The organism is Cellvibrio sp. (assembly GCF_039207905.1).
In the GTDB taxonomy this organism is placed as follows: Bacteria; Pseudomonadota; Gammaproteobacteria; order Pseudomonadales; family Cellvibrionaceae; genus Cellvibrio.
In genome coordinates this window covers 1-115,343 of sequence record NZ_JBCECX010000007.1, presented here as the reverse complement: position 1 = coordinate 115,343, position 115,343 = coordinate 1, and the positions used below count along the sequence as shown (strand labels likewise).

The following is a 115,343-nucleotide window of genomic DNA, read 5'->3' as shown; positions in this document are numbered from 1 at the left end:
TGATTGAGTGCTACTGATTGGGTGAAGCTGCTGATTTTATTAGTGGGGTAGTTGTCGCAGTAAGGTTGGTTAATGGCAACATCCAGCTCGGTAATTTTAACCATTAAGCCTTTATCAGCGACTTTTTTCATCGCTGCTGCAATGTTCGCAGCTGATGGGTAGTTGAGGCAAACATGCATCTGGAAACCGACTCCATCAATGGGGATATTGCGTGCTTGGAAATCAGTCAGCATGTCAATCAGTTTGGTTGTCTTGCTATTGTTTTGCTCAATGTTGTAATCGTTGTAATAGAGTTTTACGTTGGCATTTGCGTTGCGTGCCGCTTGGAATGCACGCTCGATATACACTGAACTATTGCCGCTTTTAATATAAAAGGTGGAGTCTGTTGTGCGGAAAGTCGAAGGCGTGCCGTCAGTCAGTGCCTCATTGACTACGTCCCAACTAACCAGGTTATCTTTCGTTTCGTAGTGATCCACAATAGTGGTGATATGGGCATCGAGCGCCGTTAAAAAATCATTCGATGAGCCGCCCCAATTTTTCATAAACCCGGGCACCTGATAATCAGAGTGCCATACCAATCCGTGCCCATGGATATTAATATTTTTGCTTTTTGCATAATCGACAAATGCATCGGCATTGGTGAAGGTGAAACTGCCTTGTGTTGGCTGGAGGTAACTCATTTTCATGATGTTGCCTGCCGTCATCTGATTAAAATGTTTTTCCACAACTGATTTTTCAGATGCATTCATCAATATGTTGTAGGTTGGTGAATCGTTATTCGATACCGATACGCCAATAGGAAAACTTGCAAGCTCACGCAGACTATTCACATTCGCAGAATAGGTGCTGGTTGCGCTGGAGGTAGTGTTTGATGAGGACGAGTTCGCCTGGGTTGCCAAGGTCACTTTAGCGCTTTTGATTGTTACTGTACTCGCAGGTGTACCTTTGGCCTGAATGCCTACTTGCACATCGTAATCGGTCTGATTGAATTTTTTATCTGCTTCTTCAATGGTGCAGCTAACCTTGGAGTCTGCATTGGCCGCCAGCTCACTATTAGCTGACCAACAGTTCCATTCTCCCGCCCAGCTTCCACCTTTAATTTGCGCAAATATCTGAAGATTTGTGCCGCTGGATTTGAACTCGTCGCTGACGTTAACGATCATTTCGATAACCGCCCCTTCTAGCAATACTGGTTTGGCAAGATCGGTAACTGCGCCGATATTATCGCCATTGGGTGCGAAACTTATGCCGTCACTGTTGTAATTAATCCCAGTATTGCCGGTACCGTTACCTCGCCAGCCAGAGGTCATATCCAGAGTGAGAACTGTTAGTGCAGCCGAGGATATAGAGCTGCTACTGGCCGGAATAGAACTGGCCGCCATGGAGCTGGCTTCAATTGACGAGCTAACAGAAGTTGTTGCTGACGCCGCTTCAGATGATGGAGTAGAAATAGCGGTGGATGATACGGGAGTGCTTGAGCTTGACGGTGCTAGAGAGGATTTTGATCCACTGCTTTTACCTCCGCCGCCGCAAGCACTGAGGCCAATTGTAATAAGGGAAATGAGTAAAACGCGCGAATAATAGTGCGGCATGGTGATGTGCTCTTATTTATGGTGTTATTGTTGTTGTCAATTACACCATAAGTCATGAGAGCTTGTATACCAGTTGCATTATTTAGAATTGTAAGCGTCGTCCTTGACGGTTACTAGTAGGTTTGAGTTAAAGGGCTTGGCTTGTTTGTGGCACGGCTCGTACATTATCTTTTCGAAGTAAAAGTGTTTCCAGGCGCTTGCGTGTCATGCGCTGCATCGGCATTTCGATGTAATGCGAAATCACCATTGGGATTAGCAAGCCTGCGAGTCCCAACACCAGCCAGAGAGGTTCATACACCCGGTGTTCTAGCCCAAGCAGTTTGCATCCGTAGTAGAAAATTAATGTGTGTATAAGATAGATGGAGAAGCTGGCTTGGCCAATTTTCCGCATAAAAGGAGATGCGAATAACAGTGCAGTCCAATTTGACGTGATCGACAGCAGATAGATAGCGATTGCAAAAGCGATAGCCATTTCTACGGAATCGTAGAGCGCGGGTGTTGAATCGAATAATTTCAGTGGCAGGAAAATAGTAATTAGCGCTGCAATTTGTAACAGGTTTAACGCAAGTTGATTATTGCCACCCTCCCATCTTTTGCGCGGCAACATGCCGGCAATAGTGCCCGCCAGAAAATAATGCAATTTGTTTGGCAGGCTCAAGTTTGGCCAGTAGGCGTGGGTGAGTACCAGCAGCGCACACAAGAAGATTGCAAGTGGCATTGCGAATGGATATTGGTGCCTGCTGGCAATACACCACCAGATCGCGATGAAGAAGGCGTAATACTGTACCTCTAAGGGAATTGACCAGAAGATGCTGACGTTGCCGCCAAATAAATAGTGGCGGGTGACGCTTGTGACACCCTCTATTCGCAGTGGGAAATCACTCGCTTCAAACTGCGTCAGTAAAAAACAAACGGTGATAACGCACCAGTAAATCGGAGCGATTCGCGAGAAGCGTGCTATCCCGTATTTGACTACCGATGTGGAGTCACACTCACTTTGGGCATAGAGATAGCCCATTAGGAAGCCGCTCAAGACAAAGAATACACCCACACCTACGGGGCCGATTAGCACCAGATTTCCTGGCCAGGGCATGTGCGAAATAATCACGAATAAACAGGCTAGTGCGCGTATGCCATCCAGATTGGGCATCTTGTCCCGATTCTGATGTGTAGCGTCTTGCGGGAGAGGGGTGGTACGGGCGGTTTCCATGGCTTACTCCAGTAGTTCAATACCAAGCCTGCGGGGGGATATGTTGCAGAGGTAACATAGTGTCTGAGTCGTGTTACAGCAATATTCAGTCCATTTTACTGCGCGGCACGATTTTCACGTCAGAAGCCTGAATTAGTTCAAATAAGCAATCCTATATGGCGTGTATTTTTGTTTTTTGCGTGAAAATATTTTGTAAGGACGGACCAGAAAAGAGCAATTTTGCACTCGCAGTGTGTGGCTTTGGGGCGCTGGCATCTAATTAATGTCGACTTTCTGGTCACTTATGAATTCATAAATGAGTAGATATAAAAAAGGCGAACCTGGGTTCGCCTTTTTCGTTGCAAGCAAAGAGGTAATTATCCCTCCATTTGCTCCAGCTCCAGACCTTTGGTCTCGCGTACCCACCAAACTACGAAGAAGAGTGAGAACAGCGAGAAAAGTGCGTAGATGCTGTAAGCGCCAGCGAGGCCGAGTGACGATGCCAGCAGGATTGGGAAACTCCAAGTGATCAGGTAGTTAGCCGCCCATTGTGCGAAGCCCGCAACCGCAAGACCGGTACCGCGAATTTGGTTCGGGAACATTTCGCCCAACATGATCCACACAATCGGACCCCAGGACATGTTGAAGAAAATCACATACAAGTTGGCTGCGATCAGCGCGGTCAAACCCATTGAATCGCTCAGTACCAAGTGGCCTTTGTCGTCCAGCGGTGCGCCCATAAATGCATAGACCACCAATGCCAAGGTGATGGTCATACCGATTGAACCAACCAACAGCAGCGGCTTACGGCCAACCTTATCGACCAGGAAGAAGGTGATAAAACAGGCACCGATTGAGGCAACACCTGAACCGATATTAATTGCCAGTGCATCGCTTTCCGAGAAGCCAGCTGCTTGCCAGAGTACCGCGCCGTAATAAAACACTACGTTGATGCCGACAAATTGTTGCAGCACCGCCAAGCCGATACCTACCCAAATAATCGGGCGCACGCGGTTTTTGGTTTTATCGATCAAGTCGGAGAAGCGCGGTTTATGGTCGTGTGCCAGTGAGTTATAAATGTCGGCAACAGTACGTTCTGCGGTTTTTGCTCCGTAGAGTTTGGTTAGTACGGCAAGGGCTTTGTCTTTTTTACCACTTGCTACCAAAAAGCGTGGGCTTTCCGGGATAACCAAAAGTGCAACCAGGAATACTGCAGCAGGAATTACTCCTACCCAGAACATCCAGCGCCAAGCTGCAAATTCCATCCACAGAGGCATGGTGGAGCCTTTGATACCTTCGTTATGCAGATACTCTTTACAAGCTTCTTGCGCGATATTCGCACCAGCACAAACGCTGTAATCAGCAGTTGATGCAAGGTAGTAATTGCTCAGGAACGCTGCAGTCAAACCGGAGATGATGGCAATTTGTTGGATGGAGCTGAGTTTGCCGCGATATTCCGCCGGTACTAATTCGCTGATGTAGGCCGGGCAAATAATGCTCGCTGCACCAATCGCCAAGCCGCCAATCAAGCGGTAAATAATAAATTCCGGAGCGTTATTGGCGATACCAGCTCCCCATGCCGATACGATGAACAGCACGGCGGCGATGATAAGTACGCCGCGACGGCCAAACTTGTCGGCCAGTGTTCCTGCCGCAAATGCACCCACGGCACAGCCGGCCAAAATGGACGCAACTGCAGTGCCGATAACACCGGGGTCAGCTTTAAATGATTGGGTTAAACCATCGATGGTGCCGTTAATTACGCCGCTGTCAAAGCCGAATAAAAAACCGCCGAGGGTCGCGATAATACTGATGATGACGATGGACGTCATATTGCGTTCACCGGCAACGGTGGATACGCCTGCCGATCCTGAATCTATTGGTGCATGGCTCATTTTTTATACCTGTTTATTGAAATTATAAGTGCTGCTGGTTAGGTCTTGGGTCTAACAAAAAGTGGTCGATCTTAGCTTATTTATGGTTTTTGTGACTATATGTCACTGTCAGGTTTGTTATATCTCAAAAGCAAAGCCGGATTCGCTCAAATGTTTGTAGGCTTCGGCATCAAAACGATAGAGGCTGGCGGCGCGGTGCGGAACGCCTTGCTGCTTTTCATTGCAAGGAGAGAGCAGATTCATTTTCATGATCTTGCGGCGGAAGTTGGGTTTGTCGAGTTTGGTATTGAGGATCGCCTCATAAAGCGCCTGCAATTGCAGCAAGGTGAACTTTTCAGGCAGCAGGTTAAAACCGATTGGTTGATGGCAAACCTGATGGCGCAATACTTTTAACCCATGTTCAATAATTTCAGCGTGGTCATACACCAGTTCTGGCAGTTTATTCACGCTCTGCCAATTTACATCGGCGGCACTCTGGCCCGCTACTAGCGAAAACTTATCCGCGCTTACCAATGCGTAGTAGGCAATGGTGACGACGCGCTCATTTGGGAAACGATCCACGCGGCCAAAGGTTTTCAGCTGCTCCAGATACAGATCGCGCACACCGGTCAATTCTTCTAGCAAACGATAAGCGGCATCGCGCAGATTTTCGTCGTAGCGAATCCAGCCGCCGGGCAGTGCCCATTTGCCTTGATGGAGCGGGTCGGTTTGTTTGACCAGCAGGATTTTCAATTCATCGTCATCCAGCCCGAAGACAAGGTTGTCTATGGAGAGTGCCTTGATGACATTTTCAGCGGTGCTTGAGGCGTTAGGAGAGTGTTGGCTGCCGGGAATATGGTTATTGGGCACGTGCAATGTCCTCAAAGCTTTCGCTGGTTGTTGCTGTTGGTTGATTGAGCTCTGACCGATGGCTCATTTGCCGGGCATTGTATAAGCCTGTGGAACAATGGTCGAGAGGCTAATGCGCACGCATTATTACCAATGCTGGTGGTTAAAAGTCAAAGCAATATGGCGCTTGTGTGGCGAATTATCTGACTCTGATATCAGTTTTGGATGTTGATGCGACTTTAAGGAAAATTTACGCTTCTTTATGTTGTTGTCAGATGGACAATAAGCTATTCTATTGCCATGTTTATGCCGCTGCATGATTTTTAATCATAAGAGTGCACTGGTTTTCAAAAATGGTTTCCCATGTTTTGTCCCGCGCTGATTGGTCGGGCACATTAAATCTCTTTATTAGCGAGCCTCTATGTTGTTTCTCGGTATTGATGTCGGTAGTTCTTCGGTCAAATTATCGGTGTTGGATGGTCACACAGGTAAAAGTCTGGGCGCGCTTTCCTATCCTGATTCAGAGCTGGCTATCGATAGCCCGGCAGTAGGTTTTGCTGAGCAACATCCGGATACCTGGTGGGAATGTGTGCGTCAGGGGTTTTCGCGTTTAGTTGCGCGCGGCAGTTTTGATCCTAAACAAATTGATGCGATTGGTATTTCTTATCAAATGCACGGCTTGGTTGTGGTCGATAAAGATCAACAAGTGTTGCGCCCTTCAATTATTTGGTGCGATAGCCGCGCTGTACCGCTAGGCAATAAAGCACTGACTGATCTTGGCCACGATTATTGCTTCGGTCACTTATTAAATTCGCCCGGTAATTTCACCGCCGCTAAATTGCGTTGGGTGCAAGAAAACCAACCGGAGTTGTTTGCGCGCATCCACAAAATTATGTTGCCCGGTGATTTTATTGCGATGAAATTATCCGGTGTGATTAACACCACTGCATCCGGTTTATCGGAAGGCACCTTGTGGGATTTCAAAGAAAATCGTGTTGCCACTGAGTTGTTGGCGCACTGGGGAATTGATGTTGCGGTCATTCCTGATGTGGTACCGAGCTTCGGTGTGCAATCGCAAGTGAGTGCGGGCGTTGCTGCCGAATTAGGTTTGCGCGATGGAGTAAAAATTTGCTACCGCGCGGGCGACCAACCTAACAACGCATTTAGTTTGAATGTGTTGGAGCCGGGCGAAGTTGCGGCCACAGCGGGAACCTCTGGTGTGATTTACGGTGTGACTGATCAACCGGCTGCCGATGTTGCATCGCGTGTAAATACCTTCCTTCATGTCACCAACACCGAAGAGAAAAAACGCAACGGTGTGTTGGTGTGTGTGAATGGTTGCGGCCGTTTGTATTCCTGGTTGCGCCAAACTATCAGTGCTGCGGGCGCTACACCTTCCTATCCAAAATTAAATGAATTGGCGCAGTCGGTTCCCGTCGGTAGCGAAGGTTTGTTGTTCCATCCTTTTGGCAACGGCGCTGAGCGTATTTTCCAAAATAAAAATCTGGGCGCGCAATTGCGCAATCTGGATTTTAACCGTCATGGCTTGGGCCATATGGTGCGCGCTGCGCAAGAGGGAATCGTGTTTTCCTTGAACCAAGGCTTTGATGTATTGAAATCCCTTGGTGGCAGTTGCGAGGTTGTGCGTGCCGGTAAAGGCAATATGTTTTTGAGTGATGTATTTGCGCAAACTTTTGCCAATACCACCCAAGCAGCAGTTGAGATGTTTGAAACCGATGGTGCAGAAGGCGCAGCGCGCGCGGCGGCATTGGGAAGCGGTTATTACGCATCGGCGAAGGAAGCATTTACCGGATTAACGCGTTTGAATGTGGTGGAGCCACAGGTGCAACTATTTGCAGAGTATCAGGATGCTTATCACGCGTGGACTGCATTGTTGCCTAAATAAACAATGTTCCACTGAGTGATAGGCGTACTTAAATTAGTTTAGTAAAAAACCTTAAGGTGAAAATTATGAGCGTTGTTCTCGGCAGTAAAGAATATTTCCCCGGCGTTGGCAAAATCGGTTACGAAGGCGCTGATTCTGACAATCCTTTAGCGTTTAAATACTACGACGAAAATCGTGTTGTTGCCGGCAAAACTATGAAAGAACATTTCAAGTTTGCCACCTGCTACTGGCACAGCTTTTGTGGCGCTGGTCATGATCCTTTCGGCCCGGGCACCAAAGTGTTTCCATGGTCTTCAACTGCTGATGCAGTTGCGCGCGCACACGAAAAAATGGACGCGGCATTTGAGTTCATCACCAAGCTCGGCACTCCTTATTACTGCTTCCACGATATCGATTTGATCGACGAAGGTTCAACTCGCGCTGAAACTTCCAAGCGTTTGCAAACTATCGTTGAATACGCAAAACAAAAACAAGCTGCATCCGGTGTGAAATTGCTGTGGGGCACTGCAAACCTGTTCTCTAATCCACGTTATATGAACGGTGCGTCTACCAACCCTGATTTCAATGTGGTTGCTTACGCTGGTGCGCAATTGAAAGATGCGTTGGATGCAACCATCGCACTTGGTGGCGAGAACTACGTATTCTGGGGTGGCCGTGAAGGTTACATGAGCTTGCTTAATACCGACATGAAACGCGAACAAGAGCACATGGCGCGCTTCCTGACTATGGCTCGCGATTACGCGCGCGGCCAGGGCTTTAAAGGTGTGTTCTTCATTGAGCCAAAACCAATGGAGCCATCAAAGCACCAATACGATTTTGATGCTGAAACTGTAATTGGTTTCTTGCGTCACCACGGTCTGGATAAAGATTTTAAATTGAATCTGGAAACCAACCACGCGACTCTCGCTGGTCACACCATGTGCCACGATATGCAAGCAGCAGCAAACGCTGGCATGTTGGGTTCATTGGACGCTAACCGCGGCGACTACCAAAACGCATGGGATACCGACCAGTTCCCTTACAACATCAACGAAACGGTTGAGATGATGTTGGTGTTGTTGCGCAGCGGCGGCTTGCAAGGTGGCGGTGTGAACTTCGATGCGAAAGCGCGTCGTAACTCACCAGACTTTATCGACCTGTTCTACGGCCATATCGGTGGTATGGATACTTTTGCGCGCGCATTGTTGATCGCTGACAGCTTGCTGCAAAAATCACCATTGGAAGGCATGCGCAAAGAGCGTTACTCATCATTCGATGCAGGCAACGGCGCCGCTTACGAGCAAGGCAAACTGACCTTGCAACAATTGGCCGAGTTGGGCAATAACGGCGGCGAAATCACGCTGCAAAGCGGCAGACAAGAACTGTACGAAAACGTAATCAACCGTTACATCCGTTAATTTACGCAGTTTAATTAACGAATTGTATTAACCGGTTTTTCTAGCAAAGCCTTAGCCGCCAATCATCAACTCTTTAAAGACGAGATGCATGGCGGCTTTTTTATTGGCACGATTTGTTGAGCCCATGCCTCTGTGGCATGGTTCCCACAAGTCCTATCTCCTTTTATGGTGCGGTAGTTTTATCCACATTTTTCTTTTATCCTGCGGGTTCCCGCCGGCAGATCGCGCCCGGCTTATAGGATATTAAGGAAATTTCACGTGAAAGATTCATCTTCTCCCCGGCTTTTAGGCGCTCAGGTTGCCACCTCTGTTGCTGTCTGCTTTACACAAAAACTGAAATCTGTGGCGCTACTGGGCGCTCTGGTTACGCTGACTGCTTGTGGTGGCAGCACCAATGAGGATAGTGGAAGCGTTGGCGGCAATAATAATTCCGGTGGCAATCCATTCACAGGCAGTGGCGGGTGGACCGCTGGTGTTTACAAAGACGCAGGTGAATATGCCAATCGTTGCGCAATCCCGCGCAGGGGGACAGATCCGCTGACTGGCTCGGCTTATCCTGATGCTAAAGGTAGTTATCGCGACGAAAATAATTTTTTACGTTCCTGGAGTAACGACACTTACCTCTGGTACAAGGAAATTCCTGATCTTAATCCCGCTGATTACAAAGACACACTCGACTATTTTGGTTTGCTCAAAACCATGGCAGTGACTACCTCGGGAACACCGAAAGATCAGTTCCATTTCACCTACAGTTCTGATGAGTGGGAGCGTTTGTCTGGTTCGGGCATCACCTATGGTTATGGCTTGGAGCTGAGTTGGATTTCTGCCGTACCTCCACGGGAATTAATAGTTGCCTACACTCAACCCAATTCACCTGCGGCAATGGCATCGATAAAACGTGGTGCAAAATTATTAAAAATTGATGGCGTAGATTTAATTAACAGTAATACCAATTCAGATATCGATAAATTAAATGCTGGCTTGTCTCCTTCTGTCATCGGTCAGGCACATACATTCACCATCGACGAGTCGGGTGTAGTGCGCGATGTGGTATTGCAATCTGCCAGCGTAACTAATGTGCCGGTACAAAACGTAAAAACTATTGATACCCCAACCGGAAAAGTGGGTTATCTCACGTTTAATGATCACATTGCACCTGCAGAGCAAGGTTTGATTGATGCGGTGAATCAATTGGATGCGGCCGGTGTAACTGATTTGGTGTTGGATCTGCGTTACAACGGCGGTGGTTATCTTGCCATTGCCAGTCAGCTTGCCTACATGATTGCGGGTTACTCACCAACAGTGGGCAAAACCTTTGAAGAATTACAATTCAATGATAAGCATACGGTGAGAGATCCTGTTACGGGTGAAACTCTCGCACCAGAACCATTTTATTCGACATCAATCGGGCTTTCAGTGAGTCAGGGGCAGGCATTACCGAGCCTGGATTTAAAACGTGTCTATGTACTTACCAGTAGTGATACTTGTTCCGCCAGTGAAGCATTGATGAATGGTTTGCGCGGTGTTGGTATTCAGGTAATTCAAATTGGACGCACTACTTGCGGTAAGCCCTATGGCTTTTATCCGCAGCCCAATTGCGGTACGACTTATTTCACTGTGCAATTTCGCGGCGTGAATGCGAAAAACTTTGGTGATTACAGCGATGGTTTTTCTCCCGCATCAGTTGACGACGGTAAAGCGCGTGTACTGGGTTGTTCCGTTGCTGATGATTTTTCCCACCAGTTGGGCGATCCGGCGGAAACACGTTTAGCGGCGGCGCTTTATCATCGTACCAATAATCGTTGCCCAGCAGGAGCATCCTCGGTTGGCGTTCTGCAAAAAACATCTGCGCCGTTGCAAGAAGTTGATGGGCAGTTAATTAAAACGGAAGCATTGAAAAATAAATTAATGTACCTTCCAAAGTAATAAATGCAGTTATTGAATTGAGCCCCGATTAATCGGGGCTTTTTTGTTTCACCCGCGTGATTCACCCAACCTGAGTAAGAGAGAAAAATGCAGGCTACCAATTTTGTTCTGAATGACTACCTTGCCCGTATCGGTTTTGTCGGGAATGTAGAACCCAGTCTAGATGTGCTGGTGAAATTAATGCGTGCCCAATTGCAATCAGTGCCTTTTGAAAATCTCGATGTGCAAGCCAGAAAAATTGTATCGCTGGTGCCGGAAGACATAGTGAATAAAATTGTGTATTCCGGTCGCGGCGGTTACTGCTATGAAGTCAATGGTTTATTTTCCATGGCGTTGACCACCATCGGGTTTGAGTTCGATATTATCGGTGCGCGCCCGATGTTTTATCCTTATCGCCGTCCAAAAAGTCACATGGTATTGGTAGTAAAAATGGGTGATCAGCGCTGGTTATGCGATACCGGTTTTGGCAGCTTTGGTTTACGCGCTCCGCTTGGGTTGCATCAGTTAGGTGAAATTGTTCAGCAAGATAATGAAACCTTTAGGCTTTGTAAAAACGAACGCGATGAATTTGTATTGCAGGCTTTGGTTAAAGGTGAATGGGCAAACCAATTTGGTTTTGATTTTTATCCCATGGAAATGATTGATTTCTCGCTAGCCAATTACTACAACTCAACGCACCCTGATGCTGTTTTTGTACAGCGTTATTTGGTAATGCTGCAGCGGCCAGACGGGCGCACTCTGTTGTCGGGCAACCAGCTAAAACAATTGCGCGGCAGTGAGGAGCTAATTACAGAAGTGGAAGCAAGTGAGCTGGACGCTGTTTTACAACAGGAGTTTCATTTGCGTCGCCCATAAATGGTGCATGTCAGGGAGGGCTACCTACGGCAGTAAAGTCTTTGTACAATGCGCTTCCTTTTTGTTCACAATAAAGATAAATACCATGAACACCACCAGCATTGCCGCGCCCGCGGCGACTCAAAAAATCCTTAATACCACTGTTATCGTAGCTGCGCTTGGCTACTTTGTAGATGTCTACGACCTTATTTTGTTTCTGGTAATCGGCAAACAAAGTATCGCGGACATCAACCCCCAGTGGGCTGACCAGCCTGCGATTATCCTCCAACAATTCCAACACCTGCTCGATATCCAAATGTTGGGCATGTTGATCGGCGGTATCGCCTGGGGAATTATTGGCGATAAAAAAGGCCGTCTCGCGGTGCTGTTCGGTAGCATCATTCTTTATTCGCTTGCCAATCTCGCCAATGCTTTTGTCACCGATATGCAAACCTATGCGGTATTGCGGTTTATTGCTGGCTTCGGACTCGCAGGCGAATTGGGCGCTGGAATTTGTTTGGTGGCAGAGTTGATGGATAAAAACCGGCGCGGAATCGGCACTATGATTGTGGCTTCCGTTGGTGTCGCGGGTGCAGTTGCTGCCGCGTTGGTCGCGGAATTTACCAGCTGGCAAAACTCTTACATTATTGGCGGTGTACTTGGACTTGGCTTGCTGGTATTACGTATCGGCACTTATGAAAGTGCGATGTTCAAAAAAGAACATGCGCCGGATATTCGGCAAGGAAATTTCTTCATGATGTTCGCCACGCGCGAGCGTTTTTTGCGTTTTCTCAAAACTATTTTGCTCGGATTACCAACATGGTTTGTGATCGGATTATTGGTTGCGCGTGCGCCCGAGATTGCAAAGACGCTGAATGTGAATGGCAGCATTGCACAAAATCTGTGTATTTTGTTGGCCTATTCTGGTTTGGTGCTAGGTGATTTTGCGTCTGGTTCTGCGAGCCAATTAATGCGCAGCCGCAAGAAAGCGTTTGGGTTGTTCTATGCTATTTGTACGCTGATGATTTTTGTCTATCTGAATTTGAATGATGTTAGCAGCACTGTGTTCTACACCGCGATATTTCTGCTCGGTTTTTCTGTCGGGTTTTGGGCGCTGTTTGTGACCAATGCATCCGAACAGTTTGGCATTAATTTGCGTGCAACCTCTGCGATCAGTGTACCTAATTTCGCGCGCGGCTCCTTGGTTCCTATTGCCTGGGTATACAGCCTCGTGGTTGCGGCAAATAGCGGCGACATCATTACCAGCTTTATGTGGGTAGGGGCTGGCATTATGCTGATTACGTTTATCACACTCTATTTTGTGCGTGAAACCTTTGCGACAGATTTGGATTTTTACGAAAAGTAATATTGAGCTCGCAGTAGTATTTTCAGTTTTAAATGGTTTCAATGAAGCGATTCCCATGCAGGGAATCGCTTTTTTTATCTATTGATTTTTATTAATTAAAGTTTTCGATTTTAAAATTCTTAACAATCAGTTCTGCGTAGCCGTCATTCGGATTGTTACTGAGCAGTGCAAAGTTAAATTTCGCCACTTTGGTTAAATCCAGTGTTGATAATCCGCCTTTAAAGTCGCTGAAAGGAATCCGCACTGTGGTAAATGTAGCTGCTGCTGGTAAGGTTATTTGATTGTGCGTGCCACCGTGAACAGCATATTGGCGTAATTGCAGATTAACGCTTTGATTCGATTGGTAGGTAATGTCGATAAAGCGGGAGCTAGCTAAACTCACTTGCGCCGCTTCGCCAGTTTGATCAAACCCACTGATTGGAAATGACATTTCACCCCACGGGTTTACATTCATCCGAACTCTCACCACGGGAATGCCATCCAACAAAATAAGTGGATCAGTTCCTGATGCGGGAATCAGTTGAACTGTGCCTGTATCTCGGCCAGTTTTGAATGAGCGAAAACCGTTGATTGAAAGTGGAACAGGGTTTAATTGACAGCCGCTGCCAGAAAAACTTCCCGATGCACCTTTGCTGGTGTCTGACCAAGTGCCGCTTAGTGTTCCGGTATCGGTACTTAGCATGCCCTGGATTTGAATTCCCTTCGCAGTCGTTGCAGTCAGCTTTGTACCGATCAAAGTTCCGTTGATCGATTCTTCTGTGTTAGTTTTTACATCGTAATGTGAGCCAGTGATTTTATTCGCCTGATCTATATCGAATGTAAATAGTCCGGATGTTGTTCCCGTGTAACTGGCGGAGAAACGATAAATAGCATTGGCTGTTCTTGCTAATCGTGTAGCGGTAAATGTACCCTTATCATTATTCTTTTGCCATGTTCCAGTTATGGTATTTAACGACGTAAATTCGCCTGCGTAAGTAGTGCTGTTATTACCAATCGAAAATGATATCTGCTGCTTGGGTTGGATCTTGGTGATATTGGTAAACTCAGTAAAACCATTATTCGCATCGCTATACAAAACACCAGATACATTTCCCTCTAGCGCATCAACGATAAAACCTTGGTGTTCATTAGCTGCGGTATTTGATATTCCTTTGTACGCCCCTGAATAACTGCACCTGTGTGTTGAATCTAAATGCATTTTTGCTGCAGCTGCATCGGGAAGGCTGTGTGCGCCGCTATCCGCAGCAGTTGCTGCAGCCATAAGATTTATTACATCGGAAGAGAAATTAACGGAGCTAAAATCAACTTGCGCCCAACTATTTGCGGCTGTTTGTACCGCTGAAGAAATTTGAATGCCGTTCGGTGTGTAGCCATCGGCGTCCAACATTATCAGCAAGCGCACAAGATTCTGTACCGCTACATCATCCGAACTACCATCGGTAATTAAATCGATAGGAGTTATCAACTCCTTACCTTGCGCCGTACCCAACGTTAGTGCTCCAATTGAAAAAGTAACGGTTTTACCTTGTTCGTAAGTAAATGTACCACTAGCGTTGGTGACACCGGATTGGTTGCCAGATATAAACTGAAGGCCAGTTACGTTGTTATCTTTAAATTGCCCTTGGAGAATAACCACTGCCGCTGCACTTGAACTACTATTTGAGCTGGAACTGGAGCTTACTACGGGAGTCGAGCTTAAGGCTGCGCTTGATGTTGTTGGAGTTGGCGTGCCTGTTGAGCCACCTCCGCCTCCACCACATGCAGTGAATAAGCTGGACGTAAGTAAGATTAATGCGACTTTGTTATACATTTTTCTGCCTCTTTGGAATAGAAATAAATTGAGTCGCTAAAAATTAGTTCAGCGAATCCAACGCAAACAAATGAATGTTTCAGCAGTTGCCTAGAGGTTTTTGTAGAAGGGTAGGAGAGGATGCTGATGTCTCGTGTGAGTCTCTGTAGGAGACTTTCATATTTTTTCTGGCGCGATCTTGATCGAGATTTTTAAGATAGTCAACTTGGATGCTGATCTATTATTAAATTTTGACTCCTGCATCACTCAGCTGTCTGTTCTAAATGATTCATTCCATAAAAAAGCCGCACAGGTTATGCCTGTGCGGCTTTTGATTACCGGGATAGTTATTAAAACTGGAGCTTTAAATTCAACTTGGCACTGGCACCCGCCGCCGGGAAACCAATATCGGTGTAGTAATTTTCATCTGCCAGATTTTCTACTGATAAACCTATCTGTGTAAGTTTATTGATTTGCCACTGCACGCTTGCATCGATACGGTTGTAGGCATCAAGTACCTGTTCATCATCCTCACCTGCATAGCGGGTCACAGCAAAGCGATCATCCACACGCAAGTAATTCACATTGAATTGCCATTGGTCATTCAGCGCGTAGTGAACGGATGTGCCGTAGGTGTATTGCGGGCGGCCGAGCAAATGGTTGTCGGATGAAATCATGTCGATATCGGTGTAGCTGGCGTGGGCGCGCAAGCTAAGATTCTCTTGTGCTTGCCAATTAATTTCGGATTCAACACCGCTGGTTTCTACGCGCGAGCGGTTAACATTTTTAAAGGTTTCGGAATCAAAATCGATCAGGTTGCGGTAGTGATTATCGAAATAGCTAATGCGCCCACTGACGTTCTCACTGGTGAATTCAACACCGGCATCGCGGGTGGTAACTGTTTCTGGTTGCAGTTCGGTATTACCGACGAGTGCGTGACCCAATGCGAAGAAGCTTGGTAATTTAAATCCTTCGCCCCAGTTGGCGAACAGAGTCCAGTTATCATCCAATGCGAATTTGGTTCCTACTTGACCGCTATCGTTGGCTTCAAAACCTTCTGCGTCGTCGCGACGAATACTGGCTTGTATCAACCAATCTTCAGTTGCGTAAGCATTCAGGTTAATGAAAGCGCTGTCGATTTGGCGATCCAATGCAAAGTTGTTTGGATACACGGAAGGATCAAACAAATAGCCTTTGCTGTTGCCATCTTCTTTTTTGGTTTCTACCCCGATGTTCGCCCACAATTTTTGTTGGTCGCCCAGTGTGTTGACCCAGCTGAATTGCGTGCGATTAAAATCAATTACTGATCCAGTTGGAGGAACTGCATCGAAAGGAATGATGCCGGGCGAACTGGTGTCTTCATCGCGTTGATACCAACTGCCGCTCACTTTGCTTTGCCAGACAGTATTTATTTGTGATACCCAGCTCAAGGCTGCACTCTGGTCTTTGTAGTCGCTGTTATCCAAATCGCGTCCTACTGCAAATTCAGGGCCGCCGCTTTGTTCGGGGAAACTGGTGCGCTCGCCATCCAGATAACGATAATTAAAACTTACGGAGTTATTTTCTTGCTGCCAATTCAAGCGGCTGGTGAATTCAGTATTTTTTGCAGTGCTGCCGGGAACTGGCTCGCCTGCATCTTTGGTTTGGATTCCAAATGCGTAACCGATATTGCTCACTTTTCCTGCAGCGCTTACACCCACGCTGGCGTAGTCATCAGTGCCAACGCTGGCATTTACAGTAACAGTCGATTTGCCGGGTGGTTGGGTAATGATGTGAATAACACCTGCGAGCGCATCGGAACCATACACGGCGGATTGTGCACCGCGAATAATTTCGATGCGTTCAATCGATTCGATATTAATTGCGTTTAAATCAAATGCGCCACCGCGAGTATTCGTTGGATCATTCAATTGCACGCCGTCGAGCAATACCAACGTGTGGTTTGCTTCTGCACCGCGCAATGCGATGGAGGTAATGCCGCCAGGGCCACCTTGCTCTTCTACCCATACGCTTGGTACTTGACGTAGTGCATCAACAACGCTGTTGCTGCTGAGTTGAAGCAATTCTTCTTTGTTGATTACCGACACTGAGGAAGACAGTTGCTCATTGGTTACCGGGTTGTAGCTACCGGTTACGATCAATTCTTCAGTAGCGGCGAAAGTAGATGTGGTAATTACAGCGAGGAATAGCGGAGCAAAGCGAAAATTTTTCATTGCGGACCTTGGGACATGGTTAACTTGATTTGTTTAACTGCTATGTGTTGTTCTGAAGGATCAATGGACTCCGTCACTAGCTCTGAGACTCGCCGTTAATACATCCATGTAGGCTCGGGCACAGCATCCATGCTGTGCACGGTCTCAGAGCTAGCGCCGGAGTCCATTTTTATCGCACCTGGAGGGATGCGATGGTTGTTTTATTTGGCGGCGGGGAATTTATAAAGCGTGTAGTACGCATCCATTTTTTCCGCTGCATTTTTTTCAAACAATGTTTGGGTTTTTAACTGTGCGTGATAAACACGGGCAGTTTGTTGTGGATGAACCTGTTTTTGTACCAGTGACTGCAAATCGATATTCACGGTTTTACGATCAGCACTGATCGACACCGCCTTGATCGCCTCTTGCGTCACATCCAATTCGTCCGAACCATAATCCGGTGCATCGCGATAAACCCAGGACTCCAAACTTACCAGCGATCTTAATGCATCTGCAGCGACTTTACTGTCAACTGGCTGAGTGAATTCGATTGCAAAGCCAGTTGGTGTCGCAAGCATTTGGGTAATGGCAGCTGGAATTGTTTTTCCATCCCACACTATGCGTTGCAAACTGGCGACATGCCCACCTTTTGCCTGCCAGCCACGACCAGTTTGGCCAAGCAGCAAACTGCCGTCTTTCAAAAACAGCGGGCGCATAACGCCAGATTCCAAACCATCAATAAACGGCATCACACTGCCTTGCTCAACCCCATCAACTGTTTGGAACGCGATGCGCAACAAATTCGATTGGGTTTGATCGCCCATCAACATTTGACCGGTAAATGCACCGAATTTTCCTTTGGTGGTATCCCACGCCGGATTGCCCGGTGAGTTGGCGACACGGTTGTGCGGCAGCAGAATAATTGGGTTGGTACGTTTGTTCTGTACTTTATCCCACGCAATTTCCGGTGAGTCAGCAGTCATGCCAGGTAAATCGACCAGCGCTGATGGATGACCAAAGAACATATCTTTTTTGATGTCGAAAATTTTCGAGGTTCCCATATATTCACCTTGGTTATCGGAATACCAGAGGCGACCATCAGGTGCAGTACCCAAGCCGGCAGGGCTGCGTAAACCATTTGCCCACATCTCGAATTTGCCGTTGGGTTCAACTCGAATATTCCATCCCGCCAATCCACCTTGTGAGCCCATGTATTTGCCACCGGCTTTGTAGGTAGAGCCATCACCGCCATCGGCGAGGTTGATGCTGATGTAATAAGCACCGTCGCTACCACGTGTTGGGCCGTGCATATAGGAGTGATAGTTGCCGTGATAAGAGTGAGCATCGAACAAGGTTTCGTAACTATCGGCAATGCCGTCACCGTTGGTGTCGCGAATGCGCGTGAGTTCGGCTTTTTGTCCGGCGATAACGGTGAGGCCTTTTTTGTCTTCAACCAATACGCCCAAGCTGTCAAAAGTACCTTCGGCAAATAAATGCCATTGGCCTTTCACAATGCGCCAGATTCCCGCGGTGCGCGTGGCAATCACTGTAGTGTTGTCTTGCGTTAATGCCAGGCCCAAGGCTTCAAATAATTGCTCGCGACCAAAATTATCTTTTGGAGGGTAGTAACTTTCGATGCTGTAACCCGCAGGCAAATCGGCTTTGGCTTCAGTAATTTTGATTGGTTGTTTGCGGTAATCAAATTCTGATTTTTTCGCATGCCATACATTCGCGGCAACTTGCATTTTTGCCGTGAGCGTTGCGGTTTTGCTGCCTGCTGGTAAAGTCCATTGGCCGTTGCTGATTTCACCTTTGTTAACTGCTGCGTTTTGCAGAAGTTGTGTGTTGAGTGAAAATTGTTGTGCGGTTTTTATATCGCCATTCAATATGATTTTTACATCGCCATTGGCGGCAATTGAGGTTTGGACTTTCAGGGTGTTTTTGCCAACACGATAATTAAATGTCGGCAGTTCATTTTTTTGCTTGGAGTTGCGCGTGTAACCTAAAAATTGCGCATCCATCGCCGCAACGCGGGGCAGGTGATCTTCTTTGCTGTTAAGCGATGCTTTAATGGTTTCTACATCACCGAATTTTGCATCTTTAAACGAGAAGTCGATTATCTTGCCTTGCGCATTGAGTGGCGCAAATAAAAACTCCTGGCCGCCAAAATTAATTTCGCGGCTTTCGTAACCCATCTTCAAACCTTTGCCGCCGCGATTGGTAAATTCGCCAGTCATGTCCAAAAAGCCGCCCTGCCAAATTTTAGTAATGGCAAGCAGACGTGGATCAAATGAATAGTTAACGCCCCAAGGTGAACCTACGTGAATTGCACGGCCAGAAACACCGGCCATCGGACCACGTTGAAGGCGTACTTCATCGTCAACCAATAATTGCAAACGGTCAGCAATCGGGTCGTATTCTTCTGCACCGGTTTGCGCGAGCAATTTAATGGTTGGGCCTTGGTCGCGCAGATCGTTGAGTGTAGCGAGGTAATCGCCGATGGCGTCGATTTGCAAATCACTTAATACCTGCGCGGAAAACGCTGGCATGATAGGTAAAAATGCTTCACCTTTTTTCGCGCCGCTTTCAGCAACGGCTAATTGATCGGTGGCGGAACGAATACTGCGGTGCAGGTATTGGCGATCCGCTTTAATGGTGAATCTATGGCCTTCACCACCTTCTACGATTTCGCGGTCGCGCGGTTCGCGTTTAAACAAACCAAAAAGATTTGGGCCAGTGCTTACACCTGAATCGTTTTTAATGGTTGAGTGACAAGCGTTACAGCCAACAGATTCAAAGGTCTCTTTACCGAGCGCAACAAAATCTACCAACTCTTTTTGATTGGTTGTCTCACCGGAATTTTTCGGCATAGTGATCAAAGAGAAATCCGCTGGCGCTATAGTGAAATTGCGCAAGGCGAGCTGGCCTTTTTTTACCTGAAAGCTGGTTTGGCCTGCGGGATTTTCCCAGCCGATGTTGGCGTTTTCGCTCATGCCGGTGCGGATATCATTTACCGCAACGGTTTCACCGTTGATGCGCACTTCTACAATCAATGCGGAATCTACTTTCGCACTGGCTTCGTTGTAGCGCGGTGCACGAAAGGTGACGTACAACTTTTGCCACTCGTTGTTGACGTTCTTGAGGTCGATTGCGTAACGACCTTGTACATAAAGTTTTGCATCGCTGCCCTCGGGAACCAGAAATTCGGTTTCCAGTACTGAGTCGCCGATATGCTCATTCGCATTTAAATGCTCACTGCTGCCTTTGGCGGTGAGTGCGAGAATGTTGCCGTCTTGAGCTGCAGTTATTTGCAATTTATTGCCAACAGCGCTCACTTTGCTGGCGTTAACCCAAGCACTGTTTGCTTTGAAATAATCGGCGGGATTTTGTGCGTAAACCTGTGTGCTGCAAATCAATAATGATCCCAGCACCATTTTTTTCAGGAGAGACATAATCTATACCTGTGATCTAATTAAAAAAGCGCCGCAGTGAAACACTGCGGCGCGAACAAAAGACAGTAAAAGCAATTAGCTGAACTGCCTGCGGATAGAGCGGAAAAAGTTAGAGTTTGCGTACCCAGATATTGCGGAAGCTAACCAAATTGCCATGGTCTTGCAGACGCAAAGGGGCGCAGCCGTGAGCTTTGTAGACAGGCTTGCCGATCCATTCAGTTGCACCCTGAATTTCAACATGGTTTTGTGCGAGCACACCGTTATGCAACACGGTCACATAACCTGGCTTGGTAAGTTTTTGGGCGCTATCAAATTTTGGAGAAGTGAAAATAATATCGTAAGTCTGCCACTCGCCCGGCGCGCGCGACGCGTTTACCAACGGGATAGTTTGTTTGTAAACCGAAGCAACCTGGCCGTTGGGGTAGGTTTTGTTGTTGTAATTATCCAGTACCTGGATTTCATAACGTTCCTGGAAGAAAACACCGCTGTTGCTGCGGCCCTGGCTTTCGGTAGGTTTGCCATCTTCGCCGATAAAGTTGGTCGGTGTTTTCCATTCAATGTGCAATTGCACATCGCAAAAAGACTCTTTGGTTCTGATATCGCCTTTTTTAGGCACTACGGTAAATGCGCCCTCGGCAACTTTCCATTCGGCGGCACCGCCACCTTCAACGGCTTGCCATTGGCTCAGGTTTTTGCCATCGAACAGCACGGTAGCATCGGATGGAACACCGTTAGCTGGTGAGCTAATAACCGGTGGAACTGGCTCCCATACCTCAGTTTCCTGGGCGAGTTCCCAAGGTTCTTTTTTGGTAGCAGCCATTAACGGGACTGATACAGCGCAAAGTACGAGTGTGGTTGTGGCTAACAGCGGATTAAATGCGTGGAGCTTTTTCATAGTGTTTGACCTAGGCTTTTTTTATAGTGGGTTGGATTTGTCAGGCTAGCTTTTGGTGTACATCCTAAGCTTGGCAGATTTTTTAAAAACATCCTCTTTGCCGTGAGTAAATCAGGGATAACGGCGCGGCTACTCTAATTGAAAGCAGTTACAAAGGGGGAATGCCGAATGTTTAAAACTGTAAAAGTCATTTAAACTATTAGCGTATTTATACTATTTGTTACGAGGCGCTGCGATGCTATTTACACAGCTTGATAAATTGATGGCAGGCGGGTGTTTTTTTTAACAAAGCTTTACGGATGGTCGCTGTTTTAACGCGGGATACTACTGCCTGAGGTGTAGCCACGATCACTTGCACAGCTGGCTGCGCAAGCGATTTATCGAGCTAGTTTTTCGCCCAGCGCTGGCTGCTTGGGCAGTTCAGGAATTTGGAGCTGGTGAGCCATTTTTTGTCGGGATAGTAGGAGAACAGGAATTGCTCGCCTTTGATGGTATCGATTACTTTCTTGGCGATACCCAAACGGACGGCAGGACAACCCCAGCTGCGACCAAGGCGCCCGGTTTTGTTGGCCATTTTGGAATCGACGTAAGGGGCACCGTGGAATACGATCGCGCGTTCCATGGCTTTGTCGTTAAAACCGCTTTCCAGTCCATCCATGCGCAGCGAATAACCATTGGAGCCGTTATAGGTATCTTTGGTGCGGAAAAGACCGAGACTGGTTTGCAAGCTTCCGTAAGTATTGGAAAAATTGCGTGCAAAATTTTCACCGGTATTCTTGCCGTGGGCGACTAATTCGTTAAATAGCAGCTTGCCGGTAACCAAATCAAAGACCCACAAGCGCGGAATGGTCGAGGCGAGTGAGTAATCGATTACGGTTAAATTGCGTGCCGGGGAGATTCCCTGATGCATCGCACAATCCAGTGCAGACAGCGCCAGGCCAATAACTTTGGGGTTTGCAGCCGGAGCAGCTTTGCTCAACTTGCTCAGCAGGTTTAACGGCGACTCTTCATTGATAAATGGGGAGGCTGGCAGGAAAGGATTGCTTGCTTCCGCTTGTCCGGCAGTGGCATGAAAAGTGAATAAAAGACTTATGCAGGCCGAAAAAGACAAGGCCCTAAAGGTTTTGTACAACATGGATATTCCCGGAGTTCTGGGTGATAAAGTTGCAGCGGCCTTGCTGTTTTTGGTTATGTTTTAACCACTAAAGTGCGATAACGAACGAATGCTAGCATCTGAAAATCGATGCGGCAAACACTAATGATCAAAAATGCAGCAAATTTTTGAATGTTCTTTGCTACCTTTGATAATAAGCACGTTTTAGTTAAGTGCGTAGGAGCATGCGTTTATGCAGTTGTTTAGGTTGTTGAAGTTGCCCGCAAAGGCAGATCGTTTGTTTACCTGTGTTGTGTTGTTGATAGTGTGTGGCGCGAGCCTCCCTGTTTTGGCGGCAGATGCTGCACAACCCGCACCGCTCTCGCCGCAAGAAATGCTAACAAAGGAAATTGAAGCGAAGGTCGCGACCATGCAGCTCGCCCAAGAGTCGGCGCGCAATAATTCGCGCGACCTGAGCCAGGCTGTAAGCTCCTTCTATACCCAAAGGCAATTTCGTCCGGTGTGGGATCAACCCGGTCGCTTGGACGAATTGATCAGTGCGCTCGGCTCGCTGATAGAAGATGGTTTGAGTCCTGAGGATTACCAAATCTCCCTGCTGAGCCAGACTCCGCCGCTGGCTGATGACAATTCCCCCGAATCCATTGCCCGCCACGCCGATCAGGATATTCGTGCGACTAATGCTTATCTGCGCGCGCTCTACCATCTATTTAATGGCAAGGTCGATCCTGCCGGTCTCGATCCCCAGTGGAACTTTGAGTTGGAAGATCTCGCCCTCACCAGTGCAGGCGTCTATGTTGCAGGTGGAATCGATTTGACTCCCATTGCTGAAATCTTTGCCAAGACCCGCCCGCAACACCCCATCTATAACAGTATGCGCGAAGGCCTGAAACGTTACCGGATATTGGCGGCGCAGGGTGGCTGGCCGGCATTGCCTGCTGGACCCTCGCTAAAGCCGTGCATGGTCGATCCACAGGTAGCGATTTTGCGTCAGCGCTTGAGCGTCACTGGCGAATATGTTGCGCCTGTTTTACCTGCTGCCGAAGGCCAACAGGGATTACTACCCGCGCAAAAATGTTTGCCTGATGCAAAATTTATGGCTGCCAGTAGTGCCGCAAGTTCGGCACCATCAGCGACCGATATGTTTGTCGCCGATGTGATGACGCCCGAGAGCAGCAGTTCTTCCAGCGCAGCGGCGGAGCCGATTGTTGAAGTCGGTATTAATCCGGATAACGTGTTTGATGAGTATCTGGTAGAAGCAGTTAAAAAATTTCAGCGCGATCAATATCTGGAAGTCGATGGTGCTATTGGCCCGGCGACGCGCGCAGCATTAAATGTATCGGTGCAATCGCGCATTGATCAGCTGCGGGTAAATCTGGATCGCGCGCGCTGGTTGTTGCATAACATTCCGGCGGAAATGTTGTTGGTCGATGTAGCCGGATTCAAAGTCACTTACTTTAAAGCGCATCAACCGATTTGGCGTTCGCGCGTGCAAGTGGGTATGGCTTATCGCACTACACCGATTTTTAAATCCGAAGTGAATTACATCACTCTTAATCCGACCTGGACAGTGCCGCCGACCATTCTGCGCAAAGATGTATTACCGAAGGTGCGTAAAGATATTAACTATCTGCGCGACCATAATATTCGCGTGCTGGATAGCAGCGGCAAAGAACTGGACCCCGCTACCGTCGATTGGAATCGCCCGGGCAATGTGACACTGCGTCAGGATGCAGGTGATGATGCTGCGCTTGGCAAAGCCGTAATCCGTTTCCCAAATCCTTATGCGGTTTACCTGCACGATACGCCGCATCAAAAATTATTCGACAAAAGTCAGCGCGCGTTTAGTTCGGGTTGTATCCGTGTCGAGCGTGCATTGGAATTGGTTGAGTTGTTGTTATCCGAAACACCCAACTGGAGTTCAGAGGCCATCGACCAAGCCTTGGCGAATGGCAAAACACGCAATGTGACTCTGGCGAAACGTGTTCCTATTTTGCTTGCCTACTGGACGGTAGATGCAATCAGCGAAACGCAAGTTGCCTTCAAACCGGACATCTACAAGCGCGATGCACAGGTGTTGGCAGCACTTAACAAGCGTAGTTAACCCCTTGGGTGGTTAAAAACCGCCTTTTTTAAAGACTTATTGAGCGATAGCGGCGCGCAGGTTTGTATTTATGCCGAGTCGCGACTAGCGTTAATAGGATTGCGATTGTAAGCAGTACAGGCATTCCTACTAATAACACTGTGTCGCTCAATAAGGATTTATCTACATGGCTACCAAGAAAACTTCTCGCCCTACCGATGTGCTGGACCAGGATGATCTGATTACGCTGGATGCTCCTCCTGCGGCAGAAGTCATTAACTTGCTCACGCCGCCGCAAAATTCCAGTTACATGTATTTTACCGAGCGCGATCTGGATCGGATTCTTTACAACCTGGATACCCTGCGCAGCAGTGTTTACCCCCATATTCTTAAAGACGAAGATCCCAACAATCAAAAGCAGCCGCAGTTCCCGTCGGTTTGCTTGATTGGTTTGGGGCGTTGCGGTTCCAACATTGCGTTGGATGTGGCATCACTGGTTTATAACGCGCGCAACTTTTACCTCAACGAATTCAACAGCGAAGAGAAAGAAGTGCGCGAACAAGACAAGCCGATGCGCTGGATCAAACGCAGCTTGCATTTAAAAGGTGGCCATCACCTCAAGCCGGTGTTTTTAATTGAGCCCTTGGTGATGCTCGGCGATCTGGATAAAGATATTGAAGGCCGCATCCGTTTCTCGCACAAAGGTGAGCGCTCCGGTTTCCTTAAAGATTACACCAAGATGAAAATCATGGACTTGTCCGAAGTTCATGCGGGTGGTTCCGGTAATGCGCCAATTCTCGGCCAGTACCTCGCTAAAATTATTCTCAACAAAGATACCCAGCGTTTTTCCAATCCTGATTGGAAACATGTGCATTCTTATTTGATCGATTCCTGTGGAATTAAAGCCAACCAATCGCGCCTGTATTTTTATATTTTCAGTGCGGGTGGTGGTACCGGTTCCGGTATGGCGAGTGAATTTGGTTTGGCTCAGCAATATGCTTACATGAGCAAAACATTTGATGTGCGCTCGGAGGCTGCCAATGCAGAGAACCGTGGCCATTCATTTGTGTTCGAGCCAATTTTCACCAGCGGTATTTGTATCCTGCCCAATATTTCTGACCACGGTGTAGAAATGTCGGAGGCGCTGCACATCAACGCCGGGCGACTGCTGTGTAAGTATTTATCTGAAGAGTGGGACTTCTCCTACAACTTTGATAACGAAGACAGCAGCGAAGCCAGCGTGATGCATCGTATTCGCCCGTGGAACGCAATGATGCTGATTTCCAACGACATCATGCGCTACGCCGAAGCAACTGATGACGGCAACATCCCGCACATCGATGTGAATGCGATGGAGAAATATGCCAACCAATATATTTCCCAGCAAATTTTTAACATCCTCACCGCACAAGCGGTCACTACCGATTACGACGAAAACTATTTCCGGCGCGCAGGCATTGATATAGGTGAAACGATTCGCCTCGATGCCAACGATTTGTTTATGAGTTTAGCTGGCCCGGTTGCCGTTGCTTATGCCGAGTCGGTGATTCCGAATGCAACGCCACCACAAGGCGTGGATAAGTTGCGCGGTATGGACCCGAAAAAGAGTGAATTGAACATTGATGATTTATTCTATCGCTCGATTGATTTGCCGCACTTCAACAAAGTAACCCAGGCAATTGAAGGTATCAGTCTGCTGCCGATTGAGTCTGGTCGCTATCGCGAATCCCTCGCGCGCTATTTGCAAAAGGGCTACGACGCCGAAGAGTTGAAAAATCTACATTTCTTTAAAAACTGTTCGTCGATTGTTTCTATCATCTCCCTGCCGAAAGATTACAAATTGTCATACATGGATTTGAATAAACTCAAATCCCATTTGAACTCCCTGTTCCCCAATACCACGCTCAAGCGTTATGCATTGGTAATAGGTGCTTCGGCGAATATTTCGTTAACGACATTGATTGTAAAAAGCCCATGCCTGAGTGACGATTTCTTAACACTGATCGTAGCCTTCATCAAACGTTGTTTTGCCAAAGATCCGTACCGTTTCGATGAGCAACTCGATGCCGCTATGCTGGAGTTTATCCGCTCCGACGAATTCGATGAAAAGCTGGTGGATAAAATGCTCAATGAGTATGAAAACCCTGCCAAGATTCTCGATACCAACTGGTACGCGATCAAGCCCATGTATGAGAAAAAATATCGCGAGCTGATTAACGATTCAGAGAAGTTCTGCTCAATCAATGATATTCGTCTATCGCGTGACAGCGTAAAAAAAGCGATCAAATACCTGCGCGAGATCTACCGTCACAAAATCAGCAAGACGCGTATTGTCTCGCTCAACGCCACGCCCGCGTTATCACTCGATAAGCCTAAAACCTAATCGTTTGCTGATATACACCACCCAAAAACGGAGAGGAATACCTCTCCGTTTTTTATTGTAAACCACTAGTGAATTTACTATCGTATGATCAGTTTTTTATCAGGCCAAAAAACATGCCCTCAACTGATCCCGTTTTGGTAAAAATTATCGATTATCTGGTAGCCCAATACGGCGCACATACTATTTTGCTGTATGGCTCGCGTGCGGATGGTTCAGCAACAGCCGATAGCGACTATGATGTTGCCGCATTTGCAGCGGTAGAACATGAAATTCGCAATAACGAATTTATTGACGATGCTTATTGGGATGTGTTTGTTTACCCAGAGGCACTTTTGGCATCGCCAACAAAAGAGTATTTGAAGTTACGCAGTAGCCAAATTCTTGTGCAAAAGTCTAATCATGCGGACGACTTTTTGGCTGACTTGGATAAGTTGTTTGATGCTGGCCCTGCTGTTCTTACTGAACAGGAAATAGCAGTGCGCGAACAATGGGCTGCAAAAATGCTGGCGCGTATTCAGCGTGATGACATCGAGGGTAATTACCGTCGTGTCTGGTTGCTCACCACAATATTGGAAGATTATTTCGACTTGCGGCAGTTATGGTATCAAGGGCCGAAAAAATCATTTGTCTGGATGAAAGAAAATGCACCCAATGATTTTTATCTCTTTGAGCGTGCATTGAGTCCCGCAGCAGTGCATAGCGATATAGAGTGTGCAGTACGTTGTGTATTCGACATTTAATGTCATGAGATTGATACAGGTAGGTAACTAATATGGCTCCCAATTTAATGCTAATCGATCATGTTCATGTGTCGGTTAAAGACCGCAAGCTGGCAGAACAGTGGTACAAAGATGTATTGGGTTTTGAGCGGGTTGCCGAATTTGATAAGTGGGCGACAGATAAGGGGCCGTTAACTATCGGCAATGCTCAGGGGAATATCCATCTGGCGCTGTTTGAGTCAGAGAACATCCAAAATACAGTAATAGCGTTTAGTGTTACTGCAGAAAATTTCTTTGCCTGGATCGAACATTTGAATGACAAGGGAATATCGGTAAATCCTATCGATCATGATCTTTCGTGGTCAATCTATTTTCGTGACCCCGATGGTAATCCATTTGAAATAACCACTTACGAATATGCCGCTATTCATGGGTATATGGAGTGGGATGCTTGATAGTAAAAATTACCAGGGTTCTGATTCAAAACGCACCACTAAAAAATCAAGGAACTTGCGCACGCGCATTGGTAGATGATGGCGCGATGGATAGAGCGCATTGATTTCCAGTTTTGGTACCGACCATTCGGTTAACAATGGCACCAGTGTTCCGGCAGCAATATAACAATTGGCAAGATAGCTGGGCTGTAAGGTAATTCCACCGCCCGCCAGAGCCGCGTGCAGCAATACAGCTGCATCATTAGCGGAAAAATGGCTGTGAATTTCAACCTTGGAAACCTGGTTTGCGCGGGTAAATTGCCATAAATATTTTCCGGTAGTGGCGTGCGACATACAGCGGTGGTTCACCAGCGAATCAGGCGATTCCGGTATGCCGTATTTTTCTAAATAAGCAGGTGACGCAACCAATACGGATGCGCAGCTCGCGAGGCGTCGTGCAATTAGCATCGGGTCCGGTGTGTTGCTAATACGTATGGCGAGATCAATACGCGCATCAATTAAATTGATGCTGGCATCACTCACATTCATATCAATATTCAATCCGGGATGTAGCGATTGAAAATCAGCAATGGCGCTCGCCAATTGGGAATAAGCAAAGGTCGCGCTGCAGGCTAGCCGTAACTGGCCACGCAATTCGCTATCCGGCATTGTTGCGGCTTCCAGTGTTTCATCTGTCAGTGCCAAAATTTGCTCGCAGCGCTGTAAAAATTGTTCGCCTGCTGCGGTGAGGGTGACGTTACGCGTGGTGCGCTGCAGAAGTCGCTGATTCAACCATTCTTCCAGTTCGCTCACGTAGCGGCTCACCATCGCGCGCGATAGTGCCATTTGCTCGGCAGTTGCGCTAAAGCTGCCGGTAACGGCTATTTGGCTAAACACGCGCATGGCGGTCAGTTTGTCCATGTTATTTGCTCGGTTTTTGAAACAGTGTTGTTCGTCAAGTGCGATATATGATTTGTTTTTGAAATATTACACTGGCAATCAAAGCAGTAACAAGACAACTTAATCGCAGGGTATAGAGTATGAAACGCACGTTTAGCGCAGTGGCTATCGCTGCCAGTGTGTTGTTGGGAGCATCAATTGCACAGGCGGCCGATTTGCATATCGCAACGTATAATCCACAGGAAAAAGGTATTTTCCCTGTGTCATCAACGCTGATAACCGGCGAGAAAGAAGCCATTTTGGTTGATGCACAATTTGGTGTGGGTGATGGAAAGGCATTGGTTGATCTTATTCGCGCCAGCGGTAAAAAACTCACGCAAATTTATATCAGTGCTGGCGATCCTGATTACTACTTTGGTTTAGAGCCTATCGTTGCCGCTTTCCCCGATGCCGATATTATTGCGAGTCGCAATGTGGTCGAACATATCGAGCACACCAAAGATGCAAAACTGAAATACTGGGGGCCAATTCTTGGTGAGCAAGCACCAAAGAAAGTGTTTGTGCCGAAGGTATTTGACCGCACCAGATTGACGCTTGAAAACCACAGTATTGAGGTGCGCGAGATCAATACCCACAACGCCTATTTGTGGGTGCCATCAATTAAAGCGGTTGTGGGTGGTGTGCTGGTCAGTAGTGGTATTCATTTGTGGACTGCTGATACACAATCCAAAGCGGCGCGTGCTGAGTGGATCAGGGCGCTAACAACATTGTCTGCGCTTAATCCTGCGACTGTCATTCCCGGTCACTACATTGGCACAGTTCCCAAGGGGGATGCTGCCGTGTTATTCAGTCGCGAATATTTGCAAGCTTATGAAAAATTGCTAGTGAATAAGCCCACATCGACTCAATTAGTTGATGCATTAAAAAAAGCTTATCCACAATTGCCCGTCGATGACGGTATGGTAATTAGTGCCAAGGTTGCTACTGGCGAAATGAATTGGTAGATGCAGACGCAAGCGCTATTGTTATCTGCTGGATAAAAAACCTGTCGCATAAGATGCGACAGGTTTTTTATTTTGTAATCGGCAACCAAATTTCAATATCGCCTTCGCCGATTTCCGGATTAAATTGCTCGCCATAGCGCTCAAAAAAGTGCAAGCGATTATCTAGCGCCGCTGCATGTTGATAACCGGATTCGGGCAGCCATTGATCAAATGCATAATCAATGGTGTTGCAAAGAAGTCGCACTGACCCTTGATGCACAAACACCGCGTAAGTTTGCGATGGGATAATAAACGGGCTAAATTTTTCAGGCAGTCCGGTAAAGTCCCACACAGAGCATGCGGCCATATAGTAATACTCGCAGTCATCTACGCGAATACATAAACCGTAATCAGCCGACCCAACGCGCTGGGGAATTTCATCCCAGCAAGCAACGAGTGTTTTCCACAACTGCGGGATTTTTTCTGCCATATGTTCGTCAAGTTGCTCGCGCAAGCCTGCTACCAATAATGGGCCGGCTTGTTCGATGCGCGGTGCTGCAACGCTGCTTGATGTATCAGGCAAAGTGTTGTTGGTGTCGTTCATCTTTTGTTGAATCCAATTCGCGGATCGGGCGGATTTCTATAGTGCCTAGACGCGCCGGTGGAATTTTGCTGGCGAGTTGAATGGCCTCATTTAAATCGCGTGCATCCAGTAAATAAAATCCTGCCAATTGCTCTTTGGTTTCAGCAAAAGGGCCATCGGTAATCAATGGTTTGCCGTCGCGAATGCGTAAGCTGGTCGCGGTGGTTGAAGGATGCAATGCGTTGCCACCAATCATTTTTCCGCTATCACGTAAATTCTGGCCGCAGGCTTCACATTCACTGTTCAGCGCTTTCCACTCATTGGAGGTCATATTGTTGATGATGTTTTCATCGTAATAAACCATGCATAAATATTTCATCTTGCCCTCGCAAATACTTATTGGAAATTGCGCCGGTGTTGCCAGCGCTTTGTGGAAAGATTATGCCTGAACGTGGGCTGGGTCCATATACATAATTTCCCAGTGGTGACCATCCAAATCTTCAAAGCCGTGGTAATACATAAAGCCGTAATCCAATGGCTCCGTTGGCCAAGCTTTGCCGCCAGCAGCTACTGCTCTGCTGATGGTGTCATCTACTTTTGCGCGGCTTTCACATGACAAGCAAACAATAACTTCTTTGCTTGCATGGCCATTGGCAATTTCTTTGGAGGTAAAGGTTTTAAATTTTGGCTCGGTTACCAGCATGGAATAAATCGTATCGCTAATCACCATACAAGCCGCACTTTCGTCGGTAAACTGCGGATTAAAGGTGTAACCGAGATGCGAAAAAAATGCTTTGGATTTTTCCAGATCTTTCACTGGGAAATTAACAAATACTTGGGTTGGCATGATCTTGTCCTTTGTCGATGTTATAAGCGTGTTGAGTTAAATTATTCGTAGCGTGTTGTTATTCGTAACGTACTATGCTTTTAAATCCGCCGTAGGCCATGCGTTTGAAATCAAACGGTGGATTGTCTTTGTTGCACATTTCGTTCAGGCGCGGGTCGGCCATCACCAGCGCGTTAATGCGGTCACGTTCTTCGCGCGATGGGTAGATAATCCAGGCGATGACAACGGTTTCATTATCTTTGCAGCCCGCGGAGGTGCGGAACGATGTCATGTCGTGGTGCTCAAGATCTTCAGCCAGGCATTCCCAATAGGCAATTGCGCCATGCTCTTTCCAAACAGCGCCTGATTTGCTGGCCATTTGTTGGTACTCGGGAATTTTTTCCGGTGCTATTGGTAGCAAAAAACAATCGGCATAATGAGTCATTTTGATTCTCCTTCCAGATTTCCAGTTAGGTTGGTCATGTTTTTCGTTAAATCATTGAAAATTGAGTCATTTTTTGCGATGTGAAAGCTCCTTCAGGTGGAGTTTTGTCGTTTTTCATAGAGTAGTCGTACAGCGAAACTCAAAATCGACAAGGGAGCGAAAAATATTTTCTGTGTTTGGTTTGGCCGGTTTTAGCGCCTTACGAGCTAACCTTTAATGAGTCGGTGGGTGATCCGTGCGGGCTTAGGTGCCTCTTCTTTATCCGTCGGAATCCATTTATAGTCAGTCGTTAATAAACAGACCACAGCTTTTCAATTTTTATCAATGACGGGAGCCTATATGAATTATCACGGCAGTTGCCATTGCGGCAATATTAAATTTGAAGTGGAAGGAAATATTGATAGTGCATTGTCATGCAATTGTTCTATATGCCAGCGCAAGGGGACTCTACTGTCGTTTTTTCCGGCAGATCAATTTACCTTGTTGGGGTCTGGCGAAAATGTAGGCGACTACACCTTTAACAAGCATGTAATCCATCACAAGTTTTGCAAAATTTGCGGCGTGAGTCCTTACGCTGAAGGCACTGATCCCAAAGGTAACCGGACCATTGCGCTCAACATTCGCTGTATTGAAAATATCGAGTTGGAAAAAATTCCGGTCAATCATTTTAATGGGCGTGATCATTAATCACGGATAGTTATCGCTCAGGTATATTTGGTAGGGAATAGCAGTTGAAGAAAATTATTGTTGCAGTGATAAGTTTGCTGGTGATTGTGGCCTTGTTGTTCCAGTTGAGCCGAAGCCGTGAATATCAGGTTTTTGGCAAGCTGGTTAGTCGGGTTGAAACCACTGAAAAAGTCGTCGCATTAACATTTGATGATGGCCCCACTAAACACACCGGAAAAATCATCAATTTGCTTGGCGAAAACAAAGCCACTTTCTTTTTAACCGGAGAGAGCATTGCGCAGCATCCTGAAGCTGCGCGGCAGTTGATTGCAGCGGGGCATCAAATTGCAAATCACTCTTGCTCGCATAAGCGCATGGTATTTCTCAGCTATCAAACGATTGAAGATGAAGTTGAAAAAACCAACCAGCTGATACGTTCGGTTGGATATGAAGGTGAAATTGTTTTCCGCCCACCCTACGGTAAAAAATTATTTATCTTGCCTTGGTATTTGCAGCAACAGGGAATTACTACAATTACCTGGGATGTAGAGCCTGAAAAAGACGATGCAATCGCGAATGATAGCCAGGCAATGGCGCAGTATGCGCTTGACCAGGTTAAGCCGGGTTCTATTATTTTATTGCATGTCATGTTTGATTCCCGTCAAGCGTCGATGGATGCAGTTCCCCTTATTATTCGCGGACTAAAAGCCAAGGGTTATACCTTTGTCACCGTCGATGAATTGTTGAAGATGTAATCCGCCAACCCATTTTATTTTTCAAGAGTCAGTTCAATGCATCACCAGGAAACACTCCTTCACGCTATTTATTATTTGTTGGCCGCTACTATTGCTGTGCCTTTGTTCCGTCGTCTTGGTTTGGGGGCGATTCTCGGTTATCTGGTTGCCGGTGCAATCATTGGGCCTTATGAATTGGGTTTGATTTATCGCCCGGAAGCGACCTTTCAATTTTCCGAATTGGGTGTGGTGCTGCTGTTGTTTGTAATTGGCTTGGAATTAAATCCGCAACAGTTGTGGAAGATGCGTTTGGATGTGGGGGTGCTGGGCAGTGCGCAAATGTTGCTGACCGCATCCGCAATTATGGCGTTAATCGCCATCTTTTTTGATCTGACCTGGCAACAGGGTTTTATGATTGGCCTTGCGCTGGCGCTCTCATCCACTGCATTTGCTGTGCCGCTAATGGAAGAGCACAAAATAATGGGTGTGCCGATTGGGCGAAAAGGTTTTTCGATTCTACTGTTGCAGGATCTCGCGGTAATCCCGATCTTATTATTGCTCGCCAACTGGGCACCTTCCGCTGATACCGAACATCATGTGCCTTGGTGGTTGGGGTTGTGCACTGTCGCATTTTTGTTATTGGCGGGCGCGCGAATTTTTAACCCGCTGCTGCAAATTGTTGCTAAGTACGGTAGCCGTGAGATTCTTACCGCTGCCGGTTTATTAATTGTATTGAGTGTTGCTTACTTAATGCAGTTGGTGGGTTTCTCCATGAGTATGGGGGCATTCCTCGCAGGCATGTTGCTTGCGCAGTCCAGCTTTCGCCATCAATTGGCTGCCGATATAGAACCTTTCAAAGGTTTGCTGTTGGGTTTGTTTTTTATCGCGGTGGGAATGTCACTCAACTTACGCTTATTGTTTGCCGAACCGTTTTTAATTCTGTTGCTTGCACTTACATTGATGTTGGTAAAAGTATCGGTAGTTGCATTGATCCTGCGCCTCCGTAAATTTCCTTTGAAGGAAGGATTGTTGATGGGCGTTATGCTCGCACAAGGTGGTGAATTTGCTTTTGTGGTGATGGCGACTGCAGAGCAATCTGCATTTATTCCGAAAGAGATTGGTAACTATGTGGTGTTGGTGGTGGGCATTTCTATGGCACTGACCAGTCCTTTGGTGATGTTATATGAGTTTGCAACCCGCAAGCGCACCATGCAGGAAAGCGCGCAGCATGAAGCGCAACAAGCAGAAAACTCCCTCAAAGAATTAAATGAACCTGATGGGCATAAAGCGGAAGTGATCATTGCGGGCTTTGGTCGCTTTGGTCAAATTATTGGCCGTATTCTCACTGCCAGTAATATCCCGTTTAATGCGTTGGATAAAAATCCCGATCATATTGAGTTCTTAAAAAATTACGGCGTGCGCAGTTATTACGGCGATGCTACCCGCATTGAGTTATTGGAAGCGGCGGGCATACGCGATGCAAAAGTGCTGGTGATCGCACTGGTGAGCATTGAGGCATCGCTAGAAGTAACTCGTCTGGTTAAAACACATTTCCCACATATCACCTTGATTGTGCGTGCGCGTGACCGCGCCCATGCCTACCAATTAGTTGAGTTAGGAGTAGAGAAACCTATCCGCGAAATTTATGAATCCAGCTTGAGTGCGGCCATGCGTACGCTTACCGAAGTGGGATATACCGAAGGACAATCACAAAATGCGATTGATATTTTCCGCGAGCACGATCAGAGCTTAATCAATCAAGCGATTGCGGTGAGTAAAGATCCGAAGGAATTAGCGCAGTTAGTTAAACAAAGCCGGATGGAGTTGAAGGAGTTGTTTAGTAAGGATCGCCAGTTATAGAATCAGTGAATGTTAAGTAATACGAGAGGGTATTTTAATCAAGGTCACGGCTATTCAAGTTGTGACCATTTCCTAAGTGATAGCTAAGTCTTCTACTTTAAGCTCGCCAACTCTTACATATTGGTATGAGTTATGGTCGCTAATATTGATAGATGGCTAATCACACATCTTTTATTTCCGTTGCTTGCTTTGTGTCTGGCTTCAATCTGCATCACTGTTGGTGACGTAGATCGAGGCTTGGCAGATTATTTCTACGGTATTCAAGGCAATAGCTGGGCATGGAAAGACCATTGGATTACTGAAACGTTTTTCCATCGCGGCGGGCGTAACATCTCCCTTTTTCTATTGTTACTTCTATTAGTATTTTTGGTTGCATCGCATTTCATTTCCACTCTTCAATCGTTAAAAAAACCATTATTTTATTTATTTCTGGCTACTGCTGGCAGCAGCTTACTCATTAGCTGTTTGAAAGCACTACTAGCCGTATCTTGCCCATGGGAATTCTATCGCTATGGTGGCGATCTTCCCTATCTCGGTGTTGTCGATCAACTTTTTCAGCGTAATGGTAGTGGATGCTTTCCCGCAGGGCAGGCAAGTGCGGGTTACGCGTGGATATCCTGTTATTTTTTTGGTGTTTACTGTTGCTCAAAATGGCGCTGGCTGGGACTAGTGCTTCCCTTGATTGCCGGAAGTGTTCTTGGGCTCGCCCAGCAAATCCGCGGAGCGCATTTCATTTCTCACGATTTATGGTCTGCGGCGATTTGTTGGTTTTTTTCGCTAACGCTTTTTTTCTGTTTTTTCGGTGCGCCTGCTAAACAACATGTGGGCGAGGTGGTGCCATGTCTTTGAGTATATTGATGTCGGCACGATCTGTAAGGATTGGGACAGGTGTGAGTTCTATCCAGGCTGCATGGATATCTGCGCTCTGTTTTATTGCCTTTTACAATACTTCGTTTTTTGGTGCGATTTTTCATCTTATCGACTACGGCAGTCTGAGAGGCATAATTTTTATTATTAACCTTAGCATTGTGTTGTGGCTGCTAACATTTATAGTCATTTCTTTAATAACATTTCCCTATGTGTTTAAGCCTGTGTTATCGGTACTGCTGATTACGTCAGCAGGTGTTTCTTATTTTATGGGCACTTACGGTGTGGTTATTCATCGTATGATGATTCAGAGTGTGGCAGAAACCGACTTCTCTGAATCTTTGGATCTTCTGAGTTTACGTCTTGTTCTGTATTTTCTGGTGTTGGGGATTTTCCCCTCTCTCTTACTCTTTAACGTTCGTATAAGCTATGAAAAATTAAAGGTGGAGATATGGCGTAAGTTAAAATTTATAGTGGTTGCTTTCGTCAGTTGTTTAATACTGATTTTAAGTATGTCTATGGATTATGCCTCTTTCTTTCGTAACCATAAAAATATTCGCCAGATGGCTAATCCATTGAATTTCATTTATGCCGGACTTTCATATGCAACAACGAACAATCGAGTTTTGGAGATAAAACCTATAGGTGTTGATGTGACGCTGAGTCCACTGGGAAAAGCACAAGAAAAACCTACTTTGTTAATTTTGGTTGTGGGTGAGACAGCTCGTGCTGATCACTTTGGTATTAATGGTTATGGGCGCGACACAACCCCGCTTATCGCACAGCAACATATTGTTAACTTCCCTAGCGTCATATCCTGCGGTACCGAAACGGCTGTGTCCGTGCCGTGCATGTTTTCTGCTTTGGGGCATGACAACTATTCGGACACTAAAGCTAAATCGCAAGAAGGTCTTTTAGATGTAATTAAGCGGGCAGGTATTGAGGTGTTGTGGCGAGATAACAATTCAAGCTGTAAAGGCACTTGCGCGCAGGTCACTTATGAAGATGTGCAGCATTTACAAGTGCCATTACTGTGTAATAGTGAAGAGTGTTTCGATGAAATTTTGCTGCATCAATTGGGTGATAAGGTTGCTTCTTCAGCTGCAAGCCAAGTAATTGTGCTGCACCAGAAAGGGAGTCATGGTCCCGATTATTACAAGCGTTATCCGCACGACAAAACATTTTTTAGTCCGGTGTGCACAACTAATCAATTGCAAAATTGCACACATGAAGAAGTTGTGAATGCTTATGATAATACGATCCGCTATACGGATTATTTTCTCAATAAAACTATTGAATGGTTAAAGGAGCGGGGGGATAAATATAATACGGCATTAATTTATCTTTCTGACCATGGGGAATCGCTTGGCGAATCGGGATTATATTTGCATGGTATGCCCTATTCAATTGCCCCCAAGGAGCAAACTCAAATACCGCTTTTTATGTGGCTTTCTGCTGCCTATCAAACAGAAAATCATATTGATAGGCCTTGTTTAGAAAGAGTGGGTGCTGGTAATACTTACTCGCATGATTATTTCTTTCATACCATTTTAAGCATGCTTAACTTACAGACCGATATTTATAACCCCGAGTTAGATATAGTCAGATCCTGCAGGAAAGCAACCTAGGCAACTATTATTTCAGTGATGTGTGCGGAAACATTACGCGAGCGCATAGCCCGGTTTTTTCTGCGGCGTCATTATTATTAAGTGTTACCTTGATGTTTAGTCTGGTGGCGATTGTGCGAACGATTGATAGTCCGAGCCCCGAGCCGGGTTGGTCATTACCTAGTACCCGGTAAAAGGGATCAAATACTCGCTCTTGTTCAGCAAGTGCAATGCCTGGTCCCGAATCACATATACAAAGTTCTGTGCTGTCCCCATGGTCGGTTAAGATGATTTCAATATGCCCATTTTTTGGCGTGTAGTGGATGGCATTTTCGATTAAATTTTTAATAAGTATTTGCAGATCAATTGGCTGGCTATAAACCTGGACGTCATTGCCAATCACTGCTACATCAATTTTTTTAACATTCGCTAATGGTAAAAGATCTTCCAACAGCTCGCGCAGCAAGGCTTTAATGGAAAGCATTTTTCCCACGGATATCTGATTATCCTGTGCCCTTGCCATGGTCAATAGTTGCTCGATAAGTACGCGAGTGCGTTCAGTGGCTCGGTGTAAATTAATGAGTCTGGTGTGCAGGTCTTCTTTGTCTGGGCTCAGCTCCACCAAGCGTTCAGCTTGCAATGAGATAGCGGTGAGCGGCGATCTGAGTTCATGGGCGGCATCGCGCACGAATTGTCGCTGTTGTGCAATTGAGTCGCGTACGCGTGCAAGCAAGTGGTTAATTGCACCTATAAATGGAGCGATTTCAGATGCTAAATTATGGTCAGGTAATGCGGTTAAATTATTGTCGTTACTCTGGTCGAGCTGTTGTGCCATTTTTTTTAATGGCGCAAAAGCTTGGCGGATTAGATAGGCAACCCAGATCAGTAGCAGCGGTATTAAAATAATAAGTGGGACGAGAGTATTTAGTGCGCTGGTGCGCGCTATCTCATCACGCACCTCTGTTTGTTGTGCAACAACTACACGCCCACCATGATTAAATGTTTTTACCAGTATGCGCCAATAAGTGTTTTGCACTTGATGAGTTTGTAAACCGTCTTGTAAGTTTTCAGGCAGGCCAGGTAGCTCAACTGCATCATCTGTGTTGGCATTGCCAAGCCACTGCACTACAAAATGTGATTCAGGATCTGCGCGTGATATTTCAATGGGTGTATTTGCGGCGGGTTGCACAATTTGTTGGCGATTTGCTAGCGCGGCCAAACGGATAAGCTGCTCATCTTGCAGTTCTATGGCTTCTTCGAATGCCCACCAATACGAAAACAAACCGGAGATCAGAGCGACAACCAAAATGGCAATCGCTGTACCTACCGATAGGCGAAACTGTAACGAATTGCTCAGCTTGCTTTTGCTACCATCCACCCCAGCCCCCGAACATTCTTGATGATGTCACTGCCAAATTTTTTACGTAATGAGTGGATAAAAAACTCAATCGCATTACTTTCCACTTCATCACCCCAAGCATAAATTTTTTCTTCTAAGTCTGCGCGAGAGAGAATTGCGCCAGGGCGAACCAGCAGCGCTTGCAGCAATGCGAATTCGCGCGCAGATAACCGGAGCGGCGTAGCGCCCGTAAGGCAGGCTTCACGAGTGACGGGATCAAGCGAGATAATACCATTGCCCAGATGTGGGCCAGAGTTGTTTGATTGGCGTCGCAGCACTGCGTGCATGCGTGCATTTAACTCGCCTAGCGCGAAGGGTTTTACCAGATAGTCATCTGCTCCTGCATCCAACCCGACAATGCGGTCTTCGAGTGCATCGCGTGCAGTGAGTACAATGACGGGAAGGGGGGATTGCTGCTTTCGAATTGTGCGCAAAACATCGATGCCATCTTTTTGCGGCAGTCCCAAATCGAGTAATAGCAGATCGTATTGTTGGCAAGAAATGGCGTTGAGACCAGAGTTGCCATCCTTTACCCAGTCAACTGCGTAACCGGAGTTTTTCAGGCTTTCGGAAACTGATTCTCCAATCATTTGATCGTCTTCGATCAATAGGATCCGCATCTATTTGCTCCGCAGTACAGCTACCAAATTGAGGTGTTGATTATTCTAGCTCAGTCAGAGCACGTGGAAGATAAATCCAATATCAACAATAGCTGCGACTACAAAAAACAGAATAAACAACTGCCCCCAGCGCATATAACGCTGGCACATGCCGATGAACACTGGATCATTGGTCTGCTGGAATCGATTGGAGGTTATGTAGCGGTATAACGATAGGGTGGAGGTTTCGTCTTGATCTTCTTCGTAGAGCTTAAATTCGTTAAAACACTGCGGGAGTTTTTTTTGGGTGTAGTTGAGTATCAGACGGCGCAAGTAAGCGGTACTGCACACCATCAACAACAAGATGCCGAAGGTGGCATAGGGGGCTACTTCAAATATGGGGGTATTGAAGGTGTGCACAATGTATCGCCCTACAAGGATGAATGCTGAAATCTGCTGGTCGTATGAGTGTATCGCCCAATACTTAAATGAAACTTAAAACCGCATACTCGGGATCACATTGTGCGAGTTTGTTGTTACGGTTTTACGTCCATCAGCTTTTTACGCAGAAACCGACGTTCAGGTTCTTGATCGGTTAATTCCAGCGCCATAGCATAGGCAGCACTGGCGGCGTCAAGTTCCCCAAGTTGGGCTAACAAATCGGCGCGGGCGGCGTGGAGCAGGTAGTAATCAGTTAGTTGTTGGCGTGCGACCAAGCTATCGACCAGTGTCAGGCCTGCTGCTGCACCATCGCGCATGGCGATGGCTACAGCGCGATTGAGTTCAATCACCGGCGATGGATTGCGGACTAATAATAAATCGTAGAAGCCACAAATCTCACTCCAATCGGTGTCGGCAAAACTGGGTGATTCGGCATGGAGCGCCGCTATGGCGGCTTGCAGGCAATAGACATCAACCTCACTGCTGCTGAGTGCGCGCTGGATGAGCGCTGAACCTTCGGCAATTTGTTCATGATTCCATAAACGACGATCCTGATCTTCCAAGCGAATCAAATCGCCGTTGCTATCGATGCGTGCATGGTGGCGTGAATCCTGGATCAGCATTAGCGCAAGCAGTCCAAGCACCTCTGCTTCCGGTAGTAGCTGTGCGAGCAATCGCCCCAACCGGATTGCCTCTTGTGCCAATTCCTGCCGAGTTAATTCGCTGCCGGAAGAAGCGGAATATCCTTCGTTAAATACTAAATAAATTACATGCAGCACTGCGTCGAGCCGCTCGGGTAACTCGCTGCGGCCGGGAATTTCGTAGGGAATTTTTGCATCGCGGATTTTATTTTTAGCGCGCACTATACGTTGCGCGAGTGTGCTGGGCGTAGTGAGGAAGGCGCGCGCGATGGCCTCAGTCGTCAGCCCGCAAATTTCGCGCAGGGTCAGTGCCATTTGCGCTTCAGGCGCAAGGCTCGGGTGGCAGCAGGTGAATATCAGGCGCAGCTGGTCATCTTCAATGTGGAGTTCAGAATAATCCGCGTCCTCACTGTGTAGCTCATCTTCCAATTGCTCGGCAACGTCTTCCCATGAGGTATTAAAGCGCGCGCGTTTGCGGATTTGGTCAATCGCTTTGAAGCGACCAGTCGATACCAGCCAGGCGCGCGGGTTTTGCGGTACACCTTCGTGTGGCCATTGCTGCATGGCGGCTGCGAATGCGTCCTGTAATGCTTCTTCGGCGAGATCAAAATCTTTTAGCAGGCGAATCAAGGTCGCCAATACACGGCGCGACTCGCTGCGATAAATACTGTTGATCAATGCTTCAATACTGGCTGGCATAGGTGTGTCTTGTGTGCTGGCGAGAAAATTTAGCTATTGCTGGTGTCATCGACAAATGCGGTGGCGATAGCGGCAAGAATCATAAAGCCCCCGGCGCAGACGATAGCGTAAATCGGTTGGCCACCGAAGAATTTGCTCACCACCAGCGCAAGGATACTGGAGGCGAGTATCTGGGGTATGACAATAAAAAAATTATAAATTCCTGCATACACACCCATCTTGGCGGGTGGCAATGCGCTGGTAAGCATCGCCAAGGGCAGGGCGAGAATAGAGGCCCAGGCGAAGCCGACGCCAACCATTGCCAGCAGTAACCAATGAGGATCTTCGATAAATAAAAATGAGATCAGGCCGAGCGCGCCGAAACACAGGTTGATCATATGGGTAATCTTGCGATTGGTTTTGCGCACCAGTAGTGGAATAGCAACGGCGGCGAGTGCAGCAAAGCCATTGTAGGCGGCGAATAAAATACCGACCCAATCTGCGCCCTGATTGTAGGCGAGGGAGGTCGGATCGGTGCTGTGATAGTGATGCGAGGTTACCGCTGCAGTGGTGTAAATCCACATGGAAAATAACGCAAACCAGGACAGGCATTGCACGATTGCCAGCTGGCGCATGGTGCGCGGCATCAGCACCATATCGCGGGTAATCTGGTAGAGCGCGTTGTCGGTGCGACCGGCGTTTTGCAATGTGCCAGCGGCGAGTTGTAGCAACCCGAACAACACAACACCAAGACTGAGCACATAGAGTTTGTGGTCGAGTGAGGCAATCGGGATTAATGCGGTGGCGATAATCCCGGCGGCTAAAAAAATCGTTCCCCAACGCGAGAAGCCGGTGTATTGCTGCTCGATCACATCCAGTTTTTGCTCATCGCGCCAGCGCTGGAAGGTGGCCATCTGCTCCGGGCTGTATTCGGGTGTGCTGTAGGCTGACCATAACAGGCTGAGCAATAAAATTGCTGCGCCTATATAGAATGCATAAGTCACCGATGGTGGTACATGGCCCTGCGGGGCGGTGTTGGCGATGTCCAGCCAGTTATTCAAAATCCACGGCAATGCCGATGCGACCACCGCGCTCACACCGATAAAAAAACTCTGCATGGAAAATCCGGCCGAACGCTGCTTGTCTGGCAGCATATCGCTCACCATCGCAATGGATGGTGCGAGGGCGATATTGAGCGAGGCATCGAGTACCCAGAGCATGCCCGCGGCGATCCAGAGTTCAGGGGAATTGGGCATCACCAGCAGTGCGAGGGTTGCGGCAATCGCACCGCACAAAATATAGGGGCGGCGGCGGCCGTTGCGATGCCAGGTTTTATCGCTCATATAGCCGATAACCGGCTGGATCAGCAGGCCGGTGATGGGAGCAGCAACCCAGAGGATGGGGATCTCTTCAATGGGCGCGCCGAGAATCTGAAAGATGCGGCTCACATTGGCGTTCTGTAGGGCAAATCCGAATTGGATGCCGAAAAAGCCAAAGCAGAGGTTCCATATCTGCCAGAAACCGAGTTGCGGTTTGCTATGCATAGCGAATTCTAGGTTATTAGAGGTTATCTGCACCGGCAGTAGCGGCGGGCGCAGTTGGCCATTTATTAGCGCAATCGTGTAGTTGCTGGCGATTATAGCGAAAAGCCCACCGGCGTGGGGTTCCACATTACGTCTTATCCATAGTGGGTCGATGGCTAAGCGCATCACAGGTGCGGAGCTATTGTGGTCTTGGCTGCCGGTGTTTGCCCTGCAAGCGCATCCTCTTAAACAAAGCGTTGTTTTCGATCAATCAATAGTCTGCTGTCATTTCGTCATTGCCCTGTTGTTTTATCCTCACACTTTTTCATTGGCAATCCGGATTTGTTTTTCTGCGCATTAAAATCACTCTCTGTCGAGTGACTATTTTCGTTTCAATTAATTTTCTGAAAACGTTTTCAGAAAATTCACAAAAAATTTATTTGCTAAATAAAAAATTATTTTTAACTTGAAATCGATTTCAAAAAATTGAAAACGATTTCTTTTTGTCTAGGCTATTTTTAGCTATGGACATTCTTCTGGCGCCGTTATTAAGATGATAAAAATTAAAAGGTTGCACGTTGTCACAGGGATAAAAAATAAGGTTTTAATTTATGTGCGCGCTTCTACAATCGACAAAAAATAAAAAGCTATTCCTTGACGCAGCCCTCTTAGCTAACTACCAAAATTTATTTACATAATGAATAACGATGAATTCACCCTTACCCTTTGGGGGTGATTTGTGTGTTTGATCTATAAGACAAGTACGCAAGTTCAACATTGGGGATTTATTGAAACACGCGTAAAAAATAATTCCATAAATCGGTGAACGGAGAAGTCCATGAACACGAAACGAGGCTTTAAGAAAAAACTTATTGCAAGTGCGATAGCGTCCTATGCGGTATTTGGCATAGGTACACAAGCATTTGCACAGGATGGTGCTGATTCAGTCGAAGAGGTAGTTGTCCTTGGTGTGAAGGGCGCGCAACAAAGCGCGATCGCCACCAAGCGCGAAGCCAAATCTATCGTTGACGGCATCTCCGCTGAAGACGTGGGTAAGTTACCCGACGTTACGATTACTGACTCTTTGCAGCGTATTACCGGTGTGCAAATCCAGCGTAATGCGGGTGAAGGTTCGCGCCTGAGTGTGCGCGGTATGGATCAGGTTGCAGTAATGATGAACGGCGAGCAATTCCTCGCTGCGGGTAATCTGGCTGGTGCGCAACCTGACTTTGGCGATGTGCCTGCGCAATTATTGCGCGCAGCAGACGTATACAAAAGTTTGGATGTAACCAATTCGGTGTCCGGTATTACCGGTACTATCGATATCAAAACCTTCCGTCCGATGGATTTCAAAGAAGGATTCAGCGCAGCCGGTGGCTACGATCTTTCTAACGGTGAAATCAGCGATGAGATGGATAGTACTATCAACGCCTTGATTAACTGGCGCAATGAAAACCTCGGTGTGATGGTCTCCGGTGTTACCGGCGAAAAAAATCTGGCGAACGATTATGCCGGGCGCGCAGGTGATCCGGGTGCTTATCAAATGGGCCCAGGCAGTGCATTTGAAGGTAAGTGGACGGTTAACCAAAACCACGGTTATCGTTTCTCCCGCTCCGCGAACGAGCGTAGCCGCGATGGTGTGAACGCCGCGTTGCAAGCGGACCTCGGTAATGGTTTGGAATTGGTGGTAGAAGGTTTCTATACCCAAGCCAAAGAATACCAACGCGAAGTGGGCTTGAACATTTCCAACCGCTGGCAGGGTATGACCGCGCTCAGCGATGAACGCAAAGCTATGTGGGATGACCAATATCAAAATGGTTGGACCGGTGCGCAAATCGCTGTACCAACTCACAGCTCTGATTCAATTACCGGCAAAGATGGCCGCGAGTGGATCATTGCCGACCAATTCAGTGTAGAGCCACTGTGGTTGCAATCGATTGGCGGTAACCGCGTGATCGATGCGGGTTCTAAAAACTTCAATGTTGAATTGAATTTTGACAATGATGGTGCGCTTACCGGTGGTTTGCGTGCGATCAGTGCGGAAGCCTATAACAATGTGTTGTTTGCGACAGCACAGGGCGGTATCAACAGTTTCCGTGGCGACACAGTGCAACGCCTGTACGGCCATTTCTATCCAAAAGATGTGGTTGAGCAATATGGTTTGGTGCTTGATCCGGATCGTTTGGGCGAAGTAGGTGTTAACGGTGGTCGCTTTGTATTGCCTAACCCTAAAGGCTATAACGAAGATCCACTGCTTGGTTTGAACTACAAGGGACACACTGCACACTGGAGTGGTTTCGACCAAAACATTGCTGGTGGTTTAACCGATGCCAGCGGTGAAAAATCACTCGCCACTTATATGGCCAACAAAGACAGTTGGATCATGGAAGGTGAGCAGTTGGAGCAAGACAACGACACCTCGGCCAAAATGAGAGCCTTCAGTGCTCACGTGAATTACAAGTTTGAAGATTCATTCATTACTGATGTAGAGGTTGGCCTGCGTGGCAGCACCCGTTCAGTTGATGTAGAAGCTTATGACTACTGGGCACAATTCTACGTGAACTCCAACAACCGTCTCACTGGCCCTGATTTGCCAAACGCCAGCAACATCACTGGTTGTTATGCGATGTGGCGTTCAATCGACCAGAAATTTGATGGCGGTGGCAGTGGTGCTGAATGTTCTGCGGGTGAGCGTTTGGTTGGAAGTGATCCGGCGTCATTCACTCCATACTTCGTATTGCCACCACAGCCGCTGGATCATTTCGGTGAGAAGCTGCAATTCGTAACTGACTTGGGTAAATACGCGAAAGGTATCCCCGGTTTCTGGGCAGTTGATCCAACCACCTTTGATAATCCTGAAGCGTTTAACCGCAAAGCGTTCAATGACATCAAAAAAATCATTGCGCCAGCAAACAGCTACACAGTGACTCTGGATGAGTTGAGCAGTTACCTCGTCGGCAACTTCGTTGCTGGCCCTGTCTCGGGTACTCTCGGTGTGAAAGTGATTGAGTCCGAGATATCGGCCAACGTTTATCAAAGTACCGGCGTGCAGCGCGCTTACGGTGGTTCGCATTACTACACTGGCCGCGAAACTAACAAGAAGAGCCGCACCGATGTGCTGCCATCTTTGAACCTTGCGTGGGATGTTGCTGAGGACGTTAAGTTGCGTTTGAGCGCAGCGAAAAACAAACAGGAATTGGATTTGTTCCGTTACGGTTCCAGTTTGAACGTGTTCACCGGTCCGGATCCGGATGACTCAACCCAACGTATCCCGAGTGGTTGGAACTCACAGGCGGATATCAACCTCGATCCATGGTTGAGTACTAACTACGACATCTCTGCGGAATATTATTTCGGTGAAGCGAGTATGTTTAACATGGGTGCCTATCTCGTCGAGATTGAATCCTTTGTTGAGCAAAAAGAAAGTTATATCGATGTGGTATCCAGAGGCAAAACCTACAACATCAAAGGTGATGGCCCGGTAGTTGGTAAGGGCGGTGAAGTGAAAGGTTTGGAATTGGGTGCGAAACTCGCATTCAGTGACCTCACCGACAACTTCCTCAGCAACTTTGGTGTGGATGTTAACTACACTTACTCACCGAGTGAGCGTCCGGGTCTAGCATCTGACGTAACTGGTGAAAAATATCCGTTTGCTAACAACTCGGAAAACACCTACAACTTTATTGTGTGGTATCAACAGGACAAGTTGCAGGCGCGTGTTGCAGTTAACGGCCGCGACGATCGCTTCGTACAGGATTACGGTCCATTGAACCAAGCGGTTTTTGCCAAGGGCACTACTTATGTCGACCTGAACGTCAGCTACGATGTAGTGGATGATGTAACGGTATATGCCCAGGTTGCCAACCTCACCAGCGAAGACGAAAAACAAGTCTATCGTTTGGCTGAAGGTGTAGAGCAAGCGTCCTTCGTGTATGACAACGAAGCGCGTTACTCTATCGGCGTCCGCGCCAAGTTCTAAGCAGTAAGTTTGACCGAGTAAATTACTCCGGGCAGCAGCACAGTTGCCCGGAGTAATTCCAGCGTAATCAGGGAATCTGGTTACATTGATAAAAACATAACAATGATGTGATGAATATGCGCGCAGTAAAAAGCATGATTATCGTCGGTGGCGGTACGGCAGGATGGATGGCCGCAGCTAGCCTCAAGCACCACTTCAAAGAGCGTATTGATATTACGCTAATCGAATCCTCTGAAATTGGCACTATCGGTGTGGGTGAAGCAACTATTCCCGCTATTCGCCATTTCTATTACAACCTTGGCCTGAGTGATGTGGATGTAATCCGTGCAACGCGCGGAACCTGCAAGCTCGGCATTCAGTTTCACGATTGGCACAAACCCGGCTCTCGTTTTGTTCATCCCTTCGGTGTGTACGGGCAATCGTTAAAAGGCACTGAGTTTCATCACTACTGGTTGAAAATGCGCCGCAAAAATATGGCTGCCGAGTTGGGTGATTATTCCCTCGGTGTGATGCTGGCAAAAAACAGCAAATTTACTTTCCCTGCAAAAAATCCCCCTTCATCACTTTCAGTATTTGATTGGGCATTGCATTTTGATGCGGCACTGTTTGCCAAGATGCTGCGGAAACATGCAGAAAATAACGGTGTAAAACGCATCGATGCAAAAATCATTAACGTCAAGCGTCGCGATAACGATGGTTATATCGAATCGGTACAACTCGATTCCGGTTTGACTTGTGAGGCGGATTTATTTATTGATTGCTCTGGCTTTAATGCGATCCTGAGTGAACAAGCACTGCAAACCGGTTATGAAGATTGGAGTCAGTGGCTGCTGTGTGATCGCGCTTATGCGGTGCAAAGCAAATCGGTAGCGCCACCTAATTCATTCACCGATGTTACTGCTCGCCCTGCTGGCTGGCAGTGGAAAATTCCACTGCAGCACCGCGTGGGTAATGGGCACGTTTTTTCCAGTCAGTTTATGCGTGACGAAATCGCGCGCGAAATACTGCTCAATAATATTACCGGCGAACCACTGCATGAACCGCGCAAAATTATGTTTAAACCCGGGCGGCGCAAACTGGCGTGGAATAAAAATTGTATCGCACTGGGTTTAGCTGGCGGCTTTTTAGAGCCCTTGGAAAGCACCAGTATTGCATTGATCCAAACCGGTATTGAACGAATCCGTTCGCTGTTGGCAGCCTGCCAATACAACGACACTATTGCGCGTGAGTTTAACGAAACCACCGTGTTGGAATACGAGCGTGTACGTGATTTTGTTGTGCTGCATTACAAATTAAATGGTCGCGATGATTCAGAATTCTGGCGCTATTGCCGCGCGATGAGTATTCCCGATTCGCTGCAACACAAAATGGAATTGTTTAAATCAACTGGTCATGTAGTGAATTACCGTTGGGAAATGTTCCATGTCCCCAGTTGGCTGGCAATTTTTGAAGGCTTTGATTATCTGCCTGATGTCTACGATGCCCAGGTTGATCAGCTGGATGAAACAATGCTCGCACAAAATCTGGAGCGGATGCGCGAATCATTGCGCATGGCAGTTGCAGACACGCCGGATCACGCTGATTTTATTGCACAGTATTGCGCCGCAGAAGAAATGGCGTAACTACATTTGGCTAATTAAATTGGGCTAACTAAATTAAATATTGCTTATAGACACAGCGGACCTCTAAAAAGCAGGTCCTTCTAACAATAAAAGCAGGGCATGTATATGATAAAACCCTTGGAAAAAATCGTCATTGTTGGGGGTGGTACTGCAGGTTGGGTTGCCGCATCGATGCTGGCTAATCATATGGCAAAGCCTGACTATTCTCCCTCATCGGTCAAAATAGAATTAATTGAATCGTCAGAAATTGGCACTGTTGGTGTAGGCGAATCCACCATTCCGCCTTTTCTGGAGATGCTTACTAATCTCGGAATTAATCAACAGGATTTTGTTAAATATACCCAAGGCAGTTTTAAATTGGGTATCCAGTTTGATAACTGGCTGCGCAAAGGCGAAAGTTATTTTCATCCTTTCGGTACAATTACCGCAGGAATGAATGAGCAGATTTTCTTTCAAATGTGGCTGAAGAGTGCACACCAGGGGGATAAGTTTGGTCTGCAGGATTTTTCACCGTGCAACATTATGGCGAAACATCGCCGCTTTTATTTACCACAACTTCTGGAAAATTCACCTGTTAGCGAAGCGCGTTACGCATTGCATCTGGATGCAAAACTGGTGGCGGAATATTTGCGCCAGTATGCAGAGGCGCGCGGTGTGGTGCGCACTGAAGGTAAAGTGGTTGAAGTGATACAGCGCGACGATGGCGCCATTGCCAGCGTGGTGTTAGCTTCTGGCGAAACGGTAGCGGCAGACTTTTTTGTAGATTGCAGCGGCTTTCGCGCACTGTTGATTGAAAAAACCTTGGGCTCAACCTATCGCGACTGGACCCATTACTTGCCTTGTGATCGCGCAATCGCAACACAGATTGAAAAAGTAGATGAGACAGTTCCCTTCACTCGCGCTACTGCTGCGGATTATGGCTGGATCTGGCGTATTCCTTTGCAGCGTCGTATAGGTACCGGCTATGTTTACGCGAGCCAGTATTGCAGTGACGACGAAGCATTGAATACTTTGAAAAGTACGCTTGATGGTAAAATTTTACTCGAACCAAAAGTTATCCCATTCCGCACTGGTGTGCGCGATGAAATCTGGAAGAAGAATTGTATTTCGATTGGCTTGGCTTCCGGTTTTATCGAGCCGCTTGAGTCAACAGCCATTCATTTAACCGTACGGGGAATGGTACATTTGCTGCGCAACTTCCCTGACAAAGATTGCGATCCTGCATTAATCAATCAATACAATCGCCGTATGATTGTAGAATACGAAGAAATTCGCGATTTTATCGTACTGCATTATTGCATGACTGAACGTGAAGACACTGCCTTCTGGCGCTGGTGCAAAAATATGGAGCTGCCGCCATCCCTGAAGGAGACTATGGATTACTATAAAGTCCAAGGCGGTCTCCCTGATATGATTGATGCATTATTCCATTCCGTAAACTGGCGCTCTGTTGCCGAAGGAATGGGCGTTCGCCCACGTAAGTATTCTCCATTGATTGAAGAAATGGATTACGAAAGTGCAAAGAAGAAGATGCTTGATTATGCAGAGACGATGGAAGCTTACGTAAAAAAACTCCCCAGCCAGGATCAATTTATCCGCGATAACTGCTCGGCTTATTAAGGAATAAGTTTTCGGCAGTGACTGGTTTTTGATCGTGGCGAATTGTTTGCAAAAGCTGGCTCACAAAAAAAACCTGTTGATTACTCAACAGGTTTTTTTGTCTCTTATTGTTAACTTAATTATCTCACCGTAATACTGAAATCACTCGGGCAATCATTCTTAATATTCACGCCGTTGTTGATCAGTGTCAGGTTATTAAATTCCACTTGTCCTGCGGCGCAACCCTGGCCTGCTTCTGGTAATGGGTTTGCCCAAATGCCGTAACCGGAGCGGTTCGGGTAAGCGGGATTTGGATGGGCGCCGGAAATAGTGACGTTAGTGAAAATAGTGTCCTGAAAAATATTTTGCCGCTGCCCGCCGACATAATTGGTTTGAAACATAATGCCGTGGAAAGTGGGGTCAATAATATCCAGATCGCGAATGCGAATGCCCTGGAAGCTTTTTGAGGCAGAGAACATCCACAGCGCGGGGAATACCTGGTTATTCCAGAATGTCCCGCCTGAGCGCAGAATGGTAATACCTTCAAAGTTAGTGGTTGGGTTCGACTGGAAGCCTGTGAATGGATAACCAAAATCCAATGAGCTGATGGTTACACCGGAATATACCAAGGCATCTTCCACGTGGATATTTTTAAAGGTATTGCCTTGCCCACCATAAGAAGCCAAACCAGCGGCGCGCCAGGGTGTCATGGCAGTGAGGTTTTCAAATAAATTATTTTGCACAATGCCGCCGCCGTTATCGGTTGCTGCAAATAATGCAAAACTGTCATCACCAGTAGTGCGTGCTTCATTGTTGACTACATGGTTGCCGCTGCTGCCGTTAGTGAAGTTAACACCATCTGCAAATAAATTGCGCATGCGCGAATTTTTAATGGTGATGTTGTGCACGCTTGCGCCCCAGAACATACACACTGTGTGTTCAGTCCAGATATTGTCGATAGTTACGTTGGATACACCATTCAAATCAAATACTTTTCCAGGGCCATCAATACGGCTGGTGTAATTGCCAAAGAAACTGAAGTTGGCAAAGCTGGTACCGTTTGCTGTGCTGTTAACGGAAAATCCTGCGTCGGTATTGGATTGATTGGTCGGTGTTTCAAAACGGGTATACCAAGGGCCAGCACCAATCACTTTGATTGACTTGCCATAGATCTGGAATTTTTGCGCCGTTTGGTACGTCCCCGCAGGTAAATAAACGCCCTGTGCATTCCCCATACGTGCTTGGTCCAATGCATTTTGCACTGCCTGGTGGGTGAAACCAGTCGGTGTAATAAATGCGCTTGGGTTTGGATTGGGAACAGGTGTTACTTGTTCCAAGCTAATAAAATCGATGGCGTATTGCGACGTGTTTTGTGCATCTTTTTGCAAACGAATTTTACTGCCGATCGGAATAGTGCGGTCAAACATGATGTTGGCTTCATCGTAAATATGCCGTGCATGTCCTGCACTCGGACTATTGCCTGGTTGGGTTTCTGAGCCATACATCCACGCATGTTTTGAATTTAGTGTGATGGCTTTTTCAAACTGGCCATTCACATAAATATTCAATGTGGCAGTAATGCCATCGCCACCTGCTGCATCTGGAATCGAAAAGCGTGTGACCAAAGTATTGGTGGTTTCGTTAGTGGTGAATTCCACGTAGCTGCCATTGCTGTTTAAGGTTACTGCGCGACGGCCAGAAGCTTCACCCGCAAGATCACCCACAATCCGATTTGGCCCCACTAATTGCGCACCGCCGCCAATTACACCATCTTCCGCTTGATAAATTGTGTAGGGCATAGTGGCACCGCGTTTATCAGTCGGACCCGGGTCCTGATTTTTCGCGAGTGTTGTGCCAGTAACTGCAGAGCTTAATGCTGAATTCCCAAAGCTGTTATAGGCGCGCACTGTATAACTGTAGCTGGTGCTTTCAGTTAAACCTGTATCTTGATACGAGTTAGTTGTGACATCGGCAACCACCACATTGTTGCGCAATACTTTGTAGCCTGTCGCGAGGTCGGTGGCATTCCAACTGAGATACAAAGACGATGAAGTTCCACCGGCAACCACAAGATTTTGCGGTGTAGCTGGCGGCACTGGGTCGGGATATCCATGTACTTCAAATTCCGACAACTGCGCTGCAGTCCAACCGGTATTGCCCGTGATATTCACACGCACAAAACGCGTCGCCGTTTCTGCAAAATTAATGGTTACCGTATTTGCCGATGCTGGATTAAATACGTATCCCGCTGTATTTACCAAGGTATTAAATGCAGTGCCGTTACTGCTACCCAATACCGATAAATTTTGCGTGCGTGTTGCCCAGGCTGGATCATTGGGTAATTTCAAAACAACTTTGCTCACGCGATGGGTGCTCCCCAAATCAATCGTCAATGTTTGCGGAAACGCATTGTTGTTGCTCTCCCAATAAGTTGCTGCATTGTTATCAACGGTATTGGTCGCGGGTAAAAATCCCAATGCAGAACTCGCTGTGACTGGCTTACCTCCGGATACTTTTACTACTTGCGGATTTTGGTTAATGCTATCGGTGGTCACATTAATGCTATTGCTCGGGCTTGAGCTACCGGCACTATTAAATGCACGCACGCTGTAGCTGTAGGCTGTGCTTGCCGATAAGCCATTATCGGTAAATGTTGTACCTAGGCTAGTGGTGAGGAAAGTACCGTTGCGCAAAATTTCATAACCATCGGCACCGGCTGCTGCCGTCCAGGTGAGTGAAATACTGGAGCTGGTTTTGCCAGTTGATGAAAGATTTTGCGGTACAGCAGGCAGCGCAGGATTATTATCGCCATAAACTTCCAACTCGGAAATTTGCGCTGCAGGCCAGCCGTTGTTGCTGGTGACATTTAAGCGTAAATAGCGCGTATTAGTGCTGGGCAAATTAATGGTGACATTATTGCTGCTGGCAGGATTAAACGTGTAGCCGGTACTGTTTACCAGGGTGGAATAGGTTGAACCATTAGTGCTACCAGCGACAGAAATATTTTGTGTGCGAGTGCCCCAATTGCCGGGCAGTTTTAATACCACACGATTAACATTACGCGCGCTGCCTAAATCCACGGTGAGTGATTGGGGAAAGGCATTGTTCTGACTTTCCCAGTAGCTGCCTTGATTGCCATCAATAGTATTGCCAGCATTATAAACATCGACAAAGCTGCTAGCGCTGACGGGTTTTCCTTGCGCCAAATTAGTTTGTGCTTGCACGTGAAGTGCGAGCATGCAGGGCAGGCCGATCATGCTGATGATCGCTCCCTGTTTCATTAGGCTATGAAGCCTGTTGGTATTGATAATTTTCATAATAGTGGTCCTTGCGCTTTAGGCGCATGTGGGTTGATTGACAAATTATTGTTATAGGAACTGGCGTGTCTTTAAGATGGTGTTAAATGTTGGGTAAATTTAAATTGGATAGAAATCAGATTGAAAAATGTTGGATTATGAAAAACGTTGGTTTATGGGAAATTAACCGCGATAAAAAGAGGAGCCATGTGGCTCCTCCTTTTTTGTGCACCGAAAATTAATTATTGATAATTAAATTAAATCCAGTTTGGACAAAGTTAGTATTCGGGTTGGCGACGTTGCTGGTCGTCAAACCGTTAAAGGTTGCAGTGCCGTTATTGGTATAGGTGTAAATTGCTGCACCCAAATGCGGGCCTGCGAAACGCGATGTAGTTACCCCATCTTTACCTGTGCCATTAATTTTGATGTTGTTAAACACCACATTTTGGAAGCCGCCGCTGTAACCCATTTGCACTGCACTGCGTTGGGTATCGTAAATATCAATATTGGAAATAGTGACGTTACGAATCGGATCGCTCGATGCTTCCAAATCAATTGCACCGCGCTCACCGCCCCAGGTATCCAGACTGGTTCCGCTTCTGATGATGGTGCTGTTGGTAAATTCAATTCCGGTATTGTTTTGGAAGTGATAACCGGGGAATACCGTGTTCATACGGAAGCCGGAGCTGCCGATGCCATCCACAATTAAATTGTAAGAGGCTTTGTGGCCGCTACCACCGAAGAACGCAATACCCGCCGCGCGCCAGTTAAATTCAATGGTGTTGTAAGTGAACACATTGTTAACACCAGCTGGCGCTGCATTAACGTTGCTTGTCCACACCGCAAGGCCATCATCACCGTTATTGCGGATGCTGCTGTTACGCACGGTTGAATTACTGGTTCCCTGCGCGAAGTTAACACCGTCGGCCAGGTTGTTTCTGATGCGGCTATTTTCGATAATCAAACCATCGGCAATAATCGCTGGCGTGTGTGCGTAATCGCCCACCCAGAATCCGCATTCAAAATGTTCTACCCACACGTTGTGCACTTTGGAGTTTTTACCAAAGTTATCCATAAAGCCTTTATAGATTGCACCTTCGTGATAGCGCGAACGCAACATGGAATTCATATACAGATGACCGAAATCCAATTGTCCCGCAACACGGAAAGAAATTCCTCCGCCAGCAACATTGGGATTGGTGAATTGGATATTGGTATGCCACATACCGGCGCCGCGAATAGTTATGTTATTAATTTTATTGGCCACTGAACCTATCACCCACATATTGCTCAAGTGGAAAGTACCAGAGGGGATGTAGAGGGTTTGGTTGTTGGTTACTGCAGCAGTGACAGCGGCATTAAATGCAGCAAGGTCATCATTGCCATCGTTGGCAATCGCACCAAAATCAGTAACGGAAACTGAGTTGGCAGGACGTGCAATAACAGCTGGCACTGATTCAATTTCAAGGAAGTCCACACCGTATTCCAAATTATCGCCGTTAGCTTTGACGATGCGAATAACATCGCCTGGCTGCAATGCGGTGCTCAACTTCCAATGCACTTCATCAAAACGGAACAGTGGATTTCCGCCGCCGGGCGCATCGGCAGGGTGGCCGCTACCTGCGTTGAAATATTGGTAGTTGTAGTAAGACGTGAGCGAAATTGTTTGTGCTTTTACGCCATTCACCAACACATCCAGTGAACCATTCAGACCCATACCATTGCTTGAATCCGGCATAGTGAAACGCATGGTTACACCTGCACCACCTTCACCGGGACGTACTGTCCATTGCGCATAAGAACCGTTGGATGGTAGCGCGATATACGCTTGGCCCGATGCTTCTGCCGCAGTCAGTGTCTGGATAAAAGTGGGCGCAGTTTTGAGTTGCGCACCGCCACCATAGGTTGCGTGTTCGGTGTCATAACGTTTGTAAGGAACTTGCGCACCGTGAGTGCCGTTTGGCTCCCAGGGTTCACCGTCGCCACCGCCGTTACCTTCTTCGGTTGTGGTTGCGGTTACTTGATTGCTCGCAGTGGAATTACCGTATTGGTTCACTGCAACTACGGTGTAGTTGTAATTGGTAACCGGTGTTAAACCCGTATCTTCATAAGTGGTGCCTGAAACGGTTCCTGCCAGAGTAGTGCCGCGCATAATGCGATAACTGGTTGCACCGGATGCTGCATTCCACGCGAGGAAAACGGAGGATGCTGATGTGCCGGTTACACGTAAATTTTGCGGCGTTGATGGTGGCACCGGATCAGGATAACCATGCACTTCAAATTCAGATAGTTGCGCTGCAGACCAACCGGTGTTGCCAGTCACGTTGATGCGCACATAACGCGTTGCTGTTTCAGTGAAATTAATGGTGACGGTATTGGCGGATGCTGGATTGAATACGTAACCATTTGAATTCACCAGATTAGTAAATGCAGTGCCATTGCTGCTACCTAACACCGACAAAGTTTGTGTGCGTGTTGCCCACGCAGTGTCATTCGGTAATTTTAAAACCACTTTGCTCACGCGATGGGTGCTGCCCAAATCGATGGTGAGTGTTTGCGGGAAGGCGTTGTTATTACTTTCCCAATAAGTTGCCTGATTATTATCAACAGCATTGCCAGGTGGTGTGTGACCGAGTGATGTGCTCGCCGTAACCGGTTTGCCACCAGACACTTTTACCACTAATGGATTTTGGTTGTTGCTATCAGTAGTCACACTTACGCTGTTACTTTGCGCCGAGCTACCCGCCGCATTAAAGGCTCGCACGGTGTAGGAATAGGTGGTGGATGCACTCAGGCCACTATCGGTATAGGTGGTGCTGGTTGTGGTAGTGACTAAATTGCCATTGCGTAAAATTTCATAACCATTAGCACCACTCGCTGCTGTCCATGACAACGAAACACTTGATGTGGTTTTACCGGTTGATAAAAGATTTTGCGGCACGGCCGGTAAACCCGGTGTGGTGTCGTTATTGAATTGCAACCAGTTCACATTGAATAAACCACCGGCGGCATTACCTTTGAAAACCAGATACAAATTGTGTGTGCCAGTCACAGATACATTGGCAGTTTTGGTTGTCCAGCTTTGCCAGCCGCCGGTATTGGTTATCGCGATGGTGCCAATCAGTGAGCCACTGATTCCTCCCAAACGCATTTCAATCGTACCGCCTGCCGTATCTGTTGCGACACGTGCATTCACTTTGGTTGCGCCGGTACCAAAATTCACATTGTTAAATGCAACCCAATCGCCATCTTCAATCCAACCGATATTGCTGCCACCACCGCTATCGGTTGTGGTTTCGGTTTGTATCCCGCTCATGGTGTTGTAAGAAGTTGCTTTGATTTGTGCGAATGCATCGCGCGGTGGCGTTTGGTTATCGCCATAGACTTCCAGTTCAGAAATTTGTGCTGCAGGCCAGCCGGTGTTGCTGGTGACATTCAAGCGCACATAGCGCGCACTGCTGCTGGGTACATTGATGTTGACGATATTGCTACTGCCGGGTACGAAATTGTAATTGGCGGCGTTCACCAGTGTGGAATAACTCGAGCCATTTACGCTGCCGGAGACTGCAATATTTTGTGTGCGTGCGCCCCAGTTTGACGGCAATTTCAAACGCACCTGATTAACGTTATAGGCACTACCTAAATCGACGGTGAGTGTTTGCGGGAATGCATTGTTATTACTTTCCCAATAGGTGCCTTGATTGCCATCGATAGTATTACCTGCACCGTAGACATCAACGCTGCTGGAGACAGTAGCGGTTTTACCTTGGGCGAGATTGGTTTGTGCATGCACGCTGGTAGCGAGCAAGCAGGGCAGGCTGATCATGCTAATGATCGCCCCCTGTTTCAGAAGGCTGCAGAGCCGATTTGGGTTGATGTTTTTCATAGTGGATTTCCTCATTGTTATTAAATGCCTTTTTAAATACATGATTTCATGTAAGCGCATAGTGATTAGCCGCTTTGGTCTATCACAATGGAGTTACGCCAATGAATCTGTGCGAACGATTTATCTACAGCGAGTCAGTACAAAATTATTGTTATAAAACTGGAAGTGTACGTTTATGTGCCAAACGCAAATCGGTGGATCTACTGCATTATTTTTAACAAAGACAATTTTTATTTTTATGATCCTGGATTAAAAAATTTATCCCGGACTGAAATTATCTTAATGATAGAAAAAGGTCCGTGTCTAGATGAAAAACTACACAATCAAAAGCTGAAATCGATTTCTTTTTTTTGAAAACGTTGCCATTTTTTAATTTGTGGATGGCGTTCACGCTAGCGTTTTTGGGTGTGGCTAAAAGTGCGTGGCACTGCTGCATTTGCACTTTTATTTCTGAAATCGTTTTCAGAAATTTGAAAACGATTTCTTTTTTAAAAACAAGGTTTTAGCGCTAGACAGCTAGTAAATCCTGCTATTAAATTGATTGTTATCTGCAGGAATAAACGCACATTGATACTGCATATTTACGACATAGGATTACGACGTAGAGTTACGACATAGGATTTGTGAGCGACCAGTATCAGGTTTATGGCGTAGTGAACAGGCAGCACAATTAATAATGACGATGCCAATGTTCCTGTTGTCACAACAACAATTTCATCATCAAGACTAAAAGCAATGAAAAAAATACTTATGGTTCTTATCGCCTCGTGGGTTTCTACCGCTGCAACCGCCCAGACACCGGCTGCCAGCCTTTCCTCACCAACTAACACCCTTGGGGTTAAGGTTTATTTGTAACCTGCAGGTGAACCCAGATCTAGCGTTTCCTATAAGGGTAAGGATTTGGTTGCCAACTCGCGCTTGGGTTTTGAATTAAAAAACCAGCCGGCATTGGCGAATGGATTTAAATTGGTGTCCGCTAAAACCAGCCGCTTTGACCAGACATGGGAGCAGCCTTGGGGTGAAGAGCGTTTTATCCGCAATCATTACAATCAACTGCGTATTGCATTGCGTGAAGCTAGCGGCGCAAAGCGCAAACTTGATGTGGTGTTCCGCGTGTACGATGACGGAATTGGTTTTCGTTATGAATTTCCCGAGCAAGCATCGCTATCGTCAATTGACATTGTCCGTGAGTTGACGGAATTCAATATGGCTGCCGATCACACCGCCTGGTGGACGCCAGGGCAAGCGGGCAACCAATACGAATATCTCTATCGCCAAACACCGATAAGCAAAATGGGTTTGGTGCATACACCGGTAACGCTGAAAACCGCAGCGGGAACATACATCGCCCTGCATGAAGCTGCGCTGCATAATTATTCCACTATGAATGTAACTGGCGCCGAGGGCGGAAAAATCAGTGCGACCCTCGTTCCTATTTCCAAAAATGTGCCCACCGCCGTAAAACTTCAGGCTCCCGCGGTAACGCCTTGGCGCACTTTGCAAGTGGAGGATTCCGCTACCGATTTGATCACCAATTACCTCACCTTGAATTTAAACGAGCCGAATAAATTGGGCGATGTCTCCTGGATCAAACCGGCGAAATATGTCGGTATCTGGTGGGAATTGCATTTGGAAAAAACCAGTTGGAAATCCGGCCCTACTCACGGTGCAACAACTGCCAACACCAAAAAATATATCGACTTTGCAGCAAAACATGGTTTCGCTGGCGTATTGGTTGAAGGCTGGAATAAAGGCTGGGATGGAGAATGGTGGCTACCCGGTGGTGGCAACGCTTTTAATTTTTATACACCTACACCGGATTTCGATGTAGAGGAGTTAAGCCGCTATGCGAAACAAAAAGGCGTTTACATTATTGGTCATCATGAAACTGGCGCAGCGATTGAAAATTATGAAAGCCAACTGGATGACGCATTCGATTTTCTTGAGCGTTACGGCATGAAGGCTGTCAAGACCGGTTACGTTGAAACCGGTGAGGAATTGGTCAATGGTTTATATCACCACGGTCAATTTTATGTGAACCATGCGCAGCGTGTTATCGATGTTGCAGCCAAACATAAAATCGCAGTGGTTGCACATGAAACGGTAAAAGATACCGGTGAGCGCCGCACCTATCCCAATATTATTTCGCGCGAAGTAGCGCGCGGTCAGGAATACGATGCCTGGTCGGCCGATGGTGGTAATCCGCCCAATCACACCGCAATTATTCCGTTCACTCGCATGCTGTCTGGCCCAATGGATTTCACGCCCGGTGCATTTGAGCTGACTTTGCCATCGCGTCCCAACAATCAGGTAAATACCACGCTCGCAAAACAATTGGCTTTGTATGTGGTGGTTTATTCTCCGGTGCAAATGGCTTCCGATTTACCCGAGCATTATGAGCAACATCCCGATGCATTCCGTTTTATTAAAGATGTTGCGGTTGATTGGGAAACTACCAAAGCCCTCGGTGGTGAAATTGGCGAATATGTGGCGATTGCCCGCAAAGCACGTGCGAGTGACAACTGGTTTGTTGGCGCACTGACCAATGAAAACGCGCGCGGTTTGAAACTCAAAATGGATTTCCTTGATGCCGGTAAAAAATATGTTGCCCGCATTTATCAGGATGGAAAAACTGCGCACTACGCAAAGAATCCAGGTAGTTATGAAATCAGGGAAATGGATGTCTCCCGTGGCGATGAAATTTCACTGCAGTTGGCTCCTGGAGGTGGCGCTGCCATTAGCCTGATCGCCAAGTAATTGATTGTTTTGTCATGAGTTAGTGTTAAACCGTAGTCTCTCCCTTGCTTGGGGCAGTTGTGAATAGCCGTCCGGGAATGTGTCTTTCCTGTATTGCTGTGGTATCACACTGCTCCTTTTTTATTTGCGGGGATCGGCTGTATGTCTTTGTGCCCACCTTCCTTTTTACTAATCGCTAAAAAGTGCTAGCCTTAGCCTGTCAGACACGACGACAAATCCATAACAACAAAAAATAGGCCATCGACATGATAGGAATCAAAGATATCGCCAAAGAGGCGAAAGTTTCCCCCGCTACAGTTTCGCGCGTGCTGCGCAATCCGGATCTGGTGACTGAAGATAAACGCACTCGCGTACTGGAGGTCGTTAAGCGCACTGGTTATACCCCCAATAGTCTCGGCGTCAGCCTGCGCATGTCCAAGACTTATAACCTGGTTGCGATAATCCCCGATGCGATTAGCGTGTTTAATTATCCGGTAATCCGCGCGATTGAAAGTATCGCATTGCAAAATGGCTATTCACTTCTTCTTGGAGATACCCAGGAGATGGAGAGCCGTGAGCGTTCCTTTGCCAATATGGTGCGCTCGCGCCAAGCGGACGGGATTTTATTATTTTGCTCGCGTTTACCGTTTGACATTGACCCCGAGCGCACTTTGGCTGAGCAATTGCCGCCAATAGTAAATGCCTGTGAACCGGTGGATGTAGATGGCATCCCCAGCGTGAATATCGACAACACTGCTGCGGCAGAAGATGCGGTTAATTATTTGCTCAGTCTTGGGCATAAACGCATCGGTGTGATTGCAGGCAATATGACATCGCCGAGTACGATTGCGCGTTTGAATGGCTATAAAAAAGCGTTGGAAAGTGCGGGAATTTCTTTTGACGAACAATTAATCCAGATTGGTGATTACGCACTTTCAGGTGCGGCAGAAGCAACACGAAAGTTGGCGAATCTGACTAATCGCCCCACTGCTATTTTTGCATTCAGTGATGAAATGGCAATGAGTTGCATGTCTACACTGCATCATATGGGCTTTAAAATTCCGGATGATTTTTCGGTGATGGGTTTTGATAATATTCGCTACGCTGAATATTGCAGCCCGGGGCTTACGACCATTGCGCAGCCTATGACAGAGATTGGGATTACCTGCATGGAATTATTATTGCCGCAATTGAATGGTGAGCCTATGACACCCGTCAAGCGCATTTTGCCGCATAGTTTAATTGTGCGGGAAAGTACTGGCTTGGCTCCGCAATTAATATAATCCGTTTAACTCTGCGACTTTATTTTCTCGTCTTCTGACATTGCTCGGGGCGAGGAAATATTTGTTGTAGCTTTGTTATCAATATTATGGCGCAGGCGGGTTAAGTAAAACCCAATTCTTCACTTGCGGATGAAAAAATCCGCACTCTTCATAAGCGCGCTGGATAATTTTTTTCTGCTCTAACAATTCAATCCCTTTTATCAGTGCATTAAAAACTTCTTCTCCTTGCGGATGATTTTTGCTCACTGGCCAGTGGCGGCTTCCAGGTAATGCGACTTTAATTCCAGGAATCGGAACCAACTCCAGATTACCCACAACAACTTTCATTTCGGGATTTACTTGAAATGGCGCGAGGGTAAAGTCAGCTCGCTTGGCTGCAACCATCCGGGCAATTTGCACCCAGTAAGTTGAGAATTGGACTTTTTTAACTCCCAGCGCAGTGAGCGTTTTCACATCAGCATTCCAGTGAGCATTGGATGCAGCGCTCAGGTGTTGAACTTTTTCCAAGGTGTTTGCAGTTAACGCGCGTTGGTTATCTGCGCGAGTATAAAGCCCGGCAATAAATTCACCTTCTTTCACTATCGCTTTGGTTTTAAATAAATGAGTGGTGTAGGGCTTTATATCTTCCCTCCACATAAGTGCGCCGGATAATGCTACTTGACCATCTGCGACTAATTTCAAAATTCGCAGATAACTGTTTTCCGGCCGCAGCGTTACCTTTCCTTTGAAACCGCCTAAATCCAATGCCTGTTGCAGCAACACTATTTCAATTACATCGCGCCGCGCACCCGGGCCGCCAAAATAATTGATCAATAATGGATCACGTTCACCTACAAACAATTGATAGTCGGTAATGATGTCTTCATCTACCGCTGCAACGATAGTGGCACTGGCAATCGCCATTTGCGATATTGCCGCCAACAGCAGAGCCATCACCATTGTCAGCCAATGATAGTTGTGCGCCAAAACAGAGCGGATCAATTTTTTCACACAGATGACTCCTTGGGTAATCCCGGGACTTAACTCTGTAATACCAGAAATTGGCTACAGTTTTTATTATTAGTACTGGATGCTATAAATGAAGTGGATAACTATGCCAAATAAAAATGATTTAGCTGCATCATAGCCCACAGTTAATGGCTCTGCATCTGTCGCTTTTAGACTTGGTGGAAAGTGGGAGTGATTAGTTTAAACAGAAGTTATTTAATAGGTGAGGTTTACGTATAAATATCAAGGCTAGTACCTTCAATTTTACATACATCCACAATCGATTTCCGTTTGGCCATCACCTGCAAATAGCGCCCCAGATTGGGGAAAGACAATGGCGGCTTTTTCAGGCCGCTGCTCCAGTGCAGTAGCATAAATAAGATAAAATCACATGCACTTGGCTTGTCACCCAGAAGGAACTCTTTACCCTCCAGTTCCTGATCGATTAACGTCAGCATATCTATCACTCGCTGTTCTTGCGCTTGTTTTATATCTTCATGGTTAGAAGTTGCGGTGGTGTGTTTTTGCGGATAAAAATAAACCATTAATTCCGGCTGCAAAGAGGCATTCAAATAAAATAACCACTGATAAAACTTTGCCCGCTTGATAGTCTCTTGTTCGGGAATGAGCTTTTTATCGGGATGCTGTTCGCAAAGAAATAAACAGATAGCCGCGCTTTCATAAATAGGCTGGTCATCAAAAACCAATGTAGGAATTCTGCCGGTGGGATTAAGTTTTAAATACTCTGGATTCTTCTGCGCTTCGGTTTTTCTATCAACTAAAATTAACTCATAATCCAATCCCATTTCCGCCAACAACATATGCGGCGCCCAGCTGGCATTGCGGGGGGTAGTAGAATAACTTATACATCGGTGTTCCTTACTGCTATGGTTATAGTTTTTTAAATAATAGTTTATATACTTCTAACTGCTAGTTTGAATTGCTACTTAATGACAAGAGGACGTCACGTGATTTTTTTTGTGAATTATCAACTTCAGCTCAGATTACTACTAAACGCAATGTTTGTATCCTTCGTTATTGGTTTTCCTGTGGGGACGGTAGCCAATGCTTTCGAGCCCTACATAATTGAAGGTGATAGCGAGTCATTATGCGGTTTAGCCTTGGATCATTATCGTAAAGCCTTTCGCTCCAATCAGACCGTAGTAACCGAGCTTGTGTCTGAAGAGATAAAAGTGCCTGAGTTTACGATCACTCCGTTGGAGCAGGATGCCGGTGTGCTGCAGATGGCAAATATAGCGATTGATGGGAAACAGCTGATTCTTGCATATCATAAGCGTATGCATAGTTGGCGGGGTGATATTTACTCTGGCTATTTGGTTTCGCATGGAGATCTACCTGATTTGGTTCGTCAACTAGAAACTGGAGGAGAGGCGGGAGCGATAAAGCCTTTTTATCCCGCTGCTGGCGGTTTTGCTTGGATCCAGGAAATTCCATTTGAATATAAAGGAAATTGGTTCCTAACGGAAAGCGGCTCTAATTTTGATGAAAATAACGGGCTCAGGAATGTTTTTTCGGTAGATAGTGCAGGTGGTTCAACAAAAGTTTGCGCAATAAAAATTTTTGATAGTTTTGATGTGACTAAAATTGAGAATTCTTCATCATTACCCTTTTTCTCTGCTTATGTTAAGTCAATGGAAAGAATCATGCTGTCCCCTGGTCATTGCGGCACTTCTCATCCAGAGGTTGGTGCAGCAAGGAACGGTCGGCTTTTTGTTTCCCAAGCGATATATAGGCCCTGGAGTTTGAAGTTTGAGCAAGAACGATATGCTCCCTCTAAAAAATTGCTGCAAGAGCATTTTGATCAATGGCGTTACGGAGATATGTGGAGCTACAGGGAGCGAGATGTTCTTGAAAATTTGAGAATAGATGCCCAGCTAGAGTTGTCGCAGTATTTACAATCAAAGTTTTCTTATGCAATAGACATGGCAAATAATCTTGCTGCATCAATCTTGCAGGAAATGAATATTCGGTATTACTCCTTGGCATCGTTTGAAAATACTGGAGTTGATTTTTCTCGATACCAACAATTGGTTGATGGTTCTTTCACTAATTGGGCGTTGTTTGTGCAAGAGATTAGCGATGATGAACAAAAAATAATATTTCCAGCGTTTTCTTTAATAGTTGATAATTCATGGCTTATTGAAACTTTGCCCCAGCGAAAAAAGGCTGAAAATTTTCTCACTCAATATGACAAGGATTTATTGATGGTCGCTGCTCATATGAATAATTATGATGCAGTAAAGTATTTAGTTGACCAAGGGTGGTCTCTTGAACGTGTAACAGTTAACGAAGATGACCCTTGTTGGAATGGGCCTTCACGGGTAAATCGTAGCGCGCTTACTTATGCTGTTGAAAATGGTTCCTTACATTTAATAAATTATTTGATTAAAGCAGGAGCAAATCCTGCAATTATTGATTCGGAAAAAAACGATCTACAGTATTACTTGCAAAAAAACCCGCGCTTTACCCAAGCTGAAAAAGGCATGGGTTTGTCGGGCTTGCTAAAAAATATGCAACTAAATTCAAAGATTAGTCCTAGCTATTCGTGCAATGGTAATTTGAACATAATTGAAAAAACGATTTGCAGCAGCGAGGGTTTGTCTATTTATGATGTCGAATTAAGGAATGCATATAAAAAGGCAATATCGATTAATAGTGTTTCAGCTTTTGTAAAGAAGAGCCAAATAAGATGGATTGGAGAACGTGGAAAATCCTGCGGTAAATTAACCGAGAATAGACAGCTAACAGCATGCATTGCACAAACAACCAGGGCTAGAATCCGTTATTTGGAGAGTCTGGTTGAATCTTTCTAATTCGTAGATTAATTATGAATTTAAAAAAGCCCAAGGCGTCACCTCGGGCTTTTTTATTTTGATGGTATTCCGTTGTGGCTATCGCGGTTTAGTTCGAACCAACAGTTGCTGCAACGCAATAAAACAAAACAGTAATCCACCAATCACAATCTTGGTCCACCAACTGCTTAGAGTTCCGTCGAAAGAGATGTAGGTTTGTACTACACCCATGATGAGCACGCCCATCAAAGTGCCGAACATATAGCCGTAACCACCGGTTAATAGTGTTCCGCCGATAACCACTGCGGCGATTGCATCCAGCTCGACACCGACGGCAGCGAGGGAGTAGCCGGAGAAGGTGTAGAAGGAATAGACGATACCGGCGAGAGTGGCGAGAAACGCGCTGATTGCATAAATGCGGATGGTGGTGTGTGCAAGTGGAATGCCCATGAGCGCAGCGGAGTTGGCATCGCCACCGACGGCGTATACGCGGCCACCGAAGCGGGTGTAGTGGGCGATAATAATGGCGGCCACTAATACCAGCAAGCAAATAATCGTGGAGCTGCCGATCCAGGCATCACCAAAAACTTCAAAACCGAATGCAGAAACCTGGTTATAGAATTCGTGTTCGATGGGAATAGATTCTTCACTGATCACACTTGCCAAACCGCGCGCAAAAAACATTCCCGCCAAGGTGACGATGAACGGCTGCATTTTGTAGTAGTGGATGATCGCGCCCATGATTGCGCCGAATGCGGTGCCGCCAATCAATACGATTGGAAAAACTACCAGCGGATGCCATTGGTATTTGCTGATCAATACGCTGCATACCACACCGGTGAGTGCGATAACGGCACCGACAGACAAATCGATTCCGCCGGATAAAATCACAAAGGTCATGCCCACGGCCGCGATAATCAAAAAGGCGTTGTCGCTGAGCAAATTAAAAAAGACGCGCGGGGTTCCGAATCCTTCAAATTGAATAGCGCCAACGCCAAACAATAAAAAGAATAAACAGCAGGTTACCGCGAGTGGAATAAATTTAGGATTCAACTTAAGCACGTTTGGCCTCCTTCTTCTTCGCCCAGAAGTTAAGCTGGCCTAATTGTTTTTGGAACAGCGGTGATTGCATTAACAACACGATAATGATCGCGCTAGCTTTGATCAGCAGATTAAATTTCGGTGGAATACCGCTGAGAATAATTGTCACCGTAAGAGTCTGAATAATCAGCGCCCCAATCACAGCGAGGAAAATAGAAAAGCGTCCGCCCATTAGCGATGCTCCACCAATCACTACCGCGAGTATCGCATCCAACTCTAACCACAAACCGGCGTTATTTGCATCAGAACCTTTGATGTCCGCCGCTGCAATCATTCCCGCAAGTGCAGCGCAAAGCCCGGCTACACAATACACGCTCATCTTGATCGCTTTTGCATTCAGGCCCATGTAATGACTCGCTGATGGGTTCGCACCCACAGCTTCAATGTACAAACCCAATGCGGTTCTGCGCGTTAATAATTGCACTACGATAAAGGTGATGATCACCAACACCACCGGGAAGGGTAGGCCGAGAAAATCGCCAGTACCTAAAAATGAAAAACCAGCGTGATCGAAGGTGACGATTTGTCCTTCATTCATCAGCTGCGCAATACCGCGACCGGCTACCATCAAAATTAATGTGGCAACAATCGGCTGGATACTCATATACCCCACGAGTAAGCCATTAATGGCTCCGGCGATTAAACCGGCGAGCAAACCTGCACCGATAATAATTGCGAGGTTATCAACACCCTTGGTGATGTAATAGGCGCTGGCGGCGCCAGCGATTGCCATGATCGAACCAACTGACAAATCGACACCACCGGTTGCAATCACTAATGCCATACCAATCGCAAGCAACGCAACGGGCGCTGCACGATTCAATACATCGATCAGGCTGCCGTAGAAGCGGCCATCTTTAAATTCAATCTGAAAAAATTCCGGTGCAATTATCGCGTTGATAATCAACAGCACCAGTAAACCGGCGCAGGGCCACAAATAGCGGCGCAGGTTTTGGTTTTGGCTCAGGTTCATAAGTTTCTCTTCAATAATTTTTTGCGGTATCGGTTAACCCACAATAATCATTAGCTCGCAGCGATCGCTTGCATAATCCGCTGCGGGTTAATGTCATCACCTTCAAGTTCGGCCACTTTGTTGCGGTCACGCAATACGATGACTTTGCTACTAAATGCCACTAGCTCTTCCAGCTCCGACGACGCTACTACTAACGCCAAACCCTGATCGCAAAGTTTGCGGATCAAACGGATAATTTCAGCGTGGGCACCGATATCGATTCCGCGTGTAGGTTCATCGAGAATCAACAGCGACGGATTTGCCGCAAGCCAGCGCGCCAGAATCACTTTCTGTTGGTTGCCGCCACTTAATTGTTCAATCGGTTTTTCAATATCCGAAGTCGCAATACTCAATTCTTTAACGTATTGGTTGGCGATGGCTTCCTGTTCTTTGCGCGAAATAAATTTCCACCAACCTTGTTTAATCTGGCGAGCGAGAATCATATTTTCACGAATAGAAAGTTGACCGAGGATGCCGTCGTGTTTACGGTCTTCAGGGCACAGGCCCATGCCAGCAGTAATCGCATCGCGCGGCGAATTGAAATTCACCGTATTGCCATTAAAGGTCACTGAGCCGTTGTGCTTTTTATCTACCCCAAAAATCAAGCGGCACAATTCGGTGCGGCCTGAGCCTAACAAACCAGCGAGTCCAACCACTTCACCTTTGCACACCTGTATATCGGTTGGTGATAAGGTTGCTTTGCGAGCGAGGCCTTGAATATCCAATAATGCATCGCCGCATTCGCTATTGGTTTGCGGTTTGTGTTCGCCCAGTGCGGCAAGTTCTTTTCCAAGCATATGACCGATCAATTCACTGCGCGACAAGGTGGCAGTTTCAAATTCACCGACCAATTGCGCGCTGCGCAACACAGTGATGCGGTCGCATACTGCATAAACCTGATCGAGAAAGTGCGTCACAAACGCGATCCCGATACCGCGCGCTTTTAAATCGCGCATAATGCGGAACAGCGATTGAACTTCTTCTGCATCAAGGCTCGCGGTAGGTTCATCGAGGATCAACACCTTGGCCGACATATCCACACCGCGCGCAATCGCAATCAATTGCTGTACGGCGATGGAGAAATGCGAAAGGGGTAGGGTGACATCGATATCAAGATCGTAACCCTTGAGCAGTTGTGCTGCGTCCTGGTTTACTTTTTTCCAATTGATCAAACCAAAACGGCGTGGCTCACGGCCGAGATAAATATTTTGCGCAACCGTGAGGTTGGGCAGCAAATTCACTTCCTGATACACAGTGCTAATGCCAAGCGCTTGCGCATCGCCAGTGTTGTTGGGAAAAATTGGTTTTCCATCCAATAAAATATCGCCGCCGTCGCGCTGGTAAACACCGGTCATCACTTTGATAAGGGTAGATTTACCCGCGCCATTTTCACCGAGCAACGCGTGGATTTCACCCGCGCGCAAACAGAGATTCACACCTTTCAGAGCGTGGACGCTGGGAAATATTTTATGAATTCCCTTGAGCTGTAAAACTGGAGTCGTGTTCATTTGTTAAATCGCTTTTGTTTTTAGGGAATAGCACATACTTTCAGAGTGCTAGCGAATAGCGTTGGTCGACCGTCTGAGGCATGGACGACCCACATGGATGTGGGAAGTGTCTCGTCGCGCCGGGAGCGCAAAGAGACGGCCGAAGTCGAGCCTACATGGACGTATTTACGGCGTGTCGTCCAACTCTATTCGTTAGTGCTCCTGCTCAGAAATTATTTCGCCCCACGCTTCGCCAATTCAGCAGCCGCATTTTCTTGCGTATACACAGCGCCGCCCATGCGAATCCATTTATCAAATTCTTTTTTACCATTGCGATATTCATTGATCACATCAAACGCCGGGCCGCCGAGATGCGGACTCAACTCAACCGACACATTAATATCACCCGCCACAATAGATTTCAGCGCATCGTCTACCGCATCTACCGACACAATCAAAATATCTTTACCTGGTTGCAAACCGGCTTCACGCACTGCCTGAATTGCACCCAATGCCATTTCATCGTTGTGCGCCCAAATTGCGCATACGCCTTTGCCACCACCTTGCGCTTTCAACATGGTTTCCATCACCTCTTTACCTTTGGCACGGGTAAATTCAGCGGTTTGGCTACGCACGATTTTGGTTTCAGGAAATTTAGCGATGGTATCGTTAAAACCTTTCATGCGACCGATGGCTGCACTTGAACCTACAGTACCTTGCAGTTCGAGAATGTTGCACTTGCCCTGGGTTTTATCGGTAAGCCATGTAGCTGCGCGCTGACCTTCTACTTCAAAGTCTGGTGCGATACGAGTGAGATAAAGTGATTGATCGGTAACAGAAACATTGCGATCCAAAATCACTACCGGAATGCGCGCGCGTTTTGCTTCCATCAACACTGGCTGCCAACCGGTTTCAACTACTGGTGCAATCAAAATGGCATCAACACGCTGCGCAATAAAACTGCGTACTGCTTTAATTTGGTTCTCTTGTTTTTGTTGTGCATCGGAAAATTTCAGCGTGATGCCGCGCTTCTCCGCTTCCGCTTTCACCGATTCAGAAAAGCTGGTGCGCCAACCGGATTCGGAACCGACCTGTGCAAAACCAACGGTCAATGCATTGGCGGTTGCGCTGAGGCCGATGGCGGCGGCTAGTGTCAGGGTCTTGAAGATAGTTTTCATATTATGTCCTCGTGTAATTAAATTATTTATATTGCTGTAATACGCCCAAGTCTTTGCTCGGGATTTATATCCATCCACCATCCACAATAAAGTGTTGGGCGGTACATAAACGGCTATCATCCGATGCCAAAAATAAAGCCATCGCACTGATGTCTTCCGGCATCACTGATTTTTTTAAACATTGATTATCTAAAATACTTTTTGCCGCTTTATCTTTGGTGAGCATTGCCATCTGGCGATCTGTCATCACCCAGCCGGGCACGAGAGTGTTTACGCGAATATTGTCACTGCCCATATCGCGTGCGAGTCCGCGCGTCATTCCTTCTATCGCCGCTTTAGAGCTGGTGTAACCCGGCATGCCACCTTGGGTTGCATACCAACTCATGGAGCCGAGATTAATAATGGAGCCACCGCCTAGTTCAAGCATGTGTTGATAAACTGCTTGCGCCGCAAAAAAGTGGTGCCGTAAATTTACCGCGAGCCGTTCGTTCCAGTAATCGACGGTGACCTCGCGGAAATCGTGGCGTGTGTCATTTGCTGCGTTGTTTACTAACACATTGATGGGTCCGACATCGTTGTAAATCTGTTTTATGGTCGCCTGCAATTTGGGAATATTTAATAAGTTGCAGCGATAATAGCGCGGTGGTGTGGTGTCAGCGCGATGACTTAATTGCTCAACCAGTTTTTGTGCATCGTCATCGCGGATATCGATAAAACACACTTGTGCGCCCTGCAAACAAAACGCTTCCACCAGATTGGCACCTATGCCGGAAGCGCCGCCGGTAATCAACACGATTTTATATTTCAAGCTGGGATATTGATTGGTGAGTGTCATAGCCGCATCACCTCAATGAGAGTGGCCGGGCACTGCAGCGCCACGGCAACCCACAAGAAAATCAAAATCGCAGCCTTCGTCGGCCTGCATCACATGTTCAATATACAACTGCAAATAGCCGCCAGTTTTCTGGTGGATTTTTTGTTGCCGCAACGCATCCAAGCGCGCACTAATTTCGGCTGCGCTGACTTCCAATTCGAGTGAGCCTGCTTCGGCATCCAATGCAATCCAATCACCATCTTGAACCGCAGCGAGCGGGCCAAACTCTTGCGCTTCGGGTGCGACATGCAACACCACTGTGCCAAACGCAGTACCGCTCATACGCGCGTCGGAAATGCGTACCATATCGGTAATTCCTGCGCGCAATAATTTCGGAGGCAACCCCATGTTGCCCACTTCCGGCATACCAGGATAGCCCTTGGGGCCGCAGTTTTTTAATACCATAATGCTATTGGCATCGACATCGAGTGCTTCATCCATAATGCGCTCTTTGTAATGATCAAAACTTTCAAACACTATCGCGCGGCCGCGATGTTTCATTAAATGCGGTGATGCTGCACTGGGTTTTAATACCGCGCCGCGCGGTGCAAGGTTGCCGCGCAGAATACAAATACCTCCGCTGCTGCACAGTGGATTATCGAACGTGCGAATAACGTCATTGTTGTAGCAGGGTGCTTGTTGGTTATTTTCCCAGAGTGTTTTTCCGTTCGCGGTTAAACAGTCTTTATTTAATAAATTTGCATCGCCCAAGCGTTTTAGCACTGCCGGTAAACCACCGGCGTAATAAAAATCCTCCATTAAAAATTCGCCCGATGGTTGCAAGTTCACCAGTGTGGGAATTTGTTGGCCGTAGGTTTGCCAATCTTCAAGGGTGAGTGGCAACTCCATGCGCGCGGCAATCGCTTTTAAATGGATCACCGCATTAGTGGAGCCACCAATTGCGGCAGTGGTGCGGATTGCGTTGATTAAGCTTTCGCGGGTGAGCAGCTGCGAGATGCGCAGATCTTGCTGCACCATTTCCACAATGCGCATACCGGAAATATACGCGAGGGTTTTGCGGCGTGCATCGACAGCGGGAATCGCTGCATTTTGCGGGAGTGATAAGCCGAGTGATTCAACCATACACGCCATGGTCGATGCGGTACCCATGGTGTTGCAAGTGCCGGTCGAGCGGGACATATCCGCTTCGGCATCCATAAATTCCTGCAGGGAAATTTTTCCCGCTTTGTAATCTTCGCTCATGCGCCACACCAGTGTGCCCGAGCCAACATCTTTACCTTTGTGTTTGCCGTTGAGCATAGGGCCACCGGTGACAACAATAGTAGGGAGATCACAACTGGCGGCACCCATCACTAATGCCGGAGTGGTTTTATCGCAGCCAACTAATAACACCACGCCATCGATAGGATTACCGCGAATCGATTCTTCTACATCCATCGCCGCCAAATTGCGAGTGAGCATTGCACTGGGGCGGAGATTGGATTCGCCATTGGAGAACACTGGAAATTCCACCGGAACACCGCCGGCTTCAAGGATGCCGCGCCTGACACTCTCGGCGAGATCGCGGAAATGGCTATTGCAAGGCGTGAGTTCGGACCAGGTGTTGCAGATGCCGATGATGGGTTTGCCCTGGAATTGATGTTCAGGAATTCCCTGATTCTTCATCCAGCTGCGATACATAAAACCGTTTTTGTCCTGGGTGCCGAACCATTGGGCACTTCGCAGCGGCTTTTTCGCTGGGGCAGACGCTTTTTTTGTCTTATTATCTTGGTTCATACAGGGCTACATCTTTATAAAGCCACAGCTATGGCAGGATCAGCTCCAACTTTATCCCAGTAAGAGCATCAATTATTATTAAAGTCATACAATATAAAAGCTGCGATCATTAGCAGCAATCCTAATTACGCAGGTTTACGCAGAGAAAATGGACGATAAGCGAAGCTGACAAAACTTTTCGTTTAAGATACTTGCTTTAATTGTATTATAATATCAATATAAATCAACCCCTGCAAATAGGGGTAAATCTGCCAATCAGTGCCTTACCCATCTGAGCACAATAAGAAGAGAGAGGATCACCATGCGTTCATTCATTCGCCCCCTTGTTGCGGCACTAGCCACTTGTTGCGCCTTTTCCGCCCAGGCTGCCAACCCGATTTTTACCGACGTGTTTACCGCTGACCCTGCTGCCCTCGTCCACAAGGGCAAGGTGTATCTCTATGCGGGCCACGACGAAGCGAAGGACAACACCAAATTTTTTGAGATGCACGATTGGTTGGTCTGGTCGTCGGATGACATGGTCAATTGGGAATCCCACGGCCCACGCCTGCATGTGAAAGATTTCAAATGGGCAAAAGGTGATGCCTGGGCGAGCCAAGTGATTGAACGCAATGGCAAGTTTTACTGGTACATCACCGCGCGCCATAACGATACCAAGCCCGGTTTTGCGATTGGTGTAGCAGTAGGCGATAGCCCGCTCGGCCCATTTAAAGATGCGCGCGGCAAGGCGTTGATTACTAACGATATGACCAGCGATACTCCTAATGATTGGGATGATATCGACCCCTCTGTGTTCATTGATGATGATGGTCAGGCCTATTTGTTTTGGGGTAATACCAAGGCTTATTACGCCAAGCTAAAGTCCAATATGATCGAGCTTGATGGCCCGATTGTGCCAATCACAACCCTGCCGGAATTTACCGAGGCGATCTGGGTGCACAAATATAAGGACAACTATTACTTGTCCTACGCGATGGGCTTCCCGGAAAAGTTGGGCTACGCGATGAGCAAGAGCATTAAGGGACCATGGGAGTACAAGGGCATCCTGAATGAAGTTGCGGGCAATACCCCTACCAACCATCAGGCGATTATCGAATTCAACAACAAGCATTACTTCATTTATCACACGGGCGCAGGCCGTCCTGATGGTGGCCAATACCGTCGTTCAGTGGCGATTGATGAGCTGTTTTATAACCCGGATGGCACCATCAAGCGCATCATTATGACCAGCGAAGGTGTAACCGCTAATAAGGCTGTGAAACCCGCTAAAAAATAAGCATTTAAAGCACTCCGACACCCCGTGAAACCAATTGACACGGGGTTATCTTATCTGAATAATATTGTCATACAATATTAATATCCTCTTGTGAGGCAATAGTATAAAAATGGGTAATGTTATGACCTCTTATGCCTTGGGGCTGGATTATGGTTCTGACTCCGTCAGAGCGCTGTTAGTAGATGCCCTTACCGGTAAAGAAGTAACCAGCAACGTGGTTTATTACCCGCGCTGGAAAAAAGGCTTGTACTGCATTCCGGCGAAAGATCAGTTCCGCCAGCATCCGCTCGATTATCTGGAAAGCCTTGAACAAGTTGTTCAAGGTTTATGGCGCACTGCACCTGCCGGTGCTGCGCAGCAAGTTGTCGGTATTAGTTTTGACACTACTGGCTCAACGCCAATTGCCGTTGATAGCGAAGGTGTTGCACTCGCTCTCAAACCAGAATTTGCAGAAAACCCCAATGCGATGTTTGTGTTGTGGAAAGACCACACTGCAATTAAAGAAGCGCAAGAAATTACCGCTGCTGCAAATAAATCTGTTGAGAATTATTTGAAATACGAAGGTGGAATTTATTCGTCAGAATGGTTCTGGGCGAAAACCTTGCACGTATTGCGTGAAGACGCGGCCGTCGCTAAAGCCGCTTACTTGTGGGTTGAGCATTGCGATTGGATGTCTGCAGTTTTGACTGACACCACACACCCAAGCAAATTGCGTATGGGGCGTTGCGCCACTGGTCACAAATTAATGTGGCACGAAAGCTGGGGCGGTTATCCACCCAATGATTTTTTTGCTGGCATAGATCCTCTATTAAATGGCCTGCGTGATCGTTTACCGGCAGAGACATTTACCTCCGACAAAATCTGCGGTGGCCTCACCGCAAAATGGGCAGGCAAACTTGGCTTACCAGTAAACACTCCCGTTGGTTTCAGCGCATTCGATTGCCACATGGGCGCCGTTGCTGCAAAAGTAAAACCGGGTGTACTCACCAAAATTATGGGCACGTCTACCTGTGATATTACCGTCGCAACTTATGGTGATATTGGTGATAAATGCATCGCCGGTATTTGTGGCCAGGTTGATGGTTCGGTAACGCCGGGCTTTGTCGGTTTGGAAGCAGGGCAATCCGCCTTTGGTGATTTGTACGCATGGTTCCGCAATCTGGTAAATTGGCCAGTTACCAATATCCTGCAGCATTCATCATTGTTGGATGAAGAAACCAAACAAAAACTTGCGCAAGAAATTGAAGATAAAACCCTTATCGAATTAAGCAATGCTGCGAGCAAACTTGCGATAGGTGAAGCGGGTATTACTGCACTCGATTGGGTCAATGGTCGCCGCACTCCAGACGCTGACCAATCTGTTGCTATGGCTATTGCTGGTTTGAAAATGGGCAGCAACGCGCCGCAAATTTTCCGCGCACTGGTTGAAGCAACTGCATACGGCGCACGCGCAATTATTGAACGTTTCAAGCAGCAAGGTGTGGCGATCAATTCGGTAGTGGCGATTGGCGGCATCTCCAAAAAATCTGATTTTGTAATGCAAACCTGTGCCGATGTGTGGAACTGCCCAATCGAAGTATTGGACAGTGAACAAAGCTGCGCATTGGGCGCTGCGATTTTTGCGGCGGTTGCTGGCGGTGTTTATCCCGATGTGGAAAGTGCACAAAAAGTGATGGCATCTGGCGTGAGCAAAATCTATCAACCTAACGCGCAAGCAGCAGCGACCTACGAGAGTTTGTACCAGCAGTATTTAGCACTGGCGACATTTGAAAATAATCGCGCTTCAGGAGGTCAGGCTTAATGAGCTACACCGAATTAAAACGCGAAGTATTTGAAGCAAACATGGAATTAAACCGCCGTAATCTGGTGGTTTATACCTGGGGTAATGTATCGCAAATTGATCGAGCCAAAGGCGTGATTGCAATCAAGCCAAGCGGTGTCGCTTACGAAGTAATGACACCGGACGATATTGTTGTTGTGGATTTGGAAAACAAAATCGTTGAAGGAAAGATGCGTCCCTCTTCTGATACCAAAACCCACACGCATTTGTATCGTCATTTCGATGTTGTTGGCGGTGTGACTCACACTCACTCAACTTACGCTACCGCTTGGGCGCAAACCCAGCAGTCTATTCCTTGTTACGGCACCACTCATGCTGATTACGCCTACGGCGAAATTCCTTGCACAGCGGTGATGACTGACGAACAAATCGAACGCGATTACGAAGAAGAAACCGGTGTGCAAATCACCGATTGTTTTAAGGATCGCAGCCCGAAAGAAGTGCCCATGGTCATTGTTGCCGGTCACGCACCTTTTACCTGGGGTAAGAACGGTGCCGATGCGGTTTACCACGCAGTGATTTTGGAAGAGATCGCGCGCATGGCCTATTTGACCAAGACATTGCAACAAAACACTGCGCCGTTGAAACAAGGCATTGTGGATAAACACTATTTGCGCAAGCACGGAAAAAATGCCTATTACGGGCAAAAGTAATAAATCGTTATTTGAATACGTAGACCAGCAAGGATTGGCTGATTCTTTTTGCGACACGCCGTAAATACGTCCATGTAGGCTCGACTGCTGCATCCATGCAGCAGACGGTCTCAAAAAGAACCAGCCAATCCTTGCTCAATAGAATGTAGGTTGGGTAGAGCAGCGTAGGCAGCTTATTCCTAATAAAAAATCGAAAAATTTTGAGGAATCAAAAATGAAAATTTACGGCGATAAAGAAGTCTGGTTGGTTACCGGCTCACAAGATTTATATGGTCCAGGCGTTTTGAAACAAGTCGCCGAGAACAGCCAAAAAATCGCAGCAGGTTTAACTGAGTCGAGCAACATTTCTATCAAGATTGTTGCGCAACCTACCGTTAAATCACCAAAAGAAATTCTTGCTGTTGCACAAGCGGCAAATAGCAATCCGAATTGCGTTGGTTTGATTTTGTGGATGCATACCTTCTCTCCAGCAAAAATGTGGATCGCGGGTTTGAGTGCATTGAGCAAGCCTTACATGCATTTGCACACCCAATTCAATGCTGAATTGCCGTTTGCTGAGATCAATATGCACTTTATGAACCTTAACCAGTCTGCACACGGTGACCGTGAATTTGGTCATGTGAGCACTCGTTTGCGTCAAGAGCGCAAAGTGGTTGTTGGTCACTGGGCAACTGAATCAGTGCAAAAGCAAATCGATAGCTGGTGTCGTGTTGCTATGGGTTGGTACGCCAGCCAGAATTTGAAAGTAGCCCGCTTTGGCGACAACATGCGTCAAGTGGCTGTAACTGATGGCGATAAAGTTGCTGCACAAATCAAATTTGGTTATGAAGTTCACGCTTATGGTTTGGGCGATCTGCAAAAAGTAGTTGATGCAGTAACTGACGAACAAGTTGCAGCACAAATTGAATTGTACAAAAAAGAATACGATGTAAATCCAGCAATCTTTGATGACGAACATCAATTCCAAATGTTGAAAAACGAAGCGCGCCTTGAATTGGGTATGCTGAAATTTTTAACTGACGGCGACTTTGGTGCATTCACCAACTGTTTCGAAAACCTTACTGGTTTGACCAACCTGCCTGGCCTTGCAACCCAGCGTTTGATGGCTGCTGGAATTGGTTACGGTGGTGAAGGTGACTGGAAAACGGCTGCGATGGTTCACATTTGCAAAGTGATCTCTAAAGGCCGTGAAGGTGGTTCATCCTTTATGGAAGACTACACTTATCACTTTGGTGCTATTGACCAGGTTTTGGGTGCGCACATGCTGGAAGTGTGCCCTTCTATCGCTGCTGCAAAACCGAAGCTGGAAGTTCATTTGCACACCATCGGTTGTCGCAACGACATTGCTCGTTTGATCTTCACTGGTAAAGCGGGTCCTGCGCTGTGCATTTCTTTGATCGATATCGGTACTCGTTTCCGTGTGATCATCAACGAAGTAGACACCGTAAATCCACCACAAGAATTGCCGAAGTTGCCAGTAGCGAAAGCGCTTTGGGAACCGCGTCCTAATCTTGAAATTTCTGCTGCAGCCTGGATTCAAGCCGGTGGCGCACACCACAGTGCTTACACCCAAGGTGTGACTGCAGATGAGATCGTAGACTACGCTGAAATGGCGGGTATTGAAGCGGTTGTGATTGGTGAAGATACCACCGTGCGCAACTTCAAAACCGAATTGCGCCACAACGCGGCTTACTATCATTTAAAAGATGGTGTTTAAGTTTTGCTTTTAACGGTCTCGATATGAACTGAGATGTAGAAGGGTTAGGTAGAGGTTTGTGAGACCGTCTGCTGCATGGATGCAGCAGTCGAGCCTACATGGATGTATTCACGGCGCGTCACACAAGCCTCTACCTAATCCCTGATCCACCCGGCAGTAAACAATTTGTAAAGTCAGGTCTTTTCTTTTCGAACTTATGGCTGGTTTGTGCTCTAATTTCACCTTAACTGGTAATTTAATTAGCAAACCTGAGAGTAAAAGATGTACGACCAATACGAAGCACTGATTTTTGACATGGACGGTACTCTGGTCGATAGCGGCCAACTGCATGAATTTGCATGGAGCACCATGCTGAACAAATACGGCATTCCGATTGATCGCTTGCTGATGCGTTCTCTGGCCGGGGTTCCAACCAAAGGAACAATTGAAATACTGCTCGAAAAATTCAACATCAAAGTAGACGCTACCCTTGATGAAATGAACGATTTTAAAGAGCAGGTTGTGCATGAAAATATGCATAAGTATGTGAAGCCAACGGCATTGCTCGAAGTCGCGCAGAAGTATCACGGCATAAAACCTATGGCGATTGGCACGGGTGCTTATACCCAGGAAGCCGAATCCATTTTAAAAGTTTGTGGCTTGGATAAATACCTCAGCGCTGTTGTAGGTGCTGATCAGGTAGAAAACCCAAAACCCGCACCGGATACTTTTTTACGTTGTGCGGAACTTTTAGGTGTTGATCCAACCAAATGCGTCGTATTTGAAGATTCAAAACTCGGCCTGCAAGCAGCAGCGAGTGCAGGCATGGCTGGAATCGATGTGTTATTAGTTCATGCAGTAGAGAACGATTACTTTTTGTAAAAGCAAGAGCGAGCCGGATTATTCGGACACTACAAACCGTACAAAACGGTGAGAGATAAAGGAAGCGGCAATACGGCAGAATTCTGTTTGGTATTGCCGCTTTTTTTTAATAACAACACGAGGTCACTATAATAAATGCAAGCTACTAATGTGCACGCATCCGATAAATTATCGATCACCGAAAAAATAGGATTTGGCGCTGGCGATATGGCGTTGAACGTAGTGATCTCGTCGATGATGTTAATCATCACTTTTTATTACACTGATATTTTTGGTTTAACTCCCATGGATATGGGAATTTTATTTTTCACTGTAAAAGTGGTCGGTGCTATTTCCGATTTGGTGATGGGGCAAATCACTGATCGCTTTACCTTCCTGCAAGGCCGCTATCGCCCCTGGTTGTTATGGTTGGCAATTCCCTACGCGGTCAGCGTGTTTTTTGTTTTCACCACACCCAACTGGGAATACGATGCCAAATTAATTTGGGCCTATTCCACTTATATCATGATGACCTTGATCACTTCAGGTGTTGGTATCCCTTATATTTCATTGCCCAGCGCATTAACCAGTGATCCCAAAGAAAAATTATCTGCAAACGGCTATCGTTTATTCCTCGCAAAAATTGGTGCCTTTATGGTGGCGATTGTAGTACCACTGGTTGCGGGAATGTGGACTGATCATGCAGTGGGCTATCAAGTTGCTATGGCGATTATGTCGGCTGTCGGTGCAGTGATGTTTTTGTTTTGCTATTTCAAAACAACTGAGCGAGTTGTTCACGTAGTGGAACCACAATCACTATGGAATCAGTTTGTGCAGCTTCTGAAAAACGACCAGTGGTTAATTTTAGTGGCGGTCTGTGTTACCGGCACCATCGGTTATGTTATTCGCGGCTCGGTTGCCATTTATTACGCGAAATATTATTTGGGTGGTGATGAAGCATTAGTGTCGGCGTTTTTATCGACTGGTGTTGCCGCCGCTATTTTGGCGATGATTGCGTCTACCTGGATTACCAAACTTTATTGCAAGATTAAATTGTTCCGCTACACCCAGCTGATCGTTGCTGCATTGAGTGTTGCTATCTATGTGCTTGTTGGCCCGCAAGATGTATTGCTCGCGTTTATCCTGTATTTCCTCTTGTCGTTTGTGGTGGATCTGCACGCCCCTGTGTTCTGGTCGATTATTTCTGAAACCATTGACTATGGCCAAGTGAAAAATGGTAAGCGAGTATCCGGTTTTGCGTATGGTGGAATTTCGGTTGGACAAAAAGCAGGAATGGGGATTGCCGGTTTAATGGTGGGTTGGTTGTTAACCTATTTCCAATATGTTCCTAATCAGGCGCAATCGGAATTTGCGTTGATGGGTATTGCGTTAATGCTGTCGATCATTCCAGGATTTTTTCATGCTTTGATGGGATTGTTCATGTTCAAGTATCGCATCAATGATGGCTATTACGCAGGCCTTAAAAATGAAATGCGTGCGAAAGGCTATATCGCAGAACATTAATGCACAAAAGTATTAAAAAACATTGGAGACTATTGTGAGCGAAGTATTAAAACCCCTCATCCCTCAACGCGCAGACCCGTTCGTGTATAAACACACCGACGGCTATTATTATTTCACTGCATCTGTACCTTTATATGATCGTATTGAATTGCGCCGCGCTAAAACCATCGCAGAATTGGCAACAGCACCAACAGTGGATGCATGGCACAAACCGGATACCGGCCCTTACAGTGAGTTAGTTTGGGCACCGGAAATTCATTTCAATAAAGATCCATCTTCGGGTGAATATGCCTGGTATGTTTATTTCGCAGCAGCACCTAGCCGTGAAATTAAATTCAATTTGTTCCAGCATCGCATGTATGCCATCCGCAATAAAAATGCGAATCCGCTCGAAGGTGAGTGGGAGTTTATGGGGCAGGTGGATTCGGGTATTGATACCTTCTGCCTGGATGCAACTACCTTCACTCATAAAGATGTTCTCTATTATGTGTGGGCACAAAAAGATGTGAACATTGAAGGTAACTCCAATATTTATATCGCGCCGATGAAAACCCCATGGCAGTTGGCGAGTGAGCCGGTAATGCTCACCAAGCCTGAATTTGAATGGGAAATTCGCGGCTTCTGGGTTAACGAAGGTGCGTCCATTGTGAAACGCAATGGAAAAATTTTCCTGAGCTACTCTGCCAGTGCAACCGACGAAAATTATGCGATGGGGTTATTGTGGGCTGATGAGAATGCTGACCTGCTTGATCCGGCATCCTGGGTGAAATCCAAAGAGCCAGTATTGCGTTCCGATATCGAAAACAAAATCTTTGGCCCCGGCCATAACAGTTTCACCTACGCAGAAGATGGCGATACGGTGATGCTGGTTTATCACGCGCGCACTTATACCGAAATTGAAGGCGACCCACTGTGGAATCCGGATCGCCATACGTTTGTAAAACCTTTGCGCTGGAACGATCAAGGTATGCCGGAATTCGGACGTCCTTCTTTCGCTGATTAATTCTTCGCTTCTTACCTAAAAAATCCCCCCATCAATAACTTTTGATGGGGGGATTTTTTTTGTCCCCAATTAAAAGATATAACGAGTGTAATTTTTAGTTAAAAAGTCGCGTAAATTTTCTGCATAAGTATTTTTCTCTGCCTATAGTTAGAAGGCATCACCAAGGATCACGGCGCGCAATTTTCTGGACAGTGGTTCTTGATATTGATGGTTTGCTAATGACATCTGCTAACTGCAATACACCTACGACAGAACTTTGTCGCTTCTCCGTGTTAATCCTGTTTGGTTTTTAGAATCGCCATTTTCCCGACTGAATTTTTATTTTTATTCCAAAAAAAATAATAAATGGGAAAATTTTGGATTTTTATTCTAAAAATAGAATAAAAAAAGATGCATTTGAAAAATTGTCTGCTAGGCTTATGCGCAAATTGTGACCAATATCACATTTGCATTGGTCCACTATTTATGTCCGCTCAGAGGTGTAAGTGAATAATTTATCGCTCAAATGGAAGATTCTGCTCAGCGTTACGCTGACCTGTATCGCTGCTGTTGTTGTAACCACGCTGGTGACTGTGCGCTCCGGTATTGCTACAACTGAAGCTGCCATTGTTGAAGATACTCGTACCCTGGCGCAGGTATTGGGTGAGGCAAGTATTGGCGCAATGACTTTTGATGACGCCGCTACTGTTAGTGCATCGCTGGGTGCTTTGCGTGTTAGTCCGCGTGTGTTGAGTGCGGTTGTTTATAACAACAAAACCCCATTTGCCTGGTACGAGAAAAATACTGATTCCAAAACCGTTCCGCGTGAATTGTCTGGTAGTCCGCGTGCGGCAGGCATAGAAACCAAAGGTAAATTATTAACGATTACTGAAACCATTAAATCTGATGGTGCAGCTATAGGCGCAATTAGTTTGCGTGTTGATATGGCTGAAGTGGACGTGATTGTTACCGATGCAATTTATTCTGCGGTGGGTTTGATTTTTATTATTAGCTTGGCTGCTGCATCTTTGGCTTACGCCGTACAGTTAAGTATTGTTCGTCCCGTTAACAATGTTGTGACTGCGTTGCGTGATATTGCTGAAGGTGAAGGTGATTTAACTCGTCGCTTGCCAGTGACTGGCAATGATGAAGTTTCAGAGTTAGCGCGTTGCTTCAACCAGTTCGTTGAGCGTTTGCAATCGATCATCGCCAGCGTTGCAGCAACTGCACGTGAAGTGAGTGACAATGCGGTAAATCTGTCGCAATTGTCACGTGAAAATGAGCGTGAAATTCGCACCCAGCAAACTGAAATCCAACACATCGTTGGTGCAGTAAAAGAAATGGCGGGTGTGGTGCAGGACGTAACCGTAAGCGTAACTGAAACTGCGGATAAATCTCTGCAAGCAGACAGCGCTGCATCGGCAGGTAAAACCCTGGTTGTAAATACCATGGGACAAATTACCAACCTGTCGGGCGATATTAAAACGGCTGCAGATGTAATTGATCGTTTGCGCCAAGAAACTGTGAGCATTGGTTCGGTATTGGATGTAATTCGCGGTATCGCTGAACAAACCAACTTGCTGGCTTTGAACGCTGCAATTGAAGCGGCGCGTGCAGGCGAACAAGGGCGTGGCTTTGCGGTTGTTGCTGATGAAGTACGTACGCTTGCATCAAAAACACAAAGTTCTACCACTGAAATTCGCGAAATGATCGAGCGCTTGCAGTCGGGTTCCCGTGAAGCTGTAGAAATGATGGCAGCCGGTACTAATCAGGCAGGCAATGCTGTGGTGCAGGCGAGCGATGCGAGCCATGCATTGGAAAATATTACCGAGATTGTGAGTGTTATCCGCGATAGAACCAATCAAATCGCGGCGGCGTCGGAGCAGCAAAGTGCTGCAACACGTCAGATTGAAAGCAACATCGACCGTATTTCTTCGGTTGCAACCCATACCGCAGATAGTTCCAGCCGTATTACTACCAACACGGGTAATTTGGCAGAAATGGCTGGGCGTATGGCTGAATTGGTAGGACGTTTTAGAGTGTGATTTTGTTAGTTTTTTAATTGGATGTTTTTAATTTAACCCTGTTGTTCAGTTCTAGAGGAAAAATCATGAAATCGTTTGTTATCGCCGTTACTCTTTTTGCTTCATGCCTGGTGTCATCTTTCGCATCTGCTTGTGCAAAACCTGCAGCCAAGCCGGATATTCCGGACGCGGCCACAGTAGTTACAGCGCAAATGGTGAAAGCTAACAATGATATGAAAGCTTATGTGAAAGATATGGAGACCTATTTAGGTTGTGCTGGTCTGGGCCGTTCAGACGAGAAAAAAGAACTTGATGACCTGAAAAAATTCGCTGAAGATTTCAACCAGGTTGTGCGTGCATTTAAAGCAAGATCAGCTGGTTAATAGAGTTTTGTAAAATAAAAACCCGCCGAACGGCGGGTTTTTTTTGGCTTCGCTATAGTGGTTGTGTTAAAAAGTTATTTAGTTGCTTTCCCTCAATGCGCATTTATTCAGGACGATAATAATTATGCAAGGCGATAATATCTATGCTCCCCCGGAATCCGAGTTGCAGCAGCCCCTGCCAGATACCGGGTCGCAAGAATTTTATGTGGTGTCAAAATCAAAGTTCTCGATCCTGTATTTTTTGACCTTTGGCATCTATGCACTTTATTGGCACTACAAAAATTGGACTCAATACCGGCGTAAGCATAATGAAAGTTGTTTTCCGGTGATGCGTGCAATTTTCTCGATCTTTTTTACCCATAGCTTATTCAGCGAAATTCGCTACCGCTTGAAAGTTAATCATCCTGATGTGAGTTGGAGTTCAGGAGCCTGGGCGACTATGGTTGTGATTGTGGTTATTGCTGAGCGCGCGACTGAAAAGCTGCCATCAGAGCTGCTGTCCTCATTTCTTCCGTTCGTTTGTTATATCGCCCACGGGCTTATGTTGCTGAAGGTCCAGTCACTGATTAACCTGGCCTGTGATGATATTGATGGTGTTTCTAATAGCCGGTTTTCGATCCTGAACTATTTATGGGCTGGTTTGATACCGGTCATTATCCTGTACTACGCACTGGAGAGCGCGGAACTCCTGAACTTCTAGAGCTATTTCCTCCCTCTCCCCAAAGCCGCAGCAGCGGCTTTTTTTTCGCCCGCTATTCGCTGCTCCGCGCAGCTCAGATTTTCCTCAAAAAGCCGCGTTCGGGACTTTACTCGCGGTGAACTGTATGACAATATGAAACGATAGTATTATTGTATGACATAATAATCTGTGAGTTTATCAAGCTGCCCGCAAAAGGCGCTGATTGAGATCGCTGCAGGGCTACTGCAGTCGTTCTGGCCTGACATTGAATAAGAAATAACAATACGAGGAACAACCCTATGAAGCTAACAAGTCTGACGCTTGTCATCGGCGGCCTGCTGGTTTTGACCAGTTGTGGTGGTGGCGGTAGCGAAAAATCCTATCCATCTACACCTGCGACCTCCGCACCTTCCTACAGTAAACCTACTGTGGCGAGCACAATTCCGCTTACGCCTGAGGGCTCGGTGAAGTGGCTTGATATAGGCGTGCATGATCCTTCAGTGGTAAAGGCGGGTAATGATTATTATATTTTTGGCTCGCACCTGGCGGCGGCCAAATCCAGTGATTTGATCAACTGGGAATACATTTCTGTTTTGTCCGCTAACGATAAAGTGGACGAGAGCCCACTCTTCAATACTTATTCCAGCGAAATCGCTGAAGGTATTGCTTGGACGGACGGTTTCAAAGGCAACTGGGCTGCTGATGTTATCAAAGCTCCCAATGGAAAATATTGGTTCTACTACAACCATTGCGCACAAACCGAAGCCGATAACGGTGGCTGCTGGAACCGTTCCTATTTAGGTTTGGCTGAAGCTGATTCGGTTGACGGCCCTTACAAAGATAAAGGCGTTTTCCTGCGTAGTGGTTACAGAACACCAAGTGAATTCACCCAATATCCATTAGATAACGGCCAAACCACCTGGAACGGCGCCGTTGATCCCAATGCAATTGACCCTGCGGCTTTCTACGATAAAGAAAACAAGTTGTGGATGGTGTACGGCTCCTATTCGGGCGGCATTTTTGTGCTGGCAATGGATGAGTCTACTGGTAAACCAGAAGCTGGCCAGGGTTACGGCACGCGTTTGCTCGGCGGTGATTTCCGTGCGATAGAAGGTGCTTTTGTTACCTATAGTCCTGTTGCGGATTACTACTACCTGTTCTATTCCGTTGCCGGTTTTGCCGCTAACGATGGCTACAACATTCGCATCGCTCGCTCAAAAACGCCAAAAGGTCCTTACCTTGATCCGGCTGGTAATGATATCGCCAAAGGGGCAGGGCTTGAGGTTGGTGGCAAGCTGTTAGGTGGTTTTGAATTTACCAAATCGCTGGGTGATACAGGTCCTTCGTGGGGTTATCAATCACCAGGTCATAACTCTGCCTACTATGATGAAGCGACCAAGCGTCATTTGTTGGTAACGCACACTCGCTTCCCATCAACTGCAACTGCTTATCCAACTAATCCTGAAGCACATGCTGTACGTGTGCATGAAATGTTTGTAAGCAAAGATGGTTGGTTAGTGGTATCACCACAGCGTTACGTTCCGCTCAATGGCAATAATCTGGTTGATGTTGCGCAAATTCCCGGCCACTACAAATTTGTGAACCAGGGTAAAACTGTAAATAAAACCGCAATTAAATCGGGTTACATCACCCTGAACGAAAACCGCACTGTCACTGGCAGTGAAAAAGGTTCATGGCTCACCCAAGGTGATGACTCTATTAAATTGGTGTTGGATTCCGGTACTTATTTTGGCGTGGTCAAATGGCAGTGGGATGATGGCACAAAAGAATTAGTGCCAGTGTTTTCTGCGATGGCAACTGACGGTGCTTCAGTATTTGGTACTCGCACTGATTCTATCGCGGGCACTGCAACCGCATTAAATACAGTTTCTTCTGCACTGGATATCAAAACCGAATTAACGCTTGCAGACGAAGGTTATTCACTTCCTACCGTTGGCAAAAGCGGCACCGTTATTAATTGGGTTAGCAGCAACGAATATTTTATCGATTCAAAAGGCAACGTATTTATCCCAACGCCTGATTTGGGTGATCAAACCGTTACTCTAACTGCAAACCTTTCTCTCGGTGGTCAAGCCACCACCAAAACATTCAGTGTGACATTGAAAGCGCGTCCTGCATTCAGAAACGCAGTTGCGCACTATTCATTTGATAACAATTTAGTCGATGGGCTGAGTAATTTTGTAAATGCTGAATCGACTGATCGTGATCTCAATAATAAAGGCGCCGGCAGTTTAAGTTATAGCGCAGGCAAGAAAGGCCAATCTGTGGTGCTGGATGGCAATAGCGCTATTCGTTTACCTGACAACATTATTAAATCCGGTCAATTCACTGTTTCATTCTGGTCTAACAGTGCAGAGCTACGTGAACACACTCCTGCATTTTTTGCCGCTAAAGATGTCGATAACTGGTTGAGTTATATCCCTGGTAAAGCATGGTTCACCACCCAGTCACTCATTTGGAGTTTCTTTGGTGGAATTCCTGCGGCTGATAATGGTGATTGGAATCAAATCGTTGCTGGCGGAACTGCTCCAATCAATCAATGGCAGCATGTTGCAATTACCTATGATGCGCCGGTAATGAAGCTTTTCATCGACGGTAATTTTGCAGGGCAGATGAATCGCGCCAACATATTTTCGTCCGGTGGTTTTTATGCACTGGGAGCAAACTTTGGTTGGGATAATCCATTCAAGGGCCAAATCGATGAGTTTATTGTTTATGACTATGCATTGAGTTCATTGGATATTAACGGCGCTGCAATTAATAACCTGACCGATCAATCCCAATTCGCCGGTTTTGTGAAAGATGCTTTGGATCTTGGTGATCTTTCTGCTGTACGCGAAAATTTTGATTTGATCCGTGTCGGTCCATTCGTCTCTGGTATTAGCTGGACCTCCAGTGATGAAAATTTCCTTAAGCCTACTAATGGTGTGGCGGTTGTTAAGCAACCTACCGCAGATGAAGGTGATAAAACCATTACCTTGACTGCACACATCAGCTATCAAGGTTTTAAAGATACAAAAACATTCCAGGTAACTATCAAATCACTGGCTCCAGCTGAGTACAGTTTTGATGGCAGCTTGACTGCGCTGAATGGCACAGCTGCTGAAGGAAAAGTGACTGGTAATTTCATCCATAACACCGGTGGTGCGGTTAATTATGTCGAGGGTGTCAAAGGGCAAGCAGTAAACCTGAATGGCGCAACCGGTATTCGCCTGCCAGACAATTTAATTACCACCAACAGCTACGCAGTTTCTCTCTGGTTAAAACCATCGGCATTTACTAATTACACCACTGCGTTTTTTGGTGGTGCGAATGCCAACATTTGGTTGAGTTTGGTTCCATCAATGAATGGGTCAGACAAGACCCGCGTGTGGGCGAATTCACCTAATGGTTTTTACGATAACGCGGAATTAAGCAATCGTATTCCTGTTGGTCAATGGACTCATCTGGTGTTGATGGTTGATGGCGAAAACAATAACACCATAAAAATATACGTGAACGGTGTGCAGCAACTCGAAGCGACGGGATTCCCGCGTGTCATGACTGTTGCGGGCGAAACCAATGAGTTTGCACTGGGTGTGAATTATTGGGATACCCCGTTCAACGGAGCGATTGATGAGTTGAAGGTATACACCGGAACCATTAGTGCCGAGAAGATTAATTCACTCTACAAAGAAGGATTGCCAGCAAACCAATAAGCGGCAGCGAGGGGGAGGTACTCCCCCTCAAATTCAATCCTGACAGTTGAGTTAACACCTACGGCCTTAACTCAAAGTTTAATAAAAATTATGAGGTTCATCATGTATAAGAAGACAGCCTTAGTCAGCGCAATTCTCGCTGCAATGATGGCGCAAGTGAGCAGCGCACAAGAAGAACAAGTCGAAGAAATTGTTGTACAGGGTATTCGCGAAAGTTTAAGCAAGGCGCTCGATATCAAGCGTGAAAATATTCAAATTGTCGATTCTATCGTCGCTGAAGATATTGGTAAGTTTCCAGACAACAACGTGGTTGAGGCTTTGCAGCGCGTTACCGGTGTACAAACAACTGGCCGTGGTGCTGGTCAGGTAACAGGCGTATCGATTCGTGGTTTAACCGATGTGCATACAACTGTTAATGGTCGTGATGTGTTCACAGGTTCAGGTCGCTCGGTTGCGCTGCAAGATATTCCAGCGAGTTTGCTTTCGAATGTAATGGTTTATAAAACCCGCTCCGCCGATCAGGTTGAGCGTGGTATTGCCGGTTCAATCGATATCAAAACCCATCGCCCGTTTAATTTTGATGGCGAAAAAATTGTAATCGCTGGTCGTGGAATTTATTCGGATCAACCGGATGAAATTGACCCAAACGTGAGTGCGCTATTTAGCAATCGTTGGGAGTTATCCAGTGGCGGTGAGTTTGGTGCATTGGTAAACGTGTCTTACGCGGAAACCCATTATCGCGATGACACTATGACTGCCGGTGCGGTGTTCCCGTACTTCAGTGCAAATCCACATTTAGGTTATGCACCTTATCAAATGATCCCCAATTCATATAACAATGTACCTGTGTGGCAGGCGGGCCTTGAAACCGGTCTTCCTAATGCTGCAGGCTCAACGCTAAATGTTGGTGGAGCAGATTACGATTATTTGTTGATGCGCGATGCAGTATTCGGAACTTCATATACTGGTTTGCGCGAGCGCCCAGCGGCCACGGTTTCTCTGCAATGGGCACCGAACGATGAGTTGGAAATAACTGCAGAAGGTTTTTATACCGGCTATCGCAATGAATCGCAAAATGCGATGTGGTTTAGCAATACACTTGAGCATCAAAACGGCAACATTGCTATCCCTACTGTTTATGAAGGCACCAATGTTGTTAAAGAGCATCAAGGGCGCGATAACGGCGGTTTCCAAAGTGGCGATTACTCGACAGGAAAAACCGACAGCTATTTATATGCCCTCGGCGCAAAATGGACGCCGACTGATAATGTCACCGTTAATTCAGAAATTGTTTATCAGGACAGTAAATACACCACCGATTTTTTTGCGATGCGTTTTGAGCGTGTAGCTTACGGCTTGGATGTTGATTACAACGATCGCGATGGAGTTCCTTCAGTGGTGTTCTGGGATAACCCAGCGACTACTGGTTTGGATGAATCTGATATGGCCGCTGTGGGCAACTGGAAAGCATCCGGCATGTGGGATAACGGTGGCGGTAACCAAGGTGATTCCACCAGTATTACTACAGATGTTGAGTGGAAGTTGGAAGGCGACTTTATTCAATCCATTAAAGTAGGTGGCCGTTACGAAGAGCGTAACGCGCAAGATTTTACTCGTGGTCAAGAGTCCTGGGCGACCGGCGGTAAAACTGTTAGCGAGCTGATGGATGCTTTAGTTGATGCTGGTGCAGCAGGTGATGGCTCTGGACTCATCTTCACTGTTAATGATTATTTCGATGGCCGCGCCAATATTTTTGATAGTTTTATTACTGCGGACGGTAGTTATTTGCTGGCGAACGCCGATGCAGTGCGCAGTGTTTATGGATTGGAAAAAGAAAGTACTACCAAAGTATTTGATGTAACGGAAACATCGTCTGCACTTTATGCAACCACCAAATTTAATGTCACCGATGATTTAACCGGTGAGTTCGGCGTGCGTTACGTAAATTACGAACAGGACATGGAGTTCTGGGCAGAAACAGGCACTAACACCAATATCTACAACAACGATACTGGTAACGGAAAAGCAGACAAACTATTACCGAGTTTGGTGTTGAACTGGAACATCACCGGTGAGTTGGTTGGTCGTTTTGCTTACACCGAAACATTGCGTATGCCGAACTTCGGCGATTTGAATCCGCTGCAATATTTCCAGGACCCATTAACGTCCGTACCTTATGGTACCGGTAGCGGCGGTAACCCGGATCTAAAACCAACTGAATCGACTAACTACGATTTATCACTTGAATGGTATTTTGCTCCGGGCAGTTCTTTGTACGGTGCGGTGTTCAAACGTGAAATTGATGGTCTGGTTATTGGCGGAAAGAAAACCATTAATCGCACAGGTAATGACGGCGTTACGCGCGATTATGTGTTGACTACCGGTGTAAACGCAGCTGATGGTGAATTGTCAGGTTTGGAAGTTGGTTTGGTTTATTTCCCGGATAACTTGCCTGAAGTGTTGGATGGCCTTGGTGTGCAGGCAAGCTTCACCTTGCTGGACTCCGAACAAAAAACACCTGAGTACGGTCTTGCCGGTGAAATTACCAAATACGTCGATTCTAAAATGACGGGTGTGTCGGATTCGTCTTACAGCCTTGTGCTGGCATACGATAAAGACGCATATGAAGCGCGCTTGTCGTATGTCTGGCGTGAAAAGTTTTACACGGGTAATGAAGCCGCTATTTTTGCTAACCCGATTCAATTCTGGAGTCGTCCAGAACAGAGTTTGGATCTGCAATTTAGCTATGACGTCACCGACAATCTGGTTGTGACCTTTGATGCAACCAACTTGTTGGATGATGTTTATCAAAGTTACTACGGTGAAGGAAATCAAAACCTGTATAACTTTGGCAATGCGATTTACTCAAAAACATTTGCAGTGGGTGCGCGTTACTCGTTCTAATTGCCTAAGTGCTCTAATTGATGCAAATGAAACCCTGGCCGAAAGGTCGGGGTTTTTATTTTATACATGGACAAAATTTTATAGGAAAGAACTAGTAAATTACTTTTGTTTGTATATAATCATACAAATGTGTGATTGGCTGATTTTGCCTATTACTGGCTGTTTTTGTTCGTGTAGTTTTGCTTGGAGTTTTATCCCTTTGTCGTTGGATGGTGTAGCGATTTATTGTTAACACCACTTTTTCAGCCGTTACAGCCTCTGTGGCGGCTTTTTTTTGCCCCTAAATCGCTGTTTGAGGTGTAACTACCGGTAACAAATTTTGGCGCCATTTTAGGCAATTATGGATATTTCAAGGAAAACTTGACCACCTTGTTGACTCATTAAAAGCATAAGAATAGTATTAAATTGTCTTACAATATGTATATTTGTTGGCCTCTTTATGTTGTACCTGTTGCGATGCTTTTCTGCTTCCCAACCAAAATAACCATAAACCGCTAACTGCGTTATTGAGACAAGACCCTACAAGAATTACCGACTTTAATAATAAGGATTGCTCCTGCATCCAGTGATGTGGCAGGTGTGATCGAGCACGGGAGAGATCATTCATGTTCCAGAAAAAAACACTCAGTTTATCTATTGCGATGATCGCCGCATTGGGCTCGTCCTATGCCGCGGTTGCGCAGGAAGAACAGGTAGAAGAAATTGTTGTTTCCGGTATTCGCGCGAGCTTGACGCAAGCACTTGATGTGAAGCGTACGAATACACAAATCGTTGATGCGATTGTGTCGGAAGATATCGGTAAATTTCCTGACAATAACGTTGTGGAGGCATTGCAACGTGTAACAGGTGTTCAGGTAACGAATCGTGCTTCAGGCGAAGTGGCTGGTATTTCTATACGTGGTCTTACCGATATCAATACTACAGTTAACGGCCGCAATATTTTTACTGCATCTGGTTTGTCCGTTGCTTTGCAAGATATCCCTGCCAGTCTAATCAAGCAGGTAGATGTTTATAAAACCCGGTCGGCATCGCAAATTGAAAATGGTATTGCCGGTTCGGTTGACATTAAAACCCAGCGTCCATTTGATTTTGATGGAAATAAATACGTGCTAGCAGCACGTGGTGTTTACGGTGAGCAAGATGGTTATACCGACCCTATTATTAGTGGTTTGGCTAGCAATCGCTGGGATACTGGTGCTGGCGAGTTTGGAGCTTTAGTTAACCTCTCCTATAACGAAATGCATTATCGCGACCAAAGCGTAACTCCTGGTGCGATGGTGCCGTTTGCGAGCAACAATCCACTTGCTCCATTCACTAATTACGAGCGTATTTTCCTCGACAAGCCAGGCGTAACTGAGAATCCAATCTGGACTCCTGGTTTATTAAACGGTCTTCCGAATACCGCAGGTTCGACCTTGGATGTTAATGGTCAGCCAATGGAATATTTACTTGGTCGTGACGCCATCTTCGCAAGTGATTTTACCGGTAAGCGTGAGCGTACAGCGGCGAACGTTTCGTTCCAATTTGCACCTAACGATACTTCTGAATATTTATTTGAAGCTTTCTACAACGGCTACCGCAATGAATCTTTTAATTCATTAATGTTTTCTTTTGCCGATTGGTGGGGTGAGTACGCTAACAACCCAGATGCTGCGAATATTGAGGTTTTCGAAGGAACCAATATTATTAAATCGCGCAGTGTGAACGGTCAGTACATGTTTACCAGTGGTGACTTGAGCACCGGTAAAACAGATAGCTTTGTTTATGCGCTGGGCGGCAATTGGGATATCGGCGATAACCTGAAAGTGAAATCAGAATTGACTTATCAGGACAGCGAATATTCTACCGATTTCGTTGGTATGCGCTTTGATAAAGGTGGCTATCAATTAGATGTGGATTTTAACGCGGGTGGCGGTTTACCTGCGTACAGCTTCCCTGATAATCCTGCGACAGCCAATGTTGATGAAAGTGATTTGACTGATTTGGTTGCATGGAATAGCGCACAGTTCTATGACTCTGGGGCTCGCAATAAAGGTGATGCTACAACCTTCACTATCGATGCAACTTACACCACAGATTTTAGTATTTTCACTGCCTTTGATTTTGGTGTGCGTGTTGATGATCGCACTGCATCAGAAGCGAGCAGAAGACAAGGTGTCAAGAATTCCGCCATCACTGCCTATGACAGCTACAACATTATCGATGGTGCATATAATGGTGGTATTGCCATTGAGTCAATCCAGGGTATTGCTTCTATCAACAAAGGCTTCTTTGATGGTGAAGCTGATGTGCCTACAACCTGGGCCGCTGCAAATGGTCATTATCTGAAAAGCAATATCACTGAAATGAGAGGACTTTATGGTTTAACCGAGTTGCCTCTTATTAAAGGTTTTGATATCGAAGAGTTGACTACTTCTGCGTACGTTACCGCAAAATTTGAGACTGATTTAGTTGGCAAACAATTGGATGGTGAATTCGGTTTGCGCTACACCGGTTCTGATACCGACATGGTTTTTACTGATATCAATAAAGAGTTGGCTAATCCGACAGTTAATAACTCTTCTTCAGCCAGTGCTGATACCTCTAAAGTATTGCCAAGTTTGATGGTTCGTTATCATTGGACTGACAGTTTGGAATCGCGCTTTGCCTATACCGAAACTTTACGTCGCCCTGCGTTTAGTCAACTTAATGCCAATATCACTTATAACGAAGATGTAACCAATGTTGGTTACGGTACTGCATTTGGTGGCAACTCGAATTTGGCTCCAACCGAATCGAAAAACTACGACTTCTCATTAGAGTGGTATTTTGCCGATAGCAGTTCTTTGTACGGGACTTTGTTCCAGCGTGATATCGACGGTTTTGTTATCGATTTCCGCCGCCAAGTTCAACGTGAAAAACCCAATGGTGAAATGGGTACCTACGTGTTGAGTCAGCCGTACAATGCGTCTAATGGCGAATTAAAAGGTTTGGAATTGGGCGCTGTTTGGTTCCCTGATAATCTGCCATCAGCGTTGGATGGTTTTGGTATCCAGGCGAGCTACACCGCGCTGGAATCATCACAAACCACACCTATCACTAACTCTGCAGGTGAAATTATCGAAACCAAGAAAACTGATTTGTTTGGTGTTTCCGACGAGTCTTACAGTGTTGTGCTGGCCTATGATAAATACGATGTGGGTGTTCGCTTGTCTTATGCGTGGCGTAGTGAGTTCCTGAGTAACTATGAAGCAGCAGCATTTGCTAACCCATTGGAAGTCTGGAGAAAACCAGAGTCCAGTTTGGATTTGCAGGTGACTTACGATGTTAATGACAACCTGTCGTTAACATTGGATGGTACTAACTTGACTGAAGAAATTTATCAAAGTTATTACGGTGAAAATGGTTCAACTACTAATAACTTCGGTTCAGCACTTTACAGTCGTACCATTGCAATTGGTGCGCGTTTAACTTTCTAAGTTAACGTGAAGTTTTACAAGAGTTAAGTTATGCAAGAAAGGCAGCTTGAAAGGGCTGCCTTTTTTATTATTGGCTTTTTAGATTTTTATAGTTAAAGGTGTAAATAATGAATCGACTAATGAAACGCCTGTTATTTGTCATTGGTATTGGGGTGAGTGTTAACGCATCAGCGTTGGAACTGGTGCCATTGAATAATGTTACCTTGCTGCCAAGCCCTTTTTTGCAAGCGCAAAATACCAATAAAGATTATTTAATGGCGTTAGATGTCGAGAAATTGTTAGCGCCGTTTCGCCGTGAAGCCGGATTACAGTTTAAAGAAACCTATGGTAACTGGGAGTCCACCGGTTTGGATGGCCATATGGGAGGGCATTATGTTTCTGCGCTCGCGTTGATGTATGCATCCACTGGCGATAAGGAAGTGTTAGCACGTTTGGATTACGTGGTTGCCGAGCTGAAAAAATGTCAGGATAAATTGGGTAACGGTTATATAGGCGGTATTCCCGACAGCAAAAAAATGTGGAGCGAAATAGCCAAAGGCGATATTCGCGCGGATAATTTTTCTACCAATGAGCGCTGGGTCCCTTGGTACAACATCCATAAAGTTTACGCGGGTCTGCGCGATGCTTACATTTATGCGCACAACGACGATGCGAAAAAAATGCTGGTCAAATTATCTGACTGGACAATTGAGTTAACAAAAAACCTGTCGCCCGAACAAATGCAAATCATGCTGCGCACCGAGCATGGCGGCATGAATGAGATATTTGTCGATGTGGCACAAATAACGGGCGACAAAAAATACCTTGCCTTGGCAGAAGCATTTTCTCATCAGGCAATTCTGCAGCCACTCGAAAAGCAGCAAGACCAACTCACTGGTTTACATGCGAACACCCAGATTCCCAAAGTGATTGGTTTTAAACGCTACGCCGATGCAACGAATAATAGTGATTGGAATAAAGCGGCTGAATTTTTCTGGCAAACCGTAATTGATAAACGCACGGTTGCTATAGGTGGCAACAGTGTGAAAGAGCACTTCCATGATACTGCTGACTTTGAGCCGATGATCAATGAAGTGGAAGGGCCGGAAACCTGCAATACCTATAACATGTTAAAACTGACGGAGTTGTTGTACTTGTCATCCGGTACCAAACAATCGCCACAGATGAAGTACGTGGATTATTACGAGCGCGCGCTCTACAACCATATCCTCGGTTCACAAAATCCAACGACGGGCGGTTTTGTTTATTTCACCCCTATGCGCCCTAACCATTACCGCGTGTATTCGCAAGTGCATGATGGTATGTGGTGTTGTGTTGGTTCCGGTTTGGAAAGTCACTCCAAATACGCAGAGTTTATTTACGCGCGCGATAAAAAAGTGCGCCAGTCGCCGGAAGTATTTATCAACTTATTTATTCCATCGCGGATGGAGTGGAAAGAGCAGGGCATTAGCCTGACTCAAAATACGTTATTCCCCGACAGTGAAATCACTTCGATTGTGATTGAAAAGGCAGCGCGCTTTCGTTTGCAATTGCGTTATCCGGGTTGGGTAACTGCAGGTAAATTGGAGTTGCGTGTAAACGGCAAAAAAGTGGAAGTACAACAAAAGCCGGGCGATTTTATTGCACTTGAGCGCCGCTGGAAAAAAGGCGATAAAGTTGAGCTGACATTACCGATGCACAGCGAGTTGGAAAAAATGCCAGATGGTTCCAACTACTATGCAATTCTGCACGGCCCGATTGTACTTGCGGCCAAAACCCAGCCTTTTGCCAATGAGAAAATCAATTATTTTGGCGATGATTCACGCATGGGGCATATCGCCAGCGGCCAAATGTGTCCACTTGAAGCAGCCCCCTTTTTGCTGGGTAACAGCAAAGAATTTATCCAGCAATTAAAGCCGGTAGCTGGAAAGCCGCTTACGTTTAATGCCTCAGGTTTAATCAACGGCCAGCAAATGCAAAACATTGAGCTCATTCCGTTCTTCCGTTTGCACGAGTCGCGCTACGCCATTTATTGGCCATACACCACGGCGGCCGATGTTGAAAAAGCACGGGCAAAGGCAGCTGCAGCTGAGAAAGAGCGCATTGCATTACAGGCGAAAACGATTGATCAGGTTGCGCCGGGAGAGCAGCAACCTGAGTCAGATCACTTTTACAAAGGTGAGCAAAGCGAAGCCGGTTTATACAATGGTCGCCATTGGCGTCACACTCGCGCCTGGTTCAGTTACGAGTTAAATGATAAGCAGAGCGAAGCCAAAACTTTGCAAATTACCTATGCTGGAATTGATGCGGGACGCAGCTTTGAAATTCAGATGAACGGTGTCGTGATTGCCAAGGTTGAATCTACCGGCAATGCCAAAGAGTTTTTCACGGTGGATTATGCAATTCCAGCGGAGTTAGTGAAAACAGCGAAGGGTAAATACACATTAAAATTTGTTGCTGTGCCAGGTTCTGTTGCCGGTGGGATTTACGGTGTTCGATTACTTCGTTAACGATTAGCATCTACCGTTTAAAAAACGCCAAGCCTATTAAAGCTTGGCGTTTTTATTTTTAGGGGATATCCGGATCAAGCAGCTGTGCGCGAATTTCAATAATCTTTGGCAGTGCAATGTTAAAGGCGGCAACCAGTTCCGGATCAAACTGTTTATCTGATTCGGCGAGAATGTAATTAGTTGTATCCTCAATCGTCCAGGGTTCTTTGTAGGGTCGTTTGCTGGTGAGTGCATCAAATACATCGGCGAGCGACACTATGCGCGCTTCAATAGGGATTGCATCGCCAACCAAGCCTTTTGGATAACCACTGCCATCCCATTTTTCGTGATGACAAAGTGCAATGCGGGCGGCCATTTGCAACAGACTTGAATTATCATCGCCAATAATTTCTGCACCTATAGCGGCGTGCTGTTTCATGATTTCCCATTCGTCGGGGGTAAGTTTTCCCGGCTTTTGCAAGATTGCATCGGGAATGCCCATCTTGCCGACATCGTGCATGGGGGCTGCGTTAAATATTTCTTCAGCATCGGCTGCGCCCATTCCGGCGGCCAATGCGATTTCGCGGGCGTAGTGGCTCATGCGAATAACATGCAGGCCGGTTTCATTGTCTTTGTATTCTGCTGCGCGCCCGAGGCGTTGGATAATTTGCAAGCGCGTTTCGCGCAGTGTTTCTGCGCTAACGAGTGATAATTGCGATTTAACTCGCGCGAGCACAATAGGTGCGCTCACTGGTTTGGTAATGTAATCGACACAGCCGACAGCAAAGCCTTCGGTTTCATCGCGGTCATCGGCAAGTGCGGTTACAAAAATTACCGGAATATTTTGCGTATCCGGATTTTGTTTCAGCCGCTGACAAGTTTCCAATCCGGTTAGGCCGGGCATCATGATGTCGAGCAAAATTAATTGCGGTCGTTCTGATTGTGCAAGCGCTAGAGCTTTTTCTCCATCGCGCGCAAAAATCAGTTTATAGTCCTGCTGCAAAATTTGTCGCAGGACTTGTAAGTTTAATGGTTCGTCATCGACGACCAACAGTGTGGGACGGCTGTCGCGGTGTGGGATCATTTTGTGTCTCTTAAAACCCAGTTGGCGTTGTTCATCCATTGTTCCAGTAGGGCGGTTGCGGCATCAAAATCAAATTGATCCAGAGTATCTTCCAATGTTGACCAGTGCCCTGCAGGCAACAAGTCTTTCAATTGTCCGAGGCTTTCATCATCAAGTGTAGAATGTTTGCAGGCAGTGGCGATGCGTTGCAGCAACGCAATGGGAACCGGTGTTGTTTCTGTTTGCTCTGCTATCGTTGTTGACGATGGTAATAAATGTGTACGCAGTTGCGCTTCTACTTCTGCCAGCGCAAGTGCCAGCGCTGCCAATTGTGGTGTTTGCACTTCAGCGCTTTGTTCGATATCAGCCAAAATTTGTGTGACTTGATTAAGCCCGAGATTGGCCGCGGCACCTTTAAAACGATGTGCAAGCGAGCGGGCTTCGCTATCGCCTTCTTGCAGCGGATTGCGTTTGCACTCTTCACAAAATTGCGCGATGGCTTTGTAGAGGCGTTCGCTATCGCCCCAGCGTGCCTCCGCACTTATCAGGTCGATAACGGCAGATGCTGATCCCACGCTGATATTTTTTGTGCGGGCGGATTGATCGGTATTGCCTAAATTCAGGCAGCGTGCAATTTCAGTGTAGAGCGCAACTTTATCGATGGGTTTGGAGGCGAAACCATTCATGCCGGCTTGATGGGCATCTTGTTGGTCTTTGGGTAACACGCTTGCGGTGAGCGCGATAATCGGTGTGGGTTCGCGCTGCTGTAATTGTTCCCAGTCGCGGATAATTTTAGCGGCCTGCAAGCCATCCACTTCCGGCATTTGGATATCCATCAAAATAATGTCGAACATTTCTTCCTGAAATTTTGCCCAAGCGTCCAAGCCGTTGCTGGCGGTGCGCACGTGATGGCCATCGCGGGTTAGCATCAATTCGAGCACTTCAATATTTTGTGGCACATCATCGGCAATCAAAATTTTGAGTGGTGGTAATTGTGCGTTAGTCAATTTTTCCGGCAAGTCACTCGCGCGTGCAATTGTGAGTGGCAGCAAAATAGTGAAGCAACTACCGCGACCTTCTTCGCTAGTGACACTAATAGTCCCGCCCATAAGTTCCGTTAGCTGGCGCGCGATAGTGGTGCCTAATCCAGTGCCGCCAAATCGGCGCGCCATTGAAGCATCAGCTTGGGTAAAGGGCGTGAAGATGTGATCAATACGGTCGGCTGCAATACCGATACCGGTATCAATCACTTGCAACTGTATACCGTCAGTCGTGTTGTTAACCTTCAGGCGAACCTCACCTTGCAGCGTGAATTTGATCGCGTTGCCGAGCATGTTGATTAATATTTGGCGAATACGCAGTTCGTCGCCGACAACATAGTCATGTGTTGTAAATGGGTATTCAAGATTCAGCCCCAAGCCTTTTTTATCGGCCTGTAATTGCAATTCGGCAAGAATTTGTTCGCACAAATGTTTGAGCGAGAATGAGCGGTTATCCAATTCAAGTGCGCCGCGTTCCAGTTTGGCAGTGTCGAGAATATCGTTTAATAATCCCAACAGCGAACGCGCGGAGTGACGAACGGTTTGCATGTGTTTGTGTTGAATGGGGTTGAGCGGTGAGTCGATTAATAATTCAGTGAAGCCGATGATGGCATTCATCGGCGTGCGAATTTCGTGGCTCATGTTGGCGAGGAACATGCCCTTGGCTACGGCAGCTTCTTCTGCGTGGTCTTTGGCGATCAGTAAGTCGCGCTCCATGGCTTTGCGGTCAGTGAGGTCGATCGCAACCTTGAATACTTTCCAGGGCTTACCATCCACATTCAGGATGGGGTTATAGGCTGCCTGAATCCAGATGGAATTACCTTCGCGCCCAATGCGACAGAATTCGCCGCTCTGGAAATTTCCTTCGTTCAAACTTTTCCAGAACGTTTTGTAGTCCTCACTGTTGGCTTCTTCGCGCGAGCAGAGAATGCGATGGTGACGGCCTAGCAATTCGCCTTTGATGTAGCCGGTCAGGCGCAGGAAATTTTCATTCACGGCGACTATGTTGCCGTTCATATCGAATTCGACCACCGATAACGAGCGACCAATCGCCTGCACCACACCTTCAAATTCGTTGGCGCGGCGAATTGAATCGGTGATATCGATAATCACCCCATCAATCCACACGGCTTTGCCGGACTCGTCGTAAACACCGCAGGAAGTTTCTGATACCCAATGCTCTGCACCGCCGCGATGGATGATGCGATATTCGCAATGGAATGAGCGCTTGTTCGATAGCGCATCGTGCAATTGTTTATCAATGCGCTCCATATCGTCGGGATGAATAACATCACCCAGATGAATGCGTGCGGCCATAAAATCTTCTGCTTTCCAGCCGGTCAGGCGCAGCACTGCATCGCTGATAAACAACGTACGCCAAGGCGGAGCTAACTCGCAGCGAAAAGTGATGCCGGGCATGTTGGTGATCAAGCTGCGGTATTGCTGCTCGCGCTCGCGCAAACGCGATTCGCTGCCCTGCAGTTGGTTGTACAGCTGGCGATAACGCAGCAACAAATTTCCTGCGAGTGCAAACACGCTCAGCGCGATAGTTGTCGCAGTGATAATAGAAGCGAGGAAAATATGGTTTTCAGTGGTGTCCAGCGTGTCGTTGGCGATGCCGATAAAACGCGCGGCTTTCATGCCTGTGTAGTGCATGCCTGCAATCGCAAAACCCATCACCGTACTGGCGAGCAGTTTTTTTTGCAGGTCACTCAACCAGCTTTGTTCATGTAATCCAAAACGAATCCAAAGTGCGAGTATCGCTAGCAGCACTGCCACCAAAATGGAGATGGCGAACCACAGGGGGTCGTATTTAAGCGCGATATCCATATGCATGGCCGCCATGCCGGAATAGTGCATGGTGCCAATTCCTGCTCCTACCAACAGGCCGCCTAATAGCAAGCGCTTACGACTGATAGTTTCGCTTGCTAACAATTGCAGTGCCACCCAGGAGGCAAATACCGAGGGTGCCATCGAACTGAGTGTAATCAGTGGGTCGTAATGCACGTGGTCGCCAATGCGGAAGGCGAGCATACCAATAAAGTGCATCGACCAAATGCCGCCACCCATTGCCAGCGAACCGGTGAGTAGTGCAATTTGGGCGTGGAGTCCCTTAGGTGCCCGGCTCGCCATGGCGGCAATCTGTAAGCCGATATAGGACGAACCTATGGCAATCAGGATTGACAGGCTCACCAGCCATAGATTGTAGGAACCCGGTATTAGTTGTGCCGGATCGGGGTTGGTAACGAAGATAGTTAACATTAAGGGAAGTAGCTTGGGTGGAGTGATATATATGATCTTCAGCCTAGTAGACGACTCCCCCCGCGTCCATCCTCTTAACTCTGCTTGTCACTTGGTTCTTCATTGGCCTTGGTGCTTTTGGTTATAGGTTGTGGTTAAAAGCCGATATTATCGCCATAATAAATTATAAGATAATAATAAAATAAAATTGATTAATGGAATATCGCATGACACACTGATATCGCTATAAAAATAAGCGCTCTACCTCGTTCTAACCTGTTTTATCCATTTTTAAAGGCTCAGCTCATTTCTGTCGATCAATCGACGGACAGGTTTTGTCGTCCTTTGAATTTGTATTTGTCATACATAAAAGAGAAATAATCATAATAGGAGTGGAGAAATGAAGACCCCATTACAGCTTTGGCGTTTGGGTGCATTGATGGCATCCCTGATAACTTTAGGTACAGCTAATGTACAGGCGCAAATAGTCCAGCCGGTTGTTCCTTCGTTTGTGAATGCCTCGGTACACGACCCATCGGTCATCAAGGTGGCGGATGAGTATTACGTTTTTGGTTCCCATCTGGCCGCCGCAAAATCAGCCGATTTACTGAAGTGGTATTCGATTGCCGATGGTGTGAGCGCAAGCAATCCGCTATTCACCAACGTAGTCACTGAGCTCGCGGAGACTTTTAGCTGGGCGGAAAGTAATACCCTCTGGGCTGCGGATGTTATCCAACTGGCAGATGGCAAATTTTATATGTACTACAACGCCTGCAAAGGCGATTCACCGCGTTCGGCAATGGGTATTGCTGTCGCGGATAAGGTCGATGGCCCCTACGTAAACAAAGGCATTTTCCTGAAGTCCGGCATGTGGAATTTGGCAAGTGAAGACGGAACTGTTTATGACGCGCGCAAACATCCGAACGCAGTAGACCCGGATACTTTTTTTGATGCGAGCGGAAAATTATGGATGGTGTACGGCTCTTACTCGGGCGGTATTTTTATCCTGCAATTGGACACTGCTACTGGCAAACCTTTGGCTGGCCAGGGTTACGGCAAGCGTTTAATTGGCGGTAATCACAGCCGTATCGAAGGCGCTTACGTTCTCCATAGTCCACAAACCAATTACTACTACATGTTTTTGTCGTTTGGTGGTTTGGATGCAGTGGGCGGTTACAACATTCGCGTGGTGCGCTCATTAAATCCCGATGGCCCTTACTACGATGCACAAGGCAATAACATGGTGAATGTAAAAGCCAATGCATCGCTCCCCATTTTTGATGATGCGTCGATTGCGCCTTTTGGTGTGAAGCTGATGGGCAATTTTTTATTCGAACGCAAATTGGGTGAGACGGGCACTGGTATCGGAACTGGTTATGTGTCTCCCGGTCACAACTCGGCTTACTACGATGCAGCAAGCGGAAAACATTTTATTATTTTCCATTCGCGCTTCCCGCAACGTGGTGAGGCTCATGAAATCCGCGCGCACCAATTGGTGATGAATGCCGACGGCTGGCCGTTGATTACACCCTATCGCTATGCGAATGAAACCTTGGCAACTGTTCGTCGCGATTTTATTCCGGGTGATTTTTTATTGGTCAATCACGGTAAAGATATTTCTGCGAACATCAAAAATTCGCAGCTGATATCGCTGGATGCCAATGGTGCGATTAGCGGTGCAGTAACTGGTAGTTGGACCTTGGTTGGTGACAATCAAATCGATATCAACATTGATGGCAATCCAACTTACAAGGGCGTGTTGCTGAATCAGTGGGATGAAACCGCAAAAACTTATGCGCTGACATTTACTGCTTTATCCAATCAAGGCGTGGCGATTTTTGGTAGCAAGCTGGCGAAAAAAACCGATGCACAAATTGTTGCGGCAATTAAAACGGAATTGAGCTTGGGCGATACATCGGCTGTTACTGCCAATATCAATTTGGTAACTACCGCTGCCCGCAATTCGACCATTAGCTGGGGTTCATCCAACCCCGCGGCTGTTAGTAATGCCGGCGTCATTAAACGCCCTGCCAATGGGAATGGTGATGCAATTGTTACGCTAACAGCGACCATCAAAAAAGGCGCTACAACTACCACCAAAGCATTTACGGTAGTGGTGCGTGAAGAAACGGCGGGTGGTTTGTTAGCGCACTATGCATTCAATAATAATTTAACTGATTCAACTGGTGTGCTTGCGGCTGGTTCAGTGAGTGGTTCTTTTATTGATACCGCAGGTGGCTCTCTTAGTTATGCGACAGGCGTGTCTGGTTCTGCTGCTGTCTTTAATGGCAGTACCGGCGTGCGTTTGCCAAATGGCATTATCAGAAAAAATACTTACACCGTTTCTCTCTGGTTGAAGCCGGATCAACTTACTGCATTCAGCACCACCTTCTTTGGTGCGCGAAATGGTGATTCATGGGTAAGTTTATTGCCGATGGGACACGAGTGGGTGAGCGGTGCAACCATGTTGTGGTCGGGTACTGCCTGGTATGACGCTGGTTTGGGTTTGAATATTCCCGTCGGCCAATGGACACACGTGGCATTTACCGTTAACAATGGCGCAGTCAATGTCTATGTGAATGGAAGCAAAAAATTCAGCGGTGCTAATTTCCCCAATGTGTTCACCACCAATAGCGGTGTTTTCTCGCTTGGTGTGAACTGGTGGGATACACCCTACAAAGGTTTGATGGATGAGTTGCGCATCTACGAAACCGCATTGACCGATGCCCAGGTGCAAGCCCTGGCTTTGTAATCGGCAAAGCAAAAATAAATTTATCAATCATCGTTGGCACTTTCGAATGAAAGTGCCTTTGCCGACTAACGGAGTCTGTTATGAAAAAAATAATGTTAGGTTTTTATTTATTGTTATGCACATCACTGGCATCTGCTGCAGTAATTGATTTTGATGATTTGTCCGGCAATCCCTTTGATGCGATTGCTGATGGATACCAAGGTTTTAACTGGACTACGCTTGGCAGCTCCTCGAATAGCGAATTTCCTGGTAGTGGATATGAGGCGGGCGTTGTCTCTGGCAGTAATGCAGCCTTTAATTTTTTTGCATCCGATGTGAGTATTTCCCTGGCATCAGAAGGTAGCTTTGATTTTATCGGTGCATTTTTTACTGCTGCTTGGTTCGGTGGTTATTTCCATGAAATCAGTTTTGAAGGTTGGTTAGATGGTGTGCTGGTTTACTCGTTGGATTCAGCAATTGCATTGGCAAATGATTCTCCAACCTGGATTCAATTGGATTGGTCTGGCATTGATCAATTGAATATCTACAGCAATCTGGCAGGATGGGATCAATGGGTAATGGATGACTTTACCGTAACTGTGAATGCCGCGAGTGTGCCCGAATCATCAGGCTTGGTGTTGATGTTGATGGGGTTAATCGGGATGAGCTTATTGCGTCGTCGCGTTTAATCTTTCTGACCAATAAAAAAGCCAGTGCTGCAATCAGTCGCACTGGCTTTTTTATGATGCTGTGGCTTTCAGTGATGTTGGCGTCGTGCCATCAACTCGATTACCGGATCAGCAGAATTTAATTTGGCATCGATCAAATCCGCTTGCGCACGTACTTGATGCAACAGCGAGATCAGCAAGCGCACATCGTCATACATTTCACCGTGAGTTTCATTGCTCAAGCGGCGCCCCATTTCTTGCCCGAGCCGTAAAAGCTCCGCTAATTCATGCGCCGTCTCGCCTTGCTCTTCGCGTAATAGTGCTTCTCTGGACATAAATATCTCCGTTAAAAATAACATTCCCTTCCGGGGATTGATGGCAATTACTAAAGCCTAGTCGCCTTGGGTTTTTTAAACAAAGAGTTATTTCTAATAAACTGGAATATGTATGATCGAAAAGTTATGAAAAAGCGGTGGGGGGCGTCTGTGGCTTGCCACACTTATTCCTTTAAGTGTGGTTGGGGTTTTTGTTCAGATTATTTCAGCCGCTTGCTTTTGTAGCTGTCCAATTCTTTTGGATCAACTACAGGCCAGCCATCCTTGTCCCAATTAATATTCAATATTTTTAGCTTCTGCAAATATTTATCTGCCGTTTCATAGGCATGCAGTACTAAATAATCTTTTCCATCCCAGGTGTAAGCGCTGTTGTGACCGAGGCCGACCCAATTTTTATTGCCTTGGATCAATAAACTGCCGCCACCTTCATTCATGTCTTTTCCGTTTTTATCCAGATAAGGGCCGGTCGCACTTTTGGATCTACCAACGACCAAATGATAAGTTGATTCAGCGCCTTTGCAGCAGAGCCCCCAGGATGCGAATAAATAATAGTAATCGCCTTTGCGCAAAATAAAGGGCGCTTCAATTTGTGCGGGGCGCGCGTCAGTATCGGGAACTAAAATTGAACGCTCGCGCTTTGCGATGCTATGCCACTCCTGTGGCTCGGCAGGGCGAGTCCAGTCACTGTTGAGTTTGAACATTTTTAATCCGCCCCAGAACGAGCCAAAGCTCATCCAGCCAACGCCTTTTTCATCCACAACAATCGCAGGGTCAATCGCATTCCATAAATCGCGATTGGGAACCGATTGAATCACTATGCCTTTATCTTCCCAGCGGTAGTCTGGCGATTTCGGGTTCAGGGTTTTATTCACCGTCACGCCTATTGCAGATGTGTTTTTGCCAAAGGCGGATACGGAGTAATACAAATAAAACTGGTTGTTGTGAAAGTAAATGTCTGGCGCCCAAAGGTGCCCGTCAAAACTGGGGGCAATGGATTTTGCCCAAGTGGGTTCAGTGGCAAAAGCGCGGTCTGAAAAGCGCCAGTTTACGCGGTCTTTTGAGCTGTAAATGGTGATGCCGGGGCCAGTGCTGAACAGATACCAGGTATCGCCCTCACGAGTCATCACCGGGTCATGCACATCGACTTGTTTGGCGCTGATGAAAGGCGCGATGAATACCAAGGCTAACGCAAGCAGCAGTTTTGCCGGTCGCTGGCGAGTGGAAGCAGGTGGGGTGTTATTCGTAATGAATTGCATAGCGATCTCTCATATTGGTCTAATTCTTAAGAATATGTAATATAATATTAATCTATAACGAATAACAGTTAACCGGTGTAAAGCTGGCCGAGGTAAATCCATGAAGTTGATACCCAGTGTAGTAACCCTGATCCTAACCGGAGCATTAGTCGCCTGTGGCAATAATACAGATACGCCATCGAATGATGAGCAAACTAATAATCAAGGTAGTAGCCAAGGCGCCGCCATACCCGCGTCTGAGCTCTTGGTCGCCCAGCGTCTTGTTGCACAGCGCGCCGACCCCTTTATCCATCGCACGCCGGAGGGACATTATTATTTTATCGCTACGGCGCCAGAATTTGATCGCATTGAATTACGCAGTGCTGATTCGCTCGCAGGTTTAAAAAATGCCGAGGCGAAAGTGATCTGGCGCAAACACGCAACAGGAGCAATGGGCGCAAACATTTGGGCACCGGAGCTGCATTTTTTCGATAACACCTGGTACATCTATGTCGCTGCTGCTGATGCAGAAAAGCCTTGGTTAATCCGGATGTATGTATTGGCAAATGAATCTCCTGATCCAATGATTGGCGAGTGGAAAGAGCTGGGGCGCGTAAAAACCGCGCGCGATTCTTTTTCGCTCGATGCCACCAGCTTTGAGCACAAAGGCCAGCGCTATCTGGTGTGGGCGCAAAAAGATCCGGAAGAAAAATTGAATTCCGCACTCTATATCGCCACTTTAATTTCGCCGACGCAAGTGGGTGAAATCGAAACTGAAATTTCGCGGCCGGAATTGGATTGGGAAATTCAGGGCTACAAAGTGAATGAAGGCGCAGCAGTGATTGAGCGCAACGGCAAAATTTTTATCAGCTATTCGGGCAGCGCTACTGATCATCGCTACGCAATGGGTTTGCTCTGGGCGGATGCCGATAGCAACTTGCTCGACGCGGCTTCCTGGCACAAATTGCCCAACCCGGTTTTTGCAAGCAATCCGGATCTGAAACGCTATGGCCCCGGCCACAATAGTTTCACTCTGGGTGATGATGGTCAAACTGACATTATGGTATATCATGCACGCGATTATTTAGAGTTGCAGGGCACTCCGCTCACCGACCCCAATCGCCACACCTATATTCGCCGTCTCAATTGGACGAGCGATGGCTTTCCGGATTTTGGGCAGGACAAGCCCGATTAAGATTATTTTTTTCTGAAATTAACGCGCGAGAATTAACTGGCAATGACAACTACAGCGGCAATTACTCAAAAATTATTTGGCACTACACCAACGGGTGAAGCAGTCACTGAATTTACCCTGACCAATAAACAAGGTAGCAGCATAAAAATTATCACCCTCGGTGGCATCATCACCGAGTGGTACATGCGCGATAAAAATGGCGCGCTTGCTGATGTGGTATTGGGGTTCGATACCCTCGCGCCTTATCTGGATGTTGGCCCTTATTTTGGTGCGCTAATTGGCCGCGTCGGTAATCGTATTGCGAAGGCGCAATTCACTTTGGATAGCAAAACCTATCAGCTAACTGCCAATAATGGCTCCAACAATTTGCATGGCGGACCAATCGGTTTTGATAAAAAAGTCTGGAGTGCGATCACTGAAGAGAATGCTAACGGCCCCATCCTGAAATTGCATTTACTGAGCGAAGATGGCGATCAGGGTTTCCCGGGTAACCTGGATGTCACCGTTACTTATCAATTCACGCACAACGATGAATTAACAGTTGATTATCTGGCTACTACCGACAAAGCCACACCGGTTAACCTTACCCAACACTGCTATTTTAATCTTGCAGCAACCGGCGATATCCTCAACCACAAAATTCAAATCAATGCCGACCACATCAATGCAGTAAATGATGCACAAATCCCGGTAGGTGAGCCTATGCCGGTTGTGAATACCCCATTTGATTTCCGTAGCCCGCGTACGATTGGTGAACTCATTAATGCAGACCACGATCAAATCAAATATGGTGTTGGTTACGACCATAACTTTTTGCTTAATCAAAAAACCTACAAAGAATTATTTTTGGCGGCGCGTGTAGAAGAGGAAAGCAGTGGTCGCGTATTGGAAGTGTTTACCGAAGAGCCCGGTGTGCAATTTTATTCCGGTAATTTCCTCGATGGCTCATTAACCGGCAAAGGCGTGAACTACAAACAGCGCACCGGTTTTTGCCTGGAGCCACAACACGCTCCTGATTCAATCAACCAACCGCAATTTCCGTCGATTGTGTTGCAACCCGGTGATGAATATAAAACTCGTACTGTGTTTAAGTTGTCGGTGAAGTAATTGTTAATGCAATAAAAAAGCCCCACTTTCGTTAGAAAGTGGGGCTTTTTTATGCGGTTAATCCCGCTAGAGACTAAGTCGTGGTAGGTAGCTGCCAGGAAGGATTCCGAACACCGAGAGGATAATAATGATCAGCAAGATGATAAATAACACCTGTACGATCCGGCCGACTGGCGCGGGCAAAGGCAGCAGGGAAACCAGCCACCAGATGAGGCCGAAGACAACGAGGTAGACGATAAGGTTAATAATAAGATCCATGTTTTTCTCCTTTAAACATTATTTGAAAGGCTGTCATATGCAGCTTAAGCGGCGGAAAGGTGGGAAGCGGTGCGTTAACACACAGAGGGTTTATCTGGCCGCCAGACTGTAAAGATCGCCAAAAAGCCTTGGCCTGATTGTTGGTTTCTGGGTAGAATTAATTGTCTGATAATATTAATACAATATCAGTCACAACCCTGCTGCTAACAATAACGAACAGGTGACCACTATGTACAATTATTTACTGGCCGGCATCGGCTTATGGCTCTGCAGTCTCACGGCTTCCGCGCTTACCCTTTCCGGACTTATTAATTCCCACGACCCGGGCGCTATCACCAAAGATGGTAATACTTATTTCCATTTCACTACCGGCACCGGGATCTGGTATTCCACCTCGACCAACCTGACCACCTGGACTGGCGGCCCAAGTCCGGTATTCAGTTCTTATCCTTCGTGGATTTACAGCAAGATCCCAAACTTCGGCGGCTCATTCTGGGCGCCGGATATCATCCATATGAATGGTTACTACTATCTCTACTATTCGGTATCGACTTTTGGTTCATCGAATTCGGCAATCGGTGTGGTGCGTTCAGAATCGCTGACCTCACCAAGCTGGCAGGATTTGGGAATTGTGGTGGAGTCTTACGGCGGTAGTGCGGAAATCAATGCGATTGATCCGGCGTTGTATCGCGATCACGACGGCAAAGTTTATATGAGTTACGGCTCATTCTTTGGCGGCATTGGCTTGGCAGAGATTAATCAATCCACCGGGAAATTAAATGGCAGTGTGACCAAAATTTACGGCGGCAATCACGCGGATATCGAAGCGCCTTACATTACTCGCAATGGCGATTACTATTATTTGTTTATCAACCGCGGTGCATGTTGCAACGGTGCGAGCAGCACTTACTACGTGCAGGTTGCGCGCTCCACTTCTGTTTACGGTCCTTACACCGATGTGCGCACATTGCTGCCGAATACCGATGGTAAATACAAGGGGCCTGGCCACATCGGTGTACTGAAACAAGACGGCTGCAATTATGTATCCACTCACTATTACGATTTAAATGATAACGGCGCAGCCAAGCTCGATATTTTAAAAATGACTTACAGCAACGGCTGGCCAACATTAACGCGCAGTTTTTCGGTGGCGAGTTGTGGTGGAGTGAGTGATGGTTTGTATCGCATTACCGCGCGTCACAGCGGCAAAGATTTATTACCGGCAGCGAAATCCAGCGCAAACGGCGCAATGATCCAACAGGAAACCTGGAATTCGTATCGCGCACAACAGTGGTATGTAATTAATCAGGGTACCGGTTATTACAGCCTGATCAATGCAGCAAGCCTGAAAAGTTTGGATGTATACAACAACTCCACTACTGCAGGAGCCAATATCGCCCAGTGGGATTATTGGGGCGGTGCAGGGCAGAAGTGGAGCCTGACCAACAGCAGTGGTTATTACACGATTAAATCACAGCTGAGCAATTTGCCGCTGGACGTATTGAACTTAAGTACTGCCAATGGTGCGCAAATAATTCAATGGAATGCGACGGGCGCAACCAATCAACAATTTAGTTTGACTCGCTTGAAGTAAAGGATGTTATGCATAAAAACTGTAGCGCGATAACAGCGCTACAGTTTTACTATTTTTCACTATCGCTTTATAAAGAAAAAAACGAGGTAAGAATGAAAATAACAGGCACTATTTTGCTCGCTATCGGGTTGATATTTTGCGTTGTTGGCTGCAGTAAAAAAGCACCCGAAGCATTGACCAGTCCCGATAAACAACTAACCGTAAAAGTATTTGTAACCGAACAAAATGCCCTGGCCTATAGTGTCGACCATGCAGGTCGCACAGTCATTCTTGAATCTCCCTTGGGGTTGGCATTAACTGCGGCCGATTTTACCCAAGGCGTGAAAATAGAAAACCAATCGCCCATTACCCAAGTCACTGACTCTTATCAAATGCGTGTGGGTAAAAAAAGCAATATTACTTACAGCGCAAACGAACAGATTTTTTCCATTGCCAATACGCAACAACAAAAGCTGTCGGTGATATTTCGTGTTTCAAATGATGGCATTGCTTTCCGCTACTCAGTAGCTGATTCTGCAATCGCCGATAAACAATTTGTAAAAGAAATCACCGGTTTTACCTTAGCGGCTGATGCAAAGGCCTGGCTGCAACCTATGTCAGTTGCGCAAACTGGTTGGAGTAATACTAATCCCTCTTATGAAGAGCATTATCAAATTGAAGTGCCGGTAGGTACTGAAGCAAAACTGGGGCAAGGCTGGGTTTTTCCTGCACTATTTAAAACTGGCGAACAATGGGTAGTTATCAGTGAAACCGGTATCGACGGCAGCTGGCATGGTTCGCATTTACAGCAGGGCGCAAGCGCAAACCAATATGTGTTGGCACCGCCACAAGCTGCAGAATTTTTTATTTCACAATCCGGTGAAAAAGGCGCACTGCTTGCAAACAGTAAAAATGATCTGGTTTCTCCCTGGCGGATTATTACCCTGGGTGCCCTTACGCAAGTTATGGAATCAACCCTGGGTACTGATTTGGCACTGCCTGCGATTAACGTAGATCAAAGCTTTATTAAACCCGGCCACAGTTCATGGAGCTGGGCGATATTAAAAGACGATTCGGTCAACTACGACACGCAAAAACAATTTATCGACTATGCAGCCGATATGCAGTGGGACTACATCCTGATTGATGTGGAATGGGATAAACGAATCGGTTACGACAAAATAAAAGAATTGGTTGATTATGCCGCGCAAAAAAATATCGGCGTGTTGGTGTGGTACAACTCCTCCGGTGCCTGGAATGAATCGCCCTATACACCTAAAAGCCAATTGTTAACTCATGAGCAGCGCAGTGCCGAGTTTGCACGCTTGCATGAGATGGGCGTAAAAGGCGTAAAAATCGATTTCTTCGGCGGTGATGGCCAATCCTTTATGCAGTATTACCTTGATATTTTGCAAGATGCTGCGCAACACCAGTTATTGGTCAATTTTCACGGTGCAACATTACCGCGCGGTTGGCAGCGCACTTATCCCAATTTGATGACCATGGAATCCATTAAAGGATTTGAATTTACTACCTTCACCCAGGCAGATCAGGACCCTGTTGCACAGCATGTTGCAACAGCTTTGTTTACACGCAACTTGTTTGATCCTATGGATTTTACGCCCATGGTATTTGGCGATATTCCCAATATTAAACGCGTTACTGAAAATTCTTTTGAGTTGGCGGAATCAGTATTGATGATTTCCGGCATCCAGCATTTTGCGGAAATCCCTGAAGGTATGGCGACTGCGCCGGATTACGTAAAACATTTCCTGCGCGAATTACCGGGTGAGTGGGACGATGTGAAATTTATTGATGGCTATCCGGGCAAATTTGCCGTCATTGCGCGCAAAGCGGGAGATGCCTGGTATATCGCCGGTATTAATGCAGAAAAAGAAAGTAAAAGCCTGACACTCGATTTGAGTTTCGCTGGTGATAAAAAAGGCGTCCTGATCACCAGTGGTGATACCGAGCGCAGCTTTTTGCAGAGTGAAATCGACAACAAAAGTCCACAGACTATTAACCTGAGATCTAACGCGGGTTTTGTGATCCTGTTTAAATAACTAAAATTTTAAAGATGTAACTAGAGAGAGAAAAAATGAGAAAGCTACTATTACTTTTGTTTTTACCGTTATTGTTACCTGCACTGCTAGTTGGGTGCGATGCAAAAAAATCCTCGGATGTGCAAGCTGAAACCGCACCAGCGAAAAATGACCCTGCCGCATTAAAACAAGCGGCAGAGATAGTTAACACCTTTACCAACCCGATTTTCCCTAACAGTGCTGATCCCTGGTTGGAATATTTTGATGGTAATTATTATTTAACAACGACTACCTGGACATCGCAATTGGTAATGCGCAAGTCGCCGACCCTTGGTGGCTTGGCTACAGCAACACCAATTAATATTTGGTCTGAAAGTGATTTGGGGCGTTGCTGTAATTTTTGGGCGTTTGAATTCCATCGCCTGAAAACAGAAAAGGGACATCGCTGGTATGTGATGTACACCTCGGGCATCGCTGAAAACCTTGATCGTCAACATTTAAGTGTGGTGGAAAGTCAGGGTGATGATCCTATGGGGCCATACACTTACAAGGGTTCACCTATGCCGGATATCTGGAATATCGACGGTAATTATCTGGAACATAACGGCCAATTGTATTTACTCTGGTCACAGTGGGTGGGCGATGAGCAGACCATCTGGATTTCCAAAATGAGTAATCCCTGGACTGTTGAAGGTGAGCGCGTATTAATTGTTCGTCCGCAATACGAATGGGAATTCTCCGGTAGAAAAGTAAACGAAGGTCCGGAAATTTTAAAACGTAACGGCAAAACGTTTATGGTGTATTCAGCCAGCTACTGCAATACACCGGATTACAAATTGGGATTAATCGAATTGGTGGGTGATGATCCATTAAAAGTGGATTCATGGCATAAATTCGATAAACCGGTATTCAGCAGAGGCAACGGCGTTTACGGCCCAGGTCATAACGGCTTTTTCAAATCACCCGATGGCACCGAAGACTGGTTGATTTACCACGGTAACGCGAGTGAATTGGAAGGTTGCAGCAGCACACGTTCAGTACGAGCACAAAAATTTACCTGGAATGCGGATGACACACCGAATTTTGGTGAGCCAGTTGCAGCCGGTGTTCCAGTTGAATCACCTTCAGGTGAAAATGGTCCGCTAGTAACAAAAGTGCAGGGCACTAAAGTTCAACTCGTCAGTAAAGCAAATGATAAATGTGTTGCACTGGATGAGAATGGCAAAGTAATTGCAGCGGCCTGTGATGTAAAACAAGCACAATGGACATTGGATTACACCACTCAAGGCAATTATCGTTTGGTAAGTGAATCCGGCCTGTTTTTTGGTGAGGGTAATGAACAATGTGTTAATAGCACTGCAGGTGAATTAAACGCATCACCTTGGCACAACCAACAATGTCAGCAATGGCAATTGAATCCCTATCACCAAGGTTGGTTGACGATTGTAAATGCGCAATCGAAAAAGGAACTCAGTTTTGCTGATTGCAAAGAGCCGGAATTGGAGGCAGGAAAAAAATCGGTTGATGATATTCCGCTGTTGATCGAGAAAAAATTGGCCTGCGTGCAATGGCGTATTCAACCGGTGGCTGATATTGCAATCACCAGTGTTCAGAGTGGTAGAGCAGTAACTCCGGCTGGAGCTACGAAAGCCGGTAGTATCATTGAGCAAGTAGAATGGAAAGATCAGGATGCGCAGCAGTGGAACTTTGCTCATGTCGAAAATGGTTATTACAGGGTGCAATCAAAAGCGAATCCGAAATTATGCTTATCGGTCATTCGCAAATCGATTGTTCCTGGCACAGGTGTTGAGCTTGCAGAATGCGGCGATGTGCACGCGCAATGGCAAGTGGATTTCCTAAAAGACGGAACAGTAAGACTTGCCAATCGCAAAAGTACGTTGCCTCTGGATCTCGCCAACTGCGGTGTTGCTGATCACACGCCATTTGCGCAGGGGCATTGGTACGATACTCCTTGCCAGAAGTTCCAATTGAAAACCATCCAGTAAGACCGTGTTATCTCATTACTCCCGGAAATTTCCGGGAGTAATGATGTTAATAAAGATATGTTTTTAATTTTATAGATAATAAAATTTTCATCAGTTTTATTTTTGCTTGTTTTTCCTGCATTAACCGCCCATCTGCTTATTCCCAAAACTCCCTTCCATAAAATTTACGCGACATATTGCTCATGCTAGGCAGTGTTTGTTTGCTAATTAGCTTTTTCTTGTGCATTATTTTTTATCTTGCACTCTTGTGTACAAGTTAAAAAGTCAGCGGCACAGCAGCATCACCCTGATGCCAAGAGTGTGCTCGTGGGTGATTGCGCCTAATTTGAGAAATAACAATAACGAGGAACTTATTATGAGCAAACGGCAATGTATAACAGCGGCATCAAGCAGGATGCCGCAACGGGCATCGCGTTGGTTATCGTCATTTTTTTCCGGTTCGATGTTGGTTGGGTCATTACTGCTCGGTTGTACCAGTAGTAATGCGCAATCTCCCAACCAGATTGAAGTGCGTATGCAAGGTGCGGCGGGAAGTGAGTCAGTCTCCTTGCAAGTGGGCGGGACTACGGTAAATACCTGGACGGCATCGACGGCTATGTCTTCATACACCGCCAATACTAATTTATCGGGCGAGATTCGTGTGGCATTTACCAACGATGCAACAGGCCGCGATTTGCGTGTTGATTATATTGTGGTGAACGGTATTACGCGGCAAGCGGAGCAGCAGGCAGTCAATACTGCGTTCTACACCAATGGCCGCTGCGGTGGCGGTGGCAACAGTGAGCAAATGCATTGCAATGGTTATATTTCGTTTGGCAATGTTGGTGCTCCGCCCGCAAGTTCAATTGCAGCGACGAGTTCATTAGCTGCGAGTTCTACCGCATCCGCATCCGCATCCGCATGCAATGCAACGGGTCAGCAATGTAATTGGTACGGTACGAATTATCCGCTTTGTGTTACAACGCCGAGTGGTTGGGGTTATGAAAATAATCGCAGTTGTATTTCGCGTACGACTTGCACAAGTCAGCCGTCTCCATACGGTGTAGTGG

General features: G+C 46.6%; 77 protein-coding genes and 1 pseudogene (1 of these 78 running past the window's edge). 44 read left to right on the top strand and 34 right to left on the bottom strand.

Features of this window, described 5'->3' with window-relative positions; translation table 11 throughout:
- The 4 genes from AAGC78_RS05950 to AAGC78_RS05935 all read right to left on the bottom strand — a co-directional run.
- Positions 1–1,592: the 5' portion of an endo-1,4-beta-xylanase gene (locus AAGC78_RS05950; protein ID WP_435783133.1), read on the bottom strand. The gene continues 238 nt to the left of window position 1, outside the view; the window shows 1,592 of its 1,830 coding nt (coding positions 1–1,592); it begins with the start codon at positions 1,590–1,592; its stop codon lies off the left edge, out of view.
- A gap of 127 nt (positions 1,593–1,719) precedes the next feature.
- On the bottom strand, positions 1,720–2,802 hold the full coding sequence (locus AAGC78_RS05945) for an acyltransferase family protein (RefSeq protein ID WP_435783132.1): 1,083 nt from the start codon (positions 2,800–2,802) through the stop codon (positions 1,720–1,722).
- A gap of 356 nt (positions 2,803–3,158) precedes the next feature.
- Complete coding sequence (locus AAGC78_RS05940; RefSeq protein WP_435783131.1) at positions 3,159–4,676, bottom strand: sugar porter family MFS transporter; 1,518 nt, start codon at positions 4,674–4,676, stop codon at positions 3,159–3,161.
- A 117-nt stretch (positions 4,677–4,793) separates the two neighbouring features.
- Entirely contained in the window at positions 4,794–5,525 is a 732-nt protein-coding gene (locus AAGC78_RS05935) for an NUDIX hydrolase (protein WP_435783130.1), read from the bottom strand.
- Positions 5,526–5,925: 400 nt separating this feature from the next.
- Between AAGC78_RS05935 and AAGC78_RS05930 the strand changes: the two genes are divergently transcribed.
- From AAGC78_RS05930 to AAGC78_RS05910, 5 genes are all read left to right on the top strand, one after another.
- Entirely contained in the window at positions 5,926–7,410 is a 1,485-nt protein-coding gene (locus tag AAGC78_RS05930; RefSeq protein WP_435783129.1) for a xylulokinase, read from the top strand.
- A gap of 65 nt (positions 7,411–7,475) precedes the next feature.
- A complete protein-coding gene (gene xylA / locus AAGC78_RS05925) occupies positions 7,476–8,807 on the top strand; it encodes a xylose isomerase (protein ID WP_435783128.1) in 1,332 nt (443 codons plus the stop codon).
- A 258-nt stretch (positions 8,808–9,065) separates the two neighbouring features.
- Positions 9,066–10,733, top strand: coding sequence for a S41 family peptidase (locus AAGC78_RS05920; RefSeq protein ID WP_435783127.1), 1,668 nt, complete (start codon positions 9,066–9,068; stop codon positions 10,731–10,733).
- Between the two features lie 87 nt (positions 10,734–10,820).
- Positions 10,821–11,588 (top strand): arylamine N-acetyltransferase family protein, encoded by a 768-nt coding sequence (locus AAGC78_RS05915; RefSeq protein WP_435783126.1) that lies wholly within the window; start codon positions 10,821–10,823, stop codon positions 11,586–11,588.
- Between the two features lie 85 nt (positions 11,589–11,673).
- Complete coding sequence (locus tag AAGC78_RS05910; protein ID WP_435783125.1) at positions 11,674–12,933, top strand: MFS transporter; 1,260 nt, start codon at positions 11,674–11,676, stop codon at positions 12,931–12,933.
- A gap of 91 nt (positions 12,934–13,024) precedes the next feature.
- Here the strand turns inward: AAGC78_RS05910 and AAGC78_RS05905 are convergent, their stop codons facing one another.
- From AAGC78_RS05905 to AAGC78_RS05885, 5 genes are all read right to left on the bottom strand, one after another.
- Positions 13,025–14,743, bottom strand: a complete 1,719-nt coding sequence (locus AAGC78_RS05905; protein ID WP_435783124.1) for a hypothetical protein — start codon at positions 14,741–14,743, stop codon at positions 13,025–13,027.
- Positions 14,744–15,072: 329 nt separating this feature from the next.
- Positions 15,073–16,935 (bottom strand): TonB-dependent receptor plug domain-containing protein, encoded by a 1,863-nt coding sequence (locus AAGC78_RS05900; protein WP_435783123.1) that lies wholly within the window; start codon positions 16,933–16,935, stop codon positions 15,073–15,075.
- Between the two features lie 200 nt (positions 16,936–17,135).
- Positions 17,136–20,366: a DUF7133 domain-containing protein gene (locus AAGC78_RS05895; RefSeq protein ID WP_435783122.1), complete on the bottom strand. Its 3,231-nt coding sequence runs from the start codon at positions 20,364–20,366 to the stop codon at positions 17,136–17,138.
- Positions 20,367–20,475: 109 nt separating this feature from the next.
- Positions 20,476–21,261, bottom strand: coding sequence for a 3-keto-disaccharide hydrolase (locus AAGC78_RS05890; protein WP_435783121.1), 786 nt, complete (start codon positions 21,259–21,261; stop codon positions 20,476–20,478).
- 385 nt (positions 21,262–21,646) lie between these two features.
- Complete coding sequence (locus tag AAGC78_RS05885; RefSeq protein WP_435783120.1) at positions 21,647–22,396, bottom strand: murein L,D-transpeptidase catalytic domain family protein; 750 nt, start codon at positions 22,394–22,396, stop codon at positions 21,647–21,649.
- A gap of 211 nt (positions 22,397–22,607) precedes the next feature.
- Between AAGC78_RS05885 and AAGC78_RS05880 the strand changes: the two genes are divergently transcribed.
- From AAGC78_RS05880 to AAGC78_RS05865, 4 genes are all read left to right on the top strand, one after another.
- Positions 22,608–24,476 (top strand): L,D-transpeptidase family protein, encoded by a 1,869-nt coding sequence (locus AAGC78_RS05880; RefSeq protein WP_435783119.1) that lies wholly within the window; start codon positions 22,608–22,610, stop codon positions 24,474–24,476.
- A 166-nt stretch (positions 24,477–24,642) separates the two neighbouring features.
- Positions 24,643–26,838, top strand: a complete 2,196-nt coding sequence (locus AAGC78_RS05875; RefSeq protein ID WP_435783118.1) for a hypothetical protein — start codon at positions 24,643–24,645, stop codon at positions 26,836–26,838.
- A gap of 113 nt (positions 26,839–26,951) precedes the next feature.
- Entirely contained in the window at positions 26,952–27,578 is a 627-nt protein-coding gene (locus AAGC78_RS05870; protein ID WP_435783117.1) for a nucleotidyltransferase domain-containing protein, read from the top strand.
- Positions 27,579–27,610: 32 nt separating this feature from the next.
- Positions 27,611–28,012, top strand: coding sequence for a VOC family protein (locus AAGC78_RS05865; protein WP_435783116.1), 402 nt, complete (start codon positions 27,611–27,613; stop codon positions 28,010–28,012).
- Positions 28,013–28,021: 9 nt separating this feature from the next.
- On the opposite strand, the gene AAGC78_RS05860 is transcribed toward AAGC78_RS05865, so the two are convergent.
- Positions 28,022–28,912 (bottom strand): LysR family transcriptional regulator, encoded by an 891-nt coding sequence (locus tag AAGC78_RS05860; RefSeq protein ID WP_435783115.1) that lies wholly within the window; start codon positions 28,910–28,912, stop codon positions 28,022–28,024.
- Positions 28,913–29,031: 119 nt separating this feature from the next.
- Here AAGC78_RS05860 and AAGC78_RS05855 point away from each other — a divergent pair, with 119 nt between their 5' ends.
- The gene (locus tag AAGC78_RS05855; RefSeq protein ID WP_435783114.1) at positions 29,032–29,895 is read left to right on the top strand and encodes a Vmh family MBL fold metallo-hydrolase; all 864 of its coding nucleotides are present in this window, start codon (positions 29,032–29,034) and stop codon (positions 29,893–29,895) included.
- 67 nt (positions 29,896–29,962) lie between these two features.
- On the opposite strand, the gene AAGC78_RS05850 is transcribed toward AAGC78_RS05855, so the two are convergent.
- Genes AAGC78_RS05850 through AAGC78_RS05835 form a run of 4 tightly spaced genes read right to left on the bottom strand, consistent with a single transcriptional unit; the run spans position 29,963 to position 31,728 of the window.
- Positions 29,963–30,478, bottom strand: coding sequence for a GyrI-like domain-containing protein (locus AAGC78_RS05850; RefSeq protein WP_435783113.1), 516 nt, complete (start codon positions 30,476–30,478; stop codon positions 29,963–29,965).
- Positions 30,450–30,836 carry a YciI family protein gene (locus AAGC78_RS05845; RefSeq protein WP_435783112.1) on the bottom strand — a complete coding sequence of 129 codons (387 nt, stop codon included), beginning with the start codon at positions 30,834–30,836 and terminating at the stop codon, positions 30,450–30,452. Before AAGC78_RS05845 ends, AAGC78_RS05850 begins: the two co-directional genes overlap by 29 nt.
- Before the next feature lie 60 nt (positions 30,837–30,896).
- Complete coding sequence (locus tag AAGC78_RS05840; protein ID WP_435783111.1) at positions 30,897–31,304, bottom strand: VOC family protein; 408 nt, start codon at positions 31,302–31,304, stop codon at positions 30,897–30,899.
- A gap of 58 nt (positions 31,305–31,362) precedes the next feature.
- Positions 31,363–31,728, bottom strand: a complete 366-nt coding sequence (locus AAGC78_RS05835) for a DUF1428 domain-containing protein (RefSeq protein ID WP_435783110.1) — start codon at positions 31,726–31,728, stop codon at positions 31,363–31,365.
- Positions 31,729–32,067: 339 nt separating this feature from the next.
- Here AAGC78_RS05835 and AAGC78_RS05830 point away from each other — a divergent pair, with 339 nt between their 5' ends.
- The 5 genes from AAGC78_RS05830 (at position 32,068) to AAGC78_RS05810 (ending at position 37,483) form a co-directional block, all read left to right on the top strand.
- A complete protein-coding gene (locus AAGC78_RS05830; RefSeq protein WP_435783109.1) occupies positions 32,068–32,415 on the top strand; it encodes a GFA family protein in 348 nt (115 codons plus the stop codon).
- A gap of 44 nt (positions 32,416–32,459) precedes the next feature.
- A complete protein-coding gene (locus tag AAGC78_RS05825) occupies positions 32,460–33,149 on the top strand; it encodes a polysaccharide deacetylase family protein (RefSeq protein WP_435783108.1) in 690 nt (229 codons plus the stop codon).
- Positions 33,150–33,185: 36 nt separating this feature from the next.
- The gene (locus tag AAGC78_RS05820) at positions 33,186–34,988 is read left to right on the top strand and encodes a monovalent cation:proton antiporter-2 (CPA2) family protein (RefSeq protein WP_435783107.1); all 1,803 of its coding nucleotides are present in this window, start codon (positions 33,186–33,188) and stop codon (positions 34,986–34,988) included.
- Positions 34,989–35,120: 132 nt separating this feature from the next.
- Complete coding sequence (locus AAGC78_RS05815; RefSeq protein WP_435783106.1) at positions 35,121–35,837, top strand: phosphatase PAP2 family protein; 717 nt, start codon at positions 35,121–35,123, stop codon at positions 35,835–35,837.
- The gene (locus AAGC78_RS05810) at positions 35,828–37,483 is read left to right on the top strand and encodes a phosphoethanolamine transferase (RefSeq protein ID WP_435783105.1); all 1,656 of its coding nucleotides are present in this window, start codon (positions 35,828–35,830) and stop codon (positions 37,481–37,483) included. Before AAGC78_RS05815 ends, AAGC78_RS05810 begins: the two co-directional genes overlap by 10 nt.
- A gap of 7 nt (positions 37,484–37,490) precedes the next feature.
- On the opposite strand, the gene AAGC78_RS05805 is transcribed toward AAGC78_RS05810, so the two are convergent.
- The 5 genes from AAGC78_RS05805 to AAGC78_RS05785 all read right to left on the bottom strand — a co-directional run bounded on the left by AAGC78_RS05805 (position 37,491) and on the right by AAGC78_RS05785 (position 42,764).
- A complete protein-coding gene (locus AAGC78_RS05805; protein ID WP_435783104.1) occupies positions 37,491–38,840 on the bottom strand; it encodes an ATP-binding protein in 1,350 nt (449 codons plus the stop codon).
- Positions 38,816–39,481, bottom strand: coding sequence for a response regulator (locus AAGC78_RS05800; protein ID WP_435783103.1), 666 nt, complete (start codon positions 39,479–39,481; stop codon positions 38,816–38,818). Before AAGC78_RS05800 ends, AAGC78_RS05805 begins: the two co-directional genes overlap by 25 nt.
- Before the next feature lie 54 nt (positions 39,482–39,535).
- Positions 39,536–39,880 carry a hypothetical protein gene (locus AAGC78_RS05795; protein ID WP_435783102.1) on the bottom strand — a complete coding sequence of 115 codons (345 nt, stop codon included), beginning with the start codon at positions 39,878–39,880 and terminating at the stop codon, positions 39,536–39,538.
- Between the two features lie 116 nt (positions 39,881–39,996).
- Positions 39,997–41,241: an RNA polymerase sigma factor gene (locus tag AAGC78_RS05790; RefSeq protein WP_435783101.1), complete on the bottom strand. Its 1,245-nt coding sequence runs from the start codon at positions 41,239–41,241 to the stop codon at positions 39,997–39,999.
- 29 nt (positions 41,242–41,270) lie between these two features.
- Complete coding sequence (locus AAGC78_RS05785; protein WP_435783100.1) at positions 41,271–42,764, bottom strand: MFS transporter; 1,494 nt, start codon at positions 42,762–42,764, stop codon at positions 41,271–41,273.
- 817 nt (positions 42,765–43,581) lie between these two features.
- Here AAGC78_RS05785 and AAGC78_RS05780 point away from each other — a divergent pair.
- The 3 genes from AAGC78_RS05780 (at position 43,582) to AAGC78_RS05770 (ending at position 49,964) form a co-directional block, all read left to right on the top strand.
- Complete coding sequence (locus tag AAGC78_RS05780) at positions 43,582–46,722, top strand: TonB-dependent receptor (protein WP_435783099.1); 3,141 nt, start codon at positions 43,582–43,584, stop codon at positions 46,720–46,722.
- Positions 46,723–46,838: 116 nt separating this feature from the next.
- A complete protein-coding gene (locus AAGC78_RS05775; protein ID WP_435783098.1) occupies positions 46,839–48,344 on the top strand; it encodes a tryptophan halogenase family protein in 1,506 nt (501 codons plus the stop codon).
- Between the two features lie 105 nt (positions 48,345–48,449).
- Complete coding sequence (locus tag AAGC78_RS05770) at positions 48,450–49,964, top strand: tryptophan halogenase family protein (RefSeq protein ID WP_435783097.1); 1,515 nt, start codon at positions 48,450–48,452, stop codon at positions 49,962–49,964.
- A gap of 119 nt (positions 49,965–50,083) precedes the next feature.
- Here the strand turns inward: AAGC78_RS05770 and AAGC78_RS05765 are convergent, their stop codons facing one another.
- Complete coding sequence (locus AAGC78_RS05765) at positions 50,084–53,260, bottom strand: discoidin domain-containing protein (RefSeq protein ID WP_435783096.1); 3,177 nt, start codon at positions 53,258–53,260, stop codon at positions 50,084–50,086.
- A 217-nt stretch (positions 53,261–53,477) separates the two neighbouring features.
- Positions 53,478–57,125, bottom strand: coding sequence for a discoidin domain-containing protein (locus AAGC78_RS05760; RefSeq protein WP_435783095.1), 3,648 nt, complete (start codon positions 57,123–57,125; stop codon positions 53,478–53,480).
- Between the two features lie 873 nt (positions 57,126–57,998).
- Between AAGC78_RS05760 and AAGC78_RS05755 the strand changes: the two are divergent.
- From AAGC78_RS05755 to AAGC78_RS05745, 3 genes and pseudogenes are all read left to right on the top strand, one after another.
- Positions 57,999–58,676: pseudogene (locus AAGC78_RS05755) on the top strand (glycoside hydrolase family 97 N-terminal domain-containing protein); the annotation flags it as partial.
- On the top strand, positions 58,650–59,882 hold the full coding sequence (locus AAGC78_RS05750; RefSeq protein WP_435783176.1) for a glycoside hydrolase family 97 catalytic domain-containing protein: 1,233 nt from the start codon (positions 58,650–58,652) through the stop codon (positions 59,880–59,882). The pseudogene AAGC78_RS05755 and the gene AAGC78_RS05750, both read left to right, overlap by 27 nt.
- Positions 59,883–60,127: 245 nt before the next feature.
- Positions 60,128–61,144: a LacI family DNA-binding transcriptional regulator gene (locus AAGC78_RS05745; protein ID WP_435783094.1), complete on the top strand. Its 1,017-nt coding sequence runs from the start codon at positions 60,128–60,130 to the stop codon at positions 61,142–61,144.
- Positions 61,145–61,228: 84 nt separating this feature from the next.
- On the opposite strand, the gene AAGC78_RS05740 is transcribed toward AAGC78_RS05745, so the two are convergent.
- Together AAGC78_RS05740 and AAGC78_RS05735 are read right to left on the bottom strand one after the other, a co-directional pair.
- Positions 61,229–62,134, bottom strand: coding sequence for a hypothetical protein (locus AAGC78_RS05740; protein ID WP_435783093.1), 906 nt, complete (start codon positions 62,132–62,134; stop codon positions 61,229–61,231).
- A gap of 227 nt (positions 62,135–62,361) precedes the next feature.
- On the bottom strand, positions 62,362–62,952 hold the full coding sequence (locus AAGC78_RS05735; protein ID WP_435783092.1) for a glutathione S-transferase family protein: 591 nt from the start codon (positions 62,950–62,952) through the stop codon (positions 62,362–62,364).
- 147 nt (positions 62,953–63,099) lie between these two features.
- Here AAGC78_RS05735 and AAGC78_RS05730 point away from each other — a divergent pair, with 147 nt between their 5' ends.
- Complete coding sequence (locus tag AAGC78_RS05730) at positions 63,100–64,965, top strand: ankyrin repeat domain-containing protein (RefSeq protein WP_435783091.1); 1,866 nt, start codon at positions 63,100–63,102, stop codon at positions 64,963–64,965.
- A gap of 78 nt (positions 64,966–65,043) precedes the next feature.
- Here AAGC78_RS05730 and yjfF read toward each other — a convergent pair whose 3' ends face one another.
- From yjfF to AAGC78_RS05700, 6 genes are all read right to left on the bottom strand, one after another.
- Positions 65,044–66,006: a galactofuranose ABC transporter, permease protein YjfF gene (yjfF, locus tag AAGC78_RS05725; protein WP_435783090.1), complete on the bottom strand. Its 963-nt coding sequence runs from the start codon at positions 66,004–66,006 to the stop codon at positions 65,044–65,046.
- Positions 65,999–67,018 (bottom strand): ABC transporter permease, encoded by a 1,020-nt coding sequence (locus AAGC78_RS05720; RefSeq protein WP_435783089.1) that lies wholly within the window; start codon positions 67,016–67,018, stop codon positions 65,999–66,001. Before AAGC78_RS05720 ends, yjfF begins: the two co-directional genes overlap by 8 nt.
- A gap of 50 nt (positions 67,019–67,068) precedes the next feature.
- Complete coding sequence (locus AAGC78_RS05715; protein WP_435783088.1) at positions 67,069–68,565, bottom strand: sugar ABC transporter ATP-binding protein; 1,497 nt, start codon at positions 68,563–68,565, stop codon at positions 67,069–67,071.
- Positions 68,566–68,777: 212 nt separating this feature from the next.
- Complete coding sequence (locus tag AAGC78_RS05710; RefSeq protein WP_435783087.1) at positions 68,778–69,722, bottom strand: ABC transporter substrate-binding protein; 945 nt, start codon at positions 69,720–69,722, stop codon at positions 68,778–68,780.
- A 64-nt stretch (positions 69,723–69,786) separates the two neighbouring features.
- Positions 69,787–70,557 (bottom strand): SDR family NAD(P)-dependent oxidoreductase, encoded by a 771-nt coding sequence (locus tag AAGC78_RS05705; RefSeq protein WP_435783086.1) that lies wholly within the window; start codon positions 70,555–70,557, stop codon positions 69,787–69,789.
- A gap of 12 nt (positions 70,558–70,569) precedes the next feature.
- On the bottom strand, positions 70,570–72,333 hold the full coding sequence (locus AAGC78_RS05700; RefSeq protein WP_435783085.1) for an IlvD/Edd family dehydratase: 1,764 nt from the start codon (positions 72,331–72,333) through the stop codon (positions 70,570–70,572).
- Between the two features lie 301 nt (positions 72,334–72,634).
- Here AAGC78_RS05700 and AAGC78_RS05695 point away from each other — a divergent pair, with 301 nt between their 5' ends.
- From AAGC78_RS05695 to AAGC78_RS05630, 14 genes are all read left to right on the top strand, one after another.
- Positions 72,635–73,609, top strand: coding sequence for a glycoside hydrolase family 43 protein (locus AAGC78_RS05695; protein WP_435783084.1), 975 nt, complete (start codon positions 72,635–72,637; stop codon positions 73,607–73,609).
- A gap of 121 nt (positions 73,610–73,730) precedes the next feature.
- Complete coding sequence (locus AAGC78_RS05690; protein WP_435783083.1) at positions 73,731–75,410, top strand: ribulokinase; 1,680 nt, start codon at positions 73,731–73,733, stop codon at positions 75,408–75,410.
- Positions 75,410–76,102, top strand: a complete 693-nt coding sequence (locus AAGC78_RS05685) for an L-ribulose-5-phosphate 4-epimerase (RefSeq protein WP_435783082.1) — start codon at positions 75,410–75,412, stop codon at positions 76,100–76,102. Before AAGC78_RS05690 ends, AAGC78_RS05685 begins: the two co-directional genes overlap by 1 nt.
- 214 nt (positions 76,103–76,316) lie before the next feature.
- Entirely contained in the window at positions 76,317–77,819 is a 1,503-nt protein-coding gene (gene araA / locus AAGC78_RS05680) for an L-arabinose isomerase (RefSeq protein ID WP_435783081.1), read from the top strand.
- A gap of 261 nt (positions 77,820–78,080) precedes the next feature.
- On the top strand, positions 78,081–78,680 hold the full coding sequence (locus AAGC78_RS05675; protein ID WP_435783080.1) for a beta-phosphoglucomutase family hydrolase: 600 nt from the start codon (positions 78,081–78,083) through the stop codon (positions 78,678–78,680).
- 135 nt (positions 78,681–78,815) lie between these two features.
- On the top strand, positions 78,816–80,183 hold the full coding sequence (locus tag AAGC78_RS05670) for an MFS transporter (RefSeq protein ID WP_435783079.1): 1,368 nt from the start codon (positions 78,816–78,818) through the stop codon (positions 80,181–80,183).
- A 34-nt stretch (positions 80,184–80,217) separates the two neighbouring features.
- Positions 80,218–81,186 carry a glycoside hydrolase family 43 protein gene (locus AAGC78_RS05665; RefSeq protein WP_435783078.1) on the top strand — a complete coding sequence of 323 codons (969 nt, stop codon included), beginning with the start codon at positions 80,218–80,220 and terminating at the stop codon, positions 81,184–81,186.
- A 485-nt stretch (positions 81,187–81,671) separates the two neighbouring features.
- Entirely contained in the window at positions 81,672–83,210 is a 1,539-nt protein-coding gene (locus AAGC78_RS05660; RefSeq protein WP_435783077.1) for a methyl-accepting chemotaxis protein, read from the top strand.
- A 65-nt stretch (positions 83,211–83,275) separates the two neighbouring features.
- On the top strand, positions 83,276–83,572 hold the full coding sequence (locus tag AAGC78_RS05655; RefSeq protein WP_435783076.1) for a hypothetical protein: 297 nt from the start codon (positions 83,276–83,278) through the stop codon (positions 83,570–83,572).
- A gap of 124 nt (positions 83,573–83,696) precedes the next feature.
- The gene (locus tag AAGC78_RS05650) at positions 83,697–84,272 is read left to right on the top strand and encodes a hypothetical protein (protein WP_435783075.1); all 576 of its coding nucleotides are present in this window, start codon (positions 83,697–83,699) and stop codon (positions 84,270–84,272) included.
- Between the two features lie 278 nt (positions 84,273–84,550).
- Positions 84,551–87,970, top strand: coding sequence for a LamG-like jellyroll fold domain-containing protein (locus tag AAGC78_RS05645; RefSeq protein WP_435783074.1), 3,420 nt, complete (start codon positions 84,551–84,553; stop codon positions 87,968–87,970).
- A gap of 102 nt (positions 87,971–88,072) precedes the next feature.
- A complete protein-coding gene (locus AAGC78_RS05640; RefSeq protein ID WP_435783073.1) occupies positions 88,073–90,874 on the top strand; it encodes a TonB-dependent receptor in 2,802 nt (933 codons plus the stop codon).
- Between the two features lie 605 nt (positions 90,875–91,479).
- Positions 91,480–94,332, top strand: a complete 2,853-nt coding sequence (locus AAGC78_RS05635; protein WP_435783072.1) for a TonB-dependent receptor — start codon at positions 91,480–91,482, stop codon at positions 94,330–94,332.
- Between the two features lie 107 nt (positions 94,333–94,439).
- The gene (locus AAGC78_RS05630) at positions 94,440–96,821 is read left to right on the top strand and encodes a beta-L-arabinofuranosidase domain-containing protein (protein ID WP_435783071.1); all 2,382 of its coding nucleotides are present in this window, start codon (positions 94,440–94,442) and stop codon (positions 96,819–96,821) included.
- Positions 96,822–96,879: 58 nt separating this feature from the next.
- On the opposite strand, the gene AAGC78_RS05625 is transcribed toward AAGC78_RS05630, so the two are convergent.
- Complete coding sequence (locus AAGC78_RS05625) at positions 96,880–97,884, bottom strand: response regulator (RefSeq protein ID WP_435783070.1); 1,005 nt, start codon at positions 97,882–97,884, stop codon at positions 96,880–96,882.
- The gene (locus AAGC78_RS05620; protein WP_435783069.1) at positions 97,881–101,165 is read right to left on the bottom strand and encodes an MHYT domain-containing protein; all 3,285 of its coding nucleotides are present in this window, start codon (positions 101,163–101,165) and stop codon (positions 97,881–97,883) included. Before AAGC78_RS05620 ends, AAGC78_RS05625 begins: the two co-directional genes overlap by 4 nt.
- Before the next feature lie 379 nt (positions 101,166–101,544).
- Between AAGC78_RS05620 and AAGC78_RS05615 the strand changes: the two genes are divergently transcribed.
- Entirely contained in the window at positions 101,545–103,896 is a 2,352-nt protein-coding gene (locus tag AAGC78_RS05615; protein WP_435783068.1) for a LamG-like jellyroll fold domain-containing protein, read from the top strand.
- Between the two features lie 80 nt (positions 103,897–103,976).
- Positions 103,977–104,564, top strand: a complete 588-nt coding sequence (locus AAGC78_RS05610) for a PEP-CTERM sorting domain-containing protein (RefSeq protein ID WP_435783067.1) — start codon at positions 103,977–103,979, stop codon at positions 104,562–104,564.
- A gap of 68 nt (positions 104,565–104,632) precedes the next feature.
- Here AAGC78_RS05610 and AAGC78_RS05605 read toward each other — a convergent pair whose 3' ends face one another.
- Positions 104,633–104,878, bottom strand: coding sequence for a hypothetical protein (locus tag AAGC78_RS05605; protein ID WP_435783066.1), 246 nt, complete (start codon positions 104,876–104,878; stop codon positions 104,633–104,635).
- A 200-nt stretch (positions 104,879–105,078) separates the two neighbouring features.
- Complete coding sequence (locus AAGC78_RS05600) at positions 105,079–106,134, bottom strand: arabinan endo-1,5-alpha-L-arabinosidase (RefSeq protein WP_435783065.1); 1,056 nt, start codon at positions 106,132–106,134, stop codon at positions 105,079–105,081.
- A gap of 100 nt (positions 106,135–106,234) precedes the next feature.
- Here AAGC78_RS05600 and AAGC78_RS05595 point away from each other — a divergent pair, with 100 nt between their 5' ends.
- Both AAGC78_RS05595 and AAGC78_RS05590 read left to right on the top strand, forming a co-directional pair.
- Positions 106,235–107,308 carry a glycoside hydrolase family 43 protein gene (locus tag AAGC78_RS05595; protein WP_435783064.1) on the top strand — a complete coding sequence of 358 codons (1,074 nt, stop codon included), beginning with the start codon at positions 106,235–106,237 and terminating at the stop codon, positions 107,306–107,308.
- Positions 107,309–107,350: 42 nt separating this feature from the next.
- Positions 107,351–108,415: an aldose epimerase family protein gene (locus tag AAGC78_RS05590; protein WP_435783063.1), complete on the top strand. Its 1,065-nt coding sequence runs from the start codon at positions 107,351–107,353 to the stop codon at positions 108,413–108,415.
- 66 nt (positions 108,416–108,481) lie between these two features.
- Here the strand turns inward: AAGC78_RS05590 and AAGC78_RS05585 are convergent, their stop codons facing one another.
- Complete coding sequence (locus tag AAGC78_RS05585; RefSeq protein WP_435783062.1) at positions 108,482–108,673, bottom strand: Thivi_2564 family membrane protein; 192 nt, start codon at positions 108,671–108,673, stop codon at positions 108,482–108,484.
- A gap of 229 nt (positions 108,674–108,902) precedes the next feature.
- On the opposite strand from AAGC78_RS05585, the gene AAGC78_RS05580 reads away from it, so the two are divergent.
- From AAGC78_RS05580 to AAGC78_RS05565, 4 genes are all read left to right on the top strand, one after another.
- Positions 108,903–110,267, top strand: a complete 1,365-nt coding sequence (locus AAGC78_RS05580) for a family 43 glycosylhydrolase (protein ID WP_435783061.1) — start codon at positions 108,903–108,905, stop codon at positions 110,265–110,267.
- Positions 110,268–110,359: 92 nt separating this feature from the next.
- Positions 110,360–112,309, top strand: coding sequence for a glycoside hydrolase family 97 catalytic domain-containing protein (locus AAGC78_RS05575; RefSeq protein WP_435783060.1), 1,950 nt, complete (start codon positions 110,360–110,362; stop codon positions 112,307–112,309).
- A gap of 35 nt (positions 112,310–112,344) precedes the next feature.
- The gene (locus AAGC78_RS05570) at positions 112,345–114,294 is read left to right on the top strand and encodes a family 43 glycosylhydrolase (protein ID WP_435783059.1); all 1,950 of its coding nucleotides are present in this window, start codon (positions 112,345–112,347) and stop codon (positions 114,292–114,294) included.
- A gap of 355 nt (positions 114,295–114,649) precedes the next feature.
- A partial coding sequence (locus AAGC78_RS05565) for a carbohydrate-binding domain-containing protein (RefSeq protein ID WP_435783058.1) occupies positions 114,650–115,343 on the top strand: 694 nt, incomplete at its 3' end.

Coding starts and splice junctions, on each gene's coding strand:
- AAGC78_RS05735 (WP_435783092.1), bottom strand. CDS start 62,952: ATGTTGTTGGCGGAAATGGGATTGGATTATGAGTTAATTTTAGTTGAT.
- AAGC78_RS05675 (WP_435783080.1), top strand. CDS start 78,081: ATGTACGACCAATACGAAGCACTGATTTTTGACATGGACGGTACTCTG.
- AAGC78_RS05870 (WP_435783117.1), top strand. CDS start 26,952: ATGCCCTCAACTGATCCCGTTTTGGTAAAAATTATCGATTATCTGGTA.
- xylA (WP_435783128.1), top strand. CDS start 7,476: ATGAGCGTTGTTCTCGGCAGTAAAGAATATTTCCCCGGCGTTGGCAAA.
- AAGC78_RS05765 (WP_435783096.1), bottom strand. CDS start 53,260: ATGAAAATTATCAATACCAACAGGCTTCATAGCCTAATGAAACAGGGA.
- AAGC78_RS05635 (WP_435783072.1), top strand. CDS start 91,480: ATGTTCCAGAAAAAAACACTCAGTTTATCTATTGCGATGATCGCCGCA.
- AAGC78_RS05910 (WP_435783125.1), top strand. CDS start 11,674: ATGAACACCACCAGCATTGCCGCGCCCGCGGCGACTCAAAAAATCCTT.
- AAGC78_RS05715 (WP_435783088.1), bottom strand. CDS start 68,565: ATGAACACGACTCCAGTTTTACAGCTCAAGGGAATTCATAAAATATTT.
- AAGC78_RS05790 (WP_435783101.1), bottom strand. CDS start 41,241: ATGCCAGCCAGTATTGAAGCATTGATCAACAGTATTTATCGCAGCGAG.
- araA (WP_435783081.1), top strand. CDS start 76,317: ATGAAAATTTACGGCGATAAAGAAGTCTGGTTGGTTACCGGCTCACAA.
- AAGC78_RS05630 (WP_435783071.1), top strand. CDS start 94,440: ATGAATCGACTAATGAAACGCCTGTTATTTGTCATTGGTATTGGGGTG.
- AAGC78_RS05850 (WP_435783113.1), bottom strand. CDS start 30,478: ATGAACGACACCAACAACACTTTGCCTGATACATCAAGCAGCGTTGCA.
- AAGC78_RS05880 (WP_435783119.1), top strand. CDS start 22,608: ATGCAGTTGTTTAGGTTGTTGAAGTTGCCCGCAAAGGCAGATCGTTTG.
- AAGC78_RS05705 (WP_435783086.1), bottom strand. CDS start 70,557: ATGACACTCACCAATCAATATCCCAGCTTGAAATATAAAATCGTGTTG.
- AAGC78_RS05945 (WP_435783132.1), bottom strand. CDS start 2,802: ATGGAAACCGCCCGTACCACCCCTCTCCCGCAAGACGCTACACATCAG.
- AAGC78_RS05820 (WP_435783107.1), top strand. CDS start 33,186: ATGCATCACCAGGAAACACTCCTTCACGCTATTTATTATTTGTTGGCC.
- AAGC78_RS05605 (WP_435783066.1), bottom strand. CDS start 104,878: ATGTCCAGAGAAGCACTATTACGCGAAGAGCAAGGCGAGACGGCGCAT.
- AAGC78_RS05875 (WP_435783118.1), top strand. CDS start 24,643: ATGGCTACCAAGAAAACTTCTCGCCCTACCGATGTGCTGGACCAGGAT.
- AAGC78_RS05860 (WP_435783115.1), bottom strand. CDS start 28,912: ATGGACAAACTGACCGCCATGCGCGTGTTTAGCCAAATAGCCGTTACC.
- AAGC78_RS05585 (WP_435783062.1), bottom strand. CDS start 108,673: ATGGATCTTATTATTAACCTTATCGTCTACCTCGTTGTCTTCGGCCTC.
- AAGC78_RS05885 (WP_435783120.1), bottom strand. CDS start 22,396: ATGTTGTACAAAACCTTTAGGGCCTTGTCTTTTTCGGCCTGCATAAGT.
- AAGC78_RS05620 (WP_435783069.1), bottom strand. CDS start 101,165: ATGTTAACTATCTTCGTTACCAACCCCGATCCGGCACAACTAATACCG.
- AAGC78_RS05650 (WP_435783075.1), top strand. CDS start 83,697: ATGCAAGGCGATAATATCTATGCTCCCCCGGAATCCGAGTTGCAGCAG.
- AAGC78_RS05845 (WP_435783112.1), bottom strand. CDS start 30,836: ATGAAATATTTATGCATGGTTTATTACGATGAAAACATCATCAACAAT.
- AAGC78_RS05830 (WP_435783109.1), top strand. CDS start 32,068: ATGAATTATCACGGCAGTTGCCATTGCGGCAATATTAAATTTGAAGTG.
- AAGC78_RS05895 (WP_435783122.1), bottom strand. CDS start 20,366: ATGTCTCTCCTGAAAAAAATGGTGCTGGGATCATTATTGATTTGCAGC.
- AAGC78_RS05775 (WP_435783098.1), top strand. CDS start 46,839: ATGCGCGCAGTAAAAAGCATGATTATCGTCGGTGGCGGTACGGCAGGA.
- AAGC78_RS05690 (WP_435783083.1), top strand. CDS start 73,731: ATGACCTCTTATGCCTTGGGGCTGGATTATGGTTCTGACTCCGTCAGA.
- AAGC78_RS05835 (WP_435783110.1), bottom strand. CDS start 31,728: ATGACTCATTATGCCGATTGTTTTTTGCTACCAATAGCACCGGAAAAA.
- AAGC78_RS05610 (WP_435783067.1), top strand. CDS start 103,977: ATGAAAAAAATAATGTTAGGTTTTTATTTATTGTTATGCACATCACTG.
- AAGC78_RS05810 (WP_435783105.1), top strand. CDS start 35,828: ATGTCTTTGAGTATATTGATGTCGGCACGATCTGTAAGGATTGGGACA.
- AAGC78_RS05575 (WP_435783060.1), top strand. CDS start 110,360: ATGAAAATAACAGGCACTATTTTGCTCGCTATCGGGTTGATATTTTGC.
- AAGC78_RS05670 (WP_435783079.1), top strand. CDS start 78,816: ATGCAAGCTACTAATGTGCACGCATCCGATAAATTATCGATCACCGAA.
- AAGC78_RS05685 (WP_435783082.1), top strand. CDS start 75,410: ATGAGCTACACCGAATTAAAACGCGAAGTATTTGAAGCAAACATGGAA.
- AAGC78_RS05700 (WP_435783085.1), bottom strand. CDS start 72,333: ATGAACCAAGATAATAAGACAAAAAAAGCGTCTGCCCCAGCGAAAAAG.
- AAGC78_RS05710 (WP_435783087.1), bottom strand. CDS start 69,722: ATGAAAACTATCTTCAAGACCCTGACACTAGCCGCCGCCATCGGCCTC.
- AAGC78_RS05695 (WP_435783084.1), top strand. CDS start 72,635: ATGCGTTCATTCATTCGCCCCCTTGTTGCGGCACTAGCCACTTGTTGC.
- AAGC78_RS05890 (WP_435783121.1), bottom strand. CDS start 21,261: ATGAAAAAGCTCCACGCATTTAATCCGCTGTTAGCCACAACCACACTC.
- AAGC78_RS05615 (WP_435783068.1), top strand. CDS start 101,545: ATGAAGACCCCATTACAGCTTTGGCGTTTGGGTGCATTGATGGCATCC.
- AAGC78_RS05640 (WP_435783073.1), top strand. CDS start 88,073: ATGTATAAGAAGACAGCCTTAGTCAGCGCAATTCTCGCTGCAATGATG.
- AAGC78_RS05840 (WP_435783111.1), bottom strand. CDS start 31,304: ATGCCAACCCAAGTATTTGTTAATTTCCCAGTGAAAGATCTGGAAAAA.
- AAGC78_RS05915 (WP_435783126.1), top strand. CDS start 10,821: ATGCAGGCTACCAATTTTGTTCTGAATGACTACCTTGCCCGTATCGGT.
- AAGC78_RS05655 (WP_435783076.1), top strand. CDS start 83,276: ATGAAATCGTTTGTTATCGCCGTTACTCTTTTTGCTTCATGCCTGGTG.
- AAGC78_RS05645 (WP_435783074.1), top strand. CDS start 84,551: ATGAAGCTAACAAGTCTGACGCTTGTCATCGGCGGCCTGCTGGTTTTG.
- AAGC78_RS05800 (WP_435783103.1), bottom strand. CDS start 39,481: ATGCGGATCCTATTGATCGAAGACGATCAAATGATTGGAGAATCAGTT.
- AAGC78_RS05570 (WP_435783059.1), top strand. CDS start 112,345: ATGAGAAAGCTACTATTACTTTTGTTTTTACCGTTATTGTTACCTGCA.
- AAGC78_RS05770 (WP_435783097.1), top strand. CDS start 48,450: ATGATAAAACCCTTGGAAAAAATCGTCATTGTTGGGGGTGGTACTGCA.
- AAGC78_RS05815 (WP_435783106.1), top strand. CDS start 35,121: ATGGTCGCTAATATTGATAGATGGCTAATCACACATCTTTTATTTCCG.
- AAGC78_RS05595 (WP_435783064.1), top strand. CDS start 106,235: ATGAAGTTGATACCCAGTGTAGTAACCCTGATCCTAACCGGAGCATTA.
- AAGC78_RS05930 (WP_435783129.1), top strand. CDS start 5,926: ATGTTGTTTCTCGGTATTGATGTCGGTAGTTCTTCGGTCAAATTATCG.
- AAGC78_RS05720 (WP_435783089.1), bottom strand. CDS start 67,018: ATGAACCTGAGCCAAAACCAAAACCTGCGCCGCTATTTGTGGCCCTGC.
- AAGC78_RS05580 (WP_435783061.1), top strand. CDS start 108,903: ATGTACAATTATTTACTGGCCGGCATCGGCTTATGGCTCTGCAGTCTC.
- AAGC78_RS05940 (WP_435783131.1), bottom strand. CDS start 4,676: ATGAGCCATGCACCAATAGATTCAGGATCGGCAGGCGTATCCACCGTT.
- AAGC78_RS05900 (WP_435783123.1), bottom strand. CDS start 16,935: ATGAAAAATTTTCGCTTTGCTCCGCTATTCCTCGCTGTAATTACCACA.
- AAGC78_RS05760 (WP_435783095.1), bottom strand. CDS start 57,125: ATGAAAAACATCAACCCAAATCGGCTCTGCAGCCTTCTGAAACAGGGG.
- AAGC78_RS05865 (WP_435783116.1), top strand. CDS start 27,611: ATGGCTCCCAATTTAATGCTAATCGATCATGTTCATGTGTCGGTTAAA.
- AAGC78_RS05855 (WP_435783114.1), top strand. CDS start 29,032: ATGAAACGCACGTTTAGCGCAGTGGCTATCGCTGCCAGTGTGTTGTTG.
- AAGC78_RS05590 (WP_435783063.1), top strand. CDS start 107,351: ATGACAACTACAGCGGCAATTACTCAAAAATTATTTGGCACTACACCA.
- AAGC78_RS05905 (WP_435783124.1), bottom strand. CDS start 14,743: ATGTATAACAAAGTCGCATTAATCTTACTTACGTCCAGCTTATTCACT.
- AAGC78_RS05745 (WP_435783094.1), top strand. CDS start 60,128: ATGATAGGAATCAAAGATATCGCCAAAGAGGCGAAAGTTTCCCCCGCT.
- AAGC78_RS05600 (WP_435783065.1), bottom strand. CDS start 106,134: ATGCAATTCATTACGAATAACACCCCACCTGCTTCCACTCGCCAGCGA.
- AAGC78_RS05780 (WP_435783099.1), top strand. CDS start 43,582: ATGAACACGAAACGAGGCTTTAAGAAAAAACTTATTGCAAGTGCGATA.
- AAGC78_RS05625 (WP_435783070.1), bottom strand. CDS start 97,884: ATGATCCCACACCGCGACAGCCGTCCCACACTGTTGGTCGTCGATGAC.
- AAGC78_RS05785 (WP_435783100.1), bottom strand. CDS start 42,764: ATGCATAGCAAACCGCAACTCGGTTTCTGGCAGATATGGAACCTCTGC.